104 protein-coding genes (2 of these 104 cut by a window edge) are annotated in these 115,343 nt (G+C 32.4%); 45 read left to right on the top strand and 59 right to left on the bottom strand.

Annotated features, from left to right (window positions below; all coding sequences use genetic code 11):
* Together DPN68_RS06600 and DPN68_RS06595 are read left to right on the top strand one after the other, a co-directional pair.
* Positions 1-520: the end of a glycosyltransferase gene (locus DPN68_RS06600; protein WP_113988857.1), read on the top strand. 974 nt of this gene lie to the left of the window's left edge; only the last 520 of its 1,494 coding nucleotides appear in the window; the start codon falls outside the window, past its left edge; its stop codon occupies positions 518-520.
* Between the two features lie 236 nt (positions 521-756).
* A complete protein-coding gene (locus tag DPN68_RS06595) occupies positions 757-1,179 on the top strand; it encodes a hypothetical protein (protein WP_113988856.1) in 423 nt (140 codons plus the stop codon).
* 168 nt (positions 1,180-1,347) lie between these two features.
* On the opposite strand, the gene tpiA is transcribed toward DPN68_RS06595, so the two are convergent.
* The 6 genes from tpiA to DPN68_RS06565 form a co-directional block, all read right to left on the bottom strand.
* Entirely contained in the window at positions 1,348-2,097 is a 750-nt protein-coding gene (gene tpiA, locus DPN68_RS06590; protein WP_113988855.1) for a triose-phosphate isomerase, read from the bottom strand.
* A gap of 94 nt (positions 2,098-2,191) precedes the next feature.
* Positions 2,192-2,695, bottom strand: a complete 504-nt coding sequence (locus tag DPN68_RS06585) for a hypothetical protein (protein ID WP_113988854.1) — start codon at positions 2,693-2,695, stop codon at positions 2,192-2,194.
* 37 nt (positions 2,696-2,732) lie between these two features.
* Entirely contained in the window at positions 2,733-3,230 is a 498-nt protein-coding gene (locus DPN68_RS06580; protein WP_113988853.1) for a TlpA disulfide reductase family protein, read from the bottom strand.
* A 60-nt stretch (positions 3,231-3,290) separates the two neighbouring features.
* Positions 3,291-4,400 carry a BT_3928 family protein gene (locus tag DPN68_RS06575; RefSeq protein WP_113988852.1) on the bottom strand — a complete coding sequence of 370 codons (1,110 nt, stop codon included), beginning with the start codon at positions 4,398-4,400 and terminating at the stop codon, positions 3,291-3,293.
* 69 nt (positions 4,401-4,469) lie between these two features.
* The gene (locus DPN68_RS06570) at positions 4,470-5,009 is read right to left on the bottom strand and encodes a hypothetical protein (RefSeq protein WP_113988851.1); all 540 of its coding nucleotides are present in this window, start codon (positions 5,007-5,009) and stop codon (positions 4,470-4,472) included.
* A 58-nt stretch (positions 5,010-5,067) separates the two neighbouring features.
* Positions 5,068-5,616, bottom strand: a complete 549-nt coding sequence (locus DPN68_RS06565) for a DUF1599 domain-containing protein (protein WP_113988850.1) — start codon at positions 5,614-5,616, stop codon at positions 5,068-5,070.
* Between the two features lie 115 nt (positions 5,617-5,731).
* Here DPN68_RS06565 and folP point away from each other — a divergent pair, with 115 nt between their 5' ends.
* Both folP and DPN68_RS06555 read left to right on the top strand, forming a co-directional pair.
* Positions 5,732-6,559, top strand: coding sequence for a dihydropteroate synthase (gene folP, locus DPN68_RS06560; protein ID WP_113988849.1), 828 nt, complete (start codon positions 5,732-5,734; stop codon positions 6,557-6,559).
* 28 nt (positions 6,560-6,587) lie between these two features.
* Positions 6,588-7,316, top strand: coding sequence for a hypothetical protein (locus DPN68_RS06555; RefSeq protein ID WP_193477843.1), 729 nt, complete (start codon positions 6,588-6,590; stop codon positions 7,314-7,316).
* Between the two features lie 59 nt (positions 7,317-7,375).
* On the opposite strand, the gene DPN68_RS06550 is transcribed toward DPN68_RS06555, so the two are convergent.
* The 5 genes from DPN68_RS06550 to uvrA all read right to left on the bottom strand — a co-directional run bounded on the left by DPN68_RS06550 (position 7,376) and on the right by uvrA (position 12,451).
* Entirely contained in the window at positions 7,376-7,831 is a 456-nt protein-coding gene (locus DPN68_RS06550; protein ID WP_113988848.1) for a hypothetical protein, read from the bottom strand.
* Between the two features lie 107 nt (positions 7,832-7,938).
* The gene (gene rlmH / locus DPN68_RS06545; RefSeq protein ID WP_113988847.1) at positions 7,939-8,412 is read right to left on the bottom strand and encodes a 23S rRNA (pseudouridine(1915)-N(3))-methyltransferase RlmH; all 474 of its coding nucleotides are present in this window, start codon (positions 8,410-8,412) and stop codon (positions 7,939-7,941) included.
* A gap of 3 nt (positions 8,413-8,415) precedes the next feature.
* Positions 8,416-9,009, bottom strand: a complete 594-nt coding sequence (locus DPN68_RS06540; protein WP_113988846.1) for a hypothetical protein — start codon at positions 9,007-9,009, stop codon at positions 8,416-8,418.
* 45 nt (positions 9,010-9,054) lie between these two features.
* On the bottom strand, positions 9,055-9,651 hold the full coding sequence (locus DPN68_RS06535; RefSeq protein ID WP_113988845.1) for a hypothetical protein: 597 nt from the start codon (positions 9,649-9,651) through the stop codon (positions 9,055-9,057).
* A gap of 7 nt (positions 9,652-9,658) precedes the next feature.
* Positions 9,659-12,451, bottom strand: a complete 2,793-nt coding sequence (uvrA, locus tag DPN68_RS06530; RefSeq protein ID WP_113988844.1) for an excinuclease ABC subunit UvrA — start codon at positions 12,449-12,451, stop codon at positions 9,659-9,661.
* Positions 12,452-12,813: 362 nt separating this feature from the next.
* Here uvrA and DPN68_RS06525 point away from each other — a divergent pair, with 362 nt between their 5' ends.
* The 8 genes from DPN68_RS06525 (at position 12,814) to DPN68_RS06495 (ending at position 17,918) form a co-directional block, all read left to right on the top strand.
* On the top strand, positions 12,814-13,398 hold the full coding sequence (locus DPN68_RS06525; protein WP_113988843.1) for an RNA polymerase sigma factor: 585 nt from the start codon (positions 12,814-12,816) through the stop codon (positions 13,396-13,398).
* Between the two features lie 51 nt (positions 13,399-13,449).
* Positions 13,450-13,593, top strand: coding sequence for a hypothetical protein (locus tag DPN68_RS13245; RefSeq protein ID WP_164496740.1), 144 nt, complete (start codon positions 13,450-13,452; stop codon positions 13,591-13,593).
* A 116-nt stretch (positions 13,594-13,709) separates the two neighbouring features.
* Positions 13,710-14,249 (top strand): bifunctional pyr operon transcriptional regulator/uracil phosphoribosyltransferase PyrR, encoded by a 540-nt coding sequence (pyrR, locus tag DPN68_RS06520; RefSeq protein WP_113988842.1) that lies wholly within the window; start codon positions 13,710-13,712, stop codon positions 14,247-14,249.
* Positions 14,250-14,286: 37 nt separating this feature from the next.
* Positions 14,287-15,216 (top strand): aspartate carbamoyltransferase catalytic subunit, encoded by a 930-nt coding sequence (locus tag DPN68_RS06515; protein WP_113988841.1) that lies wholly within the window; start codon positions 14,287-14,289, stop codon positions 15,214-15,216.
* Between the two features lie 31 nt (positions 15,217-15,247).
* Positions 15,248-15,580, top strand: coding sequence for a ribonuclease Z (locus tag DPN68_RS06510; RefSeq protein ID WP_113988840.1), 333 nt, complete (start codon positions 15,248-15,250; stop codon positions 15,578-15,580).
* 69 nt (positions 15,581-15,649) lie between these two features.
* Positions 15,650-16,555: a ribonuclease Z gene (locus DPN68_RS06505; RefSeq protein ID WP_113988839.1), complete on the top strand. Its 906-nt coding sequence runs from the start codon at positions 15,650-15,652 to the stop codon at positions 16,553-16,555.
* A gap of 71 nt (positions 16,556-16,626) precedes the next feature.
* Positions 16,627-17,271, top strand: a complete 645-nt coding sequence (pdxH, locus tag DPN68_RS06500) for a pyridoxamine 5'-phosphate oxidase (RefSeq protein ID WP_113988838.1) — start codon at positions 16,627-16,629, stop codon at positions 17,269-17,271.
* Positions 17,272-17,423: 152 nt separating this feature from the next.
* On the top strand, positions 17,424-17,918 hold the full coding sequence (locus DPN68_RS06495; protein ID WP_113988837.1) for a CAP domain-containing protein: 495 nt from the start codon (positions 17,424-17,426) through the stop codon (positions 17,916-17,918).
* Between the two features lie 71 nt (positions 17,919-17,989).
* Here the strand turns inward: DPN68_RS06495 and DPN68_RS06490 are convergent, their stop codons facing one another.
* The 3 genes from DPN68_RS06490 to DPN68_RS06480 are packed head-to-tail and all read right to left on the bottom strand — an operon-like array spanning position 17,990 to position 19,415.
* The gene (locus DPN68_RS06490; protein ID WP_239987039.1) at positions 17,990-18,427 is read right to left on the bottom strand and encodes a sensor of ECF-type sigma factor; all 438 of its coding nucleotides are present in this window, start codon (positions 18,425-18,427) and stop codon (positions 17,990-17,992) included.
* A 16-nt stretch (positions 18,428-18,443) separates the two neighbouring features.
* Positions 18,444-18,842: a hypothetical protein gene (locus DPN68_RS06485; protein ID WP_113988836.1), complete on the bottom strand. Its 399-nt coding sequence runs from the start codon at positions 18,840-18,842 to the stop codon at positions 18,444-18,446.
* A 30-nt stretch (positions 18,843-18,872) separates the two neighbouring features.
* A complete protein-coding gene (locus DPN68_RS06480) occupies positions 18,873-19,415 on the bottom strand; it encodes an RNA polymerase sigma factor (RefSeq protein WP_113988835.1) in 543 nt (180 codons plus the stop codon).
* Positions 19,416-19,504: 89 nt separating this feature from the next.
* On the opposite strand from DPN68_RS06480, the gene DPN68_RS06475 reads away from it, so the two are divergent.
* Positions 19,505-20,161 carry an HAD family hydrolase gene (locus DPN68_RS06475; RefSeq protein ID WP_113988834.1) on the top strand — a complete coding sequence of 219 codons (657 nt, stop codon included), beginning with the start codon at positions 19,505-19,507 and terminating at the stop codon, positions 20,159-20,161.
* Here DPN68_RS06475 and DPN68_RS06470 read toward each other — a convergent pair.
* From DPN68_RS06470 to DPN68_RS06455, 4 genes are all read right to left on the bottom strand, one after another.
* A complete protein-coding gene (locus DPN68_RS06470) occupies positions 20,158-21,618 on the bottom strand; it encodes a cryptochrome/deoxyribodipyrimidine photo-lyase family protein (RefSeq protein ID WP_113988833.1) in 1,461 nt (486 codons plus the stop codon). The two genes, DPN68_RS06475 and DPN68_RS06470, sit on opposite strands and share 4 nt — an antisense overlap.
* 59 nt (positions 21,619-21,677) lie before the next feature.
* Positions 21,678-22,964 carry a cryptochrome/photolyase family protein gene (locus DPN68_RS06465; protein ID WP_113988832.1) on the bottom strand — a complete coding sequence of 429 codons (1,287 nt, stop codon included), beginning with the start codon at positions 22,962-22,964 and terminating at the stop codon, positions 21,678-21,680.
* A gap of 84 nt (positions 22,965-23,048) precedes the next feature.
* Positions 23,049-23,747, bottom strand: a complete 699-nt coding sequence (locus DPN68_RS06460) for an SDR family NAD(P)-dependent oxidoreductase (RefSeq protein WP_113988831.1) — start codon at positions 23,745-23,747, stop codon at positions 23,049-23,051.
* Between the two features lie 40 nt (positions 23,748-23,787).
* Positions 23,788-24,252 (bottom strand): SRPBCC family protein, encoded by a 465-nt coding sequence (locus DPN68_RS06455; RefSeq protein WP_113988830.1) that lies wholly within the window; start codon positions 24,250-24,252, stop codon positions 23,788-23,790.
* 138 nt (positions 24,253-24,390) lie between these two features.
* On the opposite strand from DPN68_RS06455, the gene DPN68_RS06450 reads away from it, so the two are divergent.
* Positions 24,391-25,242, top strand: coding sequence for a DUF2911 domain-containing protein (locus tag DPN68_RS06450; protein ID WP_113988874.1), 852 nt, complete (start codon positions 24,391-24,393; stop codon positions 25,240-25,242).
* Positions 25,243-25,340: 98 nt separating this feature from the next.
* On the opposite strand, the gene DPN68_RS06445 is transcribed toward DPN68_RS06450, so the two are convergent.
* The 7 genes from DPN68_RS06445 to DPN68_RS06415 form a co-directional block, all read right to left on the bottom strand.
* On the bottom strand, positions 25,341-27,020 hold the full coding sequence (locus tag DPN68_RS06445; RefSeq protein WP_113988829.1) for a sodium:solute symporter: 1,680 nt from the start codon (positions 27,018-27,020) through the stop codon (positions 25,341-25,343).
* Between the two features lie 253 nt (positions 27,021-27,273).
* On the bottom strand, positions 27,274-29,712 hold the full coding sequence (locus DPN68_RS06440; protein ID WP_113988828.1) for a PIG-L family deacetylase: 2,439 nt from the start codon (positions 29,710-29,712) through the stop codon (positions 27,274-27,276).
* A gap of 86 nt (positions 29,713-29,798) precedes the next feature.
* Entirely contained in the window at positions 29,799-30,335 is a 537-nt protein-coding gene (locus DPN68_RS06435; protein WP_193477841.1) for a mechanosensitive ion channel domain-containing protein, read from the bottom strand.
* Positions 30,319-30,909, bottom strand: a complete 591-nt coding sequence (locus DPN68_RS06430) for a Maf-like protein (RefSeq protein WP_113988827.1) — start codon at positions 30,907-30,909, stop codon at positions 30,319-30,321. The genes DPN68_RS06435 and DPN68_RS06430 overlap by 17 nt, the downstream gene beginning before the upstream one ends.
* The gene (locus DPN68_RS06425; protein WP_113988826.1) at positions 30,902-31,855 is read right to left on the bottom strand and encodes a geranylgeranylglycerol-phosphate geranylgeranyltransferase; all 954 of its coding nucleotides are present in this window, start codon (positions 31,853-31,855) and stop codon (positions 30,902-30,904) included. Before DPN68_RS06425 ends, DPN68_RS06430 begins: the two co-directional genes overlap by 8 nt.
* A 167-nt stretch (positions 31,856-32,022) precedes the next feature.
* Positions 32,023-32,550, bottom strand: coding sequence for a KdsC family phosphatase (locus tag DPN68_RS06420; protein ID WP_113988825.1), 528 nt, complete (start codon positions 32,548-32,550; stop codon positions 32,023-32,025).
* Positions 32,534-33,292: a Rossmann-like and DUF2520 domain-containing protein gene (locus DPN68_RS06415; protein WP_113988824.1), complete on the bottom strand. Its 759-nt coding sequence runs from the start codon at positions 33,290-33,292 to the stop codon at positions 32,534-32,536. Before DPN68_RS06415 ends, DPN68_RS06420 begins: the two co-directional genes overlap by 17 nt.
* Before the next feature lie 182 nt (positions 33,293-33,474).
* On the opposite strand from DPN68_RS06415, the gene DPN68_RS06410 reads away from it, so the two are divergent.
* On the top strand, positions 33,475-36,153 hold the full coding sequence (locus DPN68_RS06410; RefSeq protein WP_113988823.1) for a DUF7619 domain-containing protein: 2,679 nt from the start codon (positions 33,475-33,477) through the stop codon (positions 36,151-36,153).
* A 206-nt stretch (positions 36,154-36,359) separates the two neighbouring features.
* On the opposite strand, the gene pheT is transcribed toward DPN68_RS06410, so the two are convergent.
* The 6 genes from pheT to recG form a co-directional block, all read right to left on the bottom strand.
* On the bottom strand, positions 36,360-38,789 hold the full coding sequence (gene pheT / locus DPN68_RS06405) for a phenylalanine--tRNA ligase subunit beta (protein ID WP_113988822.1): 2,430 nt from the start codon (positions 38,787-38,789) through the stop codon (positions 36,360-36,362).
* Between the two features lie 80 nt (positions 38,790-38,869).
* Complete coding sequence (locus tag DPN68_RS06400) at positions 38,870-39,733, bottom strand: bestrophin family protein (protein WP_113988821.1); 864 nt, start codon at positions 39,731-39,733, stop codon at positions 38,870-38,872.
* A gap of 34 nt (positions 39,734-39,767) precedes the next feature.
* The gene (locus tag DPN68_RS06395) at positions 39,768-41,072 is read right to left on the bottom strand and encodes a TolC family protein (protein WP_193477839.1); all 1,305 of its coding nucleotides are present in this window, start codon (positions 41,070-41,072) and stop codon (positions 39,768-39,770) included.
* 2 nt (positions 41,073-41,074) lie between these two features.
* On the bottom strand, positions 41,075-44,167 hold the full coding sequence (locus DPN68_RS06390) for an efflux RND transporter permease subunit (protein ID WP_113988819.1): 3,093 nt from the start codon (positions 44,165-44,167) through the stop codon (positions 41,075-41,077).
* A gap of 39 nt (positions 44,168-44,206) precedes the next feature.
* On the bottom strand, positions 44,207-45,265 hold the full coding sequence (locus tag DPN68_RS06385) for an efflux RND transporter periplasmic adaptor subunit (protein ID WP_113988818.1): 1,059 nt from the start codon (positions 45,263-45,265) through the stop codon (positions 44,207-44,209).
* A gap of 145 nt (positions 45,266-45,410) precedes the next feature.
* Positions 45,411-47,513: an ATP-dependent DNA helicase RecG gene (gene recG, locus DPN68_RS06380; RefSeq protein WP_113988817.1), complete on the bottom strand. Its 2,103-nt coding sequence runs from the start codon at positions 47,511-47,513 to the stop codon at positions 45,411-45,413.
* Between the two features lie 103 nt (positions 47,514-47,616).
* Between recG and DPN68_RS06375 the strand changes: the two genes are divergently transcribed.
* The 3 genes from DPN68_RS06375 to DPN68_RS06365 are packed head-to-tail and all read left to right on the top strand — an operon-like array spanning position 47,617 to position 52,473.
* Positions 47,617-49,743 (top strand): M1 family metallopeptidase, encoded by a 2,127-nt coding sequence (locus tag DPN68_RS06375; RefSeq protein ID WP_239987035.1) that lies wholly within the window; start codon positions 47,617-47,619, stop codon positions 49,741-49,743.
* A 9-nt stretch (positions 49,744-49,752) separates the two neighbouring features.
* Entirely contained in the window at positions 49,753-50,661 is a 909-nt protein-coding gene (locus DPN68_RS06370; RefSeq protein ID WP_113988816.1) for a patatin-like phospholipase family protein, read from the top strand.
* Between the two features lie 60 nt (positions 50,662-50,721).
* Positions 50,722-52,473, top strand: a complete 1,752-nt coding sequence (locus DPN68_RS06365; protein ID WP_113988815.1) for a hypothetical protein — start codon at positions 50,722-50,724, stop codon at positions 52,471-52,473.
* A 32-nt stretch (positions 52,474-52,505) separates the two neighbouring features.
* Here the strand turns inward: DPN68_RS06365 and DPN68_RS06360 are convergent, their stop codons facing one another.
* The gene (locus DPN68_RS06360) at positions 52,506-53,030 is read right to left on the bottom strand and encodes a DUF7935 family protein (protein ID WP_113988814.1); all 525 of its coding nucleotides are present in this window, start codon (positions 53,028-53,030) and stop codon (positions 52,506-52,508) included.
* 160 nt (positions 53,031-53,190) lie between these two features.
* On the opposite strand from DPN68_RS06360, the gene DPN68_RS06355 reads away from it, so the two are divergent.
* Complete coding sequence (locus DPN68_RS06355) at positions 53,191-55,518, top strand: ATP-dependent helicase (RefSeq protein ID WP_113988871.1); 2,328 nt, start codon at positions 53,191-53,193, stop codon at positions 55,516-55,518.
* Between the two features lie 38 nt (positions 55,519-55,556).
* On the top strand, positions 55,557-56,177 hold the full coding sequence (locus tag DPN68_RS06350; protein ID WP_113988813.1) for an L-threonylcarbamoyladenylate synthase: 621 nt from the start codon (positions 55,557-55,559) through the stop codon (positions 56,175-56,177).
* Between the two features lie 42 nt (positions 56,178-56,219).
* Here DPN68_RS06350 and DPN68_RS06345 read toward each other — a convergent pair whose 3' ends face one another.
* From DPN68_RS06345 to DPN68_RS06330, 3 genes are all read right to left on the bottom strand, one after another.
* Positions 56,220-57,059, bottom strand: a complete 840-nt coding sequence (locus DPN68_RS06345; protein WP_113988812.1) for an OmpA/MotB family protein — start codon at positions 57,057-57,059, stop codon at positions 56,220-56,222.
* Between the two features lie 70 nt (positions 57,060-57,129).
* On the bottom strand, positions 57,130-58,125 hold the full coding sequence (locus tag DPN68_RS06340; protein WP_113988811.1) for a glycosyltransferase family 2 protein: 996 nt from the start codon (positions 58,123-58,125) through the stop codon (positions 57,130-57,132).
* A 486-nt stretch (positions 58,126-58,611) separates the two neighbouring features.
* Entirely contained in the window at positions 58,612-59,058 is a 447-nt protein-coding gene (locus DPN68_RS06330; RefSeq protein ID WP_113988809.1) for a type I restriction enzyme HsdR N-terminal domain-containing protein, read from the bottom strand.
* Positions 59,059-59,121: 63 nt separating this feature from the next.
* Between DPN68_RS06330 and holA the strand changes: the two genes are divergently transcribed.
* Positions 59,122-60,126 (top strand): DNA polymerase III subunit delta, encoded by a 1,005-nt coding sequence (gene holA, locus DPN68_RS06325; RefSeq protein ID WP_113988808.1) that lies wholly within the window; start codon positions 59,122-59,124, stop codon positions 60,124-60,126.
* Here the strand turns inward: holA and mnhG are convergent.
* The 7 genes from mnhG to DPN68_RS06290 are packed head-to-tail and all read right to left on the bottom strand — an operon-like array spanning position 60,123 to position 65,835.
* Positions 60,123-60,506 (bottom strand): monovalent cation/H(+) antiporter subunit G, encoded by a 384-nt coding sequence (gene mnhG, locus DPN68_RS06320; RefSeq protein ID WP_113988807.1) that lies wholly within the window; start codon positions 60,504-60,506, stop codon positions 60,123-60,125. The two genes, holA and mnhG, sit on opposite strands and share 4 nt — an antisense overlap.
* Entirely contained in the window at positions 60,499-60,774 is a 276-nt protein-coding gene (locus tag DPN68_RS06315; RefSeq protein WP_113988806.1) for a cation:proton antiporter, read from the bottom strand. Before DPN68_RS06315 ends, mnhG begins: the two co-directional genes overlap by 8 nt.
* A gap of 11 nt (positions 60,775-60,785) precedes the next feature.
* Entirely contained in the window at positions 60,786-61,262 is a 477-nt protein-coding gene (locus DPN68_RS06310; protein WP_113988805.1) for a Na+/H+ antiporter subunit E, read from the bottom strand.
* 1 nt (position 61,263) lies between these two features.
* On the bottom strand, positions 61,264-62,775 hold the full coding sequence (locus tag DPN68_RS06305) for a proton-conducting transporter transmembrane domain-containing protein (RefSeq protein ID WP_113988804.1): 1,512 nt from the start codon (positions 62,773-62,775) through the stop codon (positions 61,264-61,266).
* Positions 62,772-63,125 (bottom strand): Na+/H+ antiporter subunit C, encoded by a 354-nt coding sequence (locus tag DPN68_RS06300; protein WP_113988803.1) that lies wholly within the window; start codon positions 63,123-63,125, stop codon positions 62,772-62,774. The genes DPN68_RS06305 and DPN68_RS06300 overlap by 4 nt, the downstream gene beginning before the upstream one ends.
* Positions 63,126-63,127: 2 nt before the next feature.
* Positions 63,128-63,541, bottom strand: coding sequence for a Na+/H+ antiporter subunit B (locus tag DPN68_RS06295; protein WP_113988802.1), 414 nt, complete (start codon positions 63,539-63,541; stop codon positions 63,128-63,130).
* A gap of 2 nt (positions 63,542-63,543) precedes the next feature.
* Positions 63,544-65,835 carry a putative monovalent cation/H+ antiporter subunit A gene (locus tag DPN68_RS06290; protein WP_113988801.1) on the bottom strand — a complete coding sequence of 764 codons (2,292 nt, stop codon included), beginning with the start codon at positions 65,833-65,835 and terminating at the stop codon, positions 63,544-63,546.
* Between the two features lie 187 nt (positions 65,836-66,022).
* On the opposite strand from DPN68_RS06290, the gene DPN68_RS06285 reads away from it, so the two are divergent.
* From DPN68_RS06285 to DPN68_RS06275, 3 genes are all read left to right on the top strand, one after another.
* Positions 66,023-66,205 (top strand): CAL67264 family membrane protein, encoded by a 183-nt coding sequence (locus DPN68_RS06285; protein ID WP_113988800.1) that lies wholly within the window; start codon positions 66,023-66,025, stop codon positions 66,203-66,205.
* 232 nt (positions 66,206-66,437) lie between these two features.
* The gene (locus tag DPN68_RS06280) at positions 66,438-67,325 is read left to right on the top strand and encodes a hypothetical protein (RefSeq protein WP_113988799.1); all 888 of its coding nucleotides are present in this window, start codon (positions 66,438-66,440) and stop codon (positions 67,323-67,325) included.
* 347 nt (positions 67,326-67,672) lie between these two features.
* Positions 67,673-68,290, top strand: coding sequence for a hypothetical protein (locus DPN68_RS06275; protein WP_113988798.1), 618 nt, complete (start codon positions 67,673-67,675; stop codon positions 68,288-68,290).
* Positions 68,291-68,390: 100 nt separating this feature from the next.
* Here DPN68_RS06275 and DPN68_RS06270 read toward each other — a convergent pair whose 3' ends face one another.
* The gene (locus DPN68_RS06270; RefSeq protein ID WP_239987030.1) at positions 68,391-70,478 is read right to left on the bottom strand and encodes a M3 family metallopeptidase; all 2,088 of its coding nucleotides are present in this window, start codon (positions 70,476-70,478) and stop codon (positions 68,391-68,393) included.
* A gap of 217 nt (positions 70,479-70,695) precedes the next feature.
* Here DPN68_RS06270 and ettA point away from each other — a divergent pair, with 217 nt between their 5' ends.
* Together ettA and DPN68_RS06260 are read left to right on the top strand one after the other, a co-directional pair.
* Positions 70,696-72,387, top strand: a complete 1,692-nt coding sequence (gene ettA / locus DPN68_RS06265; RefSeq protein ID WP_113988796.1) for an energy-dependent translational throttle protein EttA — start codon at positions 70,696-70,698, stop codon at positions 72,385-72,387.
* 67 nt (positions 72,388-72,454) lie between these two features.
* The gene (locus tag DPN68_RS06260) at positions 72,455-74,653 is read left to right on the top strand and encodes an ATP-binding protein (RefSeq protein WP_113988795.1); all 2,199 of its coding nucleotides are present in this window, start codon (positions 72,455-72,457) and stop codon (positions 74,651-74,653) included.
* 32 nt (positions 74,654-74,685) lie between these two features.
* On the opposite strand, the gene DPN68_RS06255 is transcribed toward DPN68_RS06260, so the two are convergent.
* Together DPN68_RS06255 and DPN68_RS06250 are read right to left on the bottom strand one after the other, a co-directional pair.
* Positions 74,686-75,945 carry a DEAD/DEAH box helicase gene (locus DPN68_RS06255; protein WP_113988794.1) on the bottom strand — a complete coding sequence of 420 codons (1,260 nt, stop codon included), beginning with the start codon at positions 75,943-75,945 and terminating at the stop codon, positions 74,686-74,688.
* A gap of 39 nt (positions 75,946-75,984) precedes the next feature.
* Positions 75,985-77,016, bottom strand: coding sequence for a formimidoylglutamase (locus DPN68_RS06250; protein ID WP_113988793.1), 1,032 nt, complete (start codon positions 77,014-77,016; stop codon positions 75,985-75,987).
* Positions 77,017-77,134: 118 nt separating this feature from the next.
* Here DPN68_RS06250 and DPN68_RS06245 point away from each other — a divergent pair, with 118 nt between their 5' ends.
* From DPN68_RS06245 to DPN68_RS06235, 3 genes are all read left to right on the top strand, one after another.
* Complete coding sequence (locus DPN68_RS06245) at positions 77,135-78,016, top strand: hypothetical protein (protein WP_113988792.1); 882 nt, start codon at positions 77,135-77,137, stop codon at positions 78,014-78,016.
* 85 nt (positions 78,017-78,101) lie between these two features.
* Positions 78,102-79,625 (top strand): hypothetical protein, encoded by a 1,524-nt coding sequence (locus DPN68_RS06240; RefSeq protein WP_113988791.1) that lies wholly within the window; start codon positions 78,102-78,104, stop codon positions 79,623-79,625.
* 22 nt (positions 79,626-79,647) lie between these two features.
* A complete protein-coding gene (locus DPN68_RS06235) occupies positions 79,648-80,283 on the top strand; it encodes a DUF6705 family protein (protein ID WP_113988790.1) in 636 nt (211 codons plus the stop codon).
* Positions 80,284-80,313: 30 nt separating this feature from the next.
* Here DPN68_RS06235 and hutI read toward each other — a convergent pair whose 3' ends face one another.
* A complete protein-coding gene (gene hutI, locus DPN68_RS06230; RefSeq protein ID WP_113988789.1) occupies positions 80,314-81,552 on the bottom strand; it encodes an imidazolonepropionase in 1,239 nt (412 codons plus the stop codon).
* Between the two features lie 72 nt (positions 81,553-81,624).
* On the opposite strand from hutI, the gene corA reads away from it, so the two are divergent.
* The gene (gene corA, locus DPN68_RS06225) at positions 81,625-82,695 is read left to right on the top strand and encodes a magnesium/cobalt transporter CorA (RefSeq protein WP_113988788.1); all 1,071 of its coding nucleotides are present in this window, start codon (positions 81,625-81,627) and stop codon (positions 82,693-82,695) included.
* On the opposite strand, the gene fumC is transcribed toward corA, so the two are convergent.
* Complete coding sequence (fumC, locus tag DPN68_RS06220) at positions 82,692-84,077, bottom strand: class II fumarate hydratase (RefSeq protein WP_113988787.1); 1,386 nt, start codon at positions 84,075-84,077, stop codon at positions 82,692-82,694. The two genes, corA and fumC, sit on opposite strands and share 4 nt — an antisense overlap.
* Before the next feature lie 126 nt (positions 84,078-84,203).
* On the opposite strand from fumC, the gene DPN68_RS13240 reads away from it, so the two are divergent.
* Positions 84,204-84,368: a hypothetical protein gene (locus DPN68_RS13240; RefSeq protein WP_164496739.1), complete on the top strand. Its 165-nt coding sequence runs from the start codon at positions 84,204-84,206 to the stop codon at positions 84,366-84,368.
* Between the two features lie 68 nt (positions 84,369-84,436).
* Here the strand turns inward: DPN68_RS13240 and DPN68_RS06215 are convergent, their stop codons facing one another.
* Together DPN68_RS06215 and arsC are read right to left on the bottom strand one after the other, a co-directional pair.
* Positions 84,437-86,890, bottom strand: coding sequence for an outer membrane beta-barrel family protein (locus tag DPN68_RS06215; protein WP_113988786.1), 2,454 nt, complete (start codon positions 86,888-86,890; stop codon positions 84,437-84,439).
* 83 nt (positions 86,891-86,973) lie between these two features.
* Positions 86,974-87,315: an arsenate reductase (glutaredoxin) gene (gene arsC / locus DPN68_RS06210; protein WP_113988785.1), complete on the bottom strand. Its 342-nt coding sequence runs from the start codon at positions 87,313-87,315 to the stop codon at positions 86,974-86,976.
* Between the two features lie 82 nt (positions 87,316-87,397).
* Here arsC and DPN68_RS06205 point away from each other — a divergent pair, with 82 nt between their 5' ends.
* Positions 87,398-88,294: a CPBP family intramembrane glutamic endopeptidase gene (locus DPN68_RS06205; RefSeq protein ID WP_113988784.1), complete on the top strand. Its 897-nt coding sequence runs from the start codon at positions 87,398-87,400 to the stop codon at positions 88,292-88,294.
* Position 88,295: 1 nt separating this feature from the next.
* Positions 88,296-89,351: an AMP-binding protein gene (locus DPN68_RS06200; protein ID WP_113988783.1), complete on the top strand. Its 1,056-nt coding sequence runs from the start codon at positions 88,296-88,298 to the stop codon at positions 89,349-89,351.
* Between the two features lie 120 nt (positions 89,352-89,471).
* Here DPN68_RS06200 and DPN68_RS06195 read toward each other — a convergent pair whose 3' ends face one another.
* Positions 89,472-89,894 carry a DoxX family protein gene (locus DPN68_RS06195; RefSeq protein WP_113988782.1) on the bottom strand — a complete coding sequence of 141 codons (423 nt, stop codon included), beginning with the start codon at positions 89,892-89,894 and terminating at the stop codon, positions 89,472-89,474.
* A 172-nt stretch (positions 89,895-90,066) separates the two neighbouring features.
* Here DPN68_RS06195 and DPN68_RS06190 point away from each other — a divergent pair, with 172 nt between their 5' ends.
* Both DPN68_RS06190 and DPN68_RS06185 read left to right on the top strand, forming a co-directional pair.
* Positions 90,067-90,480: an MFS transporter gene (locus DPN68_RS06190; protein WP_113988781.1), complete on the top strand. Its 414-nt coding sequence runs from the start codon at positions 90,067-90,069 to the stop codon at positions 90,478-90,480.
* Positions 90,481-90,487: 7 nt separating this feature from the next.
* On the top strand, positions 90,488-91,477 hold the full coding sequence (locus DPN68_RS06185; RefSeq protein ID WP_113988780.1) for a 2-hydroxyacid dehydrogenase: 990 nt from the start codon (positions 90,488-90,490) through the stop codon (positions 91,475-91,477).
* Here the strand turns inward: DPN68_RS06185 and DPN68_RS06180 are convergent.
* The 6 genes from DPN68_RS06180 to prfB all read right to left on the bottom strand — a co-directional run bounded on the left by DPN68_RS06180 (position 91,474) and on the right by prfB (position 99,541).
* A complete protein-coding gene (locus DPN68_RS06180; protein ID WP_113988779.1) occupies positions 91,474-93,102 on the bottom strand; it encodes a M1 family metallopeptidase in 1,629 nt (542 codons plus the stop codon). The genes DPN68_RS06185 and DPN68_RS06180 overlap by 4 nt on opposite strands.
* Before the next feature lie 66 nt (positions 93,103-93,168).
* The gene (locus DPN68_RS06175; protein WP_113988778.1) at positions 93,169-94,836 is read right to left on the bottom strand and encodes an RluA family pseudouridine synthase; all 1,668 of its coding nucleotides are present in this window, start codon (positions 94,834-94,836) and stop codon (positions 93,169-93,171) included.
* A 283-nt stretch (positions 94,837-95,119) separates the two neighbouring features.
* A complete protein-coding gene (locus tag DPN68_RS06165) occupies positions 95,120-96,763 on the bottom strand; it encodes an acyl-CoA carboxylase subunit beta (protein WP_113988776.1) in 1,644 nt (547 codons plus the stop codon).
* Positions 96,764-96,859: 96 nt separating this feature from the next.
* Positions 96,860-97,858, bottom strand: a complete 999-nt coding sequence (gene lpxD / locus DPN68_RS06160; RefSeq protein ID WP_113988870.1) for a UDP-3-O-(3-hydroxymyristoyl)glucosamine N-acyltransferase — start codon at positions 97,856-97,858, stop codon at positions 96,860-96,862.
* 122 nt (positions 97,859-97,980) lie between these two features.
* A complete protein-coding gene (gene yiaA, locus DPN68_RS06155) occupies positions 97,981-98,379 on the bottom strand; it encodes an inner membrane protein YiaA (RefSeq protein WP_113988775.1) in 399 nt (132 codons plus the stop codon).
* Positions 98,380-98,445: 66 nt separating this feature from the next.
* Positions 98,446-99,541 (bottom strand): peptide chain release factor 2 gene (gene prfB / locus DPN68_RS06150; RefSeq protein WP_113988774.1). Its coding sequence is split into 2 segments (ribosomal slippage): positions 98,446-99,477 and positions 99,479-99,541, totalling 1,095 coding nucleotides; the frame shifts between segments, so codons are not numbered across the junction.
* A gap of 150 nt (positions 99,542-99,691) precedes the next feature.
* Here prfB and DPN68_RS06145 point away from each other — a divergent pair.
* Complete coding sequence (locus DPN68_RS06145) at positions 99,692-100,717, top strand: threonine aldolase family protein (RefSeq protein ID WP_113988773.1); 1,026 nt, start codon at positions 99,692-99,694, stop codon at positions 100,715-100,717.
* Between the two features lie 313 nt (positions 100,718-101,030).
* Here the strand turns inward: DPN68_RS06145 and DPN68_RS06140 are convergent, their stop codons facing one another.
* Positions 101,031-101,354 carry a YbaB/EbfC family nucleoid-associated protein gene (locus tag DPN68_RS06140; protein ID WP_113988772.1) on the bottom strand — a complete coding sequence of 108 codons (324 nt, stop codon included), beginning with the start codon at positions 101,352-101,354 and terminating at the stop codon, positions 101,031-101,033.
* A 202-nt stretch (positions 101,355-101,556) separates the two neighbouring features.
* Between DPN68_RS06140 and DPN68_RS06135 the strand changes: the two genes are divergently transcribed.
* Positions 101,557-103,617, top strand: a complete 2,061-nt coding sequence (locus tag DPN68_RS06135) for a S9 family peptidase (protein WP_113988869.1) — start codon at positions 101,557-101,559, stop codon at positions 103,615-103,617.
* A gap of 73 nt (positions 103,618-103,690) precedes the next feature.
* Positions 103,691-104,728, top strand: coding sequence for a PLP-dependent cysteine synthase family protein (locus tag DPN68_RS06130; RefSeq protein ID WP_113988771.1), 1,038 nt, complete (start codon positions 103,691-103,693; stop codon positions 104,726-104,728).
* Positions 104,729-104,762: 34 nt separating this feature from the next.
* On the opposite strand, the gene DPN68_RS06125 is transcribed toward DPN68_RS06130, so the two are convergent.
* Both DPN68_RS06125 and DPN68_RS06120 read right to left on the bottom strand, forming a co-directional pair.
* Positions 104,763-105,143: a RidA family protein gene (locus tag DPN68_RS06125; RefSeq protein ID WP_113988770.1), complete on the bottom strand. Its 381-nt coding sequence runs from the start codon at positions 105,141-105,143 to the stop codon at positions 104,763-104,765.
* A gap of 15 nt (positions 105,144-105,158) precedes the next feature.
* The gene (locus tag DPN68_RS06120) at positions 105,159-107,894 is read right to left on the bottom strand and encodes a putative LPS assembly protein LptD (RefSeq protein ID WP_239987027.1); all 2,736 of its coding nucleotides are present in this window, start codon (positions 107,892-107,894) and stop codon (positions 105,159-105,161) included.
* A gap of 88 nt (positions 107,895-107,982) precedes the next feature.
* On the opposite strand from DPN68_RS06120, the gene DPN68_RS06115 reads away from it, so the two are divergent.
* The 7 genes from DPN68_RS06115 to DPN68_RS06085 all read left to right on the top strand — a co-directional run.
* The gene (locus DPN68_RS06115) at positions 107,983-109,113 is read left to right on the top strand and encodes an N-acetylmuramoyl-L-alanine amidase family protein (protein WP_113988769.1); all 1,131 of its coding nucleotides are present in this window, start codon (positions 107,983-107,985) and stop codon (positions 109,111-109,113) included.
* A 34-nt stretch (positions 109,114-109,147) separates the two neighbouring features.
* Entirely contained in the window at positions 109,148-110,119 is a 972-nt protein-coding gene (locus tag DPN68_RS06110; RefSeq protein ID WP_113988768.1) for an MlaD family protein, read from the top strand.
* Positions 110,120-110,124: 5 nt separating this feature from the next.
* Positions 110,125-111,456 (top strand): (Fe-S)-binding protein, encoded by a 1,332-nt coding sequence (locus DPN68_RS06105; RefSeq protein WP_113988767.1) that lies wholly within the window; start codon positions 110,125-110,127, stop codon positions 111,454-111,456.
* Positions 111,457-111,485: 29 nt separating this feature from the next.
* Positions 111,486-111,932 carry an LNS2 domain-containing protein gene (locus DPN68_RS06100; RefSeq protein ID WP_239987045.1) on the top strand — a complete coding sequence of 149 codons (447 nt, stop codon included), beginning with the start codon at positions 111,486-111,488 and terminating at the stop codon, positions 111,930-111,932.
* Positions 111,933-111,949: 17 nt separating this feature from the next.
* Positions 111,950-112,741: a (Fe-S)-binding protein gene (locus tag DPN68_RS06095; RefSeq protein WP_113988765.1), complete on the top strand. Its 792-nt coding sequence runs from the start codon at positions 111,950-111,952 to the stop codon at positions 112,739-112,741.
* Position 112,742: 1 nt separating this feature from the next.
* Positions 112,743-113,225 carry an ABC transporter ATPase gene (locus DPN68_RS06090; RefSeq protein ID WP_113988764.1) on the top strand — a complete coding sequence of 161 codons (483 nt, stop codon included), beginning with the start codon at positions 112,743-112,745 and terminating at the stop codon, positions 113,223-113,225.
* 81 nt (positions 113,226-113,306) lie between these two features.
* Positions 113,307-115,343, top strand: partial view of a glycoside hydrolase family 3 N-terminal domain-containing protein gene (locus tag DPN68_RS06085; RefSeq protein ID WP_113988763.1) — the 5' portion only. 846 nt of this gene lie beyond the right edge of the window; 2,037 of the gene's 2,883 nt are visible here — the first part of the coding sequence; it begins with the start codon at positions 113,307-113,309; its stop codon lies beyond the right edge, outside the window.

Genomic DNA, 115,343 nt, shown 5'->3' with positions numbered 1-115,343 from the left:
GGGACAAGCATCAGACATTGGGGAAGATAGAGCTATGACCAACATGATATTGAAACAAGGTTATAAAGTTTTATTCCAAAGAAACGCTCATGTATTAACCAATGTTCCAGAAACATATAAGGGTTTGTACAAAATGTTTATACGATGGGGAAGAAGCAATGTTAGAGAAAACATTAATATGCTTCAGTATGTTTTTAAAAATTTTAGAGAAGATTCTAAGTTTGGAACCCGATTGTTGTTTTTAGATCAAGGATTTAAACTGCTGATGACATATCCAGCTATTTTATTTATGATTTATTTTATTGTAACGCATCCTGTTTTATTTTTTAGCGCTACATTATTTAGCATCTTGATTTTATCTACTGTACAAGTTTTCTTTTATGCCAAAAGATATTCGGTTAGTGAATCGTTTTGGGCTTATTCTTATGGACTACTTTTTGCATTTGGGCTGTTTTGGATTACTCCTTATGCTATTGCAACAGCAGGGAAAAGTGGTTGGTTAACAAGAGAATTAACTTAGAAAAGAATAGTTATTTTTATATAAATTTGGTTGGATTGTTTAGAAAACTTCAGTTATAAGCTGAAGTTTTCTTGTTTTCTAACGATTTATTATACAAGTAATTATCTTAAAAGACTTGTTACGATTTGTACTTCAGATTCTTATGTGGTTTAATCATGTAACTTAAATCTTTTTAAGTATAACAATACTAGCTGGTGTTGGGAGTAAATTTACACCTAACAATAAAATATATCAAAATGAAAAATCGAATTAAATTATTTGCCTTATTATTAAGTTTAGGTTTGTTTTCAATCTCTTGTAATAGTGACGATAATGAAGGAGAAACACTTGCACCTTTATCTGGAAAATGGAATGTGAGTCAAGTAGGTACTTTAGTAGATGGACAAGAAATTTTGATTGACGCACCTCAAAATGAAAGTGGTTGTAATAAAGATTACTTAGATCTTAAATCTGACAATACACTTGAGGAAGGTGATTATGATTCAACGCTTGCTCCTTGTGCTATCTATACGAAACAAGGAATTTACTCTAGATCACATAACAATTTAACTACAGCTGTTGAAGGTGTAAGTACCACAAAAGACATCATGAATTTAACGCTTACAGAATTAAAATTAAAAGATGCTGACGATGCTATTATCGTATATGTTAGAAACTAAATTCTTCAAGAACTAAATTTATAACGGAAATGACTTAGAAGTTGTTTCCGTTTTTTTATGGACTAATTCTTTAAATTTTATTTTTGGAACACAGATTAATGAAATTAAAGTAATTTTAAAAATCTGTTTAAATCCGTTAAATCTGTGTCATCTGTGTTCCAGAATACATTAAAATCCATTTACAATAGCCAAAAAGTCATCTGCTTTTAATGCCGCACCACCAATTAATCCACCATCAACATCAGGTTTTGAGAATATTTCTTTGGCGTTATCTGATTTTACGCTTCCTCCATATAAAATAGAAACATTTTCAGCAACTGCATTTCCATAGACTTTGGCAATTAATTCTCTTATGAATTGATGCATTTCTTGTGCTTGTTCTGGAGAAGCTGTTTCTCCAGTTCCAATAGCCCAAACTGGTTCGTATGCCAATACAATATATTGCCAATCTTCTTTTTTCAAATGAAATAAGGCATCGCGTAATTGGAATTCAACAATATTGAAATGGGTGTTATTTTGACGGTTTTTCAATTCTTCACCAAAACAGAAAATTGTACGCATTTCGTGTTTTAAAGCGGTATCTACTTTATTGGCTAATAACGCATCAGTTTCATGAAAATACGCTCGTCTTTCGCTGTGACCTAAGATTACATTTTTTATACCAATATCAGTTAACATTCCAGCTGCAATTTCGCCTGTAAAAGCGCCGCCTTCTGCCTGATGCATGTTTTGTGCGGCTACGGTAATTCCAGTTCCATTGGTAATTTCAACAGCTTTGGCTAAGTTTACAAATGTTGGCGCAACTACAATTTCTGTTGAAGTTTGTGGTTTTTTGGCAATAATTTCTTCCAATAAGGCAATCGTTTCCTTTTGGTTTTTATGCATTTTCCAGTTTCCAGCGACTATGTTTTTTCTCATGATTTTTAAAATATAATTTTATATATAATTAATAGTAATTATAGACTAATTTAGAATACATTTAAAATTAAAATTATTTTTTATAAACTAAATGTTATTCAATAATTCCATTCAATGTTTTCGGTTGACTATATATATTAATCCCAAAAAGATTCCATTTTAAAATACCGTAAACACTGAATTCATTTTTTTTATTCTTATTGTAATTATTTACATTTATTGAATTAAACTCCCACTCAAAACCTCCAGTAAACCCATTTAAATGACTAAAACTTTCAACAGGAATATATTTATCTTCTTCAATCGAATATTTAATCAGCATAATTATTTCAAAACTGAAGTTGTTTTCAAGTGTTACTTTTTTTATAGTTGAATTTTTTTCTTTAATGTTATCTTGATTTAATAGAATTCGATTCAGTTTTTTTTCTGAATTTGAAGCAGAAATTATTTGAATGATTCCTAAAACCATTATAAATATTGAAGCTTTCTTTAACTTAGGATTGAATATTTCTTTTCCTTTAATTATAAAACCAATAATTAGATATAAAAAGTATAATGTCAATACTCCATTTATTATTGACCAAATTAAATGCATCATAAATCAAGTTCAATTTAAGTTTTCTAAGTTTTAGACTTTACTTCAATGATTCCAAAGTCTTAATCAACTTTTCATCATCGGCTTCAATTACTTTGTAAAGGGCAATTTTTCCTTCTTTGTCAACTACCATATATCTTGGAATCCAATCTAGATTGATTGATTTCCCGAAAATTCCTTTCATGCCGTCTGTTGCCATGTAATGTTCGCCTTTAACTTCGTATTTTTCAATTCCAGCTAACCAAGCTTCATGCGTTTTGTCCATTGAAATAAACAAATAAGTAGCTTCTGGATATTTTTCTTGAAGTGCTTTTACTTTTGGCATTCCTTTTATACAATCTGAACACCATGAAGCCCAAACATCTACCACTATCGTTTGACCTTCGTATTTCTTTAGAATTTCTTGAAACGTAATTTTATCATTGGAAGTAGTTAGCATTACATTTTCTAGAGCTTCTTTTTTAAATGCTGTTTCGTTTGGTTGTGCACAAGCGACTAATGATAGTGCCAATGTTAATAAGGATACAATTTTTTTCATTTCTTTTTTTGTTAAAAGTAGGTTTTTTTATTGGTTAACAGTCTTAAAGAAAAGTCAAATTTATTTCAAGTTTACTTTTTCAATATCGTTAAAATGTACTTTTTGAACGATGGTTCCTTTTTCCAAAACTACGATACTTGGATTGGCTCTTTCAATAGTTTTTAAAGTTGTAGCATCACAAAAATAATAGTCGAAAGTTAAGCCAAAGTTCTTTTTGAAAACTGCAATAGTTTCTTGGTCAGAAGCCGTCATTCCAATGACTAAATAGTCTTTTTCAGCTGCTTTTTGGTGAAATTCTTCCAATAGTTTCATGCCTTTATCTTTAGATTTATTCAAGTCGTAGGAAATAAGCAGCATCACTTTTGGCTCGTTCAACACTTCTTCGATATAGTTATTTCCGTCTTTTTCAATTGAGAAATCGTGAATTGGCGGCACATAACCTTCTTTGATTAGTTTGTCTTTTCTGTCAACAAATTCTGCATTTTCAGGAACATTTCCAGCCATAACATCGTCGTAGCTGATTTCGGTATCTACGCCATTAACTTTATAAATAAACACCATTTGGTATTCGCTTTTTGGTGCTCCTTCTGGGATTGCCATTCCTTCTTTGATATTGGTTCCCACTTTGTAAGCTCTAAAATCAATAAATGGTAAATGTTGTAAAACGTAATACGCCATGAAAAAGCACAAAGTATACGTAGCAAAAACCACTAAATTCACCGCTGTTTTATTGAAAAGAGGTAAAATGTATTTTTGATTGAAGAACAAAATTAAAATCAATCCCAATAAAATAATGTCTTTGGTAAACGATTCCCAAGGCGTTAATTTCAACGCATCACCAAAACAACCACAATCGGTAACTTTATTGAAATAAGCCGAATAGAATGTTAAAAAGGTAAAAAATACAATCATTGCCAACAAACTCCAAACCGTGAATTTGGTTTTGAAACCAATTAAAAGCATCACGCCTAAAACCACTTCAAAAATGACTACCAAACAAGCAATCAATAAAGCCGCTGGAATTAGGAATTCCACATTTAATACATTGGCATTAAAATATTCTTCTAATTTGAACGAAAATCCCATAGGGTCATTCAATTTTATCAATCCAGAAATGATGAATAAAACACCAACAAGGATACGAGCAATTTGGGTAATTATGTTTTTCATAGTTTTGTTTTTTTTGTTTCAGGTTTCAAGTTTCAAGTTTCAGGTTTTGGTATTAAATCAAATTAAAAGTTACCAATTGTTGATTGGAATTAGCTTTTTATTCTTTAAAATATAAAATCCAAAATATCCTTTTTGGACTGAAATTTCTATACTTCCAAAGTTATCCATTGTTTCGTAATATTCATTTTTAAATACAAGTTCTTTTTCTTTACCTTCAAAATTTATTGTAAAAGTTGGTTTTCTTTTATTTCTTGATTTTTTTCCTCCAGGAAGTGATGAACGTTTTATAATTTCAAATTCTTTTTTTTCAATTGCTTCAGAAGCATAATAATAATTTGTAAACATAAAAATTGAACATACTGTAAAACCATAACCCACAATAAAATTTATTATCGAATTGAAGTATAACTTTATTCCATTATAATTATATGTTTTTTTATAGTTTTTAAAATCAAATAACAGAAATAACAAACTTGACAGTAAAATTAAACTCATTAAAATATTTAAATCAATAATTGTATTTCTAAATATTTCAATCTCAAAAATGATTAAGATAAGTCCTGAAAAAAATATAAATGGATAATAAAACTTTCTAATTTTTAAACTCATTTTCTTTTGATAAAATCTTAACTGAATAGTCTAATTTCTAACATCTATTCTCTAATTTCTATTTTCTCTCACTCAATCCCATATGAATCAAGGCGAAAACCGAATAATTAATCATATCTTGGTAATTGGCATCGATGCCTTCAGAAACTAGGGTTTTACCTTTGTTATCTTCTATTTGTTTTACGCGTAATAATTTTTGTAAGATTAAATCCGTTAGGCTGCTTACTCGCATATCGCGCCAAGCTTCACCATAATCGTGATTTTTGTCTTCCATTAATTGTTTGGTTAAAGCAATTTTTGCATCGTATAAAGCAACAGCTTCGTCGTAGTTTAAATCAGGTTGGTCGGCGATTCCTTTTTCAATTTGGATTAAAGCCATAATGCAATAATTGATGATGCCAATGAATTCTGAAGTTTCGTCTTCATCTACTTTTCGTACTTCATTTTCTTGTAAACTTCTTATGCGTTGGGCTTTAATATAAATTTGGTCGGTTAGCGATGGCAAACGTAAAATGCGCCAAGCCGTTCCGTAGTCTTTGGTTTTTTTGGTAAATAAATCGCGACAAATACTAATAATCGCATCATATTGTTGTGAAGTATTCTTCATTTATTCGGTATATTTGTATGATTTTTTTCAAAAGTAAAAAAATAAGCACAAAGAAAATAGCAATTAGCACAAAGATTTTTGTTTTGTGAATTGTTATTAGTAACTCAACCATTTTATGACCATCAACTGTAAAGGAAATTTAATTGATTTATCAACGCCCAAAGTCATGGGAATCTTGAATATAACGCCCAATTCGTTTTACGATGGCGGAAAATTTCAAGAGGAAAGCGTTGTTTTGAACCAAGTCGAAAAGATGTTAAATGAAGGTGCGACTTTTATTGATATTGGTGCTTATTCGAGTAAACCTAATGCAGAATTCGTTTCGGAAGTAGAAGAATTGCAACGTATTTTGCCTGTTGTGCAACAAATTATCAAGCAATTTCCTGAGGCAATTATTTCCATTGATACGTTTAGAGCAGAAGTAGCCAAACAATGTGTTTTGAATGGTGCGGCTCTAATTAATGATATTTCGGCTGGATTGTTAGATGAAAAAATGCTTCCAACTATAGCCGAGTTGCAAGTTCCTTACATCATGATGCACATGAAAGGTAATCCGCAAACGATGCAAGCCTTGGCTTATTATGACGATATTGTAAAGGAAATGATTTACTATTTTTCGGAGCGTATTTTTGAAGCTAGAAAATTAGGAATCAATGATTTGATTGTTGACCCTGGTTTTGGTTTCGCAAAAACATTGGAACAAAATTACGAAGTCATGCAAAAATTGGACATTTTCAAACAATTGGAATTGCCATTATTAGTTGGGATTTCTAGAAAATCTATGATTTATAAAGCGTTGGAAACTTCGGCTCAAGAAGCATTAAACGGTACGACTTTCTTAAATGCTATTGCTTTGGAAAAAGGAGCCAATATTCTTCGCGTTCATGATGTTAAAGAAGCTGTGGAAGGTGTGAAATTGTTTGAAAAATTGAAATGTAATTAATCTAAAAAAGATAAAAGAATTTAAGAAAATGAAAATACAGAAAATACTATTTGGTTTTGGAGTTTTGGTTACAACCTTAATTTCTTGTGATAAAAAAGACGTGCAATTACCAAAAGCAGATAAAACCGTTGTTAAAGAATTACTAGATCATTCGCCAGTATACTTGTTTTTTGAAACCAATGGGAATGATACGCTAATTGAAGTTAATCGAAGAAATACGATTAGTTCAACCAATTGGGTTTTCAATATCGACAAGCGTTTGCCGTTGAAATTAGTCATTCCTGAAGTGATGCAATTGCAAGAAAAGAAGAAAAGTTCATCGCACAATCGGGAAGATTCCATGACGTTGTATTCGTATGCAGATAGCATTGGAAGTAATTTGGCTTTTTTGCCTTTTACCGATGTGAAGTATTTTTTTGATAACGAATTTTCGAAATTTTATATCAAAAGAAATGCAGAAATGTACATGCCGTATCATAATTTTACCATCAATTTTAATAAAGACAATCAAATTACGGTTGATGGCAATGAAATGGAACGTTCCGAATTACCTAATTTCATTAAAGAGTTTTCTGATTTTATGAGTGAAGGAAAAACGACGATTCTTCATTTGAATTTTGATAGCAGCTTGACATACGAACAATACATTCAAAATAAAATTTTGGTTTGGGGAATTACAGATGAGCGCATTCAATTGTCTTCTTATGAATTCATTTACGATTTAAAGAAATTACCAGCTTGCGATTGTAAATTGTAAAAAAAAATCCTGATTGCTAGCAATCAGGATTTTGAAATAATATTGACCTTTATAAAAATTTAGTTTACTCTTACACTTGATTTTCCAAATAACTTATTTACTTGATCTAAGTTTAATGATTTAGAAAAACCATTATCGAAAACATCTTTTTTAGTAGTTACAAATTGCATATAAACTTCACCAAAGTTTTTGCTGTAATGAATCCAAACAAAATCATTTGGTAATTCTAATTTAATGTCTAAAAGCGGTTCAGCTGTAAAACCCGACTCAATAATTTTGTGCAAGTTTTCAAAAGCGTTATCGATTTCTTTGAAGGTGAAAGATTTCAATGTTGGCGCTTCTTCTTGCTTTACGTTCTTGTAAAAGAAAGTGTATTCGTCTGCTTTCTTTTGAATGTAAATGTCATTTTGACCAATTACACCAATTCTTATCGTTGGGATTGTTTCAATCACTTTAATTTGTCCAAATGAAACATAACTAATAAAAAATGCTGCAAAAAGGATAAAGTTCTTCATAATGTGTAAAGTTAGTTTTGGTTAAGTCGTATTTTTAATTTGGCTAAATATATTGCAAATAATCAAAATACCAAAAAAAAAGTTAAAAAATACCAAAAATTAACATTCTACTGATGATGATACGGTTCATTACGAAGAATTGTAAATCCGCGGTATACCTGCTCTATAACAAATAAACGTACCATTTGATGTGAAAATGTCATTTGGGAAAGTGAAATTTTTCCAGAAGCTTTTTGATACACGGTTTCACTAAATCCGTACGGACCACCAATGACAAATACCAAGGTTTTAATCCCAGCATTCATCTTTTTTTGAAGAAAATCCGAAAATCCTACGCTAGAAAATTCTTTTCCGTTTTCATCCAAGATAATTAAATGATCGGTTGGCGTGATTTTAGATAAAATGAGTTCGCCTTCTTTTTCTTTTTGTTGGGCTTCACTCATATTTTTCACATTTTTAATATCGGGAATAATTTCCAAATCAAACTTCACATAAAAACTCAAACGCTTGGTGTATTCCTCAATCAGCGCTTGTAAATTTTTATTGTCGGTTTTACCTATAGTTAAGAGTTTGATGTTCATAAATTATTTTAATTGATTAAAGTTACCTTCAAGAACTTTCATTCTTAAAGGCAAAGGATCTTTAAAATTTCTGAAATAAAGGAGATTGTCTTTAAATTCTTTATCTTCTATACAAAAGGATTTTTCTTCACCAAAATTTGATGATTTTTTGAAAATTAAAAAAATAGTATCATTTTTAATCTCATAATTTCCAATGTTATTTTCAACACCAAAAAAAACCGACTTTTCAATGAAAATATTATCTTTTTTAAATTTCAATGAAACTGTTCCGTTTGCAACTCCTTCATATTGAGTAAATAATAAATTGTCATCATAAATCATTTTCTCAAAATTTATAAATCCGAAAGGGAAAATATAAATTAAAACTAAAACAATTGATGAAATACAAATATTGATTATTCTAATTTGATTTTTAAATTTTTCTTTAAATCCTTTTATGATTTGACTGATAGAAATGAAAAGCAAAACAATAAAACCAATAAATGTCAATCCCAATATAATTAAATCAAAAATTCCAGGAAGATTCTCCCAAAAGAAACTTGTATTTACTATTATTAACAATAAAATAGAATAAATTGAAACAATATATTTTTTCATTTAACTTACAACTTCTCCTTCAAATATTTTCCAGTAACTGAATTCTTAGTCACTAGCTTTTTTCTTCCAGCAATTAATTAATATTTCTCTTTTTTTCTTGTTTTTCAAAATATTTTGAAGCCAAGCTTGATGATTTTCTGTCGAACTTTCGGATTGTCTATTTTGAAATTCATTAAATTCGTTGAAGTCATACCAATTTATTTTTAATAATCTTTGAAGACCATAAACAGCAATTTCTCCTTCCATTGCAGTAAAAAAAGGACAAGTATGTATATTTGTTTTTGTAGTGTCATCTGAAATTTTATTAATCAAAAAGTTTGATATAATTTTTATGTCTTTATTGAAAAATATTTCCCAATCTTCTGAATTTGACATTACACACCCTTCACTGCCAAATTTATCATTGTAAACGTATTGTCCACCGGTTAAACAACCACCTTTTTTAAAAATCAAATTATTCCAGAGAGTATCTATGGATATTTCTAAAAAATAATTGTTTTTAATGGATCCAATTCTTGATTTTTCCTTAGACTCAGATGATGATTCCTTTAGAATATTTTCTACATTATTCTCCTTTGATTTTGAAATACAACTAAATATAAGGAACAATGTCAAGATTAATATTGTTTTTTGTATTCTCATTTTCAGCCTAATTTAATTTCTCCTTCAAATATTTTCCAGTAACTGAATTCTTATTCTTCGAAACTTCTTCTGGTGTGCCAAAAGCCATTAGTTTTCCACCATTTTCGCCGCCTTCTGGACCAATATCTAAGATGTAATCCGCACATTTGATTAAGTCCAAATTGTGTTCAATTACAATAATCGAATGCCCTTTTTCAATCAAAGCATCAAACGATTTTAGTAATTTTTTAATATCGTGAAAATGTAAACCCGTTGTAGGTTCGTCAAAAACAAATAACGCATTGTCTTTAATAGTTCCTTTAACTAAAAACGATGCCAATTTAATACGTTGCGCTTCACCACCAGAAAGCGTAGAAGAGGATTGCCCCAATTGAACATAACCTAAACCAACATCCTGCAACGGCTGAATTTTTTGCACAATTTTTGTTTGTTTGTGCGTTGAGAAAAACTCCAAAGCTTCATCAATCGTCATTTTTAGAATGTCGTCAATGTTTTTTCCTTCAAAAGCGACTTCCAAAATCTCTTTTTTGAAGCGTTTGCCATTACAAGTTTCACATTCCAAATGCACATCAGCCATGAATTGCATTTCAATAGTCACTTCGCCATCGCCTTTACAAGTTTCACAGCGACCACCATCTACATTGAATGAAAAATGTTTGGGTTGATAATTTCTTAATTTCGATATATTTTGCTTCGAAAACAAATCTCGAATATCATCATACGCTTTAATATACGTTACCGGATTTGAACGCGAACTTCTTCCAATAGGATTTTGGTCTACATATTCAATATGTTTAATTTTATCGAAACTTCCTGATAATTCAGAAAATTGTCCGGCTTTTTCGCCAACACCTTCCAATTTCTTTTGCATCGCTGGAAACAAGATTTTCTTTACCAATGTACTTTTTCCACTTCCAGAAACACCCGTAATCACGGTCAAACATTCCAAAGGAAACATAAAATCTTCATTCTTCAAGTTGTTTTCTCTTGCTCCTTTGATGTCGATATGATTTTTGAATTTACGGCGTTTTTTTGGCACTTCAATTTGTTCGTCTCCATTCAAATATTTGGCAGTTAATGAATTGGCTTTCAATATTTCGTCATACGTTCCTTGTGCTACCAATTCGCCACCATGTGTTCCCGCTTCTGGACCGATATCGATAATCATATCCGCCGCTTTCATGATGTCTTCGTCGTGTTCCACCACAATCACCGTATTGCCTAAATCACGAAGATTCTTCAACACTTCAATTAGTTTTTCGGTGTCTTTTGGATGTAAACCAATACTAGGTTCGTCCAATATATACATGGAACCTACCAAACTACTGCCTAATGAAGTGGCCAAGTTAATGCGCTGCGATTCACCACCAGAAAGCGTTGCTGAATTTCGGTTCAAAGTCAGATAACTCAAACCAACATTGTCCAAAAACGATAATCGGTTGTTGATTTCAATTAATAAACGTTTAGCGACTTTGGCATCGTATTCGTTCAATTCTAACTTTTTGAAGAACGTAATGAGTTTATTGATTGATAAATCGACTAATTCGGTAATATTTTTTCCACCAACTAAAACGTAAGTAGCTTCTTTTCGTAAACGTTTTCCTTTACAAGTGAAACATTTGGTTTTGCCACGATAACGCGATAACAACACCCGATTTTGGATTTTATAATTTTTCTCTTCCAATTCCGAAAAGAAATCGTTCAGTCCGGTAAAATATTGGTTTCCGTCCCAAATCAACTGTTTTTGCGCATCAGAAAGTTCGAAAAATGGTTTATGAATAGGAAAATCGAATTTGTAAGCGTTATTTACCAATTGATCTCGGTACCAACTCATACTTTCACCACGCCAAGGGAAAATCGCATTTTCGTAAACAGAAAGCGCAGTATTTGGAATGACCAATTCATCGTCAATTCCAATGATATTGCCATAACCTTCACACGTTGGACAAGCACCATACGGATTATTAAAACTAAACAAATGAATATTAGGTTCTAAAAAGGAGATTCCATCCAAAGCAAAGTTGTTACTGAATTCAAAGCGATTATGAGTAGTTACTTCTTGTAAATAACAAACGCCTTTTCCTTCATAAAATGCGGTATCAACAGCATCTGCCAATCGGTTATAGAATTCTTCTTCTTGTTTTACTACAATTCGGTCAATAATTAGGAGAATATCTTTATTGTCAAGCGAATGTTGGTCAATAGTGTCCAATCGCACCATTTCATTATCTACCAAAATTCTTGCGAAACCTTGTTGTAAAAGCACTTTTAATTTATCTTCCAAGGCGCGACCTTCTTCCAAATGAATAGGAGAAAGGAGCAACCATTTGCTATCCATTGGAAGCTCTTTTACTTTTTCGATAACATCAGTAACGGTTTGTTTTTTTACTTCTTTACCAGAAATGGGAGAAAATGTTTTTCCAATTCTAGCAAAAAGTAATTTCATATAATCGTACACTTCGGTTGAAGTTCCCACGGTTGAACGCGCATTGGTGGTATTTACTTTTTGTTCGATTGCAATGGCGGGTGCAATTCCTTTAATGTATTCTACTTTTGGTTTGTCTAATCGTCCTAAAAATTGGCGAGCATACGAAGACAAACTTTCTACATAACGGCGTTGTCCTTCAGCATAAAGCGTATCAAATGCCAAACTCGATTTTCCTGAACCAGATAAGCCCGTAATTACTACGAGTTTATTTCTTGGAATGGCAACATCAATATTTTTCAGGTTATGCAATTGCGCACCTTTAATTAAAATGTTTTTTTTTGGTTCTAATTTAGAAAAATCGGTTGTGTTCATGTTGTTTGGTAAAGATTTGCAAAGATAACAATTGCAGTTTACTTTTTGGTAATGAAACAAAGGTTAATTCATTGAAACTATTTTGAATGATTTACAGCATGAAGAAAATAGAAACGGAGTGTAATTATAATAAATTTTAGATTTGTTTATCAAAAATGTAAAGAAATTACATTATGAAATCTCTTTATTTTTAGGCTATTTTATGTGTTTTTATAAAATTTCCGATAAAAAGATTAAAATAAATTTGCTTTTTAAGTTTTTTTTATGTTAAATTTGAAGTTCAATTCAAACTCAAAATAGCCTATAGCGAAAAAATACTTTTTAGACGATTCAAATAACCCAAGAACTAAAAAGGTATTGTTATGGCTACAAGTGTACTTTCAGATGCAATTCTGGTAAAAAATTATGTAAGTGGAGATGAAGGAGCATTGGCTGCTTTAATTGAAAGACATCAAGCAAAAATCTACAATTTTATTTATTCCAAAATTCAAGACAGGGATTTGTCAGATGACATTTTTCAAGATACGTTTATTAAAGTTATCAAAACGTTGAAAACTAAATCCTATAATGAAGAAGGAAAGTTTTTACCTTGGGTAATGCGAATTGCTCATAATTTGGTAGTAGATTATTTCAGAAAAACCAAGAAAATGCCAATGCAAAGAGATTCTGGTGAATATTCTGTTTTTTCTTTTTTGTTTGAATCTAGTCCAAATATTGAAAGTCAAATGATTACAGAACAAGTTGAATTAGATTTAACACGATTGATTGACGAGCTTCCAGATGATCAAAAAGAAGTTTTGATGATGCGTATTTATCAGGATATGAGTTTTAAAGAAATTTCCGACTTAACAGGTGTAAGTATTAATACCGCTTTAGGAAGAATGCGTTACGCTTTGATGAATTTAAGAAAAGTGATTGAAAAAAATCAAATAATTTTGACTAATTAGATACTAAAGTAATTTTTTTGTCGTTATAAAAGAAAAACCAAACTTTCTCCTATGGCAAAACTTTACTCTAAGAAAAAATTAGCAACTTCAAAAATGTTACCTAAAAAAGAAACGATTTCGTTTATACTCAATTATTCTAAAGCATTGCGTATTACCAAAGTGGGTAGTTTAAGTTTTGAAAGTATCGCTAATTGAGAAAAAGCTCCGAAAGTAAATTCGGAGCTTTTTTAATTCTATACTTTTCCTCAAATTTTTATTACGGCTAAATTCAAAAAATACTTATCTTTACCACCACAACACAATCTTACCTTATGAGTCAAAAATTATTACTCAACGCCAAAGAAATCAATATTATTTTGCATCGTTTGGCTTGTCAGTTGGTAGAAAAACATCTCGATTTTTCGAATACTGTACTTGTAGGAATGCAACCTCGTGGCAAATATTTAGCAGATCGCATCAAGAAAATTTTGGAAGAGGAGTACCAAATTCAAAATCTAGCTTTAGGTTTTTTGGATATTACTTTCTTTAGAGACGATTTTCGTAGAGGAGAAAAACCATTGGAAGCTAGTGAAACTCAAATTGATTTTTTAGTAGAAGATAAAAAAGTGGTGTTCATTGATGATGTTTTGTATACAGGAAGAAGTATCAATGCAGCATTAACTGCCATTCAATCTTTTGGAAGACCATCAGAAGTAGAGCTACTCACTTTAATAGATAGAAGATTTAGCCGTCATTTGCCAATCCAACCCGATTATCGTGGGCGACAAGTAGATGCCATCAATAACGAAAAAGTTTTGGTAAAATGGCAAGATAATGATGGAGAAGATGCCGTTTATTTGGTAACAAAATAACAACAAACCACAAACAATAAACAACAACACAATATAAATGAAAGAATTATCAGTAAATCATTTAATAGGAATAAAACACATTACCAAACAAGATATCGATTTAATCTTTGAAACGGCTGACCATTTTAAAGAAGTCATTAATCGACCCATTAAAAAAGTACCGTCGCTTCGTGATATTACTATTGCTAATATTTTCTTTGAAAACAGTACGAGAACCAAATTGTCTTTCGAATTAGCACAAAAACGACTTTCTGCTGATGTAATTAGTTTTTCTGCAGCACAATCTTCCGTTAAAAAAGGAGAAACCTTGGTTGATACCGTAAACAATATTTTATCTATGAAAGTAGATATGGTGGTGATGCGACATAGTAGTCCGGGTGCAGCTCACTTTTTATCTGAAAATGTAAAAGCGAGTATAGTAAATGCTGGAGATGGCGCACACGAACATCCAACACAAGCTTTATTAGATAGTTTTACGATAAGAGAAAAATTAGGAGATGTTGGCGGAAAGAAAATTGTAATTGTTGGTGATATTTTGCATTCACGAGTAGCATTGTCCAATATTTTTGCACTTCAAATGCAAGGAGCCGAAGTGAAAGTTTGTGGTCCAAAAACCTTAATTCCAAAATACATTGAATCATTGGGAGTTTCAGTTGAACCTAATCTTAGAAAAGCTTTAGAATGGTGTGATGTTGCGAATATGTTACGTGTTCAAAACGAACGATTAGATGTGAATTATTTTCCATCTACTAGAGAATACACGCAGCAATACGGTGTAACCAAAGAATTATTGGATTCCTTGAACAAAGAAATTGTAATTATGCATCCTGGACCAATAAATAGAGGTGTTGAAATTTCTTCAGATGTAGCCGATTCCCAGCAATCCGTAATTTTGGAGCAAGTAGAAAATGGAGTAGCGGTTAGAATGGCAGTGATTTATTTATTGGCAAGTAAAATTAAAAATTAGTATATTAGCTTTTATTTCATAAAAACTAACTATGAAAGTCGATCAAAAAGGACATACTACTATTATCAAAGATACTCAGAATAACGTTGCGTCTTTTGTTCAAAAAGTGACAAATGAATACCATGTGTTTCAATCGCAAAATTTAATTTTGGACATTTCTAACGATAAAGCTTTCTCAATAAAGGATTTGGCTCATTTTAAAGACTTGGCCAAAAATCATAAAAAAGCAAAGAAATCATTAATATTAGTTTCTGATGCGGTTGATTTTGATAAAGTTCCCAATTACTTAAACGTGGTTCCTTCTGTTTTAGAAGCCCACGACATGATTGAAATGGACGAAATTGAACGCGACTTAGGATTTTAAATTAGTTGGCAGTCACAGTTTACAGTATTCAGTAACTGCGACTGAAAACTGCGACTGAAGACTTTTAATATGAAACTACAAATCCTAGGCTGTTACGCCGCTACACCACGAACCATAACCAATCCCACATCACAAGTTTTGGAGATGAAAAATCACTTGTTTCTTATTGATTGTGGTGAAGGAACTCAGGTTCAATTACGTAAGCATAAAATTAAGTTTTCAAAAATCAACCATATTTTTATTTCGCATCTTCATGGTGATCATTTTTATGGCTTGATTGGGTTGATTTCCACTTTTATGTTGTTGAACCGTGAAAATGATTTGCATGTTTACGGTCCAAAAGGAATTAAAGAAATTATTTTATTACAATTGCGCGCTTCGGGTTCGTTTACAGGTTATAATTTGTATTTCCACGAATTGGAATCCAAAGAAAGCGAAGTAATTTTTGAAGATGAAACCGTGATTGTTAAAACTATTCCACTGAATCATAGAGTGTATACCAATGGCTTTCATTTCCAAGAAAAATTAGGCAAACGTCATTTAAATATTGAAGCCATTGCGAAGTATAAAATTGAAAAAGTATATTTCGATAAAATAAAATCGGGCGGAAATGTAACTTTAGATTCAGGTGAAATTATTGTCAATGAATTGCTTTCTTTTCCTCCAGATGCTCCCAAAAGTTATGCTTTTTGCAGTGATACGGTTTATGATGAAAGCATTGTTCCTTTGATTAAAAACGTTTCTGTTTTGTATCATGAAGCTACATTTTTAGAATCAGAAGCACGATATACTGAAAAAACAAAACATTCAACAGCTATAGAAGCTGCTAAAATTGCTAAGTTAGCCAATGCAGAAACTTTAATTTTAGGTCATTATTCTACTAGATATGGTTCTATTCAACCTTTTAAAACAGAGGCAAATACCATTTTTGAAAATGTGCTCTTGGCTGATGATGGTAGAGAATTCCAATTTTAAACTTCCTTTTATCAATTGTTTTAGTTTCTATTACTTTCCAACTTCGTATTTTTGTGTAAAATTAGAACCAAATGAAAGATTTACACAATTACAGAAAATCTTATGAGAAAAGTGAACTTCTAGAAACTAACATTCCAGAAGATCCAATCAACTTGTTCAATCGCTGGTTTCATGAAGTAGAAGACTTTGGTGGTGTTGATGAAGTGAATGCCATGACAGTTGCAACTATTGGTTTGGATGGATTTCCGAAAAGTAGAGTAGTGCTATTGAAAAAGTTCAACGAAGAAGGTTTTATTTTTTATACCAATTATGATTCAGAAAAAGGAAAAGCCATTCTGAATAATCCCAATATCTGTTTGTCCTTCTTTTGGCATTCTATGGAGCGTCAAGTAATTATTAAAGGAATAGCTGAAAAAACGCCAGAAAACATTTCAGATAATTATTTTGCTTCTCGACCTGATGGAAGTAAACTTGGCGCTATGGTTTCCGCTCAGAGTGAAGTTATTCCAAACCGTGAATTTTTAGAAGAAAATTTAAAGCAACTAGAACAAGAATTTGAAGGAAAAGAAATTCCAAGACCAGCTTTTTGGGGCGGATTTTTAGTTAGTCCTGTTGAAGTAGAGTTTTGGCAAGGTCGTCCAAATCGTCTTCATGATCGTATTCGTTATAAGTTGTCAGAAAACTACGATTGGAAAATAGAAAGGTTATCTCCTTGATAGTCAAAATGTTAGTTAAGTGTTAAAATTTTAGGTATTTCATCGATTTAATTTGCATGTTACCGATAGTGTTGTACATTTGTCTTGTAAATCAGTCAGTTAATCGATTTTTTTACAAACAACTATAAAAATAACACTTAATTACATGGATTATGATGAAGAACGTAATTAACCTTTTTGCCCTTTTATTCCCAATCTTATTATTAACCTCATGTTCGTCTGACGCTGAAAGCGCAGAAACCGCAGCTATAGAAACTGCAAAATCGTACACGCACAACGCAACAGAATTAGAATTATTAGATTTAGTGAACGCCTACCGAGTAGAAAATGGATTGAATGCATTGCAAATCATTCAGCACATTTCATACAAATCTGAAGAACACAACAATTACATGATTGTTACGAATACAGTAAGTCATGATAATTTTTCTTCTAGAAAAGCTAATTTAGAGCAAGTTGTAGGAGCTGTTCGAGTTGGAGAAAATGTAGCCTACGGATTTTCAACACCTCAAGCTACTTTAAATGCTTGGATTGCTAGTGAAGGTCATCGAGTAAATTTACTTGGAAACTACACACATTATGGTTTGTCAATTAGAGAAAACGCAGATGGTAGAAAATATTACACCAATATCTTCGTAAGAAAATAAATTTTTTTGTTTAGTTTGATTTTTAAAGAAAAGAGGCTGTTCATATTTTGAACAGCCTCTTTTCATTGGTATTAATTTCTTCCTTCTCGCATTTGTCGCAATAACTTTCTATTGAACTCATCTTCGTATTTCTTAAGCAGAATAGCTTTTTTTGGAGACAATACAGTTAATAGATCTTTGCTAAATTTTTTCTTTAAGCCATGTAACTCGTCTTCATAACTTTCAAACTGAGCTATCAATTGTAAGGCTTCTTTGTCTGAAATTTTTTCTTCATTGTTTTCTTCTAATTGCTTTCCTAAGCCGCGAAGTTTCTTATAACGAATTTCAAATTGCTTTTCTTCAAATGCGTTGTAAATAGGCCAAAACTTTTGTGCTTCTTCACTGGTTAAAGCTAATTTTTCAGTTAAAAAAGCTACTTTCAACGCTTTAATTTTTTCTCTTTTTTCTTGATTTCCTTGTGCAAAGGTTAAACTCGATGCCAATACAAGAAGGACTACGTATAATTTCATTTTCATCATCTTATTTTTATTCGTTTAAGTAAAAATCTAAATTTTGGGTTTCTGATAAATATTCTTCCATGCCATCATTGGAAAGTGCTAATGTATTTTCAAAAGCAACGATATCTTCTGGTGTCAGTTTTTCAATAATGTCTTCTGTAGTTAATTGATAACTTAAATACGATTCAACGCTAATAGGTTCCAACGTAGTATTGGAATTAAAATAAAAAGGAATTGCAATAAAAGCCAAAATAACGGCAGCAATAGCACTAACTATATATAATTTTCTAACTGGGAATGCAATTACTTTGGATTCCTCTTTAGGTAATTGTGCCAACATCCTAGCTTCAAAACTTTCAAAGTAATCTTCTGGCGTTTTGAAACCTGTTGCAATTTTGGGTTCTTTATCTAAGTTAAACTCTTTCATACTCTTAAGACCTAATTTTTTATAAATGGTTTAATTTACCTTTAAATATTCTTCAATTTTTTTAACGGCTAAATGATAACTTGCTTTCAAAGCACCAACAGAGGTATCAACAATTTCCGAAATTTCTTCATATTTTAATTCTTCGAAATATTTCATTTTGAATACCAATTGTTGTTTTTCGGGCAAAGTAGCAATGGCTTTTTGTAATTTCAACTGAATTTCATCACCATCAAAAAAAACATCACTTTCTAGTTTATTCAATGCTTTTTGTTGCGCTTCAACATTAGAAATACCTTGTTTTTTAGCTTTTTGTTGTAAAAACGAAAGCGCTTCATTGGTTGCAATGCGATACATCCAGGAAAACAGTTTACTTTCTCCTTTAAAATTTTTAATGTTTTGAAAAACTTTTATAAAGGTGTTTTGCAAAACATCATCTGTATCATCATGATTTAGTACAATATTTCGAATGTGATTATACAATGGTTTTTGGTACAATTGCAACAACTCCCTAAACGCCTCATGTTGAGTTTTAGGATGTAAAAGTTGGTCAATGAATACCTTTTCGTCTTGCACTTATTTTTTTCTTTGTTCTTCTATGACTAAAGATAATCAAAAAGGTTTAATTTCGATTTTTATATTACTTTTACTTCAAAATTAATCGAATGATTCAAACCGTAATTTTTGATATGGATGGCGTAATTGTGGATACAGAACCCGTTCACAAATTCGCTTATTACCAACATTTTAACGAACTTGGAATTCTAGTAACAGAAGAGATGTATACGAGTTTTACTGGAAACTCTACTAGAAACATTTTTCAAAAACTAAAAGTGCAATTCGATTTGCCTCATGATGTAGAAGATTTAATTCTGAGAAAACGTCATTTGTTTAACGAAGCTTTTGATGTAAAACCTGATTTGTATTTAGTAGAAGGCGTTTTTGAATTGATTCAAGATTTATATGCCAATGGAATGCAACTAATTTTAGCTTCTTCAGCTTCAAATGGTACGATTGAGCGTATTTTCAACCGATTTGATTTGCATTCCTATTTCACACATAAAGTTTCAGGCGAAGATTTCCCAAAGTCGAAACCGCATCCTGCAATTTTTGAACATGCTGCGAGTTTGTCATTGGCTCCCAAAGAAAATTGCATCGTAATTGAAGACAGCACAAATGGAATTGAAGCCGCGGTTGGAGCCGGAATTTTCTGTGTTGGTTACGATAGTTTTCATTCCAAAAACCAAGATTTGTCAAAAGCAGATTTGATTATCCAACATTTCAATGAATTGAATTTCAATAGAGTAAAAAGTTTGGTTTAATCTCTTGGTTCATCTTGAAACGTATGTTTGTCTAAAATACGTTTGCTATCTTTTCTAACAGCATCATTTTTTCGCATGGACCAAAAGAATTCACTGGAAAACTTTCTTGCTTCTTCCAAATTTACAATAGGAAACGGATAATCTCTTCCCAATTCGAAGCCATACAACATGGATTCTATTGGAGTTAATTTCCAAGGTTCATGAATGAATTCTGTTGGAATATTAACCAATTCTGGAATCCATTTTTTGATAAAAGTGCCGTCTTCGTCATGTTCGTATGAATTTTTAACTGGATTATAAACTCGTAATGTATTAATTCCAGTTACTCCAGCTTGCATTTGAATTTGAGGATAATGAATTCCTGGTTCAAAATCTAAGAATTGTTGGGCCAAATGCGGACTACAATTTTGCCAAGGCTGAAACAAATGATGCGTATAAAACGAAACTACTAAAGCTCGCATTCTAAAATTCAAATAACCTGTAGTATTCAAACAACGCATACAAGCATCTACCAATGGAACGCCCGTGTTTCCTGTTATCCAAGCTTTATGATATTTTTCGTTGACTCTTTGGTTTAAATTACGATAACCTTTATTTACGGCAATAAATTCCATAGTGCTTTCCATTTCAAACTTTTGAATGAAATGTGCTTGCCAACGCAAACGTGAAGCAAAATTAGAAATCTGACGTTTGAATTTTCCTTGTTGGTGAAATTCCCAAGCTCTGGTATACACTTGACGAATCGATAAATTCCCCCAAGCAATGTAGGGCGATAAACGACTACAACCTTTTCTAGCTAATTCTGGTTTTGAAATATGATTACTATAATTTTGAACACGTTCTTCAAAAAACGAATTCATATAGCGCAAAGCAGTTGGAACGCCACCTTTTTGAAAATTTGGGTTGTGAACTGTTTTAATTGAAGGAATATCAAAATGATTTTCCAATTCTTCAATTTCAATATATTTGATAAAACTTCTTGGCGTGGGTTGAAACGGAAGGCAATCTTTATCCATAAAATCGTACCAATCTTCTTTCCAAGTTTTTCTGTTTTTTATTCCTCGAATAACACCATTGGTAATGTATTCGTTCCAATGAATTCCTTTATTTTTTAGAAATTCTGCAACGGCTAAATCTCTGTCATAAGTCAGTTTGATTCCCGTTTCTTGATGAGAATATACAGCTCTAATTGAAATCAATTGGGTAAGTTTTTCAAATATAGCAACAGCTTCTCCTTGAACAATTAGAATTTGGGTATGAAAAGGTAAAAGTTGTTTTTGTAATGCTTCCAATGATTGCTTGATAAAATCGAAATGGCGTTGGCTGTAATGACAATCTTTCATCAATGACGGCTCGAAAATGTAAAGCAATAACGTCTTCCCAGAAGTCGATAAGGCTTCATGTAAGGCTTCATGGTCATGCAAACGCAAATCTCTTTTGAACCAAACGATTTTCATTTTAATAGGTTTGTGGTTTATTGTTAGTAGTTTATTGTTTTAAACTAACTGTAAATTAATTAACCAACTGCTTCTTTGTAGACTTTTAGGCATTTTTCTCGAGCTTCTTTGTGGTCTACTATGGGTTTTGGGTAATATTGGGTTTCCAATTCAGGAATCCATTTTTTGATGTATTTTAAGTCTTTATCGAATTTTTTAATCTGTTCTGTTGGGTTGAAAATTCGGAAATACGGTGCAGCATCCACTCCAGAGCCTGCAGCCCATTGCCAATTTCCAACGTTACTCGCCATTTCGTAATCCAATAGATTTTGAGCAAAATAAGCTTCACCCCAGCGCCAATCAATTAATAAATGTTTACACAAGAAACTCGCTACAATCATACGAACGCGATTGCGCATGTGCCCCGTTTTGTTTAGTTCACGCATTCCGGCATCAACAAAAGGATAACCTGTTTTTCCTTGACACCATTTTTGAAACAATTCCTCATTGTTTTCCCAAGCTATAGCATCGTATTTTGGACGGAAACTTGCGTTTTTAGTATGTGGAAAATGCCATAAAATTTGCATAAAGAATTCGCGCCATATTAATTCATTCCAAAAAGTTTCGTTCTTTTCAGCAATGGCTTTTGCAATCATTTTTCTTATGGAAACAGCTCCAAATCTTAGGTAAATTCCCAAATAGGAAGTTTTGTTTAAAGCTGGAAAATTTCTAGTTGCTTCGTAATTTTGTATTAAAGTTTCAGAAATATCATAAGGCGTAACTTTGATTTCTGATTTTTCAAAACCAATGTCGGTCAACGATAAAAAAGGGTAGGAGTGCTTCACAATGTTATCCAATTTTTCTTCCGATGGATAGTGAACCAACTTTATTTTCTTAAAATTTTCTTTCCATTTTTTCGAATAAGGCGTATACACTACATACGGACTTCCATCGTCTTTAACTACTTCGCTTTTTTCAAAAATCACTTGATCTTTGGAAGTTAAGAACGAAATTCTATTGGAAACAAACAATTGATTCATTTCTTTATCACGTTTGCGAGCGTAAGGTTCATAATCGTGATTGGTAAAAACAGAAGTAATTTTATTTTCAGCAATTAATTTTTGGAAGATATCAAATGGTTTACCATGAAAAACCGCTAATGATTTTCCAATTTTATTCAATTCCGATTGGATTTTCTCCAATTGTTCGTGAATAAACGTAACTCGAGCATCGTTTTTTGGTAATTGTGATAGAATATCTTCATCAAAAATAAAAATTGGTAAAACCACTTCATTGCTATTTAAAGCATGAAAAAATCCAATATTATCGTCTATTCTTAAATCGCGTCTAAACCAAAAGATGTTCATGATCTGTTTGTTGTTAATAGTTTGTGGTTTATTGTTTCAAGTTTCAGGTTTCAAGTTCGATTTTTGAACTTGCACTTGCACTTGCTATCCATTTACTAATAATGTTGACATTCCGCCATCAACGTGGAAAATTTGTCCTGAAATCCAGCTGCTTTTATCGCTTAATAAAAACGTTGCCATCTGCGCGCTGTCTTCTGGTTTTCCAAATCGTTTTAACGGATGACGTTCAGCTGATTTTTCCTGCTTGGTTTCGTTATTCAAGAATTTATCAGCTAATGGCGTATCGGTTAATGATGGCGCAATCACATTGACTCTTATTTTTGGTGCGTATTCTGCTGCTAGTGCTTTGGCAAAACCTTCAATTGCACCTTTCGAGGCGGAAACGCTTGTATGAAACGGCATACCCATTGAAGCGGCAACACTACTAAATGTCACAATACTTGCTTGTTCAGCTGCTAATAAATTAGGTAAAACCGATTGAATTACTTTCACCAAACTTATGAAATTAATTTGTAAATCCGTTTCAAAAGCTTCTGGTTTTATGCCTTTAAATGGTCTTAAGTTGATACTTCCTGGACAATAAACTAAACCATCAATAACTGTTGGTAGTAAAGAAGTATCGATTGTGTCAGTTGTAGCATCAAATGAAATATAAGTTGCTTTTACATCAGCTAAGTTTTCGTTACTTCTTGAGGCAATGAAAACATTATTTTCAAATTGTAATTCTTTTGCTATGGCTAATCCAATTCCGTAGGAACCGCCAATTAATAGTATGTTTTTCATAAATCATTTTATTTAATTTGAGACGCGATAAATCGTGTTTCTACGCGAATTCTCCGAACATTTCAATTAATTTTTTTCTTCTGTATTCAAAAATTTCGTTCAATTTTGGTTTTACTAATATTGGATGAACCAATTGTCCTAAGATTCCCATTGGAACTTTATAATCCACGATGTCTTCCATTTCCACGCCGCCTGGAATTTCTTTGATGAAATGTTTGTGGTGCCATAAAGCATAAGGCCCAAAACGTTGCTCATCTACAAAATATTGTTTATCAACCACATGAGTGATTTCTGTAACCCATTTGGTTGGAATGTTTAAAACTGGAGTAACAATATATTGAATGATTTGGCCTGGATACATTGGTCTATCAGCTCCGGATAGAATTTTAAATCCCATATATTCAGGTGTGATTTTTTGTAGATTTTTTGGGTCTGACAATAGTTCCCAAGCTTGGTCTAAAGTTATTGGTAAATTTTGTTTGGTGTGTAATCGATAAATTTTCATGGTCAATTTTTTTGTAAAGATAATTATTGTTTAACAAAAAATGAAATTTATTAAACAAAATAAATGTAAATTTAGGATATGCTTAACATTAGTTTGAAAGCTTTTTTCTAAATTCGTAAAAAACTAATTTTAATGAAAATGAAAAAATTATTTATTACTGCATTATTTGTTGCGACTACTATTGGAGTAGATGCTCAAGTAAAAACGCCTCAATCAAGTCCATTAACTAAAGTAGAGCAAGTTGTTGGATTAACAACTGTACAATTGGAATATTATCGTCCAAGTGCTAAAGGAAGAACGGTTTATGGCGATTTAGTTCCATACGGAAAAAACTGGAGAACAGGTGCTAATGGAAACTCTACGGTTTCTTTTAGCGATGATGTTACAATTGATGGTAAAGTTTTGAAAAAAGGAAAATATGCAATTTTCACAACTCCAAAAGCGGATAATTGGGACGTATATTTCTATTCAGATACCAACAATTGGGGATTACCAGAAAAATGGGATGATAGTAAAGTAGCGTTAAAATTAACAGTTAAACCAGAAACTTTAAGCAAATCTGTTGAGTCGTTTACTATTGCATTAAACAATTTAACTAACGAATCAGGAACTTTAGATATTGCTTGGGAAAGAACTAATGTTTCTATTCCATTTTCTGTACCAACAAATGCTGCGGCAATGGCAAGTATTGAAAAAGCATTAGCTGGACCAACTGCCTCTGATTATTTTGCGGCAGCTCAGTTTTACTACCAATCTAACAATGATATTGCAAAAGCTTTAACCTGGATTAACAAAGCAGTTTCAATGACTCCAGAAGGAAGAGATACTCCATTTTGGTATTTAAGAATGAAGTCGTTAATCCAAGCAAGAGCTGGTGATAAAAAAGGAGCAATTGCTACTGCCAAAGAATCATTGGCTTTATCAGTAAAAGCAGGAAATGCAGATTACGAAAAAATGAACAAAGACAGCATTGCTGAATGGTCTAAATAAAAGAGTTACTATTAATTCAATTGAAAAGTCCCGATGATTGTCGGGACTTTTTTTATACTTACTTTTCAAATTATTGAAAAATTTAGGGTTATTCCAACTTAGTTTTTGTTGTAATAGCGTTGTAGTATTAAAGATAAAACAATGGTCATTCCAGCTCCAATGGCATTCAACCATAAATAACTAACAATATCTAAATAATAGATATAAAAAATAGCCAATTGACTAATACAAGCACCAATGAAAACCGCTTTTCCTTTGACGTAGTTGATATAAAATCCGATTAAGAAAATCCCTAAAACCGTTCCATAAAAAACAGAACCAATAATATTTACCAATTGAATTAAATTCTCGAACAATGAACTCATACAAGCAAAAATAATAGCGACAATTCCCCAAAATAGAGTGAAGAATTGTGTTGCGTACACATAATGTTTGTCTGATTTCACACTAACATTTCTCTTGTAAATATCAATAGCGGTAGTAGCAGCTAATGAATTCAAACCAGAAGCACTTGACGACATGGCAGCGCTCATGATTACCGCTAAAAGCAAACCAAGAAGTCCTTTTGGTAAATAATTGAGAATGAAATAGAGAAAAACGTAATCTTTATCATTGGTTTCTGCATTTTTATTCACTTTTTCAATTACTTTTTTGCCAGCTTCTCGTAATTCTTTTTCTTTATCCGCTAAGGCAATCATTTGTTTTTTTAAAGTTGGATTGTCATATTCATTATGTTGCAATTGCTCAATATAAATTTGATTAACCACTTTTTTTTCACTGTTTAATTCTGCAAGTTGTGATTCAATAGCTTCATATGCTACTTTTTCAGTTGAAGCTTTTACCTTTTTTACATTGGAAGGATTAAAATGTAACGGCGTATCATTAAATTGGAAAAAAACAAAAACCATTACACCAGTCAATAAGATGAAAAATTGCATGGGAACTTTCAAAATTCCGTTCATGATTAATCCCATTTGACTTTCCTTGATTGATTTTCCAGATAAATATCTTCCAACTTGTGATTGGTCTGTTCCAAAATAAGCTAACATCAAGAAAAAACCTCCAGTAATTCCACTCCAAAACGTGTAGCGTGTTTCAGGATTATAGGAAAAATCTAAAATATCCATTTTACCATTGGCTCCTGCGACATGTAAGGCATTTGAAAAGTTCAAATCTTCTGGCAAATAGGATAAAATAACAAAAAAGGTAATAAACATGCCCGACATGATCACAAACATCTGCTGTTTTTGAGTCATATTAACTGCTTTGGTACCACCAGTTACAGTATAAATGATTACCAAAACACCAATGATAATATTCAAGAATGTCAAGTTCCAACCTAATAATGCCGAAAGAATAATGGATGGTGCATAAATGGTAATTCCAGTTCCTAAACCGCGTTGGATTAAAAATAAAATGGCTGCCAAGGAACGTGTTTTTAAATCAAAACGTTGTTCTAAATATTCGTAAGCCGTGTAAACTTTTAATCGATGATAAATGGGAACAAAAGTATAAGCAATTACAATCATGGCTAAGGGTAAACCAAAATAAAACTGTACAAACCCCATTCCGTCGTGATAGGCTTGACCTGGAGTAGATAAAAACGTAATAGCACTAGCTTGTGTTGCCATCACAGAAACTCCAACGGTGAACCATGGCGTTTCGTTGTTGTCAAGTAAGTAGTCTTTTACGTTGGCACTTCCTTTTGTTTTTATGGCTCCGTAAATTACTATGAAAAGTAAGGTTACTGCTAATACAATCCAATCTAAATGTTCCATATTAGCTGTAAATTTCCATTAGTAGATAAAAAATAAGAATATAAATGGCGTTGATTAACAAGACCAAAGTATAGCTTTTTTTCCATTGATGTTTTTTTTCCATTTTTATAGTTTGTTGTTTATGGTTTGTTGTTTTTGGTTTCAAGTTTCAAGTTGACACTTCCATCATCCATCATCCATCATCCATCATCCATCATCCATCATCCATACATCCATCATCCATCATCCATCATCCATCATCCATCACCTATCATCACTCCAATGCAATCAAATTCGCTAGCAATTTGTAGGCGCCGCTAACGCCTTCTGGTAATTCTCTAAAAAAGGATAAACCGGTGTAAATGTAATTGCCTTTTCCGTGTTTGGCTACCAATAAACTACCTTTTGATGGTGATTCGCCTTTGTCATTCATGGCTAAGATAGGAATAAATTCGTTACTCCATTCATTTGGGAAATACAAACCGCGTTCCTGAATCCAGCCGTCAAAATCTTGATTGGTAATTAGATTTGGTTGGTTTAAAACGGGATGTTTTGGACTTAAAAACGCAACTGGAGCATCTTCTTCTGTTACTCTGTCTCTTGAAATTTTCAATTCAAATGGCGCAATTTCTTTGGTTACCAAATTATTAGTAGTGTTGTATTGCACGATAACATTTCCGCCATTTTTCACATAATCAAACAAGATTTTGTTCTTAAATTTCAATTCATTTACCACATTAAAAGCACGAATTCCAAGAATAATCGCATCAAATTGTTGGATGGAATTGCTCTCTAAATCTTTGGCTTCCAAATACGTAATTTTGTAATTTAAATTTTCTAAATATTTTCCCACTTCATCTCCAGCGCCCATGACATAACCAATGTTTTTTCCTTTGGTTTTGATGTTCAAATTCACAAATTTAGCTTCTGAGGCTTCTAATAAGGTTTGGGTTGGAATATGATTGTATTTGATTTGTGTGACTTCTTGATTGAAAATGCTGTTTTCTGATTGAATTTGGGCTAAAATCTGCAAATTTTCTTCATTTTTGGAAGAAGTTACGCTAAAAGTAAACGTTTTAGTTTCACCTTTTGTTCCAATGGAAACTGGAATTTCTTGTGGAGAAATTTGCCAAGAAGCTGGAAGGTTTAATTTTAAAATTCCTTTGGCATTATTTTCGAAAGCAGTTACTTTTACTTGAATTTCTTTGGATTGATTGGCGTTGAAAATTGCTACTTTATTCAAAAATTGCAAGGAAAACTTGGGAGCTACTACAAACGGACTATACGTTTCACCAAAATCAGGTTCATTTTTCTTGAATGCTAGATTTTTTGTAAATGTAAACGATTCATTTTCAATACTTAATTCAAAAATTATCGGAAACGGAAGCGCAACTTCAGGTAAATTACGCAAGTTTTTATCAGAAACGGTGTATAAACCGTCTTGTTGTTTTTCGTTTAGCCAGTATAAATTGGAATACGGAATGTTTTTGTTAATTACAAACGGAACCGATTTACTAAACTTTTCGTTATTTTTAAGTAATTGGTTTACAGTAATTTTTTCTTGGTTTAAAAGTGAAATATTTTCCAATTTCACATTGATTCCACTGCGATTAATAGCTTCCAAATTAATTTCGATTTCGCTGTTTCGTGTGGCGATTTCTGTTGAAGCAATTCCTTCCAAAAACAAACCTAAACAATTTTCGATTATCGCTTTAATTTCGTTAGATTTGATGTTTTTCCAATGATTATCTTCTAGTTTTTGGATGAGTTTATATGCTTTAATTAATTCTGGAATATGAATTGACGGATTTTGGAAATTGAAGTTGTTCTCTATTGGAAGTAAAATTTTTGCAATGTTATCGCCACCATTTACGCGTTTCCATGAAGTTTCTATTCCTTCGAAAAGGTTGTCTTTTGGTGGTAATGTTCCTTTTAGTAATTCTAAATATTCTAAATCTTCACCACGACTTCCCAAAGTTCCAAAGCCTTGACATTTGTGTTGACTTCGGCTTAACGCAGCGATTTCGTGATTGCTTTTTCCTTTTAACGGATAATAAACATTGGCATTGAAAGTGAGTAATTTGGATTTATCGGCTTTATTGAAATTTTCTTCTGAGCCATAAAACCACCAAGATGTATTGAAGAAAATACGTTTCGGTTGAAATTTTACAGTTTCATACGCTTCTAAACTCAAAATTGCGGATGCTGTGTGATGTCCGTGTGTAGTTCCTGGAGTTCTGTGATTGAAACGGTTGATTACAATATCCGGTTGGAAGTTTTCAATTACTTGTATAACATCTTCTAAAACTTCTTTTTTGTTCCAAATAGCGAAAGTTTCGTTGGGTTCTTTACTATATCCGAAGTCATTGGCACGGGTAAAAAACTGCGTTCCACCATCGATTTTTCGGGCTGCTAAAAGTTCTTGTGTTCTGATAGCGCCTAATTTTTCTTTGAGTTCTGGACCAATTAAATTTTGACCGCCATCACCACGAGTTAACGATAAATAAGCGGTATTTGCATGATAATAATTGGATAAATAAGTGATTAACCGTGTATTTTCATCATCAGGATGTGCCGCAACGTACAACACTTTTCCTAGGAAATTGAGTTTTTGAATTTGCTCGTAGATTTCAGTACTATTTGGTTTTGTTGGTGTTTGGGCAACTATTTTGGTAATAAAAAATAGTAGTATAAAACAGTATTTTAGTTTCATTGGTTTAGGTTTGGACTCAAAAGTAAACAATAAAGAAAAAGGAAGCTTTTTAGACTTCCTTTTTTAACAGTTTTTTATCAATTGATTTAGTCTGTAAATTCGCTACGCTCAATAGGTTCATTTACTATTGAAATTCCTTTTTGCATCAATAAGTTATTTGGAAATGTAATTAATTCACCTTCATTACTTTTTAATAAGATATAGAATGCTTTGATATCTTCAATTTCGGCTTCGATTGGAAAATCTTTATCGTGAATTCTAATCTTATCACCAATTTTAAATGGATAAGAAAAAAACAAGACGATTCCTGCTGTAATATTACTTAATATCGACCATTGAGCAAAAGAAGCTACACCAACAACAGCAAAAACAGATGAAATAAATAATAATATTTGGTCTTTTTTAACACCCCAAGCAATAATTATAGTAAATAAGGCAAGCATACCAATTAGTAAATTGATGTATTTGATTACCAAATTAGCTCTGTGCTCTAAAACTTCATTAGATTTTGCAAAACGTCTTACTATTTTGACGGTTAATGCTTTAGAAATAAAATAAGTTACCAAAGTAATTAGGGTAATTATTTCCTCTATTAAGTACGGATTATCAATTAATTTCAGCATAATGAATTAGTTTTTTACATACTTTATCAACGGGAAGTCCCACTACATTGGTATAAGAACCTTCAATTTTTGCAATTCCAACAAGTCCAATCCATTCTTGAATGCCATAAGAACCAGCTTTATCGAAAGGTTTGTATGTTTCAATGTAATAACGAATGGCTTCATCAGATAACGAATTAAATGTCACTTTTGTTGTTTCTGTTATGGTTTCCAATGAGTTTTTGGTTTTAAAACAAACGGAAGTGATTACTTCATGTGTTTTTCCAGAAAGTGATTGTAACATTTCAAAAGCATCTTGAGCATCTTTAGGTTTTCCTAATGCTTTGTTTTCGTGCCAAACGATAGTATCACTGGTAATTAGGATTTCATTTTCTTCCAATAAATCGAATGCATTAGCTTTTAATTCTGCCAAGAATATTGTGATTTCCGAAGCTTGTAAATCATTGGGATAAATTTCTTCAACTTCTTTGATTTGGATTGTAAAGTCGATATCCAATTCGCGTAAAAACTGTTGCCTTCTTGGCGAACCTGAAGCTAGAATGATGCGTTTGTCTAGTAATTTTTCTCTAAGCATTAGGAATTGAATATGTAATTACAGCAATTGAAAGTATTCCAAAAAATAAAATGATTTTCAATAATAAACTCAAATTAGTAAAATCCTTTTGTGTTTTGGCTGACCATGATTTGATGGTAAAAAACAACAAAGGAGCAATAATGAAAAGCAAGAAATAATAAACGGCATAATCGTAATTGGCTAGATTATTGTTCATATAGAAAACCAACAGAATTATGGGTAAAAACGATAAACCAAAAACAATTTTTATGGTTCTGCTTTTACCAATCAAAACTGGTAAGGTCGCTATTCCGCTGGCATAATCAGCATCGGTATCTTCAATATCTTTGACTAATTCTCTTAAGAAATTGATGATAAAAGCAAAAATGGCATAATCGGTTAAAATACTGAAAACTCTTCGCATTTGGACTTTATTTCCTTCCCAAATTTCATTTCCTTCGTGAGTAGATGGTACTAAATCGAAAATTCCTAAAATCAAGATACTAAAGGATAAAACTAAAGCGACAACGATATTCCCAACAATAGCAATTTGTTTCAACCAAGTAGCATAAATATATAAAATAGCTGCTGTAAAGATAAATAAAGCGGCAAAACTTGGTTTTTGAATCACATTGGAAATATAAAATCCACTTCCAACACCAATTAAATTCAAAGCTACATATAAATTGTAAGCCGTACTTTCTGAAATGGTTTTACCCACGATACGTTTTTTTGCAATTTCATCAGTCGTTTGATCTACAATGTCATTAATTACATAACCAGCAGCAGCAATACAAACCGTTGCCAATACCAATAAGAAAAACTGAAAATGCGATAATGCTAAAAAGTTATTCGTGCTTGTTAAAGTCGTAAAAGTGGCTGTTTTTAAAAAAGTATAACGAAATAAAACCTGCATAAAAGCAAGCAATAACAAGTTTTGAATTCGAATGAGTTTAAGGTATTTCATTTAGTTTTTTGTTTGTTTTAAGTTTCAAGTTTGTAACACAAAGTTTCACGAAGTTTTACACAGAGTTCCACGAAGTTTTTTGATTTGGATTATGTTGAAAGAGCTACACAGAGGCGTTTTACTTTCTGTAAGGTTGATTCCAACTTCCAACTTCCAACATCCATCATTTAATCGTATCGTGCATCAAAATGTTCCATCCATTTGCCTTGTACTTTCATTACTTGTTCGATGACATCGCGAACGCAACCTTTTCCGCCTTCGATGTGAGAAATATACGTGCTCAAACCTTTAATTTCTGGAGCGGCGTTTTGTGGACACGTTGGCAATCCTACCAATTGCATGACGTGATAATCCGGGATATCATCGCCCATGTACAACACTTGTTCGGGTTTGATGTTGTAAATATCGATGAATTCTTTAAACGTTTCTACTTTATCGGAAACACCTAAATAAATATCGGTAATGCCTAAATTTCTCAATCGCACACGAACACCTTCGTTTTTTCCGCCCGAAATGATACAAACCGTATAGCCATTTTCAACGGCAGCTTTCATAGCATAACCATCGCGGATATTCATGTTTCTTAGCATTTCACCAGTTTCTGTTACGTGAATGGTTCCATCGGTTAAAACGCCGTCCACATCAAAAATAAATGTGGTAATCTGGTTCATGAGTTCTTTATAGCTTGTTGCCATTTTGTATGGATTGAGTTAAAAGTTTATAAATGGTTGTATAGTTTTCATCGGATAAAAAATCCAAATGTTTTTGAATGGTTTTGGTATCGTTGCGTAAAGCTGGACCTGTTTGTGCTTCTTTTGGTTTTAATTCCAAAATCTTTTGAGCCGTTTCTTGAATCAATGGATGTAAAACTTCGAAAGGAATTTGGTTGGCTTCACAAATTTTATTTCCAATTTGATACAAATGATTTACAAAATTACAAACAAAAACAGCGGCAACATGCAAACTTTTTCGTTGTTCCGAATTAATTTGGAATACTTTTTTCGAAATGCAATTGCCAAGGTTTTTCAAAAGTTGGTAATCTTGTTCATTTTCAGTTTCTAAGCAAATCGGAATAGGAGTGAAGTCGACTTTTTTGCCTTTAGTAAATGTTTGTAGCGGATAAAAAACACCTTTTCTATTTTTATTATCCAAAACAGACAAATCCGACGAACCCGAAGTATGCACTACCAAACGATTATCAAAAGGTAATTTCCCTGAAACTTCAGCAATAGCATTATCAGAAACCGAAATAATGTAAACATCAGCAGCTGCAATTTTTTGGTAATCGGAAACTATTTTTGATGATGGAAGTAAATGATTCAATTGGTTCGAATTGCGAGCAAAAACTTGAACTAAATCAATAGAAGACACGTTCTTCATCACTTCTATTAAGTGTTGGGCTACATTTCCTGAACCTAAAAGTACTACTTTAATCATGGGGTAAAAATAGTAAATTTTAATGATAAACCTGACAGGTTTCTAAAACGAGAAAGTTCTAAATGTATTTAGTTTAACAAACCTATCGGATTTCCGAAACCTTTTACTTTCAATTAAGAAAATATTTGTAAAAATTTCTTTTTTATCAATTTTCTTTTTTTCTTTACAAAAAAAGTACCTTAATGAAAAAACTTTACTTTTTATTCTTTTTGATTATTGGTTTTTTTGGTAATGCGCAGATTGTGAATATTCCTGATGTTTATTTTAAAGCAAAATTATTAGAAGCTAATACTAATAACCTAATAGCATCGACTCAAGAACCTGTTTATGATGTATTAAGTGATTCATGGTCAGTTACTTCATATAGCAAAATTGATACAAATAATAATGGAGAGATTGAAGTTGATGAAGCGCAAGCAATAAAATGGCTAGATGTTTCTTTATATTCAATTGATGATATGTCAGGAATTGAATATTTTACTAATTTAATTTATTTGAATTTAACGGGTAATCAAGTTGTAAATTTAAATGTCTCGAATTCAACTAATTTAAAAGTTTTAAGTTGTGGTTCAAATCAATTAACGAATTTGAATATTTCTGGTTTATTTGCCTTGCAAAATTTAGATTGTAAATATAATCGATTAACAAGTTTAAACCTTATGGGTTTTAATAATTTAAAAAAATTGAATTGTATTGATAATCAAATAACTATTTTAAGTGTTTCGGATTTAATTAATTTAGAGATTTTAAAATGTTATGATAATCAGATTACAAGTTTAAATGTTTCAAATGCAATTAATTTATTAGAATTAAATTGTGGTAACAATCCAATAAATAATATAGATTTATCTACCTTAATAAACTTAAGGGAATTGACTTTAATTAATAATCAACTTTCAAGTTTAGATCTTTCTAATTTATTGAATTTAAAATTTGTATTTTGTAATAATAATTTTATTTCAAGTTTAAACTTGTCTGGCTTAACTAATTTGCAGAGTCTGGTATGTTCTGAAAATCAATTAACAAGTTTAAATTTGTCAGGTTTGACTAATCTTCAAAATTTAGATTGTTACAATAATCAATTGGCAAATATAAATTTTTCTGGATTAATTAATTTACGAACTTTAAATTGTGGTTTTAATGAATTATCTACATTGAATGTTTCAGAGTTAGATAATTTACAATTTTTGGATTGCAATTTTAATATGTTAACAAATTTAAATTTATTAGGTTCCAATAGTTTGCAAACTTTGAATTGTGAAAATAATGAATTGATTAACTTAGACGTTTCAGATTGTTACAATTTAAATTCTTTGATTTGTTACGGAAACCAAATTACAAATTTAAATATTAAAAACAATAATGATTCTTGGACAATTTTAGATTTTTCCTACAATCAAAATTTGCAATATATCTGTGCAGACGATGAAGATATTGATTTGATACAGCAAAAAATAAATGCATATAATTATATTAATTGTCATGTAAACACCTATTGTACATTTGTTCCTGGAGGTGTTTTCTATGAAATTTCAGGAAATACAAAATTTGATTTAAACAATAATGGCTGCGATGTTTCAGATATCAATTTTTCTAACTTAAATTTTTTAGTTACCGACGGAGCAAATACAGGTTCACTAATTGCAAACCAAACAGGAAATTATTACAGTCCAGTTCAAGCTGGAAACCACACAATTACTCCCAATCCTGAAAACCCAACCTATTTTAATATTTCTCCAACCAATTTTACAGTTGATTTCCCAACACAAGCAAGTCCGTTTATTCAAGATTTTTGTGTTACTGCTAATGGTATAAAATCTGATGTTGAAGTTATGGTTTTACCTACAACTCCTGCAAGGCCAGGTTTTGATGCTGATTATAAATTGGTTTATCGAAACAAAGGAAATCAAGTTGAAAACGGTTCAGTAAGTTTAACTTTTGATGATACTAGATTAGATTATGTTTCTGCAACTCCTGTTTATAATAACTCAGCTGTAAATAGTTTTACTTGGGATTATAGTAATTTACAACCTTTTGAAACTAGAGAAATTGAAATTACTTTCAATGTAAACTCTACTATGGAAACTCCGGCGGTTAACAATGGAGATGTTTTGAATTATATAGCAACAATTACCACTACAAATACTGATGAAACGCCAGCTGATAATACATTTACTTTAGACCAAACGGTTGTAGGTTCATACGATCCAAATGATAAAACGTGTCTTCAAGGAGAAACTATTGAGCCTAGTATGGTGGGAGAGTATGTGTATTATTTAATTCGTTTTGAAAATACGGGAACTTATTTTGCAGAGAATATTGTAGTTAAAGATATGATTGATACATCTAAATTTGATATTGCTACTTTAGTTCCGTTAAATAGTAGTCATGAATTTTTTACGAGAATTAGTGGAAATAAAGTAGAGTTTATTTTTGAAAACATCAATTTAGATTTTGATGACGCTACTAATGATGGCTATGTTTTATTTAAAATTAAAACATTACCAACATTAATTATTGGTGACACATTTAGTAATCAAGTGAATATTTATTTTGATTATAATTTTCCAATAGTCACTAACAATTATACAACAACAGTTCAATTATTGAATAACCAAAGTTTTGAATTTAGTTCTTATTTTACACTCTATCCAAATCCTGTAAAAGATGTTTTAAACATTCAATCTAAACAAGATTTAATAGTGAATTCAATGGAAATTTACAATCAATTAGGGCAAATTGTAATGGCGGTTGCGAATACTTCAAATAGAGTTGACATCTCAAATTTAACTTCAGGAATTTATTTCGTAAAAGTAAATACAGATAAAGGAACAGCAAATACTAAGTTTATTAAGGAGTAGTTCAAGATTTATTTAGTTAAATAAACCTGACAGGTTTCCGAAACCTGTCAGGTTTTAAGAAAATATTTGTAAAATTTTCTTTTAGTAGTAAATACTAAGTTTCTAAAAGCTTAGCATATAAATAAACAAAAACTCCCGATTCTATGAATCGGGAGTTTTTGTTATGATTAAACCTGACAGGTTTCTGAAACCTGTCAGGTTTTTAATTATCTTAATGTTGCACCAAGTTCTTTTTCAAAATTTCCTTGTAACTTGCTCATTGTTTTATCAATTTGAGCATCGGTTAGGGTTTTTGTTGTATCTTGAAGTATAAAACTTACGGCATATGATTTTTTGCCTTCAGGTAAGTTTTTGCCTTGGTAAACGTCAAACAAATTGATTTCTTTCAATAATGATTTTTCTGTTTGTTTGGCAATTTGATACACTTTTTCAAAAGATACCGATTCGTCAAGCAATAGAGCTAAATCTCTACGAACTTCAGGGTATTTTGGAATATCAGTAAACTTAATTTTGGTACTTACATATTTTTGAATGCGTCCCCAATAAAAATCAGCAAATAAAACTTCTTGCTTGATATCAAAATGTTTTAGAATTCCTTTTTTGATGGTTCCCAATTCTACGATGATTTCTTTACCAATAGCTAGCGCAATTCCTTCTGCAAAAACATCACTTTCAACAGGAAGAACCGTAACTTTGGTATCAATTCCCAATCGACTTAAAACGGTATTGATATAACCTCTAAACAAGAAGAAATCAGATTTTTGATTGGCTTGTGTCCAACTTTCCTCTTTGCGATTTCCTGTTAAAAACAAGGATAAATGCTTGATTTCATCATAACCCGAAGGCATTTTGTGGTAGGTTTTACCAAATTCAAACATTTTTAAATCACTTTTTCTACGATTTATATTGAATGAAACAGCTTCTAAACCAGAAAACAACAACGATTGACGCATAGCCGATAAATCATTGCTCAACGGATTTAACATGATTACATTGAATTCTTCTTTTAAGTTTTCAGAAAGCTTGATGTAATCTGGTGTTGTTAATGAATTCGCCATCATTTCATTGAAACCCAAAGTACACAATTGGTTAGCAATGATATTTTGCACTTTGTATTCTTCTGTTCTAGAAGAATTGGCAATGGTAGCGTTTAATTTCTTTGGAATAGCAATATTATTGTAGCCGTAAACACGTAAAATATCTTCAATAACATCAATTTCTCGTTGTACATCCACGCGATACGCTGGAATAATTAAACCAATTCCTGCATCGGTAATATTATTGATTTTCATTTCTAATGAAACCAAAATCTTCTTAATCGTTTCTTTTGGAATTTCTTCCCCAATAATTTTGGTTACGTTATTGAAATTCAAAAATACTTGGAAATCTTCAATCTTTTTTGGATAAATATCCGTTATATCCGAAGTGATTTCTCCACCAGCCACTTCTTGAATTAATAATGCCGCACGTTTTAAAGCATATTCGGTAATACTTGGATCAATTCCTCTTTCGAAACGGAAGGAAGCATCCGTACTTAATGCATGACGTTTCGCTGTTTTTCTAATACTCACTGGATTAAAATACGCACTTTCTAAAAAGATTGCTTGTGTGTTTTCACTTACTCCAGAATCTTTTCCACCAAAAACACCCGCAATACACATTGGACCTTCAGCATGACAAATTATCAAATCTTCGGCATCTAACGTTCTTTCAATATCATCAAGCGTAGTGAATTTAGTTCCAGCGGCAACTGTTTTTACAATAACTTTTCCGCCTTTAATTTGGTTGGCGTCAAAGGCATGAAGTGGTTGACCTAATTCGTGCAATACATAATTAGTAACATCAACAATATTGTTTTTTGGCGTTAAACCAATAGCTTTTAAACGATTTTGTAACCATGAAGGAGAAGGTTTTACAGTAACACCCGAAATCGTAACTCCACAATATCTTGGTGCTAATTTTTCGTTTTCAACAGATACATCAATTTTTAAAGTGCGTTTGTCTACTTTAAAATTACTAACTGACGGCGTAATTAGTTCGAAGTTTTTTCCTTTTTGTGCAAAACCAGCTTTTAAATCACGAGCCACACCTAAATGTGACATAGCATCCGCACGATTGGGTGTTAAACCAATTTCAAAAACTTCATCGTTTTCTACTTCAAAAATTTTTGCTGCTGGTGTTCCTGGCTTTAAGTCGTCAGCCAAAATCATAATACCATCATGATTGCTTCCTAGACCTAATTCGTCTTCGGCACAAATCATTCCGTGACTTTCTTGTCCGCGAATTTTACCTTTTTTTATTTCGAATGCGTTTCCTTCTTTATCAAAAACTTTGGTACCAATAGTTGCTACAGGAACTTTTTGTCCAGCCGCTACATTTGGCGCACCACAAACGATTTGCACTGGAGCATTTCCATCGCCTAAATCAACCGTCGTGATTTTAAGTTTGTCAGCATCAGGATGTTTTTCGCAAGTTAGCACGTGTCCAACAACAACGCCTTGTAAACCACCTTTTAAGCTTTCATATTTATCAACACCTTCAACTTCTAAACCTAAATCGGTAAGTAAATCAGCTGTTTCTTCAGCAGCCAAATCGATTTTAATAAATTGTTTTAACCAATTGTATGAAATACGCATTTTGTATCGAATTTTAAGTTTGCAAAGATACTTTTAAAATTTAGAAAATTGAAAATAGAATTTAGAAAAATCGATTTCTTTTAAAGAATTTCTTCTACATGTTTTTTGATGTTGGCAGCAATTTTTTCTGTTGGTAAATCATTGGCATCATAACCAAATGGATCTTCAATTTCTTCTGCAATTAATTCCAAACTAGCTAGCACGTAAAAGATAAAAACTACAACAGGAATTACGTAGTAACCTAAACTAAACACATAACCAAAAGGCAATGTCATAATATAAAAGAAAATAAATTTCTTGATAAAAGCACTGTAAGAGTAGGGAATAGGTGTGTTTTTGATACGTTCGCAAGCACCACAAACATTGGTAAATGAAATTAATTCTTGATTCAAAATAAGTAATTGGTCACCAGAAATTTTACCTTGTTCATACAAATCTTGAATTTTTTGGTATAACATCTTAGCCACTTGATTGGGTTTGTGTTTGTGTTGGTCAATTTCCAAAACTAAACCTTCAAACAACACTTTTGCCGTGTCATCATTTGCCAAATGCTTTTGTAAAACGGAGGCATAACTTGGAATTAACTTTTTGAAATAATTTCTATCGTGCTCTTCTTTTAGGATAACACTTAATTTTAATGCCAAATTCCTGCTGTTGTTAACCAATTCGCCCCAAAGTTTTCGTCCTTCCCACCAACGATCATAAGCGGTATTCGTTCTAAAAACCAAAAGCAATGAAATCACAAAACCCAGCATGCCATGCATAATTGTGATGTTTTTTACGAAACTTTTTTCTGAAAGTTGCCAATATTCCATTTCCAAATAACCAATGGCATACGAATACAAACCAATGAATACCATCATAGGAAACAATTGGCGAAACGTATCCGATTTGTGAAATCTGAAAATAAAGGTAATCCAGTCTTTGGGATTGTATTGAATCATAAAACAGCTAAAATTGGAATGTAAAAGTAAGAAATTATTCCAATGATAAACTTCCTGCCAATTCTTTCAAATTAATTTCCGTCAATTTAGCTAAATATTGGGCATTGGCATAACGAACCGAAGCATCTAAGTAGTTTTGTTGCGCCGTTCTAAATTCAATAGTGGTGATTGTTCCAATTTTAAATTTAGCTAAAGTAATATCTAAATTTTCTCTTGCGATTTCTAAATTAGCTTCTTCCACTTTTATTAATTGTAAATTGGTTTGAAAACTAGCATAAGCGCTGTTCAATTGGGCGGAAATGTTCATTTTTTGTTGTTCCAATTGAAATTGCGCATTTTCTACTTCCAATTGGGCTACTTTTTCATTTCTATTTTGATTGAAACCATTGAAAACAGGAACCGAAGCGGTAAATCCATAAACAAAACCACGACCATACGATTGCGTAATGAAACCAAAAGGCGATTCAGAACGGGTAAAGTTATAAGCCGTATTAATTTGTACATTTGGATAACGATTGGCTTTCGTTTGTTTCAGTTGGAGTTCGGCAACACGTTTTGCCAAAACCTGCGCTTGCAATTGCGGATTTTGATTTTCAATATTGGTTTGTAATTCTTCAAAATTCAGTTGTTCGTCAATGGTAATCGCATTTGTGACTTGAAATTCTATAGCTAAATCTCTGGCTAAAATTTCGTTCAACCTGATTTTAGTTTGTTTTAGTAACTCTTGTTGTTTCAATTGTACACTGATATCGGTATTCAAATCCACTTTTGCATTCAGCACTTCTAATTTTGATGCTTTTCCAATGGAGTAGCGGTTTTCAGCTGTTCTCAAACGTTCTTTGGAAACTACAATTGCCGTATCTAAAGCCGCAATTTGCAATTGTTGTTGGACTAAATCAAAATACGTAGCATAAACATCGCCAACTTTCGTTAAAATGGCTAATTTAAGTTCCGCTTTTCCTTGTTCTTCTAGTGTTTTTAGTTGTTCTTTTCTGGCAAACATTCTGAAACCATCAAAAATAGTCCAGTCTAATCCAACGCCGTAGTTCAAATTGAAGTTACGAACACCTTCTAATTCTCTTTCATCACCATTAGCTTGTGTTAAATTTATGTTGTTGATGGTATTGTTATTCGTAATATTTGCATTTACAATGGGCAACATACCAGAATTACCAATAGTATTGTTTCTTTCGTCGATTTTTAAATTGTTTTTGGCAATTTTAATGTCATAATTGTTTTCAAGTGCCAATTGAATGGCTTGTTCCAAGGTCAAAGTTTGTGCATTAGCACTCCATTGCACCAGAAAAAACAGTATAATATATTGGAATAAACGTTGCATAATTATTCTTTTTCGAAAGCTTCTAAGTTATCAAATTCTGGTCGGTGTTTGCGTTGTTTGGACCACATTAAATAGAAAGCAGGAATTACATATAGTGTTAATATCAATGAAAACAAAGTTCCGCCCACAATTACAACACCCATTCCCATTCTACTAGCTGATGCAGCTCCTAACGAAAGCGCAATAGGTAAAGCACCAAGTGCTACCGTCAAACTCGTCATTAAAATTGGTCGTAAACGGGATTCAGATGCTTCAACAATAGCGTCGTATTTTGATTTTCCTTGTTCTCGGAGTTGGTTCGCAAATTCTACTATCAAAATTCCATTTTTGGTTACTAAACCAATCAACATAATAGTTCCAATTTGACTAAAGATATTCCAAGTTTGCCCAAATAACCAAAGCGAAAATAACGCTCCAGCAACCGCCATTGGAACAGTTAAAATGATAATCAATGGGTCAACAAAACTTTCAAATTGAGCCGCTAATATCAAGAAAATAAGCAGTAAAGCCAACCCAAAAGCAAAAGCTGTATTGGAACTACTTTCTACGAAATCTCGCGATTCACCAGCTAAATCTACGGTAAAACTTTCGTCTAAAACTCTTTCTTTGATAGCGTTCATGGCGTTTATTCCGTCATTCATGCTTTTTCCAGGAGCTAAACCAGCAGAAACTGTTGCCGACATGTAACGGTTGTTGTGATACAACTGCGGCGGATTACTTTTTTCTTCAATGGAAACCACATTGTCCATTTGAATTAAATCGCCTTTATTGTTTCTTACAAACATGGATGTTAAATCTAGTGGAGCATCACGACCTTCTTTTTGGTATTGCCCAATGACTTGATATTGTTTACCATTCATCATGAAATAACCAAAACGTTGTCCGCTCAAAGACAATTGTAACGTTTGTGCCACATCTAAAACCGAAATTCCTAAACTTTCCGCTTTTTCACGGTCGATAGTTACATTGATTTCAGGTTTGTTGAATTTCAAGTTAACATCTGACATCGAAAAAGTTTCATCTTTACTTACTTCTTCCATGAAAACTGGAATTTTTTCTTCCAATTTTTCAAAGTTTTTGGCTTGAATTACATATTGAATAGGCAGGCCACCACGACGATTTACAGCAATTGTTGGTTGTTGAATAATCGAAGTTTTTGCATTGGGATATTGTTTTACCCAATTTGATAAATCGTCTGCTATTTCTTTTTGAGAACGTTCTCTGTCTTCTGCCTCTTTGAGTGAAATTCGAATAAATCCACTATTTACAGCAGCTGTTCCACCAAAACCAGGAGACGTAATAACTAAACTCACTTTTTTTTCTGGAATAGAATCGTCCACCAATTTTGAAATTTCTTGCATGAAACGATCGGTGTATTCGTAAGAAGAACCTTCTGGAGTATTCATTCGCATTATAAATCCGCTTCGGTCATCTAAAGGAGCCGTTTCTTTTGGTAAAATACTATAAAACAAAGCAATCATACCAAAACAAATTCCAATGATTGGAAAACTTAACCATTTTCTGCCTAAGAAACCAACCAAAGCTTCTTTATAAGACGTATTCATTTGTTTGAAATACGGTTCCGTTAATTGATAAAATTTAGATTCTTTTTGTTTACCTGGTTTCATCAAATACGCATTCAACATTGGCGTTAATGTTAAGGAAACAAAGGCAGATATCAATACGGCAGCACCGATAACCACACCAAACTCTCGAAAGAGTCGGCCTACGAATCCTTCTAAAAAGATTACAGGTAAGAATACCGCAGCTAGAGTTACAGATATAGAAATTACCGCAAAGAAAATTTCGTTGGAACCTTTAACTGCCGCTTCAATAGGCGACATGCCTTCTTCTACTTTTTTGAAGATGTTTTCAGTTACAACAATTCCGTCGTCAACTACTAAACCTGTTGCTAAAACAATAGCTAATAATGTTAATACGTTGATAGAAAAACCTAATAACCACATAATAAAGAATGTAGCAATCAAAGAAACCGGAATATCAATTAATGGTCGGAATGCAATAGCCCAATCACGGAAAAAGAAGTAAATAACTAAAACTACTAAAACAATTGCAATCAACAAAGTTTCTACAACTTCTACAACCGATTTTTTTACAAAAACAGTAGTGTCGATAGCGATATTCAATTCAATATCATCTGGTAATTCCTTTTTTAAGCGATCAAACTCTTTGTAAAACGCATCCGAAATATCCAAATAATTCGCGCCAGGAAGCGGTACAATTGCGACACCAACTAAAGGTTTTCCAGATTGTGTCATTTGTGTTTCGGTATTTTCTGGACCTAATTCTGCGAAACCAATATCACTAAAACGAATCGTTTTTTCTCCATCAGCATAAATGATAATATTATTGAATTCTTCAGCCGAACTCAAATTTCCCATCGTTTTAACGGTTAGTTCGGTATTGGCTCCTGTAATTTTTCCTGAAGGTAATTCTACATTTTGTTTGTTTAATGCATTTCGAACATCACCAACGGTAACTCCATAAGAAGCTAATCGTTCTGGATAAATCCACATTCGCATGGAATAGCGCTTTTGTCCCCAAATTTGAACACCACTTACACCTGGTATTGATTCCACTCTTGGACTAATTACATTTTCGGCGTAATCACTTAATTCCAATGAATTTCGAGTTTTACTTTGTACTGTCATCGAAATTATGGCATCACTATTGGCATCAGCTTTAGAGACAATAGGTTGAGAATCGATATCTTGAGGTAATAATCTAACAGCTTGAGAAACTTTATCTCTTACATCATTTGCCGCTTCTTCTAAGTCTTTGTCCAAATTAAACTCAATAGTTATAATACTACTTCCTTGATTACTAGAAGAAGTAATATTTCGAATACCATCAATTGAATTCAAAGATTTTTCTAATGGTTCGGTAATTTGAGATTCAATGATATCCGCATTAGCTCCAGTATAATTGGTACGAACAGAAATTTGTGCAGGATCAATGGAAGGAAATTCCCGAACACCCAAAAAATTATAACCAATAATTCCAAAAAGAACAATGGCTAAATTCATTACAATGGCTAATACGGGTCTTTTTATACTTAAGGTTGATAGATTCATAGGTGTTTTTCTTGTTAGTTATCTAGAACTAATCGAAATTTATTTCACTTTAACTTGAATTGGAGCATCTTTTTTTATACTCATAATACCACTAGTTACTAAGGTATCTCCAACTTGTAATCCTTGTATAACAAGAATATTTTCTTTAGTTCGTGTTCCTGTTTCTATTAAAACTTCAGTTGCTTTTCCATTTTTTGATAAAATCACTTTTTTTCCATTTTGGACAGGAATTATAGCTTCTGTAGGAATTAAAATAGCATCAGTAATAGCGGTTAGTGGTAAATTTACAGTAGCAAAAGTTCCAGGTAATATTTTTCCTGATGTATTGGCTATTTTGGCTCTTATTCTTAGTGTTCGCGTTGTGGTTTCAATTTCAGATTCAACTGCATAAATTGTTGCTTCAAAACTTTCTGTTTGATTGGGAACAGTAAAAGAAACTTTGGTATTCAGTTGCAAGTTGGAACTGTATTTTTCAGGAATCGAAAAGGTGATTTTTAAGATGTCCGTATTCACTAATTTAGAAATTAGGGTCGTAGGTGTAACATATGTTCCTGGAGAGATAGAACGCAATCCAATTTTCCCTGAAAACGGAGCTCTAACAGTAGTTTTTGCTAATTGCGCTTGAATTAATTGGGTTTGTGCTTTTAAACTTCTAAACTCCGAACTGGCAATATCGTATTCTTCTTGACTTATAGCTTCTTTTTCTAAAAGTAATTTGGCACGTCTTTCATTTTCACTCGCTAAATTTTGGCGTGTTATAGCTTGAGATACTTGTGCTCTAAGTTCTAAGTCGTTAATTTTTAAAAGTGCTTGACCTTTTGTAACAGTTGTTCCTTCTTGAAAATAAATAGCTTCCACTATACCAGAAACCTCACTACGAATTTCTACTTGCTCATTAGCTTCAATTGAGCCTGAAAGCGATAAAACATCTGAAAAGTTTTCTGCCTTAATCACGATTCCTTCTACTTTTTGTGCTGTTTTATTCCCAGCATTTTTTGGCCCGTTTGCGTTTTCATTTCCGCTTTTTGAAATGCGGTAACCTATTAGACCCAGAATCAAAAGAATCAGTAGCGTAATGCTTATAGTTTTTATTTTCATAATTTGAAGAAGAATTTGCTCTACAAAACTAAAATATCTTCAAGGAATAATCGTAATTGTTAGGTTTAATTTAACACTTGTAGCTACAAATGTTTTTTTAAAGGCTTTTATCAATTGTTATTTATACAATTTTATAGCTAATGAATTAACTAATATAATTCCAAATTGTTTTCTTTTTGCTCAATTCTATAAATGCTTCACGAAGTTTTGCATGTTCTGGTTTTTCGATCGGAGCATCCTCTTTTAATAGTTTTATAGCATGATGACGTGCTAATTGCAAAATGTCTTTGTCTTTAACTAAATCCGCAATTTGAAGGTTTAGCACACCACTTTGTTGTTTGCCCATAATATCGCCAGGACCACGAAGTTTTAAATCTACTTCCGAAATTTCGAAACCATCATTGGTACGAACCATTGTTTCCATTCGAATTTTGCTGTCGTTACTCAATTTATGACTCGTCATTAAAATACAATAACTTTGTTCAGCACCACGACCAACACGACCACGTAACTGATGCAATTGCGATAAACCAAAACGCTCCGCGCTTTCAATAACCATTACGGAAGCATTGGGTACATTTACACCAACTTCAATCACAGTAGTCGCAACCATAATATTTGTCTTTCCTTCAGAAAAGCGACGCATTTCCTCGTCTTTATCGGCGGGTTTCATTTTTCCGTGAACAATTGAAATGGAATAGTGTGGTAAAGGAAAATCTCTAGAAATACTTTCATAGCCGTCCATCAAATCCTTGTAATCCATTTTTTCCGATTCTTGAATCAAGGGATACACAATATATACTTGGCGATCTCTAGCAATTTCATCTTTTAGGAATTTCCAAACTTTCAGTCGGTTTGAATCATAGCGATGAACAGTTTGAATAGGTTTTCTTCCAGGCGGCAATTCATCAATCACCGAAATATCCAAATCTCCATACAAACTCATGGCTAATGTTCGAGGAATAGGAGTCGCGGTCATAACTAGAACGTGAGGTGGAATTGCATTTTTCTTCCAAAGTTTACTTCTTTGTTCCACACCAAAACGATGTTGCTCATCAATAATCGCTAATCCTAAATTATCAAATTGCACCTTATCTTCTAATAAAGCATGCGTTCCAATTAAAATATCTAAAGATCCGTTTTCTAAAGCTTCGTGAATGACTTTTCTTTCTGAAGTTTTAGTTGAACCCGTAAGTAATTTTATATTGAGATTCAACTCTTTTGCTAGTTCAGTAATTCCGTTGAAATGTTGGTTAGCAAGAATTTCTGTTGGTGCCATTAAGCAACTTTGAAAACCGTTGTCTTTGGCTAAAAGCATACACATTAAAGCTACAATGGTTTTTCCTGAACCCACATCACCTTGCAGTAAACGGTTCATTTGGGCGTTGCTTCCTAAGTCGTTTCGAATTTCTTTTAAAACACGTTTTTGAGCATTTGTTAAATCAAAAGGCAAATGATTTTTATAGAAATTATTGAAATTTTCGCCCACTTTTTCAAAAGGCATTCCTTTGATTTTGTGTTTGCGAATGAGGTTTTTCGTAATCAATTGCAATTGGATGAAAAACAATTCTTCAAACTTCAATCGAAATTGTGCTTTTGCCAATAAATCTTGACTTTTTGGAAAATGAATATTGAATAAAGCGGCATTTTTTGGAACCAACTTTAATTCTTCCAAAAGATAATTGGGTAAATTTTCAGAAAATAAAGCTTGGGTTTCCACAAACAATTGTTGCATCATTTTATTAATGACTTTGTTCGAAATTCCTTTGTTTGCCAATTTTTCCGTACTTGGATAAACCGGTTGCATCGCCGAACGCAGACTAGCTTTATGTTCTTCCAATAATTCCATTTCAGGATGTGCCATGTTGTAAGTAGCTCCAAATTGTGAAACTTTTCCAAAAATCACATAAGGAACATTGATTTTGATACTTTCTCGAATCCATTTTTGTCCCTGAAACCAAACTAATTCCATTTGACCTGTTTCGTCAATAAAAGTTGCTACTAATCTCGATTTTCCTTTTCCTTGTTCAACTGTTTTGATATTGATAATTTTCCCAACAATTTGAACTTCTGAATTGCTGTTTTGTAGTTCGTTTATTTTGTAATAACGAGTTCTGTCAATGTAACGATTAGGAAATAAATTCAGTAAATCTCCATATTTATGAATGCTCAATTCTTTACGCAATAAATCGCCACGCTGTGGACCAACGCCTTTGAGAAATTCTATTGGAGTTTCAAGGAGATTCATTTAAAGTATTCAGTGTTCAGTTTATAGTATTCAGTCTATTTTCTAACTTCTTAGTTCTATTTTCTCAATTAGCGAAGATAGTTCATAATTTGTTAATTTTGAAATGAGAGAAATTGAAAATGTTTATATTCGTGATTTATTACATCTTATGAAGTTATTTCGTTTTATTACCATATTGTTTTACATTAACTTATCTTTTGCCCAACAAATTGATAAGGTTGATTTTATTCAATGCGATGCTTTTGTAACTCCTAATTTTTCAGAGAAATCTATTTTTGGAAAGATTGTTTACGAATTCAAAGTACTAAAAGCAATCGATACCATTAAAATTGATGCAAAAAATATGGATTTTTCCAATGTTACTATCAATGGAAAAGCTGTGAATTTCAAAAATTCAGGAAAAACTTTGGATATATTCGAAGGATTTAAAAAAGGAAAGAACCAATTGATTTTCAACTACGAAGCCAAGCCAAAACAAACCTTATATTTTGTTGCTAATAATGAAGATTTTCAAATTTGGACACAAGGTCAAGGGAAATATACCAGTCATTGGTTACCTAGTTTTGACGATGTGAATGAGAAAGTGATTTTTAATTTGTTTGTTGAATTTAGAAATGATTTCTCTGTAATTTCAAATGGTACTTTCATTTCAAGTAAATACAATTCGAAAGTAAATTTGATTGCTTGGAATTACCAAATGCAAAAACCAATGTCGTCCTATTTAGTTATGTTAGCCATTGGAAATTTCGAAAAGAAAACTTCAAAGACTAAATCAGAAACTCCATTAGAATTTTATTTGGATAAAAATGATGTTGCAAAATTTGAGCCCACTTATCGTTATTCCAAAGAACTATTCGATTATTTGGAACAAGAAATAGGAGTGAAGTACCCTTGGAATATTTACCGACAAGTTCCCGTTCGAGATTTTTTATATGCGGGAATGGAAAATACAACTTCTACGATTTTTTCGCAAGATTTTGTAGTGGATGAAATTGGTTTCAATGATAGAAATTATGTAAATGTCAATGCACATGAGTTGGCACATCAATGGTTTGGTGATTTGGTTACTGCCAAAGAAAGCAAACATCATTGGTTACAAGAAGGTTTTGCTACATATTATGCTTTATTGGCTGAGCGACATTTATTCGGCGATGATTATTTTTACTACCAATTGTGGGATATGGCCGAACAACTAGCCGCTGCTGCCAAAGAACAAAAAACACCGATTTTAGATCCCAAAGCGAGTTCGTTGACATTTTATAAAAAAGGCGCTTGGGCTTTGCATGTGTTACGCTCTGAAATTGGCGCTAAAAAATTCAATAAAGCGGTTAAAAATTACCTTAAAAAATATGCTTATAAAAATGTGGACACCGATGATTTTTTAGCAGAAATTAAAAAAGTTAGCGGTTATGATGTACAAAAATTCAAACGCGATTGGTTAGAAAATCCTGATTTTCAAATGGCTTCGGTGCAATCGTATTTTCAAGATAACCGTTTTATTTCGGAATTAAAAGAAGTGAAAAGTAGGGCTGGATTTTCGTTTTTTCAAAACAAAGAATTTTTCAAGAAAATCATGCAATCGGATAGTTATTTCCCTGTAAAGCAAGAGATTTTATACCAATTAGAAACAGTTTCTTGGCTAGAAAAAAAAGAAATTATCAAATTAGCGATGCAAACTAACGATTTGAAAGTGCGTCAAACGATGGCAGAAACTATTGGTTTGGTTCCCAATGAATTTGAAACAGAATTCAGTTCGTTATTGGAAGATAAATCCTATGTTACAAGAGAAATTGCCTTGATAAAATTATGGCGAAGTTTTCCGGAGAAACAATTGGAATACGTCAAACTATCTGAAAATTGGGAAGGATTAAATAAGAATTTAAAATTGGCACATTTGACTTTGAAATTGGCAACTCCAGCAGTTTCTTCGGCTGAGAAAAAGCAAGCCATTGACCAATTAATTCAGTTTACAAAATCACCAAATGAAGCGCAATTGCGTCAAGAAGCTTTGGTGATTTTATTGAATTTTAAAATTTATACTGATGAAGTTTTGATTAGTTTATTAGAAGCTTCTTTGCATCACAAATGGCAATTGGTTTCGTTTGCCAAGACTCAAATTAGAACTTTAATGAAAGATAATTCTATGAAAGAAACCTTTTTATTGTTAAAGCCCGATTTATCTCCAAAACTTAATGAAAGATTAGAAGTTTTTTTAAAGGAAATTTACTAACATTGTAGTATGAGAGCACTAATCATTTCTGGTGGAGGAAGTAAAGGCGCATTTGCTGGTGGAGTTGCCCAATACTTAATTCAAGATTTACAGAAAGAATACGATTTGTATTTAGGAACATCAACTGGAAGTTTGATGGTTTCTCATTTGGCATTGGGAATGGTGGAAAAAATTAAAGAAGTGTATACTTCGGTAAATCAAAATAGCATTTTTAGTAATTGTCCGTTTACGGTTCGTAAGCGATTTGGAGAAGATACTATTGGAATTAATCATTTGAATGTTTTGAAGAATTTTTTGAGAGGTTCAAAAACTTTTGGTGAAAGTAAAAATTTGCTCAAGTTAATTGGTCAAGTTTTTACTATTGAAGAGTTTGAAACCTTAAAAGAAAGTGAAAAAGATATCATTATTACCGTTTCAAATTTGTCTTTAAACGCTGTGGAATATAAATCTATCAAAGAATTTAGTTATGAGGATTTCTGCGAATGGATTTGGATTTCTTGTAATTACATTCCGTTTATGTCATTGGTTAGAAAAAATGGTTGTGATTATGCAGATGGTGGATTTGCTGTTATGGTTCCTATTGAAGAAGCAATCAAAAGAGGCGCCACTCATGTAGATGCTATTGTTTTACATACAGAAACGCCCTTGTTTAATAGATTGCCAGCAAGAAGTCCGTTTAATGCTTTGACTAATTTGTTTTCTTACATGATGGATCGTATTGAATTCCAAAATATTAAAATAGGAAAATACGAAGCCAAAATCAAAGATGCTACTATTAATTTTTATTACACACCATCTTTATTGACTACCAATTCGTTAGTTTTTAATAAAGAAGAAATGAAGAAATGGTGGGAAGTTGGCTATGAATATGCTAAAACGAAAGAATTAGATCGTCAAGAAATTCTTGATGAAGAATAATTATCTTACAAATTTACGCAACCTTTTTTATTTTCTTTTATCTATTAAAAAAATACTCACATGAAAAAAGGAAATTTTTTATTTGTTCTTGCTTTATTTTTAATTATGATTAGTTGTGATAGTTCTGATGATAGTAAGGCTAATAATAACAATCCAAATTCGAATTTTATAGAAAATTTAGGAGTTGAAGTTCATAGGGATTTCATGGGTCAGATTGTAGATGTTAATAATAATCCCTTGCAGCATGTTACTATTCAAATCTATAATAAGTCAGTTCAAACAGATGAAAATGGATTTTTTATTATCAAAGATGCAAGAGTTTTTGAAAATTTAGCTTACGTAAAGGCAACAAAAATTGGATATATTGAAGGTTCACGGTCATTAGTACCAACAAATAAAATGAACCAGATAAGGATAATGATGATTCCCATAAACCCTATTGCTACTATTCAAGCAGGACAATTAAGTGAAGTCTCATTACCTAATCAAACAAAAGTAATTTTTGACGGTTATTTTGAAGATGAATTGGGTAATTCTTACACCGGATCAGTAAATGTAAGTTTGTTTCATTTAGAAGCTTCAAATGAGAATTTAATGGATATCATGCCAGGAATGTTATTTGCAGAAGCAACTGATGGAAGCGCAAAGATACTAGAGACTTTTGGAATGTTGTACGTTGAATTACGAGGTGAAAGCGGTCAGAAATTACAAATTGCATCAGGACATACTGCTCAAATTTCAATGAAAATTGATAATATGCATTTGGGAAATGCAGCAGCAAGCATTCCATTATGGCATTTTGATTCAGAACAAGGTTATTGGAAGCAAGAAGGAGAGGCAACACGCCAAGGCGATTTTTATGTAGCCAGTGTTTCTCATTTCTCCTGGTGGAATTGTGATCAATTTGGAGATGCAACTATTTTACATTTAACTATAAATGATAATATTGGAAATCCATTATCATATTCACAAGTTTCCATTTTGAGAGAAGATATTGGTGTTTTTTCAATGTCTCAGTTGTCAGATGTTAATGGGAAAGTATCAGGTTTTGTTCCAGCTAATGAAAATTTAAAAGCTGTAATTACTGACCAATGTGAAAATCAAGTTTTTTTATCTATAGGAAATTTACAAGCAAATTCTATAAATGCTATTGAATTAACTTATGTAGCGAATGGCAATGCAAATTCTGTTATGGTACAAGGAAATTTGAATAAATGTGATGGTTCAGTAGTGTCAAATGGATATGTGAAATTAAGTTATGGTAATAGCCACAAAAGATTTGTAGAAACAGATATAAATGGAAATTTTTCTATTAACTCAATGTATTGTTTTCCAGATTTGAGTTTCACTTTACAAGGTTATAATTATGATAATTTACAAACGACAGGACTAATCTCTTACATGTATTTACCAAGTAACACAATTGTTCAAGTAGGAAATTTACAGGCTTGTAATGCAATTAGCGAGTTTATTAGTTACCAAATTGATAATGAACCAACAGTGTATATTTTAAGTGATATAACGGCTGAAATTACTTCAAACGGACTAAGTATTTATAGTTTAAATACTACAATTCATAATGGAATTTTGTTATGGTGTGGTTCTAATACAACTGGAGTCCAATCAAGTTTCATGATTGAAGGAATTGATTTGGGCTTAATTGACCAGTCCGCTACAAACGTCGTTTTTACTATTAATTCTATAAGTAATATTGGAGAATTTATTGATGTTAGTTTTAGTGGAAATTACATAGATAACAATAACCAAAATAGAACTATTGTTGGAGTTGCGCATGTAGTTAGAGATAATTAAAAATTCCCAAATTTTTAAATTCGGGATTTCAATTAAAATATTTTTTTCAAATCTTCTTTCAGATAACTAATTGCAATAGCGCAAGCGGAATCGTTTTGCGTTAAATCTATTAAAATGGCTTCTCTCAATTTTTCTGCTGTAGGAACTTCTTCTTCAACAGATTTTTGACGAATCATTTGAATAGTAGTATTTTTTGCTTTACTAACGATTTCCCAAGTAGCAGCTGTAACGTAAACTTGTTGGGTTAAATTATGTTCAAATTCTGTTTGAATGTTGTGAATTAATAAAGTAGCATAATCGTGTTTGTTAGTTGAAATAGGAGCAACACGCATTAAAAGTTGCGGAGGATTAATTCGTTCTAAAAACAAAACCATTCGTTCATAAGCTTGTAAACGAATAGGCAAAGCTTGTTTTTGATTTTCTTTTAATAACTCAAAACGTCTGCGATTTTCTTCATTTTTAAAGAACGCTTGCAAAACAAAAAAAGCAATTCCTCCTGTAACGATTGCAGGAACGGTATAAGCTGCAATTTCTAATAATTTAGTTTCTAAATTCATTTTTAAGTCATTTTTAAATCAGTTGCAAATTAAGAGGAAAAAATACAATTTCCAAAACTATCTTTTTTAATTTTCCTTTTTGATATACTCTTAAAAAAAGTTGGAGAAACTCATTCCAAAGTGTACTTTTGTAGGGAAGAGAATAATTATGAATTCAGAAATACAAAAATATATTAGTCAATTAAATGAAGCGCAACAACTTCCTGTTTTACAGAAAGATGGACCGATGATTGTAATTGCCGGTGCTGGTTCTGGAAAAACCCGTGTGTTAACTGTTCGTATTGCCAATTTAATGAGTCAAGGAGTTGATGCATTTAATATTTTAGCTTTAACATTTACCAATAAAGCAGCACGTGAAATGAAAAAACGTATTGCTGATATTGTTGGGAGCAACGAAGCCAAAAATCTTTGGATGGGAACGTTTCACTCGGTTTTCGCTAAAATTTTACGAATTGAATCAGAAAAATTAGGTTATCCTTCTAATTTCACCATTTATGATACACAAGATTCGGTGCGACTAATTGGTGCGATTATCAAAGAAATGCAATTGGATAAAGACATTTACAAACCCAAACAAATTTTGGGGCGCATTTCTTCCTACAAAAATTCATTGATTACCGTAAAAGCATATTTCAACAATCCCGAATTGCAAGAAGCGGATGCCATGAGCAAAAAGCCGCGAATGGGCGAAATATACCAACAATACGTAGAGCGTTGCTTCAAATCGGGTGCGATGGATTTTGATGATTTGTTGTTGAAAACCAATGAATTACTAAATCGTTTTCCAGATGTGTTGGCGAAATATCAAGACCGTTTCCGTTATATTTTGGTAGATGAGTACCAAGATACCAATCATTCACAGTATTTGATTGTTCGTGCTTTGTCGGATAGATTTCAAAACATTTGTGTTGTAGGTGATGATGCCCAAAGTATTTATGCGTTCCGTGGAGCGAATATCAACAACATTCTAAACTTCCAAAAAGATTACGAAAGCGTGCAAATGTATCGTTTGGAACAAAATTATCGTTCGTCAAAAAATATAGTGGAAGCAGCAAATAATGTTATTGACAAGAATAAAACCAAATTAGATAAAATTGTTTGGACTTCCAATGCTGACGGACCAAAAATAAAAGTTCACCGCAGTTTAACCGATAGTGAAGAAGGTCGATTTGTTGCGGCAACCATTTTTGAAGAAAAAATGCGCAATCAAATGCATAATGGTGAATTTGCTATTTTATATCGTACCAATGCGCAATCGCGTGCTATGGAAGATGCGCTTCGAAAACGTGATATTCCGTACCGAATTTATGGTGGTTTATCGTTTTACCAAAGAAAAGAAATCAAGGATGTTTTGTCGTATTTGCGATTGGTAATTAATCCAAAAGACGAAGAAGCTTTGGTTCGTGTAATCAATTATCCAGCTAGAGGAATTGGTGGAACTACAATTGATAAGTTAACGATTGCGGCTAATCATTACAAACGTTCCATTTTTGAAGTAATGGAGCATATTGACAAGATTGACTTAAAGTTAAATTCGGGAACCAAAGCCAAATTGACGGATTTTGTGAACATGATTAAAAGTTTTCAAATCATCAATGAAAATCAAGATGCTTTTTATTTGACCGAACATATTACCAAAAAAACAGGTTTGGTTCAAGAATTGAAAAAAGACGGAACTCCAGAAGGCATCGCTAGAATTGAAAACATTGAAGAACTTTTGAATGGTATCAAAGATTTCACCGAAGGGCAAAAAGAAATTGATGGCGCTCGTGGTGCATTGGCAGAATTTTTGGAAGATGTAGCTCTAGCAACCGATTTAGATAAAGACACTGGCGATGATGATAGAGTAGCGCTAATGACGATTCACTTGGCAAAAGGATTAGAATTTCCGCATGTTTTTATTGTAGGTTTGGAAGAAGATTTGTTTCCAAGTGCGATGAGTTTGAACACCAGAAGCGAATTGGAAGAAGAACGCCGCTTGTTTTACGTAGCATTAACTCGTGCCGAACATCAAGCATATTTAACGTATGCACAATCGCGTTACCGTTGGGGAAAATTAGTCGATAGTGAACCTTCGCGTTTTATTGAAGAAATTGATTCTCAATATTTGGAATATTTGAATCCGCAAGATTCGGGTTATCGCTACAAACCCTTAATGGATGTAGATGTTTTTGGTGATATTGACAAATCAAAATTACGACTAGCGAAGCCAAAAACGGGAACACCGCCAGCTTATTTAACACAAGACCAACCCAATCCAACTGCCAATATCAGAAGATTAAAACCAATGACAAGCAACGCAGGAAGCTCAAATGTAGTGGATGCCAATTTAGCTGTTGGAAATATCGTAATGCATGAACGCTTCGGAAAAGGGCAAATCGTAAATATTGAAGGAATCGGCGCCGATAAAAAAGCCGAAATCAGATTTGATGTTGGTGGCTTGAAAAAGTTATTGTTGCGTTTTGCGAAATTAGAAGTGATTGGGTAGAACAACAAACAATTAACAACAAACTATAAACAGAAATCATGTCAGAAATCATAAAAATATACGAAGACAAACCAAGTGAAGCCGCTATTAAAAAAGTAGTAGATGTTTTGCGCAATGGTGGATTGGTAATTTATCCAACCGATACAGTTTATGGATTAGGATGTGATATTACGAATACAAAAGCATTGGAACGAATTGCTAAAATCAAAGGAGTAAAACTAGAAAAGGCAAATTTTTCTTTTGTTTGTTCCGATTTGAGTAATCTTTCCGATTATGTGAAGCAAATTGATACGTCAACATTTAAAATCTTGAAACGCGCTTTGCCTGGTCCGTATACGTTTATTTTACCAGGAAATAATGATTTACCAAAAGAATTCCGCAAGAAAAAAACCGTAGGAATTCGTGTTCCTGATAATAATATTGCGCGTGAAATCGTAAAATTATTAGGAAACCCAATAGTTTCCACTTCCATTCATGATGAAGATGATGTGATTGAATATTCTACAGATCCTGAGTTAATCTTCGAAAAATGGCAAAATAAAGTCGATTTGGTAATTGATGGTGGTTACGGAGATAATGTAGCATCAACGATAATTGATTTAACTGGACACGAACCAGAAGTCATTCGTGAAGGAAAAGGAAGCTTGGATGTGATATAAAAAAAAACGCTTTCGATTTGAAAGCGTTTTTTTGTAATATTCTTATTTCCCGTCGCTAAGATTCTTCATCTCTTTTTCTAACATGTCGTAAAATTGATCAATTTTAGGCATGATGATGATACGAGTTCTTCTGTTTTTAGCTCTATTTGCTGGAGTATCATTATCAACTAAAGGAATGTACGAACTTCTTCCCGCAGGAATTAATTGTTTTGGGCTAACTCCTAAGTCTTTATGTAAAACTCGAACAATTGATGTTGCTCTTTTAACTGATAAATCCCAGTTGTCTAATAAAACGGCATTTTTGATTGGCACATTATCTGTATGTCCTTCAACCATACATTCAAAATCAGGTTTGCTGTTGATTACTTTTGCCACTTTAGCCAAAACACCTTTAGCTTTGTCACTTACTTCATAGCTTCCAGATTTGAATAGTAAGTTATCTGCAATAGAAATCATTACTACTCCTTTTTCAACATTAATATTGATGTCTGGATCGTCAATTCCAACTTCACGTTTTAAACTAGTAACCAATGCTAATGTAACACTGTCTTTTTTAGTTAAAGCATCTTGTAAACGATTGATTTTTAAATCTTTTTCTTTTAAACTTTCTAACGATTTTTCTAAGTTTTCAGCACCTTTAGCTGTCAAAGTCGTTAAATTCCCCATGTTGTTGATTAAATCAGTATTGTTCTTTTTCAAGAAGTCAACCTGATTAGCCAAAGCATCTTTTTCAGTCAAACACGTGTTTAATTTAACCGTAGTTGTGTTTAATAAATCTTGAATTTCTTTGTTTTTTGCTTCTAAATCTGCAATTTTCTTTTTAGAACCACAAGACGTCAACGTCATTGCTGCTAAAGTCATAATCAACATTACTTTTTTCATACGAATAAAAATTTTTTACAAAATTAAGGTGAAATTGTTAAAATATAGTTTTTTTGAACTTAAACTATTGTTAAAAGATTGTCCCAAAAACCTTGCCATTCTTAATAAAATAACGGTAAACGATACTATTTATTTTATAGTAGTCGGAGCGTTGGTTGGGAGTTCTTTTTTTATAGAATTGATAGCCAATACGATAAAAAGAAAAATGTGCCTTTAAAATTGCGAAAAAATGCGAAATTCTCCCTTTGATAAGAAATTGAATTCCAGCTAAACCATCTAAACACAAACGCATGAAAAGAATAGGGAAAAGTTGGTTTTTAGGTAAGTTCTTCACCAACATTAATAGCGAATTTCTAAAATTTAAAAAGGTTTTCTTTGGATTAGATTGTTGTAAAGTAGCACCTCCAACATGATAAACCGTTGATTTATAAGTAAATTTTGTTTGGTAACCGAAATTAAAAGCGCGCCAACATAAATCAATTTCTTCTTGATGCGCGAAAAAATCAGGGTCAAAACCTTTTAATTTTCTAAAAACTTCTTTTCTAATAAAAAAACAAGCACCAGAAGCCCAAAAAATCGGAATTTCACTATCATATTGGTTTTTATCTTCTTCAATAGTTTCAAAAATTCTTCCACGGCAAAACGGATAACCCAATTTATCAATGAATCCACCAGCTGCACCAGCGTATTCAAAATGTGTTTTCTTTTTGAAATCTAAAATTTTGGGTTGAATAATAGCTGTTTCGGGTTCATTTTCAAACATTTTAATCATGGGAACCAACCAATTTTCAGTTACTTCAATATCCGAATTTACCAAAGCATAATAAGGTTCTTCCACCATTTGCAAAGCCTCATTATACCCTTTAGCAAACCCAAAGTTTCCCGAATTTTGAATAATTTTTACCGAAGGAAATTGCGTTTGAATCACATCAATTGAGTTATCCGAAGAAGCATTATCCGCAACATAAATTGTAGCTTCCTCAGAAAACGCAACAACAGAAGGTAAAAACTGTTCTAACAATTTCGCTCCATTCCAATTTAATATTACAACCGCTATTTTTTTCATTAGTATAAAAGTCTAAGAAATCTGAATAAACATTCAAAAAACAAAATTAGTAGGAAAGGATATGTTTTTACTAAATTGAATTTTGTTTTGAAGTTAGTAATTATAAAAATGATTATTGGAAAAGTCATTATTAGTTTAACTTCGTTAGAGCCTGGCCAATTCATTATTCCAAAAAGTAAAGCTGCAAAAGAAAATAGTCCTAAAGAACTATAGCTAATTTTTTCTAGAATATTTATTTTAGAAAAAACACCTTTAATTCCTATAATAAAAGCAGTTAAGATAAATATTATTAAACCAATTGTTATAAAATAGTTTCCCAAAAACGTTGATAAAACTCCAAGAAATAAAAGTGTTGAAAAAATTATACTAGTATTTTTTTTTGTTCTGATACTGTAGAGCAAAACTAGTAAGATAACTAATAAAAATATTTTTCTTTCAATCATGTTTACTCTTATTAAATGGACTTCAATTTTAAATATCTAATCTCTATTTTCTATATTCAGGAGCTTCTTTCAAAAACACATATTTCTCGTTCTCGAAATCCATTTGGCAAAAATAGTGGTTTAATCCATTGGTTACCATTAAATATTGGGCATTTAATTTTAAATTATAACGTGCAATTTGATCAAAAGTTTGTTGGGAAATAGCAACTTCTGGAGCTTTACATTCAATAAGCAAGAAAATTTCACCGTTAGGTCGAAAAACCACAATATCATAACGCTTGTTTAAACCGTTGACTTTAACCAGTTTCTCAACATTAATTAATGATTTTGGATATTTTTTTTCCAATAACAAATACTGAACTACATGTTGGCGCACCCATTCTTCTGGAGTGAGCACCACAAATTTTTTTCGTATTTCATCAAAAATAGCCACTTTATTTTCACTATTTTTGAACCGAAACGTGTAGCTTGAAAAATTCAAATTTTGCATAGTTCAAAATTAGTCAATTATTATAATCTGCCAACTATAAACTGAACACTGAATACTAAAAGTATGGACGAAGTAATCAAAATAACCAACGATATTAAATCAGGAAACATCAAACCAATTTATTTTTTAATGGGTGAAGAACCTTATTATATTGATAAATTGACTGATTTTATAGCGGATACGGTATTGACCGAAGATGAAAAAGGATTCAATCAAGTAGTTTTGTATGGAAAAGATACAAGTATTGAAGATATTTTATCCAATGCCAAACGCTATCCGATGATGGCTGATCGTCAAGTGGTGATTGTGAAAGAAGCACAAGAATTAGTTCGTACGATTGATAAAATTGAAGCTTACGTTAAAAATCCACAGCCTACAACGGTTTTGGTTTTTGCTTATAAATACAAGACTTTAGACAAACGTAAAGCATTACCAAAGGAAATCACTAAAGCTGGAGTGCTTTTCGAAAGTAAAAAGTTATACGACAACCAAGTTCCTGATTGGATTAAGCGTGTTTTATCAGGAAAAGGGTATAACATTGAACCCAAAGCTGCGATAATGTTGGTCGAGTTTTTAGGAACCGACTTGTCTAAAATCAACAACGAATTAGAAAAGCTAAAAATTATTCTTCCCAAAGGACATACGATTACGGCAAAAGACATCGAGGAAAACATTGGAATAAGTAAAGATTACAACATTTTTGAACTCCGAAATGCCATTGGAAAAGGCGAACAATTGAAAGCATATCAAATTATCGAATATTTTGCTCAAAACCCGAAAGACAATCCTTTTGTATTGGTTGTTGGACAAATCTTTTCCTATTTTACTCAACTCTTGCAATATCACGGTTTAAAAGATAAATCGAAAGCTAATGTGGCTAGTGTTTTACGAGTGAATCCGTATTTTGTTTCTGATTATGATGTAGCTGCAAAACGTTATCCAATGAAAAAAGTAAGTAGTATTATTTCAAAACTTAGAGAATTGGATGTAAAAGGAAAAGGAGTAGAAGCAAGTTCTATTTCAACACATGATTTGATGAAAGAAATGTTAGTTCACATTTTCAACTAATCTGTTGAATTATCTTTTTCTTCTGAATTTTCACTTTTAAGTTCGTGAGAACGTTTTTGGTATTTGCCTTCCAAATCATCTCTTACGGATTTATCCCACATTTTTACTCCAGTAAAATAGGAAGAACGTCCAATTAAATGCGCACCAACAGGCGCTGTCAGCAAGATGAAAAATATAATTGCAACTACTCTAGTACTGATGGAAACATCATTATAATAAATGGCCGCTCCAATTAAAAGCAAACCAATTCCTAAAGTTGCCGCTTTTGTAGTAACCGAAATTCGTAAATATAAATCAGGCATTCGTACCAAACCAACGGCAGCTAATAAGGCAAACAAAGCGCCTAAAGTGGCTAATATAGCAATAATTGTATCAGTCATTTTGTTCTCTTTTTTCTAAATAATACGAAAAGGCAACCGTTCCTAAAAAGGCAATTAATGCCAAAATCATAGCAATATCTAAAAACGTAGGTTGGTTAGAAATAATACTATAAACAGCAATAATTCCTATACCAATGGTAATTAGTAAATCCAATGCCACTACGCGGTCAGAAAGCGTTGGTCCTTTTAGAAAACGAACAAAAACCAGCACTACAGAAAGCGCCAGAATAGGTAAAATTATGTAATATAAATAATCGTGTAAATTCATTTTATAAATGGTTATCGCATGATTTCTAATAATCGTCGTTCAAATCCGTTTTTGATGTCTTTGATGAATTCTTCTTTGTCTTTAATATACATGGCATGAACGTACAACACTTTTTTGTCATTGGAAACATCTAAACTCAATGTTCCTGGCGTGAGCGAAATAATATTGGCCAATAAAGTAATTTCCAAATCCGTTTCCACATCTAATGGAACGCAAACAATTCCTGGTTTCATGTAAAATGTGGGTGTAATTACGTCATATGCTACATGAATGTTGGCTTTTATTAATTCGTATAAAAAGTAAAACACAAACGAAATAATATTGGGAATTACTCTAAAATATTTTCTATTGGTTTGCGAAGTACTAATAATCCACATGATTAAAAAACTCAATGCAAAACCAAATAAAAAGTTCACAACACTTAAGGCGCCAGTCAAGGCTACCCAAATGAGTGATAGCATGATGTTCATTAAAAATTGTTTTCTCATTTTATTTAGTTTTTAAAACCGCGTCTAAATACAGTTGAGGCGTTGTTAGTTCAGTAGCAATTCTACTGGATAAATTTTGAATATGTTCGGCACCAAAACCAATGTAAAGCGATACAAATGCCAATAAAGCAATAGCAAAGACCAATGAAAATTGTTCTTTTTTCTTCATGGAATGAAAGCTTTTAAAATTTGCTTTGAACGAAATCGGTTCACTTTCTTTCCAAAATACTTCCGACCATAGTTTGGCAATAACTAATAAAGTTACGAAACTTCCGAATATAATGAAAGCTATTAATAGGTAATTTTCAGTTGTTAAACCAGCGGTAATTAATGAAATTTTGGGCCAAAATCCAGATAAAGGCGGAATTCCAACTAAAGAAAATAACGGGATTAATAAAAGTAATGATAATTTAGGATGACTTTGGTATAAACCTCCTAATTGTCGCATACTGTACGAACCTTTTAAACGGTAAATGAAACCACCAACTAAAAACAAATTCGCCTTAACTACAATATCGTGAATCATATAAAATACAGTTCCAGTGAATGCAACCGTAGTATTCATAGCCAATCCCGCAATCATAAATCCGATGTGGCAAATGATTAAATAGGAAAATAACTTTTGAATATTGTTTTGTATTAAAGCTCCCAAAGCACCAGAAAGTATCGTTAATACCGCAACAAGAATTAATAAATTATCTAAAAACTCACTTCTTTCAAACAATAAAGTAAACACACGAATCATTGCATAAACACCCACTTTTGTCAATAAACCTCCAAAAATAGCCGAAACAGCCGCTGGTGGCGTATGATAAGAAGCTGGCAACCAAAAATACAAAGGAAAAACAGCCGATTTAATTCCAAAACCAATAAAAAATATCAAAGCGGCAATATCTACTAACGATTGATTTTCAACCAAAGCAATTTTCAATCGTAAATCGGCCATATTTAAAGTTCCTGTTAAACCATATAAAACCGCAATAGCAGTAAGAAAAATTACGGATGCTAAAATATTCAATGTAAAATACTTTACTGCGCCTTCAATTTGGGGTTTTTCACCACCAATGGTTAGCAATACAAACGAACTAATAATAATCACCTCAAACCAAACGTATAAATTGAAAATATCGCCAGTAATGAAAGCGCCTGTTAATCCCATCAACAATAAGTGAAAAATAGGGAAGTAGCCAAATTTTGCTCGCTCACTAATAATACTTGTTGAAGAATAAATAGCTATGGCAACACCAAGAATATTGGTCAATAAGACCAAAGTAGCCGAAAGTGTATCCGCAACCATAGTAATTCCAAAAGGAGCTTTCCAATTACCAGATTGCATCGTAATTATACCGTTGTACCAAACTTCTCTAAATAGCAAGATGGATAAAAACAAGGCAATGATACTTCCAGCAACACTAATTACGCGTTGAATTCGTGTATCGCGCCAAAAAAACAAAGCTACAATAGCCACAAAAAAGTGAAATAATAGCGGATATAATAATATTGAGTTTATCATGCGTATTCGTCGGTTGTGTTCATTTGATCTAAATCATCGGTTTTAGCCACTTTATAAGCTCTTTTTATCAAAATAATGGCAAATGCTTGTAAACCAAAACTAATAACAATAGCTGTTAATATCAAAGCTTGTGGCACGGGATCAGCAAAACCATCAAGGAAAACTTTACTGTGCTCGGGAATAATTGGTGGTTTGTCTTTGGTAATTCTTCCCAATAGAAAAATTAAAAGATTGGCACCATTTCCTAATAAAATAATACCAATGATTAATTTTACTAAACTTCGTCTAAGCATCATATAAATGCCAGAAGCATAAAGAATTCCAATTAAAAAGGCTAATAATATTTCCATAGTTAAGCTGATTCTGAAATAGTGAAAATAATGGTTAATGTAACTCCAATTACTACCAAAAAAACGCCGGTATCAAAAAACAATGCCGAACCCACCATTCCAATAACGGGTAATGGTTCATCAAACCAAATTCCTGTTAAAAAAGGTAAATCGTAAAGAAACATAGGTGCTAAACCACTTATAAAAGCAATAGCTAAACCAAAAGGCATTAAAAATCCGGGATGAATGCGAAGTAAATTTTTGGTATTTTCTAAACCATTAGCAAACGCATGCAATACAAAAGCAATTGAAGCTACCAATCCGCCCACAAATCCACCGCCAGGCAAATAATGACCGCGCAATAAAATAAATACTGAAAAAAGAAGCAAAACTGGTAATAAGTAACCCGATGCTGTTTTTAATATTAAAGTTTTCATGGTTAGTTGTTTCTAATTCTTAATTTTAATAAGCCAAATACGCCAATGGCAGCAATTGCTAACACGGTGATTTCTACTAAGGTATCAATTCCTCTAAAATCTACCAAAACAACATTAACTACATTTTTACCTTTGGCTAATAAATACGCATTTTCCGCATAAAATTTACCTGTTTCATTATTCATTGGTTCTTGAATTACTTCTAATGAAAGTATGGTGATTAATCCGCCAAAAACCAACGCAACAAAGCCATCGCGAATACGTTTTTTGTTTTCAGATAATTTCAGATATTTTGGTAAACGATACAATACTAAAACGAATAAAATTACTGTTAACGTATCGATTGTAAATTGGGTCATGGCCAAATCTGGTGCGCTGTAAAAAACAAACAGTAAACATATTGCATAGCCAACTACACCAAGAGAAGCAACTGCAGTTAGTCTCGAAGAGGTAAAGACAGTAAATAAAATAGCAACTAACATTACCGACAGAATGCCAATTTCATAATTAGTGACGCTTAGTATTGTTGAAAAATCCCAAAGGAATTTTGCGTTGAAAAATAAGTTGTAACCAATTAAAAATGAAATTACTAGAATAATGGTTAAAACATAATTTCTTAAAAAACCGTTTTGAAAAAAATTAGTCCATAACAAACTGACTTTGGTCATTAAAATACCTATTTTTTCAAAAATTCCAAGAGGAGAAATGGTTTGAAATTGTACAATAAATTTGGTTAAATCGTTATTTGGTTTCAAGAAATAAAACAATAGAAGACCACTAATAATAGTTACTAAACTCAACAATAAAACCAAGTTAAATCCATGCCAAAGTTTCAATTGCACCAAATTTGCACCAATAAACGTTTCTTGCAAAGCAGGATTTACCAATGAAACTAATAATTTTGGAACAATTCCAAAAAGTAATCCTAAAACAGCCAAAAGCAATGGCGGAAACCACAACAACGGACTTGGTAAATGTATTTTTTCAAATTTCTCGGGTAATTTCCCAATGAAAGGTTTAATTCCCACCAAATAGCCAGCGTAAGCCAATAAAACATTGGTAATAACAGCTACAACAATCAATAAAACAGGTTGAAAACTATGCAATCCCGCTTCATAAATCAAATCTTTTCCAATAAAACCCGAAAATGGCGGAATTCCTGCATTGGAAAAAGCAGCTAAAAATCCAGCTATGGCAACAGGTAAAAGCACTTTTCTTAATCCAGCTAATTGGGTTACATCTCTAGTTTTTGCTTCATGATCAATAGTTCCAGTTACTAGGAATAAAGTGGCTTTGTAAAGTGCATGAACTACTATAAATGTTAGTGCTGCGGTTAAGGCTAATTCGGTTCCAATTCCAATTAAAAAAACCATAATTCCCAATGCAGCAATGGTAGAATAGGCTAAAATTCCTTTTAAATCGGTTCTGAAAAGTGTATGAAATGCGGCATAAATCATAGTTATTCCACCAATAGTAATTAATGTAAGTTGCCAGTATTCATGCTGACCCAAAACAGGTGAAAATCTGAGCAATAAATAAATTCCTGCTTTTACCATTGTTGCTGAGTGCAAATACGTTGAAACTGGAGTAGGAGCTTCCATAGCACCAGGCAACCAAAAATGAAAAGGAAATTGCGCCGATTTAGTAAATGCTGCTCCAAAAATGAACAACAACAGCAAGGAATATAAAGGATGTTGAGTAAAATCTATCGAACCATTTAAAATTTCTTGAAAAGAATAGGTGTCAGCAATTGTACCAAAAGTCAAAGCTCCAGCCAATAAAAATAAACCGCCCAAACCAGTAACTGTCAACGCTCGTAAGGCTGATTTTCTTGATGTTGCACTACTATTCTTAAATCCAATTAAGAAAAACGAACTAATACTTGTTAATTCCCAAAAAACAAACAAACTAATTAAGTTATCAGAAAGTACTAATCCTAGCATGGCTGCCATGAAAACACTTAAATAACCATAAAATCGGTCTAAATGGTCGTTTTCTTTTAAATAATTGGAAGTATAAGCAAATACTAAAGTTCCTATTCCAGTAATTAACAAGGCAAACAATAAGGAAAGTCCGTCTAGTCTGAAAGTCAATTGAATACCTAAACTTGGCACCCAATTGTAGCTTTCTGTTACGATATTTCCATTGGTAATTTGGGGTAATTTACTTAAGAAATAGACAAAACCAGCTAAAGGCAAAAAAGTGAGTCCAAAAGCAGCATTTTTCTTAATATAATTCCCAAAAAAAAGTAAGGATATGGCGGTAATAAAACAAAGTACTACTATAGCAAGCATGAATTATTTAGTAAGATTAAACCTCAAATATACGAATTTTCAAGGGTTTTGAAGCTATTTATGGAAAATCATAGCATAAATTTAACAGTTCGTTTTTAAAGAAATTGTTTGGGAATTGTTGATTAGCATTTATCAAACTATATAATTTTACTATATTTGCTCTCCTCAAATTTTAAATGACTTCACTATGGGAATGAATAAGAATACAGTTTTGGCTTGGGCAACATTTATTATGATTTTGATGGGAATCTTAATTATTGGTTTGGGTATTTATCGTTATGATGATGTAGCAGGTTGGGGATTTGGAGCTGTTGGTGTTGGTTTTTTTGCCATCGCTTGGGTTTTTAACGCATTGAAAGGCAGAGTATAGTTTTTATACCAATAAAAATTCCCGAATTATTTAGTAATTCGGGAATTTTTGTTTTTAGTTTAAGTTGAATTTTTTAATGTTTTTTTCTTATTTTTGAAGAAATCAGAACTTGTAAATTTTTTAACAACTTTGCCAATAAGGTACGGGAGAGGTTAGTAAGTTTTGTTTATAAACGAGTTAACAGTAAGATTACCGCAGAACTGAGAATTCAAGAGCTTAATCCAATTTATTCATGCCAGGAACCCTATTATCTTATCAACATGCAATTAATACCATTAAACTTTTATACAATAAAAAGGGGTTTACTTTTGTCGAAAAAACATTTGGTGAAAATATTTATGATGAATTTAATATTGAAGTTAAAAATTCCAAAATATCATCATTGTTTGCATATCTAGATGAATATATTGTTTTATTAAGAATTCTTTCTGAATTTTATTTACTTAGTGCTTTAGAAAAAAATAAATTTTCTATTACATATTATAGATTAACAATTAGACAAATTAAACATCTAACATCAATAAGGTTATTATGTAGTTATGGTTTAGATACTGATGCAAGAACTATTTTGCGATTAGTATATGAAACCTCATTAATTTGGTCAAGGTGCAAGCTTGATTCATCTTTTTTAGAAGAATATAGAAACAATTTTGGCTTTAAAGAATCAAATGAGTTTTGGCATAAATATATAAAAAGCAGTAAAACTGAAAAATTTATAAAGGATCAAGTTTCTAATAAAAAGCTAACATGGTTTGGAAATTTAGACACTCAAATTTCTCATATGAAGGCTGTTTTAAGCACAACATCACATCCAAGTAATATGATTGATGGTTTTAGCTTTGAATCCGACTTAAAAAATGAGTTATTAGGCGTTGAAACAATATCAAATGACTCACATTTTACCTTAACTTATGCAATAATGTGTGCATCAATGCCTTTTAGTATGCTTCCTGACCCAGATGATAAAATTAAAATTAAAAAAAACTATGATATGAAATATCTTCCTTTAAATGATAAATTAAAATCTTCATTTGAATATTATAGTGAATTGAAAAATATGATACCAATTTTATTTCTAATGCTCGTTAAGTTTTCAAATGAATTAAATACAAAAGAATAAAACCCGACCGCTCGGATGTATCACCGCAACGATAGCGGAAATGCTTTCCGTGCCTATAAAGTAGATAAAAATTGACCGCTGGTGCACGAATTCTTTCGTGTAACAACTAAATAAAAAAAACGCATTGAAAGGTAGAGTATAGTTTTTTCACACCAAAAAAAATTCCCGAGTTATTGAGTAATTCGGGAATTTTTGTTTTTAGTTCAAGTTGATTTGTTAAATCTTTTTTTATTATTTTTGATCAAATCAAAACTTGTAAAACTTTCGACAATTTTACCAATACGGCGTTAGAGTAGTTAGGAAGTTTCGTATGTAAACAAGTTGTAGTGCATTTTAGAAAATCCGAAATGAAAAAGAAAACTATTTTTTCAAAGAAAATCATCAGAGATATAAATAAGTCAATTATTGACTCTGATTCCAAATTAGATATAGATTTCCTATATCAGGAAAAATATTTTAATTATGAAATTGAAGAATGGTATGGTGAGGAATTTGGAATAAAAGGAGAGTTAAGAAAAATAATTATCGAGACTCTGTTAAAAACATATTTTGAATGGAAAAATGAACTTGATAAATTAAATAAAGAATATTATTTAGCAATTTGGCTTTATAATCCGAGAATGCTGAAATCAGAAGTTGTGTGTGCAATAGACGAAAAAGTAGCTTATTACGAAAATGAAAGTTTTTTAGTTTCTAAGAAAAATAGCGAATTAGACACCAATCAATTTGGAAAATTATCAACTGAATTACAAAAATTTGCTTGGGACAAAAAAATTGATTTGGACTCTATTCACGAATGTGAAATAAATTGGCCAAAAGAACAATATAAAATTGAAAAGGAATATCATAAAGACCAACGATTTTACAAAAAACTAATTCAAGAGAAATTTCACGTAATTGAAAAAGATAATGAGAAAATTTATTTTTATCCAAAAGGCGATGTGTGGATTGGAAAACTGAAATAAAAAAGCACCGCTGGTATACAAATCCTTTTATATACCAATTAAAAAAAGGTTTCCTACCAAAAAAAATCCCGAATTACTGCTAATTCGGGAATTTTTGTTTTTATGATTTTTTGTCTAAACCTCTTTTCTTTAATAAAGGTTCGATAGAAGGTTCGCTTCCTCGGAATCTTTTGTATAAAACCATTGGATCTTCGGTGCCTCCTTTTGATAAAATATTATTTCGGAACGATTTCGCTTTTTCTTGACTGAATAAATAGGTTTTCTTAAATTGGTCAAAAGCATCCGTATCTAAAACACCCGACCAAATATAACTGTAATAACCCGCCGAATAGCCACCAGAAAAAACATGACTAAAATGCGTACTGCTATGTCTTGGCGTAATTGCACTAGTTAATCCGTATTTTTTCATTGAGTTTGCTTCATAATCAGTTGCTTTTCCGCTAATTGGCGATGTAATAGAATGGTAATCCATGTCTAACAATGAAGAAGCTAAATATTCGGTAGTAGCAAATCCTTGTCCGAATGTTGCGGCTTTCTCTAACTTTTCAATCAATTCATCTGGAATTACAGCTCCAGTTTTGTAATGTTTGGCATACATTTTTAAAACTACTGGATCTGCAGCCCAATTTTCCATGACTTGTGAAGGTAATTCAACAAAATCTCTTGAAACAGAAGTCCCGGCTAAGCTTTTATACTTCACATCTGATAATAATCCGTGTAAAGCGTGTCCAAATTCATGGAAAAATGTAGTTACTTCATCAAAAGTCAATAAAGCTGGAGTAGTGCTAGTAGGTTTTGTAAAATTACAAACAATTGAAATTACTGGTGCTACACGTTTTCCATCTTTCATCGTTTGCGGACGATACGATGTCATCCAAGCGCCACCTCTTTTAGAACTTCTTGGATGCATATCCATAAATAAAACGCCCAAATGTGTGCCATCAGCTTCCATAACTTCCCATGAAGTCACATCAGGATGATACACTGGAACATTCGTAATTTGTTTGAATTTTAATCCCCAAAGTTTATTGGTTACCATGAAAATTCCTTCTCTAACACCTTCAATACTGAAATAAGGCGCTAATTCTTGTTCGTCCAAATCAAATTTAGCTTTTCTGATTTTTTCACTATAAAAACTATAATCCCAAGGTTGTACATCGCCAGAAATGCCATCTTTGTTCATCATGGTTTTGATTTCTGCAATTTCTTCATTGGCTTTTGCTAGTGACGGTTTCCATAAATCTTCCAAAAATGACGTTACTTTTTCAGGAGTTTTAGCCATTGTTTCTTCCAATGCATAATGTGCAAAAGTTTCGTAACCTAGAATTTGCGCTTTTTCCAAACGAAGATTCGCCAATTTAATAGCATTTTCATTGTTATCATTGGCGCCACCATTGTTTCCTCTGTTTTTGTAGGCTTTGTACATTTTTTCTCTTAATGCACGATTAGCACTGTATTGTAAAAATGGCATCACACTTGAATTGTGAATAGTAAATAACCATTTTCCATCGTGACCTTTGCTTTTTGCAGTTTCTGCAGTAGCTTGAATTATTGATTCTGGTAAACCTACTAAATCGTCTTTTTTGTCGATTAGCATTTCAAAACCATTGGTGTCAACTAAAATATTCTGTCCAAAATTTACCGATAATAAAGACAATTCGGCATTGATTTGACGTAATCTGTTTTTGGCATTTTCGTCTAATTTTGCGCCATTTCTTGTAAATCTTTTATAAGCGTTTTCTAGTAATTTCGCTTCTTCTGTTCCCAAATTTAATTGGTTTTTACTTTGCCAAAGACTGTTTACTTTTTGGAATAACTTTTCGTTTAAGTTGATGTTATCGCTATGAGCGGCAAGTAATGGAGAAACTTCTTGAGCAATTTTTTGAATGTCAGCATTCGTATTCGCTGAACTCAAATTGAAGAAAACGGTAGAAACTTCACTCAACAGTTTCCCTGAATTTTCCATTGCTAAAATGGTGTTTTCGAAAGTAGCTTTTTGTGTGTTGCTTGCAATAGCATCAATTTCTTTTTCTTGTTGTTTGATTCCTTCCAAAAACGCTGGTTTAAAATGTTCTACTTTTATTTTATCAAATGTAGGAACGTTGTACGGCGTATTGTACTTTTCAAAAAATGGATTTAGATTCGTTTGCTTTTTTTGAGCAACTGTCGTGCTGGTAATCATTGTCATACTAGCAAATGTTAAGATTAATAGGTTTTTTTTGTTCATTGTATTTTTGATAAATGATTGAATCGTAAGCGTAAAAATACTAAGTTTTTTACTAATTTCTTTTTATTTCTAAAGTGTTAACTAATATTTATGAGTTTGTAGTTTTTCAATTTAAAATCTTTTAAATCCTAAAGGAATAGCAGTATATTTGTATCCGAAAATTAAATTAAACAAAATTATGTCAGACGATAAGAAGGTTATATTTTCTATGTCGCGAGTAAACAAAATTTACTCAAGTACAAACAAACAAGTTTTGAAAGATATTTATTTGAGTTTCTTCTACGGAGCAAAAATTGGTATTTTAGGTCTTAATGGATCAGGAAAGTCATCACTTTTAAAGATTATTGCAGGATTAGATAAGAATTTCCAAGGCGATTTGGTTTTTGCACCAGGTTATACTGTTGGCTATTTGGAACAAGAACCTCAATTAGATGAAAATAAAACGGTTATTGAAATTGTTCGCGAAGGAGCAGCTGAAATTTACGCCCTTTTAGATGAGTTCAATAAAATTAACGATATGTTCGGCTTACCAGAAGTATATGAAGATGCAGATAAAATGCAGAAACTGATGGACAGACAAGCAGAACTACAAGATAAAATTGACGCTGCTGGTGCTTGGGAAATCGATAACAAACTAGAAGTAGCGATGGATGCACTTCGCACGCCAGATGCAGATACGCCAATTAAAGTATTATCTGGTGGAGAAAAACGTAGAGTAGCTTTATGTCGTTTATTATTGCAACAACCAGATGTTTTACTGTTGGATGAGCCAACCAATCACTTAGATGCTGAATCGGTACTTTGGTTAGAGCAACATTTACAACAATATGCAGGAACCGTAATTGCAGTAACGCACGACAGGTATTTCTTGGATAATGTTGCGGGTTGGATTTTAGAGCTAGATAGAGGACAAGGAATTCCTTGGAAAGGAAATTATTCTTCTTGGTTAGATCAAAAATCAAAACGAATGGAGCAAGAAGAAAAATCAGCTTCTAAGCATAGAAAAACATTAGAACGTGAGTTAGAATGGGTGCGTCAAGGTGCAAAAGGAAGACAAACCAAACAAAAAGCGCGTTTACAAAATTATGATAAGCTTTTAAATGAAGATCAAAAAGTTTTAGATGAAAAGCTAGAAATATACATTCCAAACGGGCCTCGTTTAGGAACAAATGTAATTGAAGCTAAAAATGTAGCTAAAGCGTACGGAGACAAATTGTTGTATGATGATTTGAATTTTGTTTTACCACAAGCAGGAATTGTTGGAATTATTGGTCCTAATGGTGCTGGTAAATCTACTATTTTTAGAATGATAATGGGCGAGGAGCAACCTGATGGAGGAACTTTTTCTATTGGTGATACCGTAAAAATTGCATACGTAGATCAAACGCATTCCAATATTGATTCAAATAAATCGATTTGGGAAAACTTTTGTGACGGACAAGAGTTGATTATGATGGGCGGAAGACAAGTAAATTCTCGAGCTTATTTGTCTCGCTTCAATTTTGGTGGAAGCGAACAAAACAAAAAAGTAGCTACACTTTCTGGTGGAGAGCGCAACCGTTTGCATTTAGCCATGACGTTGAAAGAAGAAGGAAACGTTTTGTTATTAGATGAGCCAACGAATGATTTGGATATTAACACGTTACGTGCATTGGAAGAAGGTTTAGAAAACTTTGCTGGTTGTGCTGTAATTATTTCGCACGACAGATGGTTTTTAGATAGAGTTTGTACGCACATTCTAGCTTTTGAAGGCGATTCGCAAGTATATCATTTTGAGGGAAGTTTCTCTGAATATGAAGAAAACAAAAGAAAACGCCTTGGAAAAGAAGTAACACCAACAAGAATTAAATACAAAAAATTAATTCGTTAATTTTATACAAGAATCCTGACATTGTCAGGATTTTTTATTACTTTAGTTTTTTGATTTACAATTAAAAATGAATAGCCAAAAAATACTTTTCTTTCTTTTACTTTCGTGCTTATCTTTAACTTGTTTAGCACAGGATGATAAAGCTATTCTAAAGGAAATCAAATCGTTACTTTCACAATCGGGTAAATCGTTTATGGAATTGGAAAATGAGAAATCCATCCAATTGGCCAATGAAGCATTAGATTTAGCTATTTCTCATAATCAACATTTACATGCCGCAAAAGCGTACAACTTGATAGGTTTGAATTTTGCTGAATTTTCCGATTTACAAAAATCCATTTCGTACTATAAAAAAGGATTAACGTATGCCAATAAAACCAATAATGATACAATAAAAGGTTGGTTGAATAATAATTTAGCCAATGTATATTGTTACCATGAAGTGAATTACGAAGAAGGAATTAAGCACTACAAATTAGGAATTCAATACTCACAAAAGTTCAATGATATTTCTGAAATTACTTTCTCCAAGATGAATTTGGTTTCCGCATTGTTTAAAGTAGGTAATTACGCTGAAGGCATTGGGTACTTAAATGATGTAAAAAATTACGTTGATACAGAAGGAGATATTGAAGCTAAAATTACTATGAATTTGCTCTATGCAAATTACTATGACGCTCAAAAAAATGATGTAAAAGCAGAAGAATTCTACTTAAAAACAATTGCTTTTTGCGATGCTAATAATGAAGATGGGTATTTGAATACGCATATTTTAAACGCGTATCGCTTTATTTCGGTGTTTTATCATGCTAGAGGTGAATTTGATAAAGCTTATGAATATTTATCCAAACAAGACATTTTAAAAGATAAAATTTTCAACGAAGAACGCAGCCAATCAGTAGCAACTTTAGGAAGTGAAATTGAAAAACAAGAAGCCACTCGTCAGTTTCAAAAGATAAAAGCCGAACGCGAAATTCAGGAACAAAAATTACAAAGCAGCCGAATCATAGTTATATTGTTTATTGTCATTTTTACAGTACTAATGTTGTTGGTTTTTACTCTGTATAAAAACAACAAACAACGTAAACGCACTAATTTAGAATTGAAAAAGGCAAATGCAGATTTAAAAATTGCCAAAGAAAAGGCCGAAGAAGCTTCCAATTTAAAATCACAATTTATTTCAACCATTAGTCACGAATTGCGAACGCCACTTTATGGTGTAATTGGAACAGCAGAAATTTTAGAAGAAGAATACAAAGTTTTACGAGAAAGTTCGCATTTAAAAGCTTTGAAGTTTTCTGCTAATTATTTATTGGCGTTGGTAAATGACATTTTGAAAGTATACAAAATTGAGGAAAACAAAGTGGTTTTAGAAAATGTAGTTTTCAATTTGGAAGATAAATTGGTTACTATTAAAGATTCTTTGGAAACGATTGCAAGAAAAAACAACAACCAAATTGAAGTTAAGGTAGACCACCAATTGCCTGAATTTTTATATGGAGATTCCATTCGTTTGTCGCAAATTATTATGAATTTATTGAGCAACTCATTGAAGTTTACGAAAAATGGTAAAGTTTCGGTTACGGCTGATTTGCGAAAAAAGGAAAACAACCTTTATTATATTACTTTTCAAGTGGTTGACAACGGCATTGGAATTCCAAAACAATATCAAGAAAAAGTTTTTGAAAAATTTGTACAAATTGAAAGACGAGATGACGATTATCAAGGAACTGGATTAGGTTTGACCATTGTACAAAAACTAGTTTCTTTATTCAATGGAACCATTCAATTAGAAAGCGAAGAGCATGTTGGGACTACTTTTACGGTTGAACTTCCGTTTCAATCGGGTGAAGATAAAACTAAAGAATTCATTACCGAATACGATGTAGATTTATCAGATGAAACCGAATATCGTATTTTGGTAGTTGAGGACAATAAAATCAATCAAGTGGTAACCAAAAAGCTATTGGAAAATCATCACTTCCAATGTGAATTAGTGGATGACGGTTATCAAGCAATAGAACTGCTTCAAACAGAAAAATTCGATGCCATTTTAATGGATATCAATATGCCAAAAATAAACGGATTTGAAACTTCAAAAATTATCCGCGAAAAAGGATTTACACTTCCAATTATCGCCGTAACCGCCTTTGAAAAAGAAGAAATTATGGATAAAATAAAAGAGGCTCAAATCAACGATGTTGTCGTTAAACCTTTTGAGCCTGCCAAATTGTTTCATATTATTAGGAGTTATATTAATAAGTGATATTACAATTACCTATTACAAATAACCCATTACTAATACCAACGCTTTTTATTCTTTTTCGAAGCATCCGATTTTCTTGAATTGGATTTACCCGCTTCTGTTGGATTTTTTTTGTTTCTTAAATCGGGTTTAGCATCTGGATTTGGAGTTTCTTCTTTCCAACCATACGGATGATCGGAAACCACTTTAATCTTCATTCGAATTAATTTCTCTATATCTTGCCAATAGGGTTTTTCGTCTTTTCCACAAAATGAAATGGCTAATCCAGAATTTCCAGCTCTTCCTGTTCGTCCAATACGGTGTACATACGTTTCAGAAATATTGGGAATATCAAAATTAATTACAAACGGAAGTTGCTCAATATCAATTCCTCTAGCCGCAATGTCAGTGGCAACCAAAATATCAATTTCTTTGTTTTTAAAACCTTCTAAAACACGCTGACGTGCATTTTGAGATTTGTCTCCGTGAATAGCTTCCGCTTTAATATGTGCTTTTTTAAGTACTTTAACAATATTATCGGCTCCGTGTTTTGTTCTGGTAAAAACCAAAGCGTTACTCAAACTTTCTTGAATAATCAATTGTTTCAACAACAAACGTTTGTCTTCTTTATTTACAAAATACACTTTTTGAGCCACATTTTCAGCAGTACTAGATATAGGTGTTACCGAAATATATTTTGGACGTGTTAAAAAAGAGTCTGCTAATTCTCTAATGGCCAATGGCATGGTTGCAGAAAAAAGCAAGGTTTGTCTATTATCAGGAGTTAACTTGATGATTTTTTTTACATCATTGATAAATCCCATGTCTAACATTTGATCGGCTTCGTCTAAAACCAAGTGATGCATGTGATTCAAATCAATAAAACCTTGTTTATGTAAATCTAGCAAACGCCCAGGAGTTGCAATCAATACATCAACGCCTTGTTTTAGTTCGTTTACTTGTGGCACTTGATTAACACCGCCAAAAATTACCAAACTTTTTACGCCTGTATATTTTCCATAAGTTTTAAAACTTTCGTCAATTTGAATGGCTAATTCACGAGTTGGAGTAACTACTAAAGTACGAATATGTTTTGTTTTTTTAGGAGAACCCACAATTCTGTGAATTAAATTCAAAATTGGAATAGCAAATGCACCTGTTTTTCCTGTTCCGGTTTGTGCGCAAGCCACTAAATCTTGTCCAGCTAGAATTTCTGGAATAGCTTGTTCTTGAATAGGAGTTGGGTTCGTATAACCTTCTTCCGTTAGCGCTTGTTGTATATGGTTAATTAATTGAAGTTCTTTAAATGTCATAATTTGTAATTTATTCAGAAATGATTTTCTGTGGCAAAGTTACGACATTTTACTCTTCATAAAGTCAGTAATCAAATAAGCGACTAATTTTCCCGTTAAATGGTTGTTGTTGGTTTGGTCTAAATCGGGTGCGCCTTCGCAAATATGCAAGTAAGCCGCGTTTTTGTTTTTACCAAAAAAATGAATATATTCTCTTGCTTGTTGTACACTAAATCCGCTTAAAGTCATTGCGCTTGAATAAATTCCGGGAATAGCATCTAAATCTAATTCTATTCCAAAACAATCATTTTTAATAAAGTCTAAGGCTACTGAAAGTTCATTACTGAAAGTTTTCTCTTTCCTAACTTCAATTTGTTCGTAAGTAGTATATTGCACACGTTCACTCACTGATTTGATGTTTTGCAAAACGCCTTTGGAAATAAAACTCTCGTGCATGCCAAAAATGAAATATTTCTTCAAGAAACCATCTTCAAAAGCGTAACTAAAGCCATTTCCTGAATGTCTTCCTTCAAGTAATCGAAAATCGGTGTGTGCATCAAAATTTACTGCGTTTACAGGTTTTCCTTTGGCTAATGCTAAACCTTTTATATTTCCGTAAGCGTTGTTGTGTCCGCCACCAATAATAATTGGAATTTTCCCAGCTTTTACAATTTCATGAATAATATGGGAAACTTCTTTATCAATTTTTTCAACCAATTCAAAAAGTTCCTTTCTATCTTCTTTATTGGTAACGGTTAATTGAGCGGCACGTTTCATTTCTTCTGAAACTTCCAAATTACCCAAAATTAAAAGATTATTGCCTTTGCAAAATTTGTTGTGTTGGATGTTTACTAAACTTTTTAACGCACTTTCATACGCAGAAGCGGTTCCGGTTCTTCCTAAATTTGCTTTTACACCAATGTCTTCAGGAATTCCAAATAAAACAAATTGCGCTTCACAATTTTTCATGAAATCCAACGGATTTTCGTTGTTAGGAATCGTGAAAACCTTCTCACCAAATTTAACTTCACCACTACGGTGTTGCGTTATTCTTGCTAATTCATTAACTGAAAGCAGCTTAATGTTGTCCATTTTTAATACAATTGTATTCCCAAAAGTACTATTTTTTTAATTTAATTGGCGTTATAATTGATAAATACATTTAAAATCGTAAATTTGTTCCTACTAATTAAGTAAACCTCATAAACAAATGGAAAACAAACAAAACAATTCAGGATTAAAAGCTGCTGTAGTAATTTTGGCACTGTTATTACTTGGAAGCATTGGTTACATTTTTAAAATGTCTTCAGATAATACCAAACAAGTAACAGAATTATCTTCAGAAAAAGAACAATTGGCTAATGATTTGAAAGCAAGAATTGCAGAATTGGACCTTGCTATTAGTGAAAACACAACATTAAAAGCTGATTTTGAAGCGCAGAAAGAAGAAATGACCAATCTTTTAGCGGAATTAGAAAAATCTAAGGGAGATACAGCTTCTTTAAAAAATTATAGAGATTCTTATAATAAACTTAAACGCGAAATGGATAATTTATTAGCAGAAAATAAATTATTAAAAGAGCAAAATGTAGCCTTAACTTCAAGTTTAGATAGTACTAACGTAGTTTTACAAGACACCAAACGTTATGCTGATACTTTATTGACACAAAACGATAACTTGACTAAAACAGTTGAAAAAGGTTCCACTTTAGCAGTATTGAATTTAAATGTTTTAGCTGTAAAACAAAGAAGTTCAGGAAAGCAAATTGAAACGGACAAAGCAAGAAGAGCGGATAAATTAAAAGTAAGTTTCCTAATTGCTGAAAATCAAATTGCAAAATCAGGCGATAGAATGTATTATGTACAAATTATTGATAGCAAGAGTAATATTTTAGGAGATAAAGAAACAATTAGCATTAAAGACGATTTAACTTTGACTTATACTTTTATTACTAAAGTAAAATACGAAAACAAAACGGTACAAGTTAACGAAGAAGTGGCAGGAAAAGACTTTGCCGCTGGAACGTATTTTGTAAATGTGTTTAACCAAAAAGGTGAAATGGTTTCTAAAACTAGTTTCAGTTTGAGATAATCCGTTTTTCAAATCTATAAAAAAAGCAATGAGTGTTGAATTCATTGCTTTTTTAACATTTAATATTTAATCTAAAAAATCAATTATGATTAAAAAAACTAATTTATTTTTTTGTTTTATTTTTGTACTTTGTTGTTATTTTATAAGTTGCAATGAAGATAACTTGCATGAACATAATCACAATGTAAAAGCAGGTATTAAAACTACTAAAATTTCTTATACCGAATTTAAGAAACATATAAAGGCATTTACTGTAGTGGCTGATGTGAATAAACAGAAATCTAGTAGTAAGTTAAGCAAAATTGTTAAAGATACTATAAATGGTTTTACTATAGATACAAGAGAAGGATTGTATATACAATATGCAAATTTACATTCGTTTACATTTCCAATTTATAGAGATGAAGCAACAGAGTTGTTAGAAAATCTTGTATTGAGTTATCAAAATGATGGTAGTTATAAAGTAAAAATTTTGCAATATAGGTTAACACCTTATGAAAAAGTAAGTTTGCAAAATGGACAGTTAAAAAGTATTCAAAATCCTATAGAAACCATTTTTTTAGATAATTTTGATAACAATTTAGTAACTCAAAGTTGTGGTTATACTACCGAGACTATTTGGGTTTCTTGTGGTAGCGGAGAACATAATTCAACAAACATTGAAAGTTGGGGCAGTTGTAATTCAAATACACCTCCAAGAGTATATACTGTTACAAAACCAATTAAATGTATTGATGAAGGTGGCAGTGGTAGTGGTGGTTCAAATGACGATAGCATCGGTTCGGGTTCTACGTCTGGAGGTGGAGGAGGAGGGTCATTAGGTGATTCAGATTATCCACCAGAATACCCAACAATAGAGACTGATCCTGAAGAGTATGAACTTGGTATTTCATCTCCCGTGCTTTCAATAGACAAACCTATAAGCGCTCCTTGTAATGAATTAAGTAAGTTAGTCACAAATAACTCCATTCAGCAGACTTTGAGAATTTTAAAAGGACAATCATCAGGAACAAGTGAGCGTGGAAATTACATTAGTGAAACAACTAATTCACTAGGAGCAACATATTTAACCTTTCCAGTGATTCCACAAAATCAAAATAAACCATATGAAATAGATATTAGTGCAGGGTTAGCAACAGGTAATGTAAAAGGAGCTATGCATTGTCATACCAACCCTGCTACTACAAGTATGTTTCCTATGTTTTCAGCAGGTGATTTAATGGCTTTGTACAATATTGCTTATGAACATGTTCCTGCTAATAATAGTGTAAAAGATTATGCAGAATATACTGTGATGCTATCTGTTGGTTCAGGACATTATGCATTAAAATTTAAAAACTTTAGTGGTGATTATATTTCAAAACTAAATACAAATTTTTCTAATTTTCAAAAGGATTTGGAAACAGAGAACATAAATATTGGACATTTGGCAAATAGTAATCTTTTAATTAAAACTTTTTTAAAAAATATGAATAAATATTTTGGAGACGAGATTGGACTTTATAAAGCTACTGAATCAATCGATTCAAATGGTTTGCCAATTATAACTGGATGGAAAGAGCAAACGATTAATTCTAATGGTAATGTCGATGAAATTAATTGTAAATAAATAATTTTAAAACATAATAAAAATGAAAAAAATAGTAATTTTAATAGTTTATATAACGTTCTCAATTGGATGTAAAGCACAAATACTCGATATTTATGAAACCCTACCTTCCGAAACACCTTTAAACGCCTATTTAAAAGACACACAAAATTTTCAAAATCAATTTGTAGGAACATGGGTTTATCAAAATGGTCAGGAGTACCTTGAAGTAAGATTTATCAAGAGAGAAATGTTTTGGAGACCCGCACCTACTCAGTTTTATGAGGATGTATTGGTTGGCGAATACAAATATATTGACAGTAATGGTATTGAAAAAGTGAATAGTTTGTCTAATTTGAATCTAAATCACGATAACTTGTTTAATTATAATTTATATTCAGGTGCTAAGTTAGTTTTGGATAGATATCCTTTGTGTCCTAGTTGTCCTATAGGTACCGAAAGATTATATATGCATTTTGATGAACCTGCTAATGATGACAATATGTTAAGTGCAGGTTTTGTAATAAGAAGAGTTATTGAAAATGGAGTAGAAAAGCTAAAAGTACAGTTTATTAATAAATCATCTAAAAGCGGTCGTAGCAAAGCAGATTTTTATGTACCTTCAACTTTTACAAATTTTAGTTTGCCTTACGGAGATTACACTTTGATTAAACAATAATTTTAACGGCATTCTTAAGAGTGCCGTTTTTTACTCCACAAATTTCCCTTCAATCATCACTTTTTCAATTAAATTATCGCCAAACTCATAAGGCAATTGGTAAAATGAAGTAATTGGTTTAGTCATGATAATATTAGCTTTTTTACCAATAGTAATTGAACCATGCGTTTCGCTAAGATTCATAGCATAAGCACCGTTTATAGTAGCAGCATTTATCGCTTCTTCTGGCGTCATTTTCATTTTGATACAAGCGGTTGCCACCACAAAATTCATATTGCCAGATGGAGTAGTGCCAGGATTGTAATCCGTAGCTAGTGCTAATGGTAATCCGGCTTCCATCATTTTTCTTGCTGGTGTATAAGGAATACTGATGAAATAGGAACAACTTGGTAACGCAACTGGCATGGTTTCCGAGTTTTTTAAGGCTTCGATGTCTTCATCTGTTACAATTTCTAAATGATCTACTGAAAGCGCTTGGTATTTTACACAAGCTGCAATTCCGTTTATGGCTGTGAATTGGTTCACATGAATTTTAGCTTGTAAACCGTGTTTTTTTCCAGCTTCCATGATACGTTCGGTTTCTGCTACTGAAAAATAACCTGTTTCTAAAAAGGCGTCGATAAAATCGGCTAAATTTTCTTCGGCTATTTTCGGTAACATTTCATTAATTATCAAATCGATATAACCTGAATGATTGTCTTTGTATTCCAACGGAAAGGCATGAGCGCCTAAAAAAGTAGCTTTAATCGCAATGGGATAATTTTCCTTTAATCGTTTGATTACGCGCAACATCTTCAATTCGCCTTCAACCGTTAATCCGTAACCTGATTTGATTTCAACAGCTCCAGTGCCCAATTTCATTACGTTTTCTAAACGAATTTTTGATTGTTCGTAAATGTCATCTTCGGAAGTTGCATTCAATTTCTTTGACGAATTCAAAATACCGCCACCACGATTGAAAATTTCCTCATACGACAAACCGTTGATTCTATCCACAAACTCTTGCACTCGATTTCCCGCATACACAATGTGTGTGTGACTGTCAACCCAAGTAGGTAAAATCACTTTTCCTGAAGCGTCAATTAGTGTTGCGTTTTCAATCGTGGGACAGTTTTCCATTGGACCAAAAGCAGCAATTTCGTTGTCTTTTATCAGTAAAAAAGCATTGTCAATTTTTGGTAAAATAGCCATTTCACTTCCGGAAACTTTAGAAATTCCTTTGGGTCTAACTTGTAAAAGCTCTTTAATATTGATGAATAGGGTTTGCATGTAAAAAAAATTTCAGTAAAAATAAGACCGATTTTTAAAAAGTCCTATCTTTATGCTTAAAATTAAACTGTTTTGAGAAAAATACGATATAAAAAAGGTAGAAAAGTTCAGCCGTCAACATTAGAATATACTGGGATTTATACCGATAAACCTACTGAAATGCAACTTTTTAGTTATAACGAAGAAGACGCAACAGAATATGAAAATTGTTCGGTAAAAGATTTTATTTCCAATAAAGACAATTCCAGTAACAATTGGTTGAATTTACACGGATTATCGTCTACGAATGTGATTCAAGAATTGACAGAACATTTGCAATTGAACCCAATTGTAGTTTCAGATATTTTAAATATTACCAAAGGAACGCGTTTGGATGAATTTGATGACACACTATTTTTTAGTATCAAATCTATTTTACCCAATGACGATAACGATACTATTTTGGTAGAACAAATTAGTTTTTTGCTGCAAGACAATTTAATTGTTTCTTTCCAAGAAAAACGTGGCGATTTTTTTCCGCACATCAGAGAACGAATAAGAACCAATACTGGAATTGTTCGTAAAAAGAAAGTGGATTATTTGTTGTACTTGCTTTTAGATGCGGTAATTGAGAATTTTTACATTACTATTGAAGCCAAAGAGGAAAAAATTGAACAATTATTACTGCAATCTAAAACATCAGACAATCCAAATGTTGTTGAGGAAATTGAAAAAATGCGTGAAGTCTTTCATTTTTTGAAACGAGCGATTATGCCACTTCGAGATGCATTATTTACCATTAAATCTATTAATGAAGACGATCAATTCAATTCGATTGAGAATTCAAATTATGTGTTTTTTGGGCGTTTGCATCAGAAAACATTGGAATTATTAGAACAAATTGATTACGATATGAATTCCTTAGATAGCGCGAGTAATTTTTTCTATACGGCTCAAAGTCATCGCATGAATGAAGTCATGAAAATTTTAACGGTTCTTTCCGCTATTTTTATGCCAATAACGTTCATCGCCGGAATTTACGGAATGAATTTTCAACACATGCCCGAATTGGAATACCAAAATGGTTATTTCTTAGCTTTAGGCTTAATGCTTGTAATTGTTGTAGGAATGGTGGTTTATTTCAAACGCAAACGCTGGTTTTAAATCATATCTTTCGGATTCATCCATTGGTCAAAATCACTTTCAGCAACATAACCTAAACGAATAGCTTCTTCTTTTAAAGTAGTTCCGTTTTTATGCGCTTGTTGTGCGATTTCTGCTGCTTTATAATAGCCAATTTTCGGATTTAGTGCGGTAACTAACATTAAGGAATTGGCAACTAATTCCTCAATTCTTTTTGAATTGGGTTCTATTCCTTTTGCGCAATTTTCATTAAAAGAATGAGCAGCATCACCCAATAATCTAGCCGATTGGATGAAATTGGCAATTATCATGGGTTTAAATACGTTTAATTCAAAATGACCTTGTGTGGCACCAATGGTTATTGCTACATCATTTCCCATTACTTGGGCGCAAACCATGGTTAAAGCTTCGCACTGCGTTGGATTTACTTTTCCAGGCATGATAGATGAACCGGGTTCGTTTTCTGGTAATAGTAGTTCGCCAATTCCTGAGCGCGGACCAGAAGCCAGTAAACGAATATCATTGGCAATTTTATTCAATGAAATAGCGATTTGTTTTAAAGCGGCATGACTTTCAACCAAAGCATTATGCATGGATAAAGCTTCGAATTTATTTGGTGCAGTTTTAAAATCAAATCTAGTGAATTTAGAAATGTAAGAAGCTACTAGAGTGTCATAATTTTTGGGAGCATTTAATCCTGTGCCAACAGCAGTTCCTCCAAGTGCTAATTCGGATAAATTTTCTAATGATTTTTTTAGATTGGTGATTCCATATTCCAAGCTAGCGTGATAGCCTGAAAATTCTTGACCTAAGGTTAGGGGAGTTGCATCCATTAAATGGGTTCTTCCAATTTTTACAATTTCAGCAAAAGCGCTACTTTTATCTTGCAAAGTTTTTGAAAGTGCTTCTAACGATGGAATGGTATTGGTCACCAAAATTCTATAAGCCGCAATATGCATAGCGGTTGGAAAGGTATCATTAGACGATTGCGATTGGTTCACATCGTCATTGGCTTTTAGAACAGGTTCTTCAGTACCGATTTCTCTGTTAGCAATTTGTTGCGCTCGGTTAGCTATGACTTCATTCACATTCATATTGGTTTGTGTTCCTGAACCAGTTTGCCAAATAACCAAAGGAAATTGCGCTTCGTGTTGACCCGTTAGTATTTCATCACAAACTTGCGCAATTAAATCGCGTTTTTCAATGGACAAAATACTGAGTTCGCAATTGGTGTAAGCAGCCGCTTTTTTTAAGAAGGCAAAAGCTTCAATAATTTCTTTTGGCATGGAAGCTTCGTCACCAATTTTAAAATTATTTCTAGAACGTTCGGTTTGAGCGCCCCAAAGTTTGTTTTTTGGTACTTTTACTTCTCCCAATGTATCTTTTTCAATTCGGTAGTCCATCTTGATTTGTATTGATATTCTAAAATTACGGATTTATGTGATGGAATTAAAATATTTCCGTAATAATATTGGTAAAAATAAATTTTCCCACTATCTTTGGCATGAATTCATTTAATTCCGGAAAACATGTTTGAATTTCAACAGTATTTAGGCTTTTTACTTTTCTTAACCATTTTAACGATTGGTTTTTGGTTAATGATTTTCTTAATAGGATTCGTTCACTATTGGTTGGGCGGCGCTATTATGGAATTGATCAAAGAGAAAAGAAATAAAGGCAAAGACAAAGAATAGTTAAGCTATTTTTATCAATAAAAAAGTCCCGATTCAATCGGGACTTTTTTTGTTTTGTTATTTGATGATTAACCCATAAAGTCGCCATCACCACCGTTGTCATCTCTTCTTGGTTGTCTGTCTCTTTCGTTTTTCTGTCTGTTAAAACGGTAAGTGAAAGAAAGCATAATTTGTCTTTCTCTCCATTGCATTTCGCTATACGAATTTACGATATTTGGAATATTAGTTTCCATAATACGCTTTCTAGAGTTGAATAAATCGCTTACGTTTAAAGCAATTGTTCCTTTATCTTTTAAGACATCTTTACTAAAAGCCATATTCATAGACGCTACACCAAGTGAACGACCTTGCGCATTGGTTTGAGGTGCATTATACGTAGCATTTGCTTGCCAATCTATCTTGTATGGTAAAGTAACTTTAGAGTTAATTCTTGCAAACCAAGTTAAAGCTACGTTATCAAAATTTTGAGTAACTACTTCGTCTAAATAATTTAAATACGTAAACGTTCCTTGAGTTTCGTTTCTAAAGAAGTTGAAGTTACCGTTCAAACGCCACCATTTGTAAGGCGTGTAATTTAAATTGAATTCAAATCCAGCGCGATATTCGTTAGCTAAGTTAATTGGTGTACTAACAATTACAGGAACTCCATTTACAAATAAACCGGATTCTTTTCTGATGAATTGGAAGGAATCATTAGTGATGTTGATATATGCCGAAGTGTTGAACGTTAATTTATCCCATCTTTTCAAATAACCTAAATCAATAGCGTCAGTTAAAGAAGGATCTAAATCTGGATTTCCTTGAAAAATGTTGATGTTACTTGAATAAGAAGAGAATGGATTTAAAAATCGTCCTCTTGGTCGGTTAATTCTTTTACTGTAACTTAAACTCATTGAACTAGATTCTGAAAATTCATAGTTTAAAGTTGCTGATGGGAATAAATTATTGTATTTTTTGTTGTTAAAGCTATTAGAAGTAAAAGAATTTACATCAATATTACTGTCTTCAAAACGCAACCCAAAGAAATAAGAGAATTTATTAATTTTTGAACCGTATTGCATGTAAAGCGCGTTTACATATTCGTTATATTCCAAAGTATTAGAATAAGGTGAAGCAGGTTGTATTTCAAATTCGGTTAAACTTTCTAAAAAACTACCTCTATAACCAGCTTCAAATCTTGAATCCTTACCAATAGGTAACACGTAGTCTGATTGAATTAAGTTTCTCTGTTGTTTTTGATTATTTAGGGTAGTTTCTGAAAATAATGTTGTTGGATCACCAATTACTTGATCAGTAATAACCGAATTTTCATTGTCTCTGTTAGAAGATACAGCAATATCAAGGGTTAGAACGTGATCGTCTTTTTTAAATTTCTTAACAAAATTTGATGCATATTCGATACTAAAATCCTCGCTTCTCTCATCGTTTAAACGATTTCTAACAAAAGTAGGATTCTTTAGAGCATCAAAATTATAGAAAAAAACATTATTAGGGTTATGACCACGGTTTTCTCTAAAAGTTAAAGCATTAGTCCAAGTTAGAGATTCTGTAAGGTTTAAGTCAATACCAAAATTCATGTTGTAACCTTCTCTCAAACGATTATTAGTTCTTCTTTCATTAATGAATTGACTAGTTGTCCCATCAGGATTGAAATATTCTGCATCAGTTAATGAATTTCCAGGGTTGTTTCTGTAGTTGTAACCAAAATTAGAGAACAAGTTGTACGTATCACTTTTTTTGTTGATGCTAGAACTAACACCATAAGTTTCTGGATCACCAGCTGATAAAATAATTGAGCCATTTAAACCATTCGCTTTTCCTTTTCTCAATACAATATTGATGATTCCACCACCACCTTCTGCATCATATCTTGCTGATGGATTAGTGATTACTTCTACTTTTTCCACGGCATCAGCTGGTAATAACTTTAAAGCATCAGCAATATTTAAGCCAGCTAATCCTGATGGTCTTCCATCGATTAGGATTTTTACGTTTTCATTTCCTCTCAAAGCAACATTTCCTTCAGCATCAACAGTTACTGATGGAACATTGTCCAAAACATCACTAACGGTTCCACCTTTCACCATCATATCTTTACCCACGTTGTAAACACGCTTATCTAGTTTGATTTCAACAGTTGAGCGTTCAGCAATTAGTTCAACACCTTCTAGTTGGGCTATATCAGCTTCTAAGAATAAAGTGCCAAAATTGGTGTCTTCTGAAAAAGTTCTATTTTTTATTTCAACTGTTTTAAATGATATGTATTCGAAACGTACATTATAAGTTCCAGCGTTTACTTCGAATGAAAATTCTCCATTCATATCAGTTACACTTCCAGATAAAGCACCTTGTTTGTTTGCATTTTCAAATACAACAGTTGCATATTCTAATGGGAAATCGGTTCCTTTTTCGAAAATTTTACCTGAAATTTTAATTTTTTTCGCTTCTGGTCTTTGTTGAGCAAATGATATTGCCGTGACCAATAAAAGAACTGTGGTAAACAGTTTAATTAAATTTGACATTGTTTTGTTGATTATTATTTCCAAGTTTGATGGCAAAAGTAGGTTTAGGTTTAATCTACGAATGCCAAATCTTTGTTAAATAATCATAGAATTTTGTTAATGTTTTCCTTAGGTCGCGCAATAACGGCTTTATTTCCTTTGACTACAATTGGTCGCTCGATTAACTTTGGATAAGTTAACATTGCATCTATTATTTCGCTATCAGATAATGATTTGTTTTTGAAGTTTTCAATCCAAATACTTTCTTTGGTTCTAACTAATTCTATTGGTTTTATTCCGAGTTTATTAATTACATCGATTAATTCCTCTTTGGTAAACGGTTCATCTAGGTATTTTCTAATGGAAAGAGGTTCATTTAAAAGTTCTAATTCGCATAAACCTTCTCTAGATTTCGTGCAACGTGGATTGTGATAAATGGTAATCATATTTTTTTTAGCAAAGTAATAAAAATTAGCTCGTATTTGAAACTTTTATAGTAATTTGGTGACTTATTATAAAAAGCAAGTTATGTATATAGAACAAGCCAAAAAATTAAAATCACATCCTATTTTATTTTTTATTTTACCAGCTGGATTTATTTTTTTAATGATTGTAAACACAATTATGTCAGCTGGAATTGATACTAATGAAGTAATCAAAAATGCCATTGATACTATTGGAGTGAATGCTACTTTTGTGATGGTAATTGCGCCTTTATCTATTGCTCTATTTATCGTTTTATTTTGGGCTAAATTTATTCAAGGCCAAAGTTTAACCAGTTTAACAACGTCTCGACAAAAAATTGATTGGAAACGGGTTTTATTTTCGTTTTCAATTTGGGCAGGAATAACTATTGTAATGATTTTAGTTTCCTATTGGGCTTCACCAGAAAATTTTGTTTGGAACTTTAATTCGGAGAAGTTTTTTGTTTTTTTAGTTTTGGCTTTGCTTTTAATTCCATTACAAACAAGTTTTGAAGAATATTTATTCCGTGGCCATTTGATGCAAGGATTGGGTTTGGTTACCAATAATCGTTTGATTCCGTTATTAGTAACATCTATTTTATTCGGATTAATGCATATTGGTAATCCTGAAGTGGGTAAAGTGGGATATATTATCATGGTTTATTACATAGGAACAGGTTTGTTTTTGGGCGTAATTACTTTAATGGATGAAGGTTTAGAATTGGCCTTAGGATTTCATGCTGCAAATAATTTAGTTGGAGCTTTGCTTTTAACTGCTGATTGGACTGCTTTCCAAACGCATTCTATACTAAAAGACGTTTCTGAACCTTCAGCAGGATTTGAAATTGTGCTCCCAATTTTTGTTATTTTCCCAATGTTACTCTTCCTTTTTGCTAAAGTTTACAAATGGAATAATTGGAAGGAAAGACTAACAGGTTCATTACAAGAAATATCAGAATAATATGCAAGTTCCTCATTATAAAAGTATTCACAACCGATTTAAAATCAATGGTTTTACTTTAGAACGCGAAGAAATTTTTCAATTAGCCTTCACACTAATTAGAGAAGGCGATGATTTCGAAATTGAAGCAGGAATTTTTCTAATGGATTGGTTTGATGATCATTCGTATGTTGATACACTAACTTCGGGCACTACTGGAACACCTAAAATGATTCGAATTTCCAAACAAGCTATGGTGCATTCCGCTATTGCTACTGGTGATTTTTTAGGATTGCGTCCAGGAAATACCGCTTTACATTGTTTGCCTTGTAGATTTATTGCGGGTAAAATGATGTTGGTAAGAGCAATAATTTTAGGGTTGGAAATGGATTTGGTTTCTCCCAAAAGCAATCCAATACCTAATAAGCACAAAATCTATGATTTTTCGGCTATGGTTCCGTTACAAGTGGAACATGCTTTGTTACAATTGAATCAAATTAAGAAATTGATTGTTGGTGGAGCCAAAATTGCACCATCATTAGTAAACCAATTACAAAATTGTGATACCGAAGTTTATGAAACATATGGTATGACAGAAACCATTACGCATATTGCTGCCAAAAGAATTGATGAGACTGTTTTTATGACGTTACCCAATATAACTGTTAGTATAGATAACAGAAATTGTTTGGTAATTGATGCACCCAATATTTTAGAAGAAAAAATTGTAACCAATGATATTGTACATTTGGTTTCACCAACTAGTTTTCAGTGGTTAGGACGTTACGATAATGTGATAAATAGTGGAGGAGTAAAGCTATTTCCAGAACGAATTGAAGAAAAATTGCAAGAGGCATTTTCAGTTCCGTTTTTTATTGCATCGGAAAGTGACGAACATTTAGGCGAGAAAGTAATTTTGGTAGTAGAATCAGAAGAATTTCCTTTATCAGCAACGATTTTCGATGTTCTAGAAAAATATGAAAGACCTAAGAAAGTTTATTTTATTCCCAACTTTATTCGAACAGAAACAGGAAAAGTAAATAGACTACTAACTTTAAAAAATAAAGAAGCTTTCTAAAAATATAGTACACTTTTGTATTGTAATCGGTATGTTATCTTAACGCATTCCCTTCAACTTAATCTTCAAATTTTAAGATAACCTACATAGTGTGCTACTTTATAGAAAGCTTCAAAAATTTTACATTTCCATTTTTAAATAATAATCCGCTGAATGTTTTCCACTGCCATAAAAAAGAAAGAAAACACATACAAGTATAGCTAGAGTTGCTTGAATAAAATTGGAAAAATTAAAATCTCCAATAAAATTTATTGCAAAAGCACCAACAATAATAGGTAATTGTACCCAAAGTGACCATCTCGTGAGTAAGCCAATGATAATCATTACTCCTCCTCCCATATGTGCTAATGCTACATAATGGATTAATAACATCTCACCTCCAAAACCACCCAAAGAAGCTAAAATTTCGTTCAAATAGGTTCTATCTGCAACCAATGCCATTCCTTTAATTACTAGAAATATTCCAAAAGCAATTCGAAGGATATCAATAGGATAGTAGGTGTGTGCATTAGCCCATTTATTTAATTCTCTAATACTAGCCATAAATAAACGGTTTAAAATTACAACTACTAATTTACTAAAAATTAATGAATTATGAAAAAAAATAACAAAAAATTAGCTTTTATAATTCTTGTTTTTTTAAATGTTCTAGTGAATTAAAATGTTTTTTGTAATTTAGAAAGCTAAAATTTTATTATAAAAATTAATTACTAGTATGTCTCAAAAATTAAAAACATTACAGATTATTCATTTAAGTATTTGTGCTGGTGTGATTCTAGGTTATGTCATTTTAGGAGATTTTTCTCCAGAAGTATTACAAATGCCAATAGTAGATAGTAACTCCATAATATATGCTATAATTCCTTTAATTGCTTTTGTTTTTAGTAATTTTATATTTCGTTCACAAATCAATAAAATAGATGTTAAAGTTTCATTTGATGAACAATTTCCAATGTATCAAACAGCATCAATTGTTCGTTGGGCAATTCTCGAAGGTGCAGCATTTGTACTTTTAATTCTAAAAAAGGATTTTATTTTATTTGGTATACTTTTGATTGTTTACTTACTATTATTGTTCCCTTCTGAGTTTAGAGTAAAAAGTGATTTGGAAAAAATAAAAATTAAATAATAAATTCATGAAAACACTAGTCTATAGTTCACACGGTTTTGATCAGCCTTTTTTACAAAAGTTTGCCAATTCTATTCATGAAATTGAATTTACAGAAGAAGCGTTGAATGAAACCACAGCCCAACTATCAAAAGGATTTGAAGCAGTTGCTCTTTTTTCATCAGATAAGGCGAATGCTGCTGTTTTGGAGATTTTAAAACAAAACGGCGTTAATTTTATTGCGTTGCGTTCCGTAGGCTATGATCACGTAGATTTGGACAAAGCACAAGCTTTAGGAATTAAAGTCGCCAATATTCCTGAGTATTCCCCATATGCCATTGCAGAACATGCAGTTACGTTGCTATTAGCTTTAAATAGAAAAGTGATTTTAGCCAATGAATTAATGAAAACTAATGATTTTAGATTGGATCAATTAGTAGGTTTTGATTTGCAAGGAAAAACAGTTGGAATAGTAGGAACAGGTAAAATTGGAAGTGCATTTACTAGAATCATGAACGGTTTTGGCTGTAAACTTTTAGGTTATGATATTGCTGAAAACACCGATTTAATAGCAAGAACCAGCATTCAATATACTTCGCTTGAAGAATTATGTAAGCAATCAGATGTCATTTCCGTATGTTGTCCGTTGAATGAAGCAACCAAATATATGTTCAATAAAGCAACATTTTCATTGATGAAAAAAGGAGTTTATTTCATTAATACCGCAAGAGGCGGAATTGTAAACACTGTTGATTTAATTGAAGCTATAGAAAATAAAACCGTTGCAGCAGCTGGATTAGACGTTTATGAAAATGAAAATGGTATTTTCTTTAAAGATTTATCCAATAAAGTACTTGCAGATGATTTATTTGAGAAGTTGCGTTCCTATCCCAATGTGCTTGTAACCGGACACCAAGCGTTTCTTACGCAAGAAGCACTTACGAGTATTTCCCAAATAACCATGGAAAATTTATCGAATTGGGAACAATTTGGAAAGTCACCAAATGATTTGAATTAATCAGCTTCAATCACATTAATAAAAAATCTATTGTCGAAAATTTCAAAACTTTTACTTTTCTTGAAATTCTTTAATTTGATTTTTTGTTTTTGAGTGGTTGGATACAAACGAACAATTTCTTTTCCAAAAGCAATATCAACGGGCATATTAAAATCGGAATTCACGTTTTTCCATTGGTATTGCAATTCAGTTCCAATTTTTTTGTATTCCAATGCAGGAATGTTTGCCGTATACAAATACTGTTTGAAAATGGGTGTTAAATCCATATTGGTTTGCTCATTGAAATAAGCAATTACCATTTCAGTCGTAATGATTTGTTTTTTGAAATGTTCGCTATAATTGTATAACAATTGCCACCATTTGGTATCATCGTTGATTACATGACGCAAGGTATTTAACAGTAACGAACCTTTGTAATACATATCACCCGAACCTCTTGAATTTACTCCGTATTTTCCAATGATTGGTTTGTCGTTTCTTACATTTCTCGCTTGTCCATTTACGTATTTTAAAGCTGCTTCATAACCTTTCATGCATTCCACAAAAACAGTTTCGGTGTAAGTCGTAAAACCTTCATGAATCCACATGTCTGCAATATCCTGACTAGTAATACTGTTTCCAAACCATTCGTGACCCGTTTCGTGAATAATGATGTAATCAAAAAACATCCCAACACCAGTTCCCGATAAATCAGAACCTAAATAGCCTTTTCTGTATTTATTTCCGTAAGCAACAGCACTTTGATGTTCCATTCCCAAATACGGACTTTCCACCAATTTAAAGCCATCTTCAGCAAAAGGATAAATCCCAAATTTCGATTGGAAGCAATTCATCATGGGTTTTACATCGGCATCAAAATGGATTTTTGCTTTTTCAGCATTTTCTCTAAGTACGTAATAATCAATATCCAAATTAGGCAAACTATCCGAAAAATGAACGTAATCTGCAACATTAACAGTGATAGAGTAGGTGTTAATTGGATTTTTTACTTCCCAATCCCATCTGGTGTAACCGTTTCCTAAATCGGTACTTCCTTGAAATCTTCCGTTAGAAACATTCATCAATCCGTTTGGCACCGCTACTTTTACTGAAGCACCAAAATCAGGTTCATCACTTTGCGAATCTTTCACGGGATACCACAAACTAGCACCAGTTCCTTGTACGGCAACACCAATAAAATCTTTTCCATTGCTGTCTTTTTTGAAAACAAAGCCGCCATCCCAAGGAGCATTTTTAGCAATTTTAGGATTTCCGTGATACATAAATCGAATGGTATAAACCGAATCTTGAATCAAAGAAGAAGGAAACTGAACAAAAACAGCATTTTCTTCACGAACGTATTCCAATTTACCAAAATTTTGATTCGAAATTTCATCAATTTTCATGTTATCAAACAAATCCAATTGAATTTTTTTCGTTGGATTTACTGCTTTGAATGTAATATCATTGTAACCACTAATTTCCTTTTCATCAGGATTTATAGTGATGTTTAAATCATAACGTAATACATCAAAACTGGTGCGTTCGACACGTAAACCACCTTGGAGAGAATCTTTTCTAGAGAATTGTGCTTGCGCAAAACCAAAACCGAAACAAATAAAAAGGACAACTAATTGATTTTTCATTGGAATAAATTTGAACTGTAAATATAAGTGAATGGAATTAGAGTTTTGTTACAACAACTTGAATTTTTAAAAAGTAGGAGCAACAGAAATTGTTATTTGTTCTCTAGTTTCAGGATGTTCAAAAGTTAAATTTTCGGCGTGTAAATGCAAACGATTGGCTTTTTTTCCATATAAATCATCACCTACAATTGGTGTTTTTAAGCCTAATTCGTGTGAAGCATGCACTCGTAATTGATGTGTTCTTCCAGTTATTGGGTAAAAATAAACTAAAGTTTGATTGTTTCTCACTTCAATTTTTTTCCATTTGGTTTGGGCTGACTTTCCGTGTTTGTAGCAAAACAATTGTCTTGGTCGATCGTCCAAATCAACACGAAGTGGTAAATCGATAAAACCTTCATTTTCTTCCAAAATACCATCTAACAAAGCAACATAACGTTTTTTTATAGTTCTTTTGATGAATTGCGATTGCAGTTTAACATACGTGGCCTCATCTTTGGCAATTAGCATCAAACCAGATGTCGACATATCCAAACGATGCACGATTAATGGTCCAGTGGCATTGGGATATAGTTCTTTGATTCTTTGGTACACCGAATCAGAAATAATTTTTCCCGGAACCGAAAGAAATTCCGCTGGTTTGTTTATTACCAATAATATTTCGTCTTCGTAAACAATTTCAATATTTTTTCCTTCCGCTGGATTTTCTTGAAACGGATTAGCTTCCATCTCTAAACCTTTCAACATGTGCGATAATAAAATAGGTTCGCACTTACTTTTACAAGCGGGATAAAATTGTTTGTGTTTTCTAATTTCAGATTTTGGCGATTGTCCCCACCAAAATTCAGCCATAGCAATTGGTTTTAAATGATGTTCGAAAGCATAATGCAATAACTTGGGAGCAGCACATTCACCAGCACCAGCAGGCGGATTGTTATTAAAAATTTCACCAATGCTTTTTCGTTCACCAAATTGATTTAAAAACGAATATTCCGCAAATAATTTTTGTTGTAAAGCTCCTGATTTTACGCGACGTTCTTCTTTCAATTGATTGATTTCATCCAAAAGTAAATTAACGTCTTTTTGCGCGTTTTCGATTTGAAAATTCCAATATTTGGTCATTTTTTTGAGCAAAATACTTTCTTTTTTACTTTCTTCGGAAAGTTCCAATTCTAATTGTTCGATTTCAGTTGATGATAAATTGGTGAATGAATTACGCTTTTCATCGCGTTCCAATTTTAATCTTTTGATTTTATTTTTTTGATTTTGAATATCGGTTAAAGCTTCAGTTTTAGTTTTTTCTAATTGAATTTTTTTGGTTTGAAGTTCGGCTGAATTTTCTAAAACTTCAATTTGACGATTGATTGCATTTAAAACTTCTTCTTCTTTTCTGAAAAAACCATTTTCTTGTAGCATATCAAAAATCGTAGGAACAAAATAGCTCAGCTGATTCACACCTGCCAATTTTCCAGAAAAAGCCCATAAATAACCTATTTCTCCTTCTTGATTTTGGCAAACCAAAACGCCAAACATTTTTCCAATAACTAAACCTTCCTGATTTTCTCTCAACCCGAAATTATGTTCAAAATTGGTTTGTGTTTCCAAATAGGATTGTAATTCAGTTGCAGCAATACTACTCAATTCATGCGGTTCGTAATAAAAAGGAAACGTGAATTTTTCGGGTAAAGAAATACCTGAAATATTGGTTTTGAAGGGTTGGAAAAGCGAAACTTTCATTATGATTTGTTTGAAAAAATAAATTCCCAAACATTTTTAACTATTAAATAACTGATATATATACTTAAAAGTAAAGTCATTATTATATTTAATAAAGTTGCTTCATAATGATAACCTTCATAGAAATAATTTAAAATCCAATCTAATTCAGAAAATCTATATTCAAATCCATATGAAGTTTCTACAATAAATATTTTTTCAAAAATATTGTAAAAAATATTGAACACAATTAAGCTTGTTAAAAATGTCAAAAAATATATGGTTGTTTTATCCTTCAAAGTTACTATACCTGAATCACCCCTAAATTAAACTGTTTTTCAATAGGAGCGTGGTTGGCAGCTTCAATTCCCATAGAAATCCAGGTTCTGGTTTCTAATGGATCTACAACACCGTCGGTCCATAATCTAGAAGCAGCGTAATACGGTGAAACTTGTGTGTCGTATTTGGCTTTAATTTTATCAAAAAGTTCCTTTTCTTTAACTTCATCTACAATTTCTCCTTTAGCTTTTAGTGAAGCGGCTTCAATTTGCATTAAAACTTTTGCTGCCTGAGCGCCACCCATTACGGCTAGTTCCGCACTTGGCCATGCAAAGATTAATCTTGGATCATACGCTTTTCCACACATGGCATAATTTCCTGCTCCGTATGAATTTCCAATCACTACAGTAAACTTTGGAACAACAGAATTGGAAACTGCATTTACCATTTTAGCACCATCCTTAATGATTCCGCCATGTTCTGATTTACTTCCAACCATAAATCCAGTTACGTCTTGTAAAAACACTAATGGAATTTTCTTTTGGTTGCAATTGGCAATAAAACGCGTGGCTTTATCTGCTGAATCCGAGTAGATTACACCGCCAAATTGCATTTCACTTGGTTTGGTTTTAGCTCCAGTTGTTTTTACAATTTTTCTTTGATTGGCAATAATTCCTACAGCCCAACCATCAATACGAGCATAACCAGTGATTATCGTTTGTCCATAACCTGCTTTGTATTCATCAAATTCTGAATTGTCTACTAAACGCTTGATGATTTCCATCATATCGTATTGATCCGCGCGCGATTTTGGTAGAATTCCGTAAATATCTTTCGGCTCCAATGCTGGTTTTTCTGCTTTTACTCGGTTGAAACCTGCTTTATCATAATCTCCAATTTTCCCTACTACCGATTTAATTCTATCCAAAGCATCTTTATCATCTTTAGCTTTGTAATCCGTTACTCCTGAAATTTCGCAGTGTGTTGTAGCTCCTCCAAGCGTTTCGTTGTCAATACTTTCGCCGATAGCGGCTTTCACTAAATAGCTTCCCGCTAAGAAAATACTTCCTGTTTTGTCTACGATTAAAGCTTCATCGCTCATGATTGGTAAATAAGCACCACCAGCAACGCAACTTCCCATTACAGCAGCAATTTGGGTAATTCCCATACTACTCATAATGGCGTTGTTTCTAAAAATTCTCCCGAAATGTTCTTTATCAGGAAAAATTTCGTCTTGCATAGGTAAGTAAACACCAGCAGAATCCACTAAATAAATAATAGGTAATCTATTTTCAATGGCAATTTCTTGCGCTCTTAAATTCTTTTTTCCTGTAATAGGAAACCAAGCTCCCGCTTTTACAGTAGCATCATTCGCTACTACAATACATTGTTTTCCAGAAATGTAGCCAATTTTAACTACAACACCACCAGAAGGACAACCACCGTGTTCTTCATACATTCCGTCACCTACAAAAGCACCAATTTCAATGCTATTGGCTTTTTCATCTAGTAAATAATCGATACGCTCACGAGCTGTCATTTTGCCTTCAGCATGTAATTTATCAATTCTTTTTTGTCCGCCGCCTAATTTTACTTGAGCAAAACGCTTTTTTAAATCGGAAAGTAATAGTCTGTTATGATCTTCGTTTTTATTGAAATTTAAGTCCATTTTGGAAGTATATTTTTATTGGTGTGCTAAAATACAAAATCCATCTGAAAAATAGAGTTGATTAGATGGATTTAGAGATTAATTTAACGAATGTTTTTATTTTTTGGAATCGTTTACCATGCGTTTTAAAATTGCCCATTGCCTTAAAGCATCTTTAGCATCAATGGCCGGATAGCCTAACAAGGTTTTCCCTGCTTCGACATCGCCAGTTACACCAGAGCCTGCACCAATGATAGCACCATCTCCAATAGTTGTATGATCTTTAATTGAAGCACTTCCGCCAATAATTACGCCATTTCCTAGCGTAACAGAACCAGCTAATCCACTATTTCCTGCCATAATACAGAACATTCCTAGTTTGCTGTTGTGCCCAATTTGAACCAAATTATCAATTTTACAACCATCACCAAGAACGGTTGAACTGAATTTTCCTCTGTCTACACAAGTATTAGCACCAATTTCCACATTATTTCCAATAATTACGTTTCCAATTTGTGGAATTTTTACTAATCCTTTTTGCGGATCGGGTCTAAATCCAAAACCATCAGCACCAATAGTAGCATTAGGGTGAATGATGCAGTTATTTCCAACATGACAACGCTCTCTAATTACAGTTCCTGACCAAATTGTTGTTTGATTACCAATAGTACATTCGTCTAAAATGGTCACATTGGGATAAATAATGCTGTTTTCTCCAATGGTAGTATTTGGTCCAATATAACAATTTGCACCAATTTTTGTTCCTTTACCAATAGTAGCAGAAGCATCAATTGTTGCAGTTGGATGAATTTCAATTTCGAATTTTGGTGGAGGTGGAGCAAAGAGTTCCAAAACCTGTGACATGGCCAAATCCGCATTTTTTACTTTAATAAAAACGCGATTTTCTCCAGGTTCAATAGCAATATCTTCATTAACGACGGCCGCTGAAGCTTTTGAATTTTGCCAAAGTTTTTCGTATTTTTTATTTCCGATAAAGGAAATTTCTGATTCCTTAGCAACTTCTAATTGCTCTGGAGCTGTAATCAGTTGGTTAGTGCTACCAACAATAGTTCCATTAAGAACGGAGTTGATTGCTTCAATAGTGATTGGTTTCATTTTAGTAGATTGGTTAATGTCATCTAAAGTATAAAAAACAAATTGACTTTCAAGAAAAAAAATAAAAAAATCCAAACTAAATTTAACTAGTTTGGATTTATGTCCTTGTTATTTCAAGGTTATTAATTTTCTGAATCTTTAATTTGACCGTCTCTTGTGTTTTTTTGAACAGTAATAGCTCCAAAAATGGATAAGAGAAAAGAGAAAGCATAAAACCCTTTTTCGCTTGGAAGTAATGTGGCGTTCCATAAACCGACTACTAATAAAAGAATAGACAAAATAGTTACAAACCAACAAATTCCATAATACAAATCGGTTACTGGTATTTTTTCAAGTTTATCTCTAACACTTTTTTGTAAAGAAACCACTGAAAAAAGTCCGAACATTAACACCGTAAAGTAATATCCTTTTTCGTTTAACAACATTTCAGCTCGGTACAATCCGATTAAATAACCGATAACACCCGTTCCTAATGCAATCCAAGAAGCTGCAATAAATGCCGCAGAAGGTTTTTGATACATAAAATTTATTTTAATTAAATTTAAAATTAGTTATTTTTATGATATGACCAAATTTTGAAATAAAAATTATTCTTCTTTTTGTCCCATTAGCATCAAATACGCTTTTAAGAAACGGTCAATTTCACCGTTCATTACTGCATCTACATCGCTGGTTTCTTCACCAGAACGCACATCTTTTACTAATTTATAAGGATGCATCACATAATTACGAATTTGTGAACCCCATTCAATTTTCATTTTTCCAGCTTCAATATCGGCACGTTGTTCCATGCGTTTTTTAAGTTCGATTTCGTACAACTGCGATTTCAGCATTTGTAGCGCACGTTGACGGTTATCGTGTTGCGAACGCGTTTCTGAACATTGAATTTGAATGCCTGTTGGTTTATGTACCAATTGAACTTTGGTTTCCACTTTATTTACGTTTTGTCCGCCGGCACCACTAGAACGAGCGGTTGTAATTTCGATATCCGCTGGATTGATTTCAATTTCAATGGTATCGTCAACCAACGGATACACATAAACCGAAGCAAATGAAGTGTGACGTTTGGCATTACTATCAAATGGTGAAATTCGTACCAATCGATGTACGCCGTTTTCTCCTTTTAAGTAACCAAAAGCAAAATCACCTTCAATTTCTAAAGTTACGGTTTTAATTCCTGCCACATCGCCTTCTTGAAAGTTGAGTTCTTTGATTTTGTAGCCTTGTTTTTCGGCCCACATCAAATACATTCGCATGAGCATGGAAGCCCAATCGCAACTTTCGGTTCCGCCAGCGCCAGCTGTAATTTGTAATACGGCACTTAAGCTATCACCTTCATCAGAAAGCATGTTTCTAAACTCGATGTCTTCGATGTGTGTGATTAGTTTTTGGTAAAAATCGTCGATTTCTTCTTCGGAAATTTCGCCTTCTTTGTAAAAATCTAACATGATTTGAAGTTCTTCGACCATTTCATTCCCTTTGTTATAATCCGAAACCCATTTCTTTTTAGAACGTAGGTTTCTGACAATAACTTCGGCTTCTTTGGCGTTGTTCCAAAAATCGGGAGCGAAGGTTTTTTCTTCTTCGTTTGCTATTTCAATCTGTTTGGCATCGATGTCAAAGATACCTCCTTAACGCACCAAGGCGATCAATAATATCTCTGACTTGTTCTGTATTTATCATAAATATTGTAGTTTTGTTTTGAAATGGGATGCCCTAGCCCCGATAGTAGTGGAAATCCTTTTTGTTTTTTTCGAAAAAATAAAAAGATTGTAACGGATAGCGGGATAAAGCTCCTAAAAATTTTACAAAAATAAGACATCTGGTTGATATATGGAAATTAATTTAATTAGTGATACGGTTACGAAACCTTCGGCGGAAATGTTGCAAGCGATGTTTCATGCGAAAGTAGGGGATGATGTGTTTAAGCAAGATCCAACGGTGAATGAATTAGAGGCTTTTGTGGCGGATTTATTTGGTATGGAAGCGGCTTTGTTTTTTCCATCGGGAACTATGGCGAATCAGTCGGCGATTCGTTTGCATACTAGACCTGGTGATGAAGTGATTTGTGATAAATGGTCGCACATTTTTTTATATGAAAGCGGTGGAGTAGCGGCTAATAGCGGAGTTTCTTGTCATTTAGTAGATGGTAATCGCGGGATGATTACGGCGGATTTAGTGAAAACGGCTATTAATGATCCAGCGTTTTATCACGCTCCGATGACACGCTTAGTGAGCATTGAAAACACTACCAATAAAGGCGGCGGTGCTTGTTATGAGTTGGAAACCTTGCGCGAAATTAAGTCGGTTTGTGACCAACACGGTTTGTCGTATCATTTGGATGGTGCTCGTTTGTGGAATGCTTTGGTAGCTAAGAATCAGTCGCCCAAGGATTTTGGAAAGTTGTTTGATACGATTTCGGTTTGTTTGTCGAAAGGTTTGGGAGCTCCAGTGGGTTCCGTTTTATTGGGAACTAAAGAGCATATTCATAAAGCAATGAGAATTCGAAAATTATTTGGTGGTAATATGCGACAATCGGGTTATTTGGCTGCTGCTGGAAAGTTTGCGATTGAAAATAATATGTTGCGATTAGCTGATGATCATAAAAGAGCGAAGGAATTGGCTAGTGTTTTAGTAACTAAATCTTGGGTTAAGGAAGTAGCGCCCACAGAAACTAATATTGTAATTTTTACGCTTCAAAATGGCTTGAGCGAACAAGTTTTTATTGAAAAAATGAAGCAAAAAAACATTTTGTTAAGCTCAATGGGACAAGGAAAGCTACGATTTGTAACGCATTTGGATTACCGCCAAGTGATGCATGAATATGTTTTGGAAGTATTAGAAAAATTTCAATTTTAAAAATTACAAAATCAAGGTCAAAAAACAACTTCAAAAATCAAGGTTAATTTCAAAAATCAACTTGTAACTTGAAACTTGAAACCTGAAACAAATATTTGGAACACAGATTAAAAAAATTAAAGAAATTTTAAAAATCTTTGCGACTTAGTGTCTTTGCGAGCAAAAGACAAGTTCAATTTCAAAACCAAGTTTTCTTTTTGTCAAGTCGAGCGGAGTCGAGACATTGATTTTTCTAGTTCTCGACTTCGCTCGAAGTGACATTTGTTAAATAAAATAAACAGATTTTAGTATTTGGAATTTCTTTTTTGGAATTTTACTTAAACATATCCATTCCGGGAATATTTGGCATGCCTTCTTTGGCAACTGCTGCTAGTTCTGTTTCATGAACGTTTGTAGCTTTTTCTATGGCTTTGTTTAGTACGTTAACTAGATAGTCTTCAAGCATTTCTTTATCAGCTAATAATTCATCTGCAATAGTAATATTTTTGATTTTCCTGTTGGCAGTTAAGGTTACTTCTAATAAACCATCGTTACTTTTTTCGTCGATTAATACAAAATCTAAGCGTTTTTTTGTCTCTTCAACTTTTTGTTGGGTTTCTTTAAGTTTGCCCATCATACCCATAATATCTCCAAACATAATTTTTATTTTTTTATTTCAACAAAAGTAGTAAATTAGCAGATAATTCAAAAAGTATGCATGCCTAATAATTTGAATTTTTATTACGATGTATGTTTTTTAAATTTCATTTTAAACTAAACAAAAACAAATGAAAAAAACTGCTCATTTACTGTTGGTTTCTCTTATTTTTGCAACTTCTTGTAAAGATAAAAACGAAACAATGGATGCATCAATTCAGCCACCAGTGGCAAAAATAGTTCCTCATACTTTAGAGAAACACGGTCAGGTTAGGACAGATAATTATTATTGGTTAAATGACAGAGAAGATCAAGAAGTTATTGATTACTTGAATCAAGAAAATGAGTACTACCAAAAAATGACGGCTCATACCAAAGAATTACAAGAGAATTTGTTTGCAGAAATGAAGTCTCGTATAAAAGAAGATGACTCTTCGGTTCCCTATTTTTATAATGGGTATTTTTACATTACTCGTTTTGAAAAAGGAAAAGATTATCCAATTTACTCTCGTAAAAAAGGAAGTTTAGATGCCAAAGAAGAAATCATGTTTGATTGTAATGAAATGGCAAAAGGACATTCATATTTTAACTTAAGCGGAATAAATGTTTCGGAAGATAATAAATATGCGGCTTTTGGACTAGATTTAGTTTCTCGTCGCCAATATACCATTCAAATTAAAAATTTAGAAACAGGCGAAATTTTACCAGTTAAAATTGAAAATACAACAGGTGGTTCTACTTGGGCTAGCGATAACAAAACATTATTTTATACTAGAAAAGACGCACAAACGTTACGTTCAGACAAAGTATATCGTCATACTTTAGGAACGGATATTGCTAAAGATGCCTTGGTTTTTCATGAAAAAGACGATACGTTTTATACTTTCGTTTATAAAGAAAAATCAAAAAAATACTTAGTAATTGGTTCTACAAGTACCTTAACTTCTGAATACCAAATTTTAGAGTCGAATAACCCAAATGGCAACTTCAGATTGTTCCAAAAACGAGTTAGAGGTTTAGAATATTCGATTTCACATTATGGTGATAGTTTTTATGTTGTGACCAATAAAGACAAAGCGACCAACTTCAAACTAATGAAAACTCCTGAAAGCAAGACTTCTATGGAGAATTGGTCAGAATTAATTCCTCATAGAAAAGATGTTTTATTGGAAGGAATTGAAATTTTCAAAGATTATTTAGTAGTTGAAGAACGTTCCAATGGTTTAAATAAAATTCAAATTAGACCTTGGAATGCTGGTGAATCCTACTATTTGCCTTTTGAAAGTGAAACGTATACGGCTTACACTACTACCAATGTTGATTTTGATACCGAAATCCTTCGTTTTGGTTACCAATCGTTAACAACACCTTCTTCGGTAATGGATTTTAACATGCGTACCAAGGAAAAGAAAGTGTTAAAAGAGCAAGAAGTTTTAGGTGGAAAATTCGATAAGAACAATTACGTTGAAGAACGAATTTGGGCTACAGCTGAAGATGGTACTAAATTACCAATTTCAATGGTGTATAGAAAAGGTATGAAAAAGGATGGCAAAAATCCGTTTTTATTGTATGCTTATGGTTCTTATGGTTCTACTATTGATCCAACGTTTTCATCTACACGTTTGAGTTTGTTGGATAGAGGTTTCATCTTTGCTATTGCTCACGTTAGAGGTGGCGAATACTTAGGAAGAGAATGGTATGAAAATGGAAAGTTATTGAAAAAGAAAAATACGTTTACTGATTTTATTGATTGCTCTAAATATGTAATTGCCCAAAAATATACTTCTGCCAAACATTTATACGCCGAAGGTGGTTCTGCTGGAGGTTTGTTAATGGGAGCAATTGTAAATATGGCACCAGAATTATATAATGGTGTAATTGCGCAAGTTCCTTTTGTGGATGTAGTTACTACAATGTTAGATGATACTATACCATTAACAACTGGTGAGTATGACGAATGGGGTAATCCTAATGATAAAGAATATTACGATTATATGTTATCGTATTCACCTTATGATCAAGTGAAAGCGCAAGACTATCCAAATATGTATGTTTCAACAGGTTTACACGATTCTCAAGTGCAATATTGGGAACCAGCTAAATGGGTTGCAAAGTTACGCGCTGTTAAAACTGATAAAAATGTTTTATATTTAGATACAAACATGGAAGCTGGGCACGGTGGTGCATCAGGACGCTTTGAAGCACTAAAAGAATTAGCAAAAGAGTTCGCTTTTTTACTAGATTTAGAAAAAATTTCGAAGTAATTAAACTTTTTTGTTAAATTTGCAAGGTTTTGGAGTTGCCTAAAAATGCTCCACAACTAAATTAAACTAATTTATGAAAGAAGAAATAAAAGCCTACAATACTATTTTAGATTTAATTGGAAACACACCTCTTATTAAATTAAATAGAATAACCAATGATATAACTGGTAATTTTTATGCTAAAGTAGAAGCTTTTAATCCAGGTCATTCAACGAAAGATAGAATTGCTTTATATATAATAGAAGAAGCTGAAAAAAGAGGTATTCTAAAACCAGGAGACACTATTATAGAAACAACATCAGGTAATACTGGTTTTAGTTTAGCAATGGTTAGCATCATCAAAGGTTACAATTGTATTTTGGCAGTTAGTTCGAAATCATCAAAAGATAAAATCGACATGCTAAGAACAATGGGAGCAAAGGTTTATGTTTGCCCGGCTCACGTTTCTGCTGATGATCCTCGTTCGTATTATAATGTTGCCAAACGTTTGCATGAAGAAACTAAAGGTTCGGTTTACATCAATCAATATTTTAACGATTTAAATATTGATGCTCATTATAAGTCGACAGGTCCTGAAATTTGGGAACAAACTGGAGGTCAAATTACGCATTTAGTGGCTTGTAGTGGTACTGGAGGAACAATTTCTGGAACAGCTAGATTTTTAAAGGAGAAAAACCCAAATATTAAAATTTTAGGTGTTGATGCTTTTGGTTCTGTATTAAAAAAATATCATGAAACTAAAGAGTTTGACAATAATGAAATTTATCCTTATCGTATTGAGGGCTTAGGAAAAAACTTAATTCCAACAGCTACTGATTTTGACATTATTGATGAGTTTGTCAAAGTTTCTGACGAAGACAGTGCTCACACAGCGAGAGAACTTGCTAAAACAGAAGGATTGTTTGTAGGATATACTTCTGGAGCCGCTTTTCAAGCTGTAAAACAGTTTGCAGAATTAGGTGTTTTTGACGAAAATAGTAATGTAGTCATTATTTTCCCTGATCATGGTTCAAGATACATGAGTAAAATTTACAGTGATGATTGGATGAACGAACAAGGCTTTTTTGATAGTATCAATAGTGAAGAAGTTCAGAAAATTGAAATTATATAATACAAAAAACTCCGAAATTAATCGGAGTTTTTTTTTACTTTATAGCTATCATAGAAATTTCTACATTCACGTTTTTGGGTAAGCAAGCCACTTGAACTGTTTCTCTTGCAGGTGCAGTTTTTTCATCAAAATAGCTTCCGTATACTTCGTTTATTTTTGCAAAGTCATTCATGTCACTAATAAAAATAGTGGTTTTAATTACATTTTCAAAAGTCATTTCGGCAGCTTTAAGAACTGCTTTCATGTTTTCCATTACTTGTTTGGTTTCGGTTTGAATATCATCCATAACTAAAACTCCAGTAACAGGATGAATAGCAATTTGGCCAGAAGTATATAAAGTGTTTCCAACTAAAACAGCTTGATTATACGGACCAATAGGAGCAGGAGCGTGCTCGGTAAATATTATTTTTTTCATAAAATTTATATTAGATTATCTAAAAACTCGATCAGGAACGTTTCGTTTTTCCCATTTAATGTCACTCAATACAGAAGATGTTATACCAATGAAAAAGCCCCAATAGGCGTTTGGTCCATAAGGCACCCAATTAAAACTCATTCTCCAACTTTCCAAATCTCGCTCAAAACGGAATTGGGTAAAAGTAACGCCATTTTGTTTGAAATCATAACCAGATGATAAACCTACTTTCCAACGTGGCGCTAATTCTACATTTCCATTTACCATAACCGATTGTGATGAAATTTCATTCTGTCTGTTACTGTTGTTGTAAGTTACGGAGTAGGCTAGTTGAAAATCCCAAGGTAAATCGGTGTTGTACCATTCGTTGTTACTTTCTTTTTCTTCATCGCCTTCCTTTTTATTAAAAAGACTTTGTCTGCTATCGCTCAAATCTACTGCTGTTCCAAACAATCCGTCATCTCTTCCTCCGTTTAAGGCAGTTTGATCAGATGTTTGACCGGTTTTATTTCCCTCTTTTAAATCATTACTAGAAAAAGAATAATTAATAGTCATATTAGCACTAGTCATTCTTAGTAAGCTACCGTTGTTATCAATGTTAAATTTTTCAATTCTTCTTCCCGCATTATCAATTGCATAAGGATCTAAAGTTGTTCCAAAGTTGATGTTCATTTTTTGATTAAATAACATCGTTCCTCCACTTAACCTAAATGGTGCTAATTTTAAAGAATCTGCTGCTAAATTATAATTGGTTGAAATATTGAAGTTATTCAATAACATTATTTTTTTCGGCTCATCTTTTTTGCTTTTTTCATCACGAACCTTAGCTTCAAAAGTATTACTTAAGTTAAATCCAAGATTACTTGCAAAATTATTTGATGGTACTCCAAAAATACTGCCCTCAAATCTTGTAAAATCAGCATAATTGTTTCCTGTAGCATCTATTGCGTACGTATCGTAATATTGATCAAAACTTGGAAGGTAACTATAAGATAACGAGGGACGCATTACATGTCTGATGGCTTGAATCTTTTTATCTTCTCCAAAATCAAATGTTCCGTAAATGGTTGTTCCAATACTGGTATTGAAATTATAAGTTCTGTAAGCATCAAAACCTTTTAAATCTTCAGTAATTACTCTATTTTCCAGTGAATTAAATTTTTTATCAATGGTATTTAATGTCCAAACTTCTTCATAATTGGCAGAAGTTGTTACACTAAAATGTTTAAACACCTTGAAATTAGTACTTAAAGGAATTGAATGTTGAAAACCTGTTTTTGCGTCTCTAAACATTTGTGGTTTAAAGAAAAGTGAATCTGCAGTTGAAATACGATTTTCTCCTCTCAAGTTGTATTGAAAGTTGATGTTTTTAATGAAACCTTTTTTAGGTGCATCATCAGAAGCAAACGGAAAAATACGATCAACACTAGCCTGTAATGTTGGTAATGTCATGTTAATTTGCTCCGTATTCGTATTTTGGTTATGTGTTGCTGATAATGATAAATTTACTTGAGGAACCGATTTAAAAGTTTTGGAATAAGAAACAGACGAACTCAAATTGTTATTCAAACTTGCTCCAATATTAGCCAAATTAAGGGATTGTCTAAAATACTGACTACTTCCTAAGTTTACTGAAGCAGCAAATCTTGAATCAGCTGATGCTTTTGGATCTTGATTGTGTGACCATTGAATATTGTATTGTTTGGAAACCGCATAATCAGGAAAACCTTTTTCACTTTGAATGTTATTTTCATAGCGAAGATTGACTCTACCATTGAATTTATAGCGTTTGGCATAACTACTTTCTCCTCTCAACGCATAACTACCATTAGTAAAATAATCTCCGATTACTGCCAAATCATAATTATCACTTAGTGCAAAATAATATCCTCCATTTTGTAAAAAATAGCCTTGTCTGTTCGATTGACCAGGTGTTGGCATGATAAATCCAGAAATACTTTCTTCCGACATTGGAAAATAAGCAAATGGTAAGCCAACTGGAGTAGGAACATCAGCAATATACAAATTAGTTAAACCTGCAACTACTTTCTTTTTGGGTACAAATTTTATTTTTCTAACTAAAAAATAATATTCCGGATCGTCAATGTTTTTAGAAGTTGTAATTCGAGCATTTTTCATGAAATAAACAGAATCGTTTTCTCTTTTAGAAATTTCAGCTTTGATGTTCATTTCTCCTTGTTTTGTTCTTGAATTCCAAATTAGCGCTTTCTTGGTTTTAAAATTAAAACGAATAGAATCGGGTTCTACAACATTCGAACCTTGTTTGAAAATAGGATATTGGGTATAATTTCCTAAACTATCTTTTATACGACCAGCATAAACTTCATCTTTATCATAATCAAAAACAATAATTCCTGCTTTTAATTCAATATCTGTGTAGTATAATTCAGCTTGATTGTATAAAGTGACTTGTTTTTTCTTTTGGTCAATTTTTTCGTAGTCTTTAGCTTTTCTATTAACGATTCCTTCTAAAAGTGGTTTCTTCTTTATTGAATCTTTTTTAGCAATAATAGCTATTGAATCTTTTACAGATAAAATACTATCACTTTTTGTTTCAATTTTTGGAGAATCAATAGTGTTCTTTTTATTCAATTTTAGACTATCGCTAGCCTTAATTTCTTGACCAAAAACAACCTGATTTCCAATTGTTAAAAAAAAGGCTAATAAAACGATATGAAATAACTTGGTACGCAATCCTATTAATAGTATTTTTGTAAAAATTTGGCTCACTTTTTGAAGTGTCAAACTTACATATAATTTTTTGCAAAAATACGCTTTTAATAAAATTATAACGTAGCCAATTAAAATGAATTTTATTATGTTAAATAAATCTAGATTTATACTCTTGTTTTTTGGACTATTTTTAATAAATAGCACCGCTTTTTATGCCCAAACTAAAAGTAAGTTCAAAGTAGTTTTAGACGCTGGACACGGTGGAAAAGATCCGGGTGCTATGTATTATGGATTAAAGGAAAAAGATATTGCATTAGACGTAACGCTTAGAGTAGGAAAAATATTAGAATCTAATCCCGAAATAAAAGTCATTTATACGCGTAAAACAGATGTTTTTATAGAGTTAATTGATCGTCCAAAAATCGCCAATAAGGAAGATGCCGATTTATTTATTTCTATTCATTGCAACGGAGTTAAAAATATTAAACCTTATGGAACAGAAACTTTTGTAATGGGATTGAGTAGAAGTGCTGCCAATTTAGAAGTGGCCAAAAAAGAAAACTCTGTAATTCTTTTAGAAAATAATTATCAAGAAAAATATAACGGATTTGACCCTAACAAGCCAGAATCCTTAATTGGAATGAAATTATTACAAGAAGAATATTTAAATCAAAGTATTGATTTGGCTTCAAAAATCGAAAATAACTTTGTTGTGAATAATAAAAGACATAGCAGAGGCGTCAAACAGTCGCCATTGTGGGTTTTAGATGCTTCATATATGCCAGGAGTTTTAATTGAACTTGGTTTTTTGTCTAACAAAAATGAAAGTCAATATATGAATTCTGAAAATGGTAAAAACGAAATGGCTCAAGCTATTGCAAAAGCAATTGTTTCCTATAAAAAAGATCTTCTTGGATCTTCAGGAACATCAGTTTACGAGCCAATTAAAGAACCTGTAAAAGAATCGCCAAAGAGTCAAACTACAGTAGAGCCAACTAAAAATATTACAGTAAGTTCTTCCAATGGTATTGTTTTCAAAGTGCAAATTTCCGCTAGTGGAACTAAATTAGAACCATTACCAAAAAACTTCAAAGGTTTAAGTCCAATAAGTAGAGAACAAGACGGAAAACTTTACAAATACTTGTACGCTGAAGAAACCGATTATGAGCAAATTAAAAAACGTTTAGAGGAAGCAAAAAAGAAAGGTTTTACTTCAGCATATCTAGTTGCTTATAAAGAAGGAGTAAAAATTAGTGTTTCAGAAGCTTTAAAATAAAATAAAGTTTTATTTTTGTTAAAAATTAAAGATTTTGAAACTAACAAGAGAAATTAAAACCGCAATTTTAGTCATTTCCTCAATAGTATTATTTCTATGGGGTTATAGTTTTTTAAAAGGAAAAAACCTTTTCGACACTAGTAAAAAATTATACGTAGTATACGAAAATGTTGCAGGATTAACGGCTTCGGCTCCGGTAACACTAAACGGACTTAAAATAGGGAAAGTAAATGATATTTCTTTTCAACCCAATGGAAATTTGTTAGTTGAACTTCAAATAACTACTGATTTCCCAATTTCTAAATCAAGTATAGCCGAAATTCATGATTCTGGACCATTAGGTGGAAGGGAAATTGAAATTGTATTGAATGTAGAAGATAAAAATTTTACAGTATCTGGTGATTTTTTAAAACCAGCTAATAAACTTGGTTTAACGGATGCACTTGCACAACAAATTGAACCTTTAAAAGATAAAATTGAAAAATTATTAGATGAAGCTAATGTTTTATTTGCCAATGTAAATGAAGTGTTAGACGAAAAAACAAAAGCCAATTTAAAAAACAGCATAGCAGAATTGAACAATACCATGACTGAATTCAGTGGCGTTGCTAAAAATGCTAATGCATTGTTAGAGAAAAACAAAACGAAATTGGATGCTACATTTACTAATTTAGATAAAACCACGGCAAATTTCGCATCAATTTCAGATTCTTTAGCTAAAGCAGATTTAGGTAAAACAGTTAAAAATCTTGAAAAGACGCTTGCAAGCGTTGATAAATTAATGGCCGATATGGAAGCTGGAAAAGGAACCATGGGAAAATTAATGAAAGACGACGCCATGTACAATAATTTCACAAAGACTTCTAAAGAATTGGAGTTACTGTTACAAGATTTACGATTAAATCCAACACGCTATGTAAACGTATCGCTTTTTGGAAAGAAAAATAAGCCTTACGTAGCACCAACAGAAGAAGAAATTAAAGAAACCGAAACCAAAAAGAACTAATTTATATGAGTATTTTACCAAACATACTTTTCGCTGTACTTTTAATTGTAGGAGTTGGTTATTTTGCTAAAAACGTAAAAAAACTGATTCGCAACATCAAATTAGGTCAAGATGTAAATCGTTCTGATAATCCTTCCGAACGTTGGAGAAACATGGCTATGATTGCATTAGGTCAATCAAAAATGGTAAAAAGACCAATTGCTGGTTTCCTACATATTATTGTATATGTTGGTTTCGTAATTATCAATATTGAAGTAATAGAAATCATCATCGATGGACTTTTTGGAACACACAGAGTGCTTTCTTTCATGGGCGGATTTTATGATGTATTAATTGGTTCGTTTGAAGTTTTGGCATTACTAGTATTAGTAGCTGTTTTTGCTTTTTGGATTCGAAGAAATATACTAAAAATTCAACGCTTTTTGAATCCAGAAATGAAAGGTTTTCCAAAAAACGATGCCAATTATATCTTGTATTTCGAAGTTGTGTTAATGACACTTTTCTTGTTAATGAACGCTGCCGACTTACATTTACAAAACGTTGATGGCGGTTATGGACACTTCACACAAGTAGGAAGTTTTCCGATTTCTCAATTTATTGCTCCTATTTTTGATGGTATGAATAGTGGAACAGTTTATATGATTGAAAGAGCTGCTTGGTGGTTGCACATCGTTGGAATTTTAATATTCTTAAATTATTTATATTTCTCTAAACATTTACATATTTTATTAGCATTTCCAAATACGTATTTTGCTAATTTGAATCCTCAAGGGCAATTTGATAATTTGGAGAGTGTAACAAATGAGGTAAAATTAATGATGGATCCAACAGCCGATCCATTTGCAGCACCAGCTAATCCAGATGCGGTTCCAGCTAAATTTGGGGCTTCCGATGTACAAGATTTGAATTGGGTACAATTATTAAATGCTTACACTTGTACAGAATGTGGAAGATGTACTTCATCTTGTCCTGCCAATCAAACCGGTAAAAAATTATCGCCAAGAAAAATCATGATGGATACGCGGGATCGATTGGAAGAAGTGGGTAAAAATATCGATACAAACAACGGTGTTTTCGTTCCAGATGGAAAATCATTATTAAACGATCATATCACAACTGAAGAATTATGGGCTTGTACCACATGTAATGCATGTGTGGAAGAATGTCCAGTAAATATTAGTCCACTATCAATTATTATGGATATGCGTCGTTATTTGGTAATGGAACAAAGTGCTGCTCCAATGGAACTAAATAACATGATGACCAATATCGAGAACAATGGTGCTCCATGGCAATACAACCAAATGGATCGTTTAAATTGGAAAAACGAAAATTAAGAATACAACAACAACAACACAACTACAACATGAACAATGAAACAATCGATAAACAATTACAACCGTTATCGATAAATGGCGAACAATTAAGTCCAGTATTACCAGAAGGAATAAAAAATTATTTAATTGATATTGACGGAACAATTTGTGACGATATTCCCAATGAACAACCAGAGCGAATGGCAACAGCAAACGTGTATCCAGATGCTTTGAAAACATTGAATAAATGGTACGATGAAGGACATATTATATTTTTCTTCACCTCGAGAACAGAAGCACATCGAGAAGTTACTGAAAAATGGTTACAACAACACGGTTTCAAGTATCATGGTATGTTAATGGGAAAACCAAGAGGAGGAAATTACCATTGGATTGATAATCATTTGGTTAAAGCCACAAGATATAACGGAAAATTTACAGATTTAGTAGAGAAAGAAGTTACGATTCAAGTTTTTGATGACGAAACTTTAGCTTAAAAATAAAAAAATAAACTATGTCAGAGAATATTAGTGTACCCACAATGGCCGAAATGATGGCTGAAGGCAAACAACCAGAAGTTTTATTTTGGGTAGGTTGTGCAGGAAGTTTTGATGATAGAGCAAAAAAGATTACAAAAGCGTTTGTAAAAATTTTAAACAGAGCCAATATTTCATTCGCAGTTCTTGGAACGGAAGAAAGTTGTACCGGTGATCCAGCAAAAAGAGCAGGTAACGAATTTTTATTCCAAATGCAAGCGATGACGAATATCGAAGTCATGAACGCTTATGAAGTAAAGAAAATCGTTACGGCTTGTCCGCATTGTTTCAACACGTTGAAGAACGAATATCCAGAATTAGGCGGAAATTACGAAGTCGTACATCATACACAATTTCTAAAGTCGCTTTTAGACGATGGTCGTTTAGCCATTGAAGGTGGTCAATTCAAAGGAAAGAAAATCACGTTCCATGATCCTTGTTATCTAGGAAGAGCTAATAATGTGTATGAAGCGCCAAGAGAGTTAATTCAAAAATTAGATGCCGAATTGGTTGAAATGAAACGTTCTCGTGCCAATGGTTTATGCTGTGGTGCTGGTGGAGCGCAAATGTTCAAAGAACCAGAAAAAGGGAATAAAGACATCAATATTGAAAGAACCGAAGAGGCTTTGGAAACAAAAGCAGATATAATTGCTGCTGGCTGTCCATTCTGTAACACGATGATGACGGATGGAACAAAATTCAAAGAAAAAGAAGATACGGTTAAAGTTCTAGATATTGCCGAATTAATCGCTAACGCACAAGATTTATAATATGTATATTCCTTTTGACGAATTACCTCTTCATTCTCGCGTTTGGATTTACCAATCCAATAGAAAATTTTCTGATGATGAAATTACTGAAATTGAAGCGTTAGCTAAAGATTTTATCGAAAATTGGGCGGCTCATGGCACCAGTTTAGAAGCTTCTTTTGTTATCAAATACAACCGTTTCATCATTATCGCTGTAAATCAGGATGTGCAACAAGCAACAGGTTGTTCCATTGATGCTTCGGTGCAGTTTATCCAAAATTTGGAAGCCAAATATCAAGTGGATTTGTTAGACAAAATGAATGTTACTTTTAAAGTTGGCGAACACATTGCACACAAGACTTTAATTGATTTCAAAAAAATGGCAAAAGAGAAAGCCGTGACTGCAAATACGATTGTTTTCAATAATTTAGTCAATACAGTTGAAGAATGGCAAGATTTTTGGGAAGTTCCTGCTAACGAAAGTTGGCATAATCGATTTTTCTAATCCAATATTTTAACTATATTTGAGAAATCATCATTAAACCAATTTAATGATGATTTTTTATTTTAAAACAACTGTATTTCCATGCGAATTCTACTAATATTTTTACTTTTTTCTAGTTTTGTTTTTGGTCAAAAAAAATCCAATTTAACTCAAAATCAATGGGTTGATAGTGTGTACAACCAACTTTCATTCGAAGAAAGAGTAGGGCAATTGTTTATGGTGGCTGCGTATTCCAATAAAAACGAAGCGCACAACAAGAGCATTGATGAATTGGTAGAAAAATATAAAATTGGCGGACTTATCTTTTTTCAAGGTGGACCCGTTCGTCAAGCGAAATTAACCAATCGTTACCAAGCTAAAGCAAAAGTGCCATTATTCATCGGAATTGATGCGGAATGGGGTTTGAGTATGCGTTTGGATTCTACGTATCGTTATCCATGGAACATGACTTTAGGTGCTGTCAAAGATTATAATTTGATAGAGCAAATGGGAAAACAAATGGCAGAACAATCGAAAAGAATGGGAATTCATTTCAATTTTGCGCCCGTTGTTGATATTAATACCAATCCAAAAAATCCAATTATTGGTAATCGTTCTTTTGGTGAAGATAAATTTAATGTCACCAAAGCAGCCATTGCTTTAACCAAAGGTTTACAGAATGGTGGTGTTTTTGCGACTGCCAAACATTTTCCTGGTCATGGTGATACTTCAACGGATTCGCATCATACGTTGCCAGTTATCAATTTTGATAGCAAACGAATACATGATGTGGAATTGTATCCGTATAAAGAATTGATTAAAAACGGATTAGCCAGTGTTATGGTAGCACATTTGAGTGTTCCAAGTTTGGAATCTAGAAGCGGTTATCCAAGTTCTATTTCGTACAATATAGTAACCAATATTTTAAAAAACGAATTGGGTTTTGAAGGTTTAATTTTTACTGATGCTTTAAATATGAAAGGCGCCAGTAATTTTAAACAACCAGGCGATATTGATTTAGAAGCTTTTTTGGCGGGGAATGATGTATTGCTTTTTGCAGAAAATGTTCCAGTTGCTATTACCAAATTCAAATCCGCTTTCGAATCAGGAAATCTAACAGCTGAGCGTTTGGAATATTCCGTAAAGAAAATTTTAAAATACAAATATTTATCTGATTTACAGAATTATAAAGAAGTTAACTTAACTAATTTATTCAATGATTTAAATCAGTCAAAATACGATGCAATGAACTTTAAATTGTATGAAAATGCACTTACAATTTTGAAAAACAAAGACAAAATTTTGCCAATCAAACGTTTAGAAAAGGAGAAAATCGCTTATATAAAATTAGGAAATGATTCGCATGAAGATTTCTTCCAAAAACTAAATCAATTTGCAGAAGTTACTGAAATTCAATCTACCAATATTGATTCGGTTTTGGTGGAATTAGAAACATATTCCAAAGTTATCATCGGTTATCACAAAGCAGATGGCGCTTGGAAAAATCACGATTTATCTATTAAAGAATTACTTTGGTTGGATAAAATTGCGAAGCAAAATAAAACGATTGCCGTATTTTTCACTAAACCTTATTCGTTACTTAAAATTCCAGATTTTAAGAATTTGGAAGGTGTAATTGTGGCTTACCAAAATAATATTTTTGCCAATACTGTCGCTGCTGAAGCTATTTTCGGTGCGATTGATGTTCATGGAAAAATTCCAGTTTCTATTGGTAATCATTTTGAGGTTAATGAAGGTTTGGAACTAAATAAAATCAACAGATTAGGTTTCGCTGCCCCAGAAAATGTTGGAATGGATGCCAATAAATTAGCTAAAATTGATAGCATATCGAATTATGCCATCAACAAAAAAATCACACCAGGAATGCAAATTTTGGTAGCTAGAAAAGGAAAAGTGATTTACCAAAAGTCATTTGGACATCATACTTATGATAAAACAACTGCAGTGAAAAACGATGACTTGTATGATGTAGCTTCATTAACAAAGATTTTGGCAACTTTACCCAATTTAATGATTCAATTTGATAAAGGGAAAATCAACTTAAATTCGAAATTAGGAACACTTTTGCCAGAATTTAAAAAATCAGACAAAGCCAATGCAACAGTTTTAGATATGTTG

The sequence above is a fragment of the Flavobacterium tibetense genome, assembly GCF_003293845.1.
Lineage (GTDB): Bacteria > Bacteroidota > Bacteroidia > Flavobacteriales > Flavobacteriaceae > Flavobacterium > Flavobacterium tibetense.
Note: the sequence above shows the minus strand (reverse complement) of the source record. Positions and strands in the feature narration are given on the sequence as shown.

Bases quoted from the DNA above. Each gene is read 5' to 3' on its own strand.
- DPN68_RS06595 (WP_113988856.1), top strand. From the start codon at position 757: ATGAAAAATCGAATTAAATTATTTGCCTTATTATTAAGTTTAGGTTTG.
- tpiA (WP_113988855.1), bottom strand. From the start codon at position 2,097: ATGAGAAAAAACATAGTCGCTGGAAACTGGAAAATGCATAAAAACCAA.
- DPN68_RS06585 (WP_113988854.1), bottom strand. From the start codon at position 2,695: ATGATGCATTTAATTTGGTCAATAATAAATGGAGTATTGACATTATAC.
- DPN68_RS06580 (WP_113988853.1), bottom strand. From the start codon at position 3,230: ATGAAAAAAATTGTATCCTTATTAACATTGGCACTATCATTAGTCGCT.
- DPN68_RS06575 (WP_113988852.1), bottom strand. From the start codon at position 4,400: ATGAAAAACATAATTACCCAAATTGCTCGTATCCTTGTTGGTGTTTTA.
- DPN68_RS06570 (WP_113988851.1), bottom strand. From the start codon at position 5,009: ATGAGTTTAAAAATTAGAAAGTTTTATTATCCATTTATATTTTTTTCA.
- DPN68_RS06565 (WP_113988850.1), bottom strand. From the start codon at position 5,616: ATGAAGAATACTTCACAACAATATGATGCGATTATTAGTATTTGTCGC.
- folP (WP_113988849.1), top strand. From the start codon at position 5,732: ATGACCATCAACTGTAAAGGAAATTTAATTGATTTATCAACGCCCAAA.
- DPN68_RS06555 (WP_193477843.1), top strand. From the start codon at position 6,588: ATGAAAATACAGAAAATACTATTTGGTTTTGGAGTTTTGGTTACAACC.
- DPN68_RS06550 (WP_113988848.1), bottom strand. From the start codon at position 7,831: ATGAAGAACTTTATCCTTTTTGCAGCATTTTTTATTAGTTATGTTTCA.
- rlmH (WP_113988847.1), bottom strand. From the start codon at position 8,412: ATGAACATCAAACTCTTAACTATAGGTAAAACCGACAATAAAAATTTA.
- DPN68_RS06540 (WP_113988846.1), bottom strand. From the start codon at position 9,009: ATGAAAAAATATATTGTTTCAATTTATTCTATTTTATTGTTAATAATA.
- DPN68_RS06535 (WP_113988845.1), bottom strand. From the start codon at position 9,651: ATGAGAATACAAAAAACAATATTAATCTTGACATTGTTCCTTATATTT.
- uvrA (WP_113988844.1), bottom strand. From the start codon at position 12,451: ATGAACACAACCGATTTTTCTAAATTAGAACCAAAAAAAAACATTTTA.
- DPN68_RS06525 (WP_113988843.1), top strand. From the start codon at position 12,814: ATGGCTACAAGTGTACTTTCAGATGCAATTCTGGTAAAAAATTATGTA.
- DPN68_RS13245 (WP_164496740.1), top strand. From the start codon at position 13,450: ATGGCAAAACTTTACTCTAAGAAAAAATTAGCAACTTCAAAAATGTTA.
- pyrR (WP_113988842.1), top strand. From the start codon at position 13,710: ATGAGTCAAAAATTATTACTCAACGCCAAAGAAATCAATATTATTTTG.
- DPN68_RS06515 (WP_113988841.1), top strand. From the start codon at position 14,287: ATGAAAGAATTATCAGTAAATCATTTAATAGGAATAAAACACATTACC.
- DPN68_RS06510 (WP_113988840.1), top strand. From the start codon at position 15,248: ATGAAAGTCGATCAAAAAGGACATACTACTATTATCAAAGATACTCAG.
- DPN68_RS06505 (WP_113988839.1), top strand. From the start codon at position 15,650: ATGAAACTACAAATCCTAGGCTGTTACGCCGCTACACCACGAACCATA.
- pdxH (WP_113988838.1), top strand. From the start codon at position 16,627: ATGAAAGATTTACACAATTACAGAAAATCTTATGAGAAAAGTGAACTT.
- DPN68_RS06495 (WP_113988837.1), top strand. From the start codon at position 17,424: ATGATGAAGAACGTAATTAACCTTTTTGCCCTTTTATTCCCAATCTTA.
- DPN68_RS06490 (WP_239987039.1), bottom strand. From the start codon at position 18,427: ATGAAATTATACGTAGTCCTTCTTGTATTGGCATCGAGTTTAACCTTT.
- DPN68_RS06485 (WP_113988836.1), bottom strand. From the start codon at position 18,842: ATGAAAGAGTTTAACTTAGATAAAGAACCCAAAATTGCAACAGGTTTC.
- DPN68_RS06475 (WP_113988834.1), top strand. From the start codon at position 19,505: ATGATTCAAACCGTAATTTTTGATATGGATGGCGTAATTGTGGATACA.
- DPN68_RS06470 (WP_113988833.1), bottom strand. From the start codon at position 21,618: ATGAAAATCGTTTGGTTCAAAAGAGATTTGCGTTTGCATGACCATGAA.
- DPN68_RS06465 (WP_113988832.1), bottom strand. From the start codon at position 22,964: ATGAACATCTTTTGGTTTAGACGCGATTTAAGAATAGACGATAATATT.
- DPN68_RS06460 (WP_113988831.1), bottom strand. From the start codon at position 23,747: ATGAAAAACATACTATTAATTGGCGGTTCCTACGGAATTGGATTAGCC.
- DPN68_RS06455 (WP_113988830.1), bottom strand. From the start codon at position 24,252: ATGAAAATTTATCGATTACACACCAAACAAAATTTACCAATAACTTTA.
- DPN68_RS06450 (WP_113988874.1), top strand. From the start codon at position 24,391: ATGAAAAAATTATTTATTACTGCATTATTTGTTGCGACTACTATTGGA.
- DPN68_RS06445 (WP_113988829.1), bottom strand. From the start codon at position 27,020: ATGGAACATTTAGATTGGATTGTATTAGCAGTAACCTTACTTTTCATA.
- DPN68_RS06440 (WP_113988828.1), bottom strand. From the start codon at position 29,712: ATGAAACTAAAATACTGTTTTATACTACTATTTTTTATTACCAAAATA.
- DPN68_RS06435 (WP_193477841.1), bottom strand. From the start codon at position 30,335: ATGCTGAAATTAATTGATAATCCGTACTTAATAGAGGAAATAATTACC.
- DPN68_RS06430 (WP_113988827.1), bottom strand. From the start codon at position 30,909: ATGCTTAGAGAAAAATTACTAGACAAACGCATCATTCTAGCTTCAGGT.
- DPN68_RS06425 (WP_113988826.1), bottom strand. From the start codon at position 31,855: ATGAAATACCTTAAACTCATTCGAATTCAAAACTTGTTATTGCTTGCT.
- DPN68_RS06420 (WP_113988825.1), bottom strand. From the start codon at position 32,550: ATGGCAACAAGCTATAAAGAACTCATGAACCAGATTACCACATTTATT.
- DPN68_RS06415 (WP_113988824.1), bottom strand. From the start codon at position 33,292: ATGATTAAAGTAGTACTTTTAGGTTCAGGAAATGTAGCCCAACACTTA.
- DPN68_RS06410 (WP_113988823.1), top strand. From the start codon at position 33,475: ATGAAAAAACTTTACTTTTTATTCTTTTTGATTATTGGTTTTTTTGGT.
- pheT (WP_113988822.1), bottom strand. From the start codon at position 38,789: ATGCGTATTTCATACAATTGGTTAAAACAATTTATTAAAATCGATTTG.
- DPN68_RS06400 (WP_113988821.1), bottom strand. From the start codon at position 39,733: ATGATTCAATACAATCCCAAAGACTGGATTACCTTTATTTTCAGATTT.
- DPN68_RS06395 (WP_193477839.1), bottom strand. From the start codon at position 41,072: ATGCAACGTTTATTCCAATATATTATACTGTTTTTTCTGGTGCAATGG.
- DPN68_RS06390 (WP_113988819.1), bottom strand. From the start codon at position 44,167: ATGAATCTATCAACCTTAAGTATAAAAAGACCCGTATTAGCCATTGTA.
- DPN68_RS06385 (WP_113988818.1), bottom strand. From the start codon at position 45,265: ATGAAAATAAAAACTATAAGCATTACGCTACTGATTCTTTTGATTCTG.
- recG (WP_113988817.1), bottom strand. From the start codon at position 47,513: ATGAATCTCCTTGAAACTCCAATAGAATTTCTCAAAGGCGTTGGTCCA.
- DPN68_RS06375 (WP_239987035.1), top strand. From the start codon at position 47,617: ATGAGAGAAATTGAAAATGTTTATATTCGTGATTTATTACATCTTATG.
- DPN68_RS06370 (WP_113988816.1), top strand. From the start codon at position 49,753: ATGAGAGCACTAATCATTTCTGGTGGAGGAAGTAAAGGCGCATTTGCT.
- DPN68_RS06365 (WP_113988815.1), top strand. From the start codon at position 50,722: ATGAAAAAAGGAAATTTTTTATTTGTTCTTGCTTTATTTTTAATTATG.
- DPN68_RS06360 (WP_113988814.1), bottom strand. From the start codon at position 53,030: ATGAATTTAGAAACTAAATTATTAGAAATTGCAGCTTATACCGTTCCT.
- DPN68_RS06350 (WP_113988813.1), top strand. From the start codon at position 55,557: ATGTCAGAAATCATAAAAATATACGAAGACAAACCAAGTGAAGCCGCT.
- DPN68_RS06345 (WP_113988812.1), bottom strand. From the start codon at position 57,059: ATGAAAAAAGTAATGTTGATTATGACTTTAGCAGCAATGACGTTGACG.
- DPN68_RS06340 (WP_113988811.1), bottom strand. From the start codon at position 58,125: ATGAAAAAAATAGCGGTTGTAATATTAAATTGGAATGGAGCGAAATTG.
- DPN68_RS06330 (WP_113988809.1), bottom strand. From the start codon at position 59,058: ATGCAAAATTTGAATTTTTCAAGCTACACGTTTCGGTTCAAAAATAGT.
- holA (WP_113988808.1), top strand. From the start codon at position 59,122: ATGGACGAAGTAATCAAAATAACCAACGATATTAAATCAGGAAACATC.
- mnhG (WP_113988807.1), bottom strand. From the start codon at position 60,506: ATGACTGATACAATTATTGCTATATTAGCCACTTTAGGCGCTTTGTTT.
- DPN68_RS06315 (WP_113988806.1), bottom strand. From the start codon at position 60,774: ATGAATTTACACGATTATTTATATTACATAATTTTACCTATTCTGGCG.
- DPN68_RS06310 (WP_113988805.1), bottom strand. From the start codon at position 61,262: ATGAGAAAACAATTTTTAATGAACATCATGCTATCACTCATTTGGGTA.
- DPN68_RS06305 (WP_113988804.1), bottom strand. From the start codon at position 62,775: ATGATAAACTCAATATTATTATATCCGCTATTATTTCACTTTTTTGTG.
- DPN68_RS06300 (WP_113988803.1), bottom strand. From the start codon at position 63,125: ATGGAAATATTATTAGCCTTTTTAATTGGAATTCTTTATGCTTCTGGC.
- DPN68_RS06295 (WP_113988802.1), bottom strand. From the start codon at position 63,541: ATGAAAACTTTAATATTAAAAACAGCATCGGGTTACTTATTACCAGTT.
- DPN68_RS06290 (WP_113988801.1), bottom strand. From the start codon at position 65,835: ATGCTTGCTATAGTAGTACTTTGTTTTATTACCGCCATATCCTTACTT.
- DPN68_RS06285 (WP_113988800.1), top strand. From the start codon at position 66,023: ATGGGAATGAATAAGAATACAGTTTTGGCTTGGGCAACATTTATTATG.
- DPN68_RS06280 (WP_113988799.1), top strand. From the start codon at position 66,438: ATGCCAGGAACCCTATTATCTTATCAACATGCAATTAATACCATTAAA.
- DPN68_RS06275 (WP_113988798.1), top strand. From the start codon at position 67,673: ATGAAAAAGAAAACTATTTTTTCAAAGAAAATCATCAGAGATATAAAT.
- DPN68_RS06270 (WP_239987030.1), bottom strand. From the start codon at position 70,478: ATGACAATGATTACCAGCACGACAGTTGCTCAAAAAAAGCAAACGAAT.
- ettA (WP_113988796.1), top strand. From the start codon at position 70,696: ATGTCAGACGATAAGAAGGTTATATTTTCTATGTCGCGAGTAAACAAA.
- DPN68_RS06260 (WP_113988795.1), top strand. From the start codon at position 72,455: ATGAATAGCCAAAAAATACTTTTCTTTCTTTTACTTTCGTGCTTATCT.
- DPN68_RS06255 (WP_113988794.1), bottom strand. From the start codon at position 75,945: ATGACATTTAAAGAACTTCAATTAATTAACCATATACAACAAGCGCTA.
- DPN68_RS06250 (WP_113988793.1), bottom strand. From the start codon at position 77,016: ATGGACAACATTAAGCTGCTTTCAGTTAATGAATTAGCAAGAATAACG.
- DPN68_RS06245 (WP_113988792.1), top strand. From the start codon at position 77,135: ATGGAAAACAAACAAAACAATTCAGGATTAAAAGCTGCTGTAGTAATT.
- DPN68_RS06240 (WP_113988791.1), top strand. From the start codon at position 78,102: ATGATTAAAAAAACTAATTTATTTTTTTGTTTTATTTTTGTACTTTGT.
- DPN68_RS06235 (WP_113988790.1), top strand. From the start codon at position 79,648: ATGAAAAAAATAGTAATTTTAATAGTTTATATAACGTTCTCAATTGGA.
- hutI (WP_113988789.1), bottom strand. From the start codon at position 81,552: ATGCAAACCCTATTCATCAATATTAAAGAGCTTTTACAAGTTAGACCC.
- fumC (WP_113988787.1), bottom strand. From the start codon at position 84,077: ATGGACTACCGAATTGAAAAAGATACATTGGGAGAAGTAAAAGTACCA.
- DPN68_RS13240 (WP_164496739.1), top strand. From the start codon at position 84,204: ATGTTTGAATTTCAACAGTATTTAGGCTTTTTACTTTTCTTAACCATT.
- DPN68_RS06215 (WP_113988786.1), bottom strand. From the start codon at position 86,890: ATGTCAAATTTAATTAAACTGTTTACCACAGTTCTTTTATTGGTCACG.
- arsC (WP_113988785.1), bottom strand. From the start codon at position 87,315: ATGATTACCATTTATCACAATCCACGTTGCACGAAATCTAGAGAAGGT.
- DPN68_RS06205 (WP_113988784.1), top strand. From the start codon at position 87,398: ATGTATATAGAACAAGCCAAAAAATTAAAATCACATCCTATTTTATTT.
- DPN68_RS06200 (WP_113988783.1), top strand. From the start codon at position 88,296: ATGCAAGTTCCTCATTATAAAAGTATTCACAACCGATTTAAAATCAAT.
- DPN68_RS06195 (WP_113988782.1), bottom strand. From the start codon at position 89,894: ATGGCTAGTATTAGAGAATTAAATAAATGGGCTAATGCACACACCTAC.
- DPN68_RS06190 (WP_113988781.1), top strand. From the start codon at position 90,067: ATGTCTCAAAAATTAAAAACATTACAGATTATTCATTTAAGTATTTGT.
- DPN68_RS06185 (WP_113988780.1), top strand. From the start codon at position 90,488: ATGAAAACACTAGTCTATAGTTCACACGGTTTTGATCAGCCTTTTTTA.
- DPN68_RS06180 (WP_113988779.1), bottom strand. From the start codon at position 93,102: ATGAAAAATCAATTAGTTGTCCTTTTTATTTGTTTCGGTTTTGGTTTT.
- DPN68_RS06175 (WP_113988778.1), bottom strand. From the start codon at position 94,836: ATGAAAGTTTCGCTTTTCCAACCCTTCAAAACCAATATTTCAGGTATT.
- DPN68_RS06165 (WP_113988776.1), bottom strand. From the start codon at position 96,763: ATGGACTTAAATTTCAATAAAAACGAAGATCATAACAGACTATTACTT.
- lpxD (WP_113988870.1), bottom strand. From the start codon at position 97,858: ATGAAACCAATCACTATTGAAGCAATCAACTCCGTTCTTAATGGAACT.
- yiaA (WP_113988775.1), bottom strand. From the start codon at position 98,379: ATGTATCAAAAACCTTCTGCGGCATTTATTGCAGCTTCTTGGATTGCA.
- DPN68_RS06145 (WP_113988773.1), top strand. From the start codon at position 99,692: ATGGAAATTAATTTAATTAGTGATACGGTTACGAAACCTTCGGCGGAA.
- DPN68_RS06140 (WP_113988772.1), bottom strand. From the start codon at position 101,354: ATGTTTGGAGATATTATGGGTATGATGGGCAAACTTAAAGAAACCCAA.
- DPN68_RS06135 (WP_113988869.1), top strand. From the start codon at position 101,557: ATGGATGCATCAATTCAGCCACCAGTGGCAAAAATAGTTCCTCATACT.
- DPN68_RS06130 (WP_113988771.1), top strand. From the start codon at position 103,691: ATGAAAGAAGAAATAAAAGCCTACAATACTATTTTAGATTTAATTGGA.
- DPN68_RS06125 (WP_113988770.1), bottom strand. From the start codon at position 105,143: ATGAAAAAAATAATATTTACCGAGCACGCTCCTGCTCCTATTGGTCCG.
- DPN68_RS06115 (WP_113988769.1), top strand. From the start codon at position 107,983: ATGTTAAATAAATCTAGATTTATACTCTTGTTTTTTGGACTATTTTTA.
- DPN68_RS06105 (WP_113988767.1), top strand. From the start codon at position 110,125: ATGAGTATTTTACCAAACATACTTTTCGCTGTACTTTTAATTGTAGGA.
- DPN68_RS06100 (WP_239987045.1), top strand. From the start codon at position 111,486: ATGAACAATGAAACAATCGATAAACAATTACAACCGTTATCGATAAAT.
- DPN68_RS06095 (WP_113988765.1), top strand. From the start codon at position 111,950: ATGTCAGAGAATATTAGTGTACCCACAATGGCCGAAATGATGGCTGAA.
- DPN68_RS06090 (WP_113988764.1), top strand. From the start codon at position 112,743: ATGTATATTCCTTTTGACGAATTACCTCTTCATTCTCGCGTTTGGATT.